Source organism: Citrobacter sp. CK189, from assembly GCF_030333505.1.
Taxonomy (GTDB): Bacteria; Pseudomonadota; Gammaproteobacteria; order Enterobacterales; family Enterobacteriaceae; genus Citrobacter_B; species Citrobacter_B koseri.
This window is the reverse complement of the sequence record NZ_JAOWFV010000037.1, coordinates 239,581-354,923: the sequence shown is the minus strand read 5'-3', so window position 1 is coordinate 354,923 and position 115,343 is coordinate 239,581. Positions and strand designations below refer to the sequence as shown.

General features: G+C 54.0%; 107 protein-coding genes and 1 tRNA gene (2 of these 108 only partly in view). 49 read left to right on the top strand and 59 right to left on the bottom strand.

What is annotated here, in order from left to right; translation table 11 throughout:
• The 7 genes from OGV83_RS09440 to gmk form a co-directional block, all read right to left on the bottom strand.
• Nucleotides 1–1,387: the 5' portion of an AsmA family protein gene (locus OGV83_RS09440; protein WP_199977389.1), read on the bottom strand. 323 nt of this gene lie to the left of the window's left edge; 1,387 of the gene's 1,710 nt are visible here — the first part of the coding sequence; its start codon is at nt 1,385–1,387; its stop codon lies beyond the left edge, outside the window.
• Nucleotides 1,388–1,508: 121 nt separating this feature from the next.
• Nucleotides 1,509–2,900, bottom strand: coding sequence for a xanthine/proton symporter XanP (gene xanP / locus OGV83_RS09435; protein ID WP_024131065.1), 1,392 nt, complete (start codon nt 2,898–2,900; stop codon nt 1,509–1,511).
• Nucleotides 2,901–3,003: 103 nt separating this feature from the next.
• Nucleotides 3,004–5,085: an ATP-dependent DNA helicase RecG gene (recG, locus tag OGV83_RS09430; RefSeq protein WP_286463490.1), complete on the bottom strand. Its 2,082-nt coding sequence runs from the start codon at nt 5,083–5,085 to the stop codon at nt 3,004–3,006.
• Between the two features lie 4 nt (nt 5,086–5,089).
• Complete coding sequence (trmH, locus tag OGV83_RS09425) at nt 5,090–5,779, bottom strand: tRNA (guanosine(18)-2'-O)-methyltransferase TrmH (protein WP_049011031.1); 690 nt, start codon at nt 5,777–5,779, stop codon at nt 5,090–5,092.
• 4 nt (nt 5,780–5,783) lie between these two features.
• Nucleotides 5,784–7,895 (bottom strand): bifunctional GTP diphosphokinase/guanosine-3',5'-bis pyrophosphate 3'-pyrophosphohydrolase, encoded by a 2,112-nt coding sequence (spoT, locus tag OGV83_RS09420; RefSeq protein WP_047460231.1) that lies wholly within the window; start codon nt 7,893–7,895, stop codon nt 5,784–5,786.
• An 18-nt stretch (nt 7,896–7,913) separates the two neighbouring features.
• The gene (gene rpoZ, locus OGV83_RS09415) at nt 7,914–8,189 is read right to left on the bottom strand and encodes a DNA-directed RNA polymerase subunit omega (RefSeq protein WP_000135058.1); all 276 of its coding nucleotides are present in this window, start codon (nt 8,187–8,189) and stop codon (nt 7,914–7,916) included.
• Nucleotides 8,190–8,243: 54 nt separating this feature from the next.
• The gene (gene gmk / locus OGV83_RS09410) at nt 8,244–8,867 is read right to left on the bottom strand and encodes a guanylate kinase (RefSeq protein WP_012135783.1); all 624 of its coding nucleotides are present in this window, start codon (nt 8,865–8,867) and stop codon (nt 8,244–8,246) included.
• A gap of 256 nt (nt 8,868–9,123) precedes the next feature.
• Here gmk and ligB point away from each other — a divergent pair, with 256 nt between their 5' ends.
• Nucleotides 9,124–10,806 (top strand): NAD-dependent DNA ligase LigB, encoded by a 1,683-nt coding sequence (ligB, locus tag OGV83_RS09405; RefSeq protein WP_200031412.1) that lies wholly within the window; start codon nt 9,124–9,126, stop codon nt 10,804–10,806.
• On the opposite strand, the gene OGV83_RS09400 is transcribed toward ligB, so the two are convergent.
• Together OGV83_RS09400 and OGV83_RS09395 are read right to left on the bottom strand one after the other, a co-directional pair.
• Nucleotides 10,803–11,420: a trimeric intracellular cation channel family protein gene (locus OGV83_RS09400; RefSeq protein ID WP_286463488.1), complete on the bottom strand. Its 618-nt coding sequence runs from the start codon at nt 11,418–11,420 to the stop codon at nt 10,803–10,805. The two genes, ligB and OGV83_RS09400, sit on opposite strands and share 4 nt — an antisense overlap.
• Before the next feature lie 257 nt (nt 11,421–11,677).
• Nucleotides 11,678–12,541 carry a YicC/YloC family endoribonuclease gene (locus OGV83_RS09395; RefSeq protein WP_200024275.1) on the bottom strand — a complete coding sequence of 288 codons (864 nt, stop codon included), beginning with the start codon at nt 12,539–12,541 and terminating at the stop codon, nt 11,678–11,680.
• A 125-nt stretch (nt 12,542–12,666) separates the two neighbouring features.
• On the opposite strand from OGV83_RS09395, the gene rph reads away from it, so the two are divergent.
• Both rph and pyrE read left to right on the top strand, forming a co-directional pair.
• Nucleotides 12,667–13,383 carry a ribonuclease PH gene (gene rph / locus OGV83_RS09390; protein WP_012135779.1) on the top strand — a complete coding sequence of 239 codons (717 nt, stop codon included), beginning with the start codon at nt 12,667–12,669 and terminating at the stop codon, nt 13,381–13,383.
• 64 nt (nt 13,384–13,447) lie between these two features.
• On the top strand, nt 13,448–14,089 hold the full coding sequence (gene pyrE / locus OGV83_RS09385; protein ID WP_024131063.1) for an orotate phosphoribosyltransferase: 642 nt from the start codon (nt 13,448–13,450) through the stop codon (nt 14,087–14,089).
• A gap of 75 nt (nt 14,090–14,164) precedes the next feature.
• Here pyrE and slmA read toward each other — a convergent pair whose 3' ends face one another.
• The 3 genes from slmA to coaBC all read right to left on the bottom strand — a co-directional run bounded on the left by slmA (nt 14,165) and on the right by coaBC (nt 16,527).
• Nucleotides 14,165–14,761 carry a nucleoid occlusion factor SlmA gene (gene slmA / locus OGV83_RS09380; RefSeq protein WP_012135776.1) on the bottom strand — a complete coding sequence of 199 codons (597 nt, stop codon included), beginning with the start codon at nt 14,759–14,761 and terminating at the stop codon, nt 14,165–14,167.
• A gap of 109 nt (nt 14,762–14,870) precedes the next feature.
• Nucleotides 14,871–15,329 (bottom strand): dUTP diphosphatase, encoded by a 459-nt coding sequence (gene dut / locus OGV83_RS09375; RefSeq protein WP_006687626.1) that lies wholly within the window; start codon nt 15,327–15,329, stop codon nt 14,871–14,873.
• Entirely contained in the window at nt 15,307–16,527 is a 1,221-nt protein-coding gene (gene coaBC, locus OGV83_RS09370; protein ID WP_200028903.1) for a bifunctional phosphopantothenoylcysteine decarboxylase/phosphopantothenate--cysteine ligase CoaBC, read from the bottom strand. Before coaBC ends, dut begins: the two co-directional genes overlap by 23 nt.
• Before the next feature lie 173 nt (nt 16,528–16,700).
• On the opposite strand from coaBC, the gene radC reads away from it, so the two are divergent.
• From radC to mutM, 4 genes are all read left to right on the top strand, one after another.
• The gene (radC, locus tag OGV83_RS09365) at nt 16,701–17,363 is read left to right on the top strand and encodes a RadC family protein (protein ID WP_047460249.1); all 663 of its coding nucleotides are present in this window, start codon (nt 16,701–16,703) and stop codon (nt 17,361–17,363) included.
• A gap of 216 nt (nt 17,364–17,579) precedes the next feature.
• Nucleotides 17,580–17,816: a 50S ribosomal protein L28 gene (rpmB, locus tag OGV83_RS09360; RefSeq protein ID WP_003024071.1), complete on the top strand. Its 237-nt coding sequence runs from the start codon at nt 17,580–17,582 to the stop codon at nt 17,814–17,816.
• A 20-nt stretch (nt 17,817–17,836) separates the two neighbouring features.
• A complete protein-coding gene (rpmG, locus tag OGV83_RS09355; protein ID WP_001051798.1) occupies nt 17,837–18,004 on the top strand; it encodes a 50S ribosomal protein L33 in 168 nt (55 codons plus the stop codon).
• 98 nt (nt 18,005–18,102) lie between these two features.
• Nucleotides 18,103–18,912 carry a bifunctional DNA-formamidopyrimidine glycosylase/DNA-(apurinic or apyrimidinic site) lyase gene (gene mutM / locus OGV83_RS09350; protein ID WP_071259180.1) on the top strand — a complete coding sequence of 270 codons (810 nt, stop codon included), beginning with the start codon at nt 18,103–18,105 and terminating at the stop codon, nt 18,910–18,912.
• A 51-nt stretch (nt 18,913–18,963) separates the two neighbouring features.
• Here the strand turns inward: mutM and coaD are convergent, their stop codons facing one another.
• On the bottom strand, nt 18,964–19,443 hold the full coding sequence (gene coaD / locus OGV83_RS09345) for a pantetheine-phosphate adenylyltransferase (RefSeq protein WP_286463484.1): 480 nt from the start codon (nt 19,441–19,443) through the stop codon (nt 18,964–18,966).
• Between the two features lie 8 nt (nt 19,444–19,451).
• Nucleotides 19,452–20,729: a lipid IV(A) 3-deoxy-D-manno-octulosonic acid transferase gene (gene waaA, locus OGV83_RS09340; protein ID WP_012135770.1), complete on the bottom strand. Its 1,278-nt coding sequence runs from the start codon at nt 20,727–20,729 to the stop codon at nt 19,452–19,454.
• Between the two features lie 422 nt (nt 20,730–21,151).
• Here waaA and OGV83_RS09335 point away from each other — a divergent pair, with 422 nt between their 5' ends.
• The 4 genes from OGV83_RS09335 to OGV83_RS09320 are packed head-to-tail and all read left to right on the top strand — an operon-like array spanning nt 21,152 to nt 25,147.
• Nucleotides 21,152–22,276 (top strand): glycosyltransferase family 4 protein, encoded by a 1,125-nt coding sequence (locus OGV83_RS09335; RefSeq protein WP_047460257.1) that lies wholly within the window; start codon nt 21,152–21,154, stop codon nt 22,274–22,276.
• Nucleotides 22,269–23,066 (top strand): lipopolysaccharide core heptose(I) kinase RfaP, encoded by a 798-nt coding sequence (gene rfaP, locus OGV83_RS09330; protein ID WP_286463482.1) that lies wholly within the window; start codon nt 22,269–22,271, stop codon nt 23,064–23,066. The genes OGV83_RS09335 and rfaP overlap by 8 nt, the downstream gene beginning before the upstream one ends.
• 31 nt (nt 23,067–23,097) lie before the next feature.
• On the top strand, nt 23,098–24,117 hold the full coding sequence (locus OGV83_RS09325) for a glycosyltransferase family 8 protein (protein ID WP_199972344.1): 1,020 nt from the start codon (nt 23,098–23,100) through the stop codon (nt 24,115–24,117).
• 37 nt (nt 24,118–24,154) lie between these two features.
• Complete coding sequence (locus OGV83_RS09320) at nt 24,155–25,147, top strand: glycosyltransferase family 8 protein (RefSeq protein WP_130028282.1); 993 nt, start codon at nt 24,155–24,157, stop codon at nt 25,145–25,147.
• 25 nt (nt 25,148–25,172) lie between these two features.
• Here OGV83_RS09320 and OGV83_RS09315 read toward each other — a convergent pair whose 3' ends face one another.
• Genes OGV83_RS09315 through rfaD form a run of 7 tightly spaced genes read right to left on the bottom strand, consistent with a single transcriptional unit; the run spans nt 25,173 to nt 32,442 of the window.
• A complete protein-coding gene (locus OGV83_RS09315; RefSeq protein ID WP_130028281.1) occupies nt 25,173–26,117 on the bottom strand; it encodes a glycosyltransferase family 8 protein in 945 nt (314 codons plus the stop codon).
• Nucleotides 26,118–27,173 carry a lipopolysaccharide core heptosyltransferase RfaQ gene (gene rfaQ, locus OGV83_RS09310; RefSeq protein WP_047460266.1) on the bottom strand — a complete coding sequence of 352 codons (1,056 nt, stop codon included), beginning with the start codon at nt 27,171–27,173 and terminating at the stop codon, nt 26,118–26,120.
• Between the two features lies 1 nt (nt 27,174).
• Nucleotides 27,175–28,188 (bottom strand): glycosyltransferase family 2 protein, encoded by a 1,014-nt coding sequence (locus tag OGV83_RS09305; protein ID WP_047460269.1) that lies wholly within the window; start codon nt 28,186–28,188, stop codon nt 27,175–27,177.
• Nucleotides 28,181–29,464 (bottom strand): O-antigen ligase family protein, encoded by a 1,284-nt coding sequence (locus OGV83_RS09300; protein ID WP_181421280.1) that lies wholly within the window; start codon nt 29,462–29,464, stop codon nt 28,181–28,183. Before OGV83_RS09300 ends, OGV83_RS09305 begins: the two co-directional genes overlap by 8 nt.
• 18 nt (nt 29,465–29,482) lie before the next feature.
• On the bottom strand, nt 29,483–30,451 hold the full coding sequence (gene rfaC / locus OGV83_RS09295; RefSeq protein ID WP_230009575.1) for a lipopolysaccharide heptosyltransferase RfaC: 969 nt from the start codon (nt 30,449–30,451) through the stop codon (nt 29,483–29,485).
• Nucleotides 30,452–30,454: 3 nt separating this feature from the next.
• On the bottom strand, nt 30,455–31,501 hold the full coding sequence (gene rfaF / locus OGV83_RS09290) for an ADP-heptose--LPS heptosyltransferase RfaF (RefSeq protein ID WP_286451018.1): 1,047 nt from the start codon (nt 31,499–31,501) through the stop codon (nt 30,455–30,457).
• Nucleotides 31,502–31,509: 8 nt separating this feature from the next.
• Nucleotides 31,510–32,442, bottom strand: a complete 933-nt coding sequence (gene rfaD / locus OGV83_RS09285) for an ADP-glyceromanno-heptose 6-epimerase (protein WP_012135758.1) — start codon at nt 32,440–32,442, stop codon at nt 31,510–31,512.
• A 215-nt stretch (nt 32,443–32,657) separates the two neighbouring features.
• On the opposite strand from rfaD, the gene kbl reads away from it, so the two are divergent.
• Both kbl and tdh read left to right on the top strand, forming a co-directional pair.
• Nucleotides 32,658–33,854, top strand: coding sequence for a glycine C-acetyltransferase (kbl, locus tag OGV83_RS09280; RefSeq protein ID WP_286463478.1), 1,197 nt, complete (start codon nt 32,658–32,660; stop codon nt 33,852–33,854).
• Nucleotides 33,855–33,863: 9 nt separating this feature from the next.
• Nucleotides 33,864–34,889 carry an L-threonine 3-dehydrogenase gene (gene tdh / locus OGV83_RS09275; RefSeq protein WP_012135756.1) on the top strand — a complete coding sequence of 342 codons (1,026 nt, stop codon included), beginning with the start codon at nt 33,864–33,866 and terminating at the stop codon, nt 34,887–34,889.
• Between the two features lie 53 nt (nt 34,890–34,942).
• Here the strand turns inward: tdh and rfaY are convergent, their stop codons facing one another.
• Entirely contained in the window at nt 34,943–35,629 is a 687-nt protein-coding gene (gene rfaY, locus OGV83_RS09270; protein ID WP_230009581.1) for a lipopolysaccharide core heptose(II) kinase RfaY, read from the bottom strand.
• Nucleotides 35,630–35,808: 179 nt separating this feature from the next.
• Here rfaY and OGV83_RS09265 point away from each other — a divergent pair, with 179 nt between their 5' ends.
• A complete protein-coding gene (locus OGV83_RS09265; protein WP_101744170.1) occupies nt 35,809–36,843 on the top strand; it encodes a glycosyltransferase in 1,035 nt (344 codons plus the stop codon).
• Here the strand turns inward: OGV83_RS09265 and OGV83_RS09260 are convergent.
• The 3 genes from OGV83_RS09260 to gpmM are packed head-to-tail and all read right to left on the bottom strand — an operon-like array spanning nt 36,830 to nt 40,636.
• Entirely contained in the window at nt 36,830–37,795 is a 966-nt protein-coding gene (locus OGV83_RS09260) for a divergent polysaccharide deacetylase family protein (protein WP_286463476.1), read from the bottom strand. The genes OGV83_RS09265 and OGV83_RS09260 overlap by 14 nt on opposite strands.
• A gap of 3 nt (nt 37,796–37,798) precedes the next feature.
• On the bottom strand, nt 37,799–39,058 hold the full coding sequence (gene envC / locus OGV83_RS09255; RefSeq protein WP_230012564.1) for a murein hydrolase activator EnvC: 1,260 nt from the start codon (nt 39,056–39,058) through the stop codon (nt 37,799–37,801).
• A 33-nt stretch (nt 39,059–39,091) separates the two neighbouring features.
• Nucleotides 39,092–40,636, bottom strand: coding sequence for a 2,3-bisphosphoglycerate-independent phosphoglycerate mutase (gene gpmM / locus OGV83_RS09250; protein WP_286463475.1), 1,545 nt, complete (start codon nt 40,634–40,636; stop codon nt 39,092–39,094).
• A 247-nt stretch (nt 40,637–40,883) separates the two neighbouring features.
• Between gpmM and OGV83_RS09245 the strand changes: the two genes are divergently transcribed.
• The 5 genes from OGV83_RS09245 (at nt 40,884) to cysE (ending at nt 44,027) form a co-directional block, all read left to right on the top strand.
• A complete protein-coding gene (locus OGV83_RS09245; protein WP_012135748.1) occupies nt 40,884–41,315 on the top strand; it encodes a rhodanese-like domain-containing protein in 432 nt (143 codons plus the stop codon).
• A 27-nt stretch (nt 41,316–41,342) separates the two neighbouring features.
• Nucleotides 41,343–41,594, top strand: coding sequence for a glutaredoxin 3 (grxC, locus tag OGV83_RS09240; RefSeq protein WP_047358806.1), 252 nt, complete (start codon nt 41,343–41,345; stop codon nt 41,592–41,594).
• Nucleotides 41,595–41,641: 47 nt separating this feature from the next.
• A complete protein-coding gene (gene secB / locus OGV83_RS09235) occupies nt 41,642–42,109 on the top strand; it encodes a protein-export chaperone SecB (protein ID WP_003024155.1) in 468 nt (155 codons plus the stop codon).
• On the top strand, nt 42,109–43,128 hold the full coding sequence (gene gpsA / locus OGV83_RS09230; protein WP_101744172.1) for an NAD(P)H-dependent glycerol-3-phosphate dehydrogenase: 1,020 nt from the start codon (nt 42,109–42,111) through the stop codon (nt 43,126–43,128). Before secB ends, gpsA begins: the two co-directional genes overlap by 1 nt.
• Before the next feature lie 77 nt (nt 43,129–43,205).
• Nucleotides 43,206–44,027: a serine O-acetyltransferase gene (cysE, locus tag OGV83_RS09225; protein WP_012135745.1), complete on the top strand. Its 822-nt coding sequence runs from the start codon at nt 43,206–43,208 to the stop codon at nt 44,025–44,027.
• An 82-nt stretch (nt 44,028–44,109) separates the two neighbouring features.
• Here the strand turns inward: cysE and trmL are convergent, their stop codons facing one another.
• From trmL to OGV83_RS09200, 5 genes are all read right to left on the bottom strand, one after another.
• A complete protein-coding gene (gene trmL / locus OGV83_RS09220; protein WP_012135744.1) occupies nt 44,110–44,583 on the bottom strand; it encodes a tRNA (uridine(34)/cytosine(34)/5-carboxymethylaminomethyluridine(34)-2'-O)-methyltransferase TrmL in 474 nt (157 codons plus the stop codon).
• 143 nt (nt 44,584–44,726) lie between these two features.
• Entirely contained in the window at nt 44,727–45,917 is a 1,191-nt protein-coding gene (gene lldD / locus OGV83_RS09215) for a quinone-dependent L-lactate dehydrogenase (protein WP_047460285.1), read from the bottom strand.
• On the bottom strand, nt 45,914–46,690 hold the full coding sequence (gene lldR / locus OGV83_RS09210) for a transcriptional regulator LldR (protein WP_012135741.1): 777 nt from the start codon (nt 46,688–46,690) through the stop codon (nt 45,914–45,916). Before lldR ends, lldD begins: the two co-directional genes overlap by 4 nt.
• The gene (gene lldP, locus OGV83_RS09205; RefSeq protein WP_012135740.1) at nt 46,687–48,342 is read right to left on the bottom strand and encodes an L-lactate permease; all 1,656 of its coding nucleotides are present in this window, start codon (nt 48,340–48,342) and stop codon (nt 46,687–46,689) included. Before lldP ends, lldR begins: the two co-directional genes overlap by 4 nt.
• A 269-nt stretch (nt 48,343–48,611) precedes the next feature.
• Nucleotides 48,612–48,974 (bottom strand): YibL family ribosome-associated protein, encoded by a 363-nt coding sequence (locus OGV83_RS09200; RefSeq protein ID WP_012135739.1) that lies wholly within the window; start codon nt 48,972–48,974, stop codon nt 48,612–48,614.
• 290 nt (nt 48,975–49,264) lie between these two features.
• On the opposite strand from OGV83_RS09200, the gene OGV83_RS09195 reads away from it, so the two are divergent.
• The gene (locus OGV83_RS09195) at nt 49,265–49,474 is read left to right on the top strand and encodes a hypothetical protein (RefSeq protein WP_012135738.1); all 210 of its coding nucleotides are present in this window, start codon (nt 49,265–49,267) and stop codon (nt 49,472–49,474) included.
• Between the two features lie 12 nt (nt 49,475–49,486).
• Here the strand turns inward: OGV83_RS09195 and mtlR are convergent, their stop codons facing one another.
• From mtlR to mtlA, 3 genes are all read right to left on the bottom strand, one after another.
• Nucleotides 49,487–50,077 (bottom strand): mannitol operon repressor MtlR, encoded by a 591-nt coding sequence (gene mtlR / locus OGV83_RS09190; RefSeq protein ID WP_012135737.1) that lies wholly within the window; start codon nt 50,075–50,077, stop codon nt 49,487–49,489.
• A complete protein-coding gene (gene mtlD, locus OGV83_RS09185; protein WP_286463473.1) occupies nt 50,074–51,222 on the bottom strand; it encodes a mannitol-1-phosphate 5-dehydrogenase in 1,149 nt (382 codons plus the stop codon). Before mtlD ends, mtlR begins: the two co-directional genes overlap by 4 nt.
• A gap of 227 nt (nt 51,223–51,449) precedes the next feature.
• A complete protein-coding gene (gene mtlA, locus OGV83_RS09180) occupies nt 51,450–53,363 on the bottom strand; it encodes a PTS mannitol transporter subunit IICBA (protein ID WP_286463472.1) in 1,914 nt (637 codons plus the stop codon).
• Between the two features lie 531 nt (nt 53,364–53,894).
• On the opposite strand from mtlA, the gene OGV83_RS09175 reads away from it, so the two are divergent.
• From OGV83_RS09175 to OGV83_RS09140, 8 genes are all read left to right on the top strand, one after another.
• Nucleotides 53,895–54,278, top strand: coding sequence for a DUF3302 domain-containing protein (locus OGV83_RS09175; protein WP_047460295.1), 384 nt, complete (start codon nt 53,895–53,897; stop codon nt 54,276–54,278).
• A gap of 2 nt (nt 54,279–54,280) precedes the next feature.
• The gene (locus OGV83_RS09170) at nt 54,281–55,417 is read left to right on the top strand and encodes an HlyD family secretion protein (RefSeq protein WP_012135732.1); all 1,137 of its coding nucleotides are present in this window, start codon (nt 54,281–54,283) and stop codon (nt 55,415–55,417) included.
• Nucleotides 55,418–55,591: 174 nt separating this feature from the next.
• On the top strand, nt 55,592–56,200 hold the full coding sequence (locus tag OGV83_RS09165) for a glutathione S-transferase (RefSeq protein ID WP_047460300.1): 609 nt from the start codon (nt 55,592–55,594) through the stop codon (nt 56,198–56,200).
• 99 nt (nt 56,201–56,299) lie between these two features.
• Nucleotides 56,300–57,691: an L-seryl-tRNA(Sec) selenium transferase gene (selA, locus tag OGV83_RS09160; RefSeq protein WP_286463470.1), complete on the top strand. Its 1,392-nt coding sequence runs from the start codon at nt 56,300–56,302 to the stop codon at nt 57,689–57,691.
• Nucleotides 57,688–59,535: a selenocysteine-specific translation elongation factor gene (selB, locus tag OGV83_RS09155; protein WP_286463468.1), complete on the top strand. Its 1,848-nt coding sequence runs from the start codon at nt 57,688–57,690 to the stop codon at nt 59,533–59,535. The genes selA and selB overlap by 4 nt, the downstream gene beginning before the upstream one ends.
• A gap of 186 nt (nt 59,536–59,721) precedes the next feature.
• Nucleotides 59,722–60,873, top strand: a complete 1,152-nt coding sequence (gene yiaY, locus OGV83_RS09150) for an L-threonine dehydrogenase (RefSeq protein ID WP_286451009.1) — start codon at nt 59,722–59,724, stop codon at nt 60,871–60,873.
• A gap of 210 nt (nt 60,874–61,083) precedes the next feature.
• The gene (gene aldB / locus OGV83_RS09145) at nt 61,084–62,622 is read left to right on the top strand and encodes an aldehyde dehydrogenase AldB (protein ID WP_047460312.1); all 1,539 of its coding nucleotides are present in this window, start codon (nt 61,084–61,086) and stop codon (nt 62,620–62,622) included.
• A 510-nt stretch (nt 62,623–63,132) separates the two neighbouring features.
• The gene (locus tag OGV83_RS09140; protein ID WP_012135723.1) at nt 63,133–63,546 is read left to right on the top strand and encodes a winged helix-turn-helix domain-containing protein; all 414 of its coding nucleotides are present in this window, start codon (nt 63,133–63,135) and stop codon (nt 63,544–63,546) included.
• A gap of 85 nt (nt 63,547–63,631) precedes the next feature.
• Here OGV83_RS09140 and araD read toward each other — a convergent pair whose 3' ends face one another.
• From araD to yiaK, 8 genes are all read right to left on the bottom strand, one after another.
• Nucleotides 63,632–64,327, bottom strand: coding sequence for an L-ribulose-5-phosphate 4-epimerase (araD, locus tag OGV83_RS09135; protein WP_012135722.1), 696 nt, complete (start codon nt 64,325–64,327; stop codon nt 63,632–63,634).
• Nucleotides 64,321–65,181 (bottom strand): L-ribulose-5-phosphate 3-epimerase, encoded by an 861-nt coding sequence (locus OGV83_RS09130; protein ID WP_130028275.1) that lies wholly within the window; start codon nt 65,179–65,181, stop codon nt 64,321–64,323. The genes araD and OGV83_RS09130 overlap by 7 nt, the downstream gene beginning before the upstream one ends.
• A complete protein-coding gene (ulaD, locus tag OGV83_RS09125; protein ID WP_130028274.1) occupies nt 65,174–65,836 on the bottom strand; it encodes a 3-keto-L-gulonate-6-phosphate decarboxylase UlaD in 663 nt (220 codons plus the stop codon). Before ulaD ends, OGV83_RS09130 begins: the two co-directional genes overlap by 8 nt.
• Nucleotides 65,833–67,338, bottom strand: a complete 1,506-nt coding sequence (locus tag OGV83_RS09120) for an FGGY-family carbohydrate kinase (RefSeq protein ID WP_071259226.1) — start codon at nt 67,336–67,338, stop codon at nt 65,833–65,835. The genes ulaD and OGV83_RS09120 overlap by 4 nt, the downstream gene beginning before the upstream one ends.
• A gap of 90 nt (nt 67,339–67,428) precedes the next feature.
• Nucleotides 67,429–68,748 (bottom strand): MFS transporter, encoded by a 1,320-nt coding sequence (locus tag OGV83_RS09115; protein WP_286463464.1) that lies wholly within the window; start codon nt 68,746–68,748, stop codon nt 67,429–67,431.
• 105 nt (nt 68,749–68,853) lie between these two features.
• Nucleotides 68,854–69,783, bottom strand: a complete 930-nt coding sequence (locus tag OGV83_RS09110; RefSeq protein ID WP_012135716.1) for a DUF4862 family protein — start codon at nt 69,781–69,783, stop codon at nt 68,854–68,856.
• Nucleotides 69,784–69,805: 22 nt separating this feature from the next.
• Nucleotides 69,806–70,270 carry a YhcH/YjgK/YiaL family protein gene (locus OGV83_RS09105; RefSeq protein WP_104868036.1) on the bottom strand — a complete coding sequence of 155 codons (465 nt, stop codon included), beginning with the start codon at nt 70,268–70,270 and terminating at the stop codon, nt 69,806–69,808.
• 11 nt (nt 70,271–70,281) lie between these two features.
• Nucleotides 70,282–71,280: a 3-dehydro-L-gulonate 2-dehydrogenase gene (yiaK, locus tag OGV83_RS09100; RefSeq protein ID WP_286463461.1), complete on the bottom strand. Its 999-nt coding sequence runs from the start codon at nt 71,278–71,280 to the stop codon at nt 70,282–70,284.
• Between the two features lie 218 nt (nt 71,281–71,498).
• On the opposite strand from yiaK, the gene yiaJ reads away from it, so the two are divergent.
• Nucleotides 71,499–72,314 (top strand): IclR family transcriptional regulator YiaJ, encoded by an 816-nt coding sequence (gene yiaJ / locus OGV83_RS09095; RefSeq protein WP_058668270.1) that lies wholly within the window; start codon nt 71,499–71,501, stop codon nt 72,312–72,314.
• 117 nt (nt 72,315–72,431) lie between these two features.
• On the top strand, nt 72,432–72,905 hold the full coding sequence (locus OGV83_RS09090; protein ID WP_286463459.1) for a 4Fe-4S dicluster domain-containing protein: 474 nt from the start codon (nt 72,432–72,434) through the stop codon (nt 72,903–72,905).
• 35 nt (nt 72,906–72,940) lie between these two features.
• Here the strand turns inward: OGV83_RS09090 and avtA are convergent, their stop codons facing one another.
• Both avtA and malS read right to left on the bottom strand, forming a co-directional pair.
• On the bottom strand, nt 72,941–74,191 hold the full coding sequence (gene avtA, locus OGV83_RS09085) for a valine--pyruvate transaminase (RefSeq protein WP_024131054.1): 1,251 nt from the start codon (nt 74,189–74,191) through the stop codon (nt 72,941–72,943).
• 175 nt (nt 74,192–74,366) lie between these two features.
• On the bottom strand, nt 74,367–76,397 hold the full coding sequence (gene malS / locus OGV83_RS09080) for an alpha-amylase (protein WP_286463457.1): 2,031 nt from the start codon (nt 76,395–76,397) through the stop codon (nt 74,367–74,369).
• A 316-nt stretch (nt 76,398–76,713) separates the two neighbouring features.
• Here malS and OGV83_RS09075 point away from each other — a divergent pair, with 316 nt between their 5' ends.
• On the top strand, nt 76,714–77,538 hold the full coding sequence (locus OGV83_RS09075) for a protein bax (RefSeq protein ID WP_024131053.1): 825 nt from the start codon (nt 76,714–76,716) through the stop codon (nt 77,536–77,538).
• Between the two features lie 102 nt (nt 77,539–77,640).
• Here OGV83_RS09075 and xylR read toward each other — a convergent pair whose 3' ends face one another.
• The 4 genes from xylR to xylF form a co-directional block, all read right to left on the bottom strand.
• Entirely contained in the window at nt 77,641–78,819 is a 1,179-nt protein-coding gene (gene xylR / locus OGV83_RS09070) for a D-xylose utilization transcriptional activator XylR (protein ID WP_012135707.1), read from the bottom strand.
• A gap of 82 nt (nt 78,820–78,901) precedes the next feature.
• Nucleotides 78,902–80,083, bottom strand: a complete 1,182-nt coding sequence (xylH, locus tag OGV83_RS09065) for a xylose ABC transporter permease XylH (protein ID WP_012135705.1) — start codon at nt 80,081–80,083, stop codon at nt 78,902–78,904.
• Nucleotides 80,061–81,602, bottom strand: coding sequence for a xylose ABC transporter ATP-binding protein (locus OGV83_RS09060; protein WP_012135704.1), 1,542 nt, complete (start codon nt 81,600–81,602; stop codon nt 80,061–80,063). Before OGV83_RS09060 ends, xylH begins: the two co-directional genes overlap by 23 nt.
• 77 nt (nt 81,603–81,679) lie before the next feature.
• Nucleotides 81,680–82,672 carry a D-xylose ABC transporter substrate-binding protein gene (gene xylF, locus OGV83_RS09055; protein ID WP_047460342.1) on the bottom strand — a complete coding sequence of 331 codons (993 nt, stop codon included), beginning with the start codon at nt 82,670–82,672 and terminating at the stop codon, nt 81,680–81,682.
• A 366-nt stretch (nt 82,673–83,038) separates the two neighbouring features.
• Between xylF and xylA the strand changes: the two genes are divergently transcribed.
• The 3 genes from xylA (at nt 83,039) to OGV83_RS09040 (ending at nt 86,398) form a co-directional block, all read left to right on the top strand.
• Nucleotides 83,039–84,361, top strand: a complete 1,323-nt coding sequence (gene xylA, locus OGV83_RS09050; protein WP_047460345.1) for a xylose isomerase — start codon at nt 83,039–83,041, stop codon at nt 84,359–84,361.
• 54 nt (nt 84,362–84,415) lie between these two features.
• Nucleotides 84,416–85,870, top strand: a complete 1,455-nt coding sequence (gene xylB, locus OGV83_RS09045) for a xylulokinase (RefSeq protein ID WP_286463456.1) — start codon at nt 84,416–84,418, stop codon at nt 85,868–85,870.
• A 174-nt stretch (nt 85,871–86,044) separates the two neighbouring features.
• Nucleotides 86,045–86,398 (top strand): YiaA/YiaB family inner membrane protein, encoded by a 354-nt coding sequence (locus tag OGV83_RS09040; protein ID WP_012135700.1) that lies wholly within the window; start codon nt 86,045–86,047, stop codon nt 86,396–86,398.
• A 7-nt stretch (nt 86,399–86,405) separates the two neighbouring features.
• Here the strand turns inward: OGV83_RS09040 and OGV83_RS09035 are convergent, their stop codons facing one another.
• Nucleotides 86,406–87,401 carry an acyltransferase gene (locus tag OGV83_RS09035; RefSeq protein WP_047460352.1) on the bottom strand — a complete coding sequence of 332 codons (996 nt, stop codon included), beginning with the start codon at nt 87,399–87,401 and terminating at the stop codon, nt 86,406–86,408.
• 188 nt (nt 87,402–87,589) lie between these two features.
• Between OGV83_RS09035 and OGV83_RS09030 the strand changes: the two genes are divergently transcribed.
• From OGV83_RS09030 to glyS, 3 genes are all read left to right on the top strand, one after another.
• A complete protein-coding gene (locus OGV83_RS09030; RefSeq protein ID WP_012135698.1) occupies nt 87,590–87,892 on the top strand; it encodes a YsaB family lipoprotein in 303 nt (100 codons plus the stop codon).
• Nucleotides 87,893–87,987: 95 nt separating this feature from the next.
• On the top strand, nt 87,988–88,899 hold the full coding sequence (gene glyQ / locus OGV83_RS09025; protein ID WP_001168544.1) for a glycine--tRNA ligase subunit alpha: 912 nt from the start codon (nt 87,988–87,990) through the stop codon (nt 88,897–88,899).
• Between the two features lie 9 nt (nt 88,900–88,908).
• Nucleotides 88,909–90,978: a glycine--tRNA ligase subunit beta gene (gene glyS / locus OGV83_RS09020; protein WP_058668264.1), complete on the top strand. Its 2,070-nt coding sequence runs from the start codon at nt 88,909–88,911 to the stop codon at nt 90,976–90,978.
• A gap of 128 nt (nt 90,979–91,106) precedes the next feature.
• Here glyS and cspE read toward each other — a convergent pair whose 3' ends face one another.
• On the bottom strand, nt 91,107–91,319 hold the full coding sequence (gene cspE / locus OGV83_RS09015) for a transcription antiterminator/RNA stability regulator CspE (RefSeq protein WP_000014594.1): 213 nt from the start codon (nt 91,317–91,319) through the stop codon (nt 91,107–91,109).
• A gap of 280 nt (nt 91,320–91,599) precedes the next feature.
• Entirely contained in the window at nt 91,600–91,890 is a 291-nt protein-coding gene (locus OGV83_RS09010; protein ID WP_012135694.1) for an HTH-type transcriptional regulator, read from the bottom strand.
• 356 nt (nt 91,891–92,246) lie between these two features.
• On the opposite strand from OGV83_RS09010, the gene OGV83_RS09005 reads away from it, so the two are divergent.
• On the top strand, nt 92,247–92,957 hold the full coding sequence (locus tag OGV83_RS09005) for a DUF3053 domain-containing protein (protein WP_024131051.1): 711 nt from the start codon (nt 92,247–92,249) through the stop codon (nt 92,955–92,957).
• Between the two features lie 93 nt (nt 92,958–93,050).
• Here OGV83_RS09005 and ghrB read toward each other — a convergent pair whose 3' ends face one another.
• The 6 genes from ghrB to OGV83_RS08975 form a co-directional block, all read right to left on the bottom strand.
• The gene (gene ghrB / locus OGV83_RS09000; RefSeq protein ID WP_115180991.1) at nt 93,051–94,025 is read right to left on the bottom strand and encodes a glyoxylate/hydroxypyruvate reductase GhrB; all 975 of its coding nucleotides are present in this window, start codon (nt 94,023–94,025) and stop codon (nt 93,051–93,053) included.
• Between the two features lie 22 nt (nt 94,026–94,047).
• A complete protein-coding gene (locus tag OGV83_RS08995) occupies nt 94,048–95,328 on the bottom strand; it encodes an MFS transporter (RefSeq protein WP_049008241.1) in 1,281 nt (426 codons plus the stop codon).
• Between the two features lie 68 nt (nt 95,329–95,396).
• Nucleotides 95,397–96,335, bottom strand: coding sequence for a sugar kinase (locus OGV83_RS08990; protein ID WP_286463455.1), 939 nt, complete (start codon nt 96,333–96,335; stop codon nt 95,397–95,399).
• 3 nt (nt 96,336–96,338) lie between these two features.
• Nucleotides 96,339–97,088 carry a sugar phosphate isomerase/epimerase family protein gene (locus tag OGV83_RS08985; protein WP_047460363.1) on the bottom strand — a complete coding sequence of 250 codons (750 nt, stop codon included), beginning with the start codon at nt 97,086–97,088 and terminating at the stop codon, nt 96,339–96,341.
• Between the two features lie 100 nt (nt 97,089–97,188).
• Entirely contained in the window at nt 97,189–98,205 is a 1,017-nt protein-coding gene (locus tag OGV83_RS08980; RefSeq protein ID WP_071259408.1) for a LacI family DNA-binding transcriptional regulator, read from the bottom strand.
• A gap of 148 nt (nt 98,206–98,353) precedes the next feature.
• The gene (locus tag OGV83_RS08975; RefSeq protein ID WP_286463453.1) at nt 98,354–99,016 is read right to left on the bottom strand and encodes an OmpA family lipoprotein; all 663 of its coding nucleotides are present in this window, start codon (nt 99,014–99,016) and stop codon (nt 98,354–98,356) included.
• Between the two features lie 166 nt (nt 99,017–99,182).
• Here OGV83_RS08975 and OGV83_RS08970 point away from each other — a divergent pair, with 166 nt between their 5' ends.
• Nucleotides 99,183–101,516, top strand: a complete 2,334-nt coding sequence (locus OGV83_RS08970; protein WP_110493669.1) for a molybdopterin guanine dinucleotide-containing S/N-oxide reductase — start codon at nt 99,183–99,185, stop codon at nt 101,514–101,516.
• Here the strand turns inward: OGV83_RS08970 and OGV83_RS08965 are convergent.
• The gene (locus tag OGV83_RS08965; RefSeq protein ID WP_286463452.1) at nt 101,494–101,925 is read right to left on the bottom strand and encodes an N-acetyltransferase; all 432 of its coding nucleotides are present in this window, start codon (nt 101,923–101,925) and stop codon (nt 101,494–101,496) included. The genes OGV83_RS08970 and OGV83_RS08965 overlap by 23 nt on opposite strands.
• On the bottom strand, nt 101,903–102,484 hold the full coding sequence (gene tag / locus OGV83_RS08960; RefSeq protein WP_012135682.1) for a DNA-3-methyladenine glycosylase I: 582 nt from the start codon (nt 102,482–102,484) through the stop codon (nt 101,903–101,905). Before tag ends, OGV83_RS08965 begins: the two co-directional genes overlap by 23 nt.
• 158 nt (nt 102,485–102,642) lie before the next feature.
• On the opposite strand from tag, the gene OGV83_RS08955 reads away from it, so the two are divergent.
• The 10 genes from OGV83_RS08955 (at nt 102,643) to OGV83_RS08910 (ending at nt 115,283) form a co-directional block, all read left to right on the top strand.
• Complete coding sequence (locus OGV83_RS08955; protein WP_112001421.1) at nt 102,643–103,347, top strand: autotransporter outer membrane beta-barrel domain-containing protein; 705 nt, start codon at nt 102,643–102,645, stop codon at nt 103,345–103,347.
• Nucleotides 103,348–103,599: 252 nt separating this feature from the next.
• On the top strand, nt 103,600–104,802 hold the full coding sequence (locus OGV83_RS08950; RefSeq protein ID WP_071259261.1) for an L-lactate MFS transporter: 1,203 nt from the start codon (nt 103,600–103,602) through the stop codon (nt 104,800–104,802).
• Nucleotides 104,803–105,015: 213 nt separating this feature from the next.
• On the top strand, nt 105,016–106,707 hold the full coding sequence (gene eptB, locus OGV83_RS08945; protein WP_115180997.1) for a kdo(2)-lipid A phosphoethanolamine 7''-transferase: 1,692 nt from the start codon (nt 105,016–105,018) through the stop codon (nt 106,705–106,707).
• Between the two features lie 91 nt (nt 106,708–106,798).
• A tRNA-Pro gene (locus OGV83_RS08940) sits at nt 106,799–106,875 on the top strand.
• Between the two features lie 1,320 nt (nt 106,876–108,195).
• On the top strand, nt 108,196–109,803 hold the full coding sequence (gene dppA, locus OGV83_RS08935) for a dipeptide ABC transporter periplasmic-binding protein DppA (RefSeq protein WP_286463449.1): 1,608 nt from the start codon (nt 108,196–108,198) through the stop codon (nt 109,801–109,803).
• A 196-nt stretch (nt 109,804–109,999) separates the two neighbouring features.
• Nucleotides 110,000–111,019, top strand: a complete 1,020-nt coding sequence (dppB, locus tag OGV83_RS08930) for a dipeptide ABC transporter permease DppB (protein ID WP_012135677.1) — start codon at nt 110,000–110,002, stop codon at nt 111,017–111,019.
• 9 nt (nt 111,020–111,028) lie between these two features.
• On the top strand, nt 111,029–111,931 hold the full coding sequence (dppC, locus tag OGV83_RS08925; RefSeq protein ID WP_012135676.1) for a dipeptide ABC transporter permease DppC: 903 nt from the start codon (nt 111,029–111,031) through the stop codon (nt 111,929–111,931).
• Between the two features lie 10 nt (nt 111,932–111,941).
• The gene (gene dppD, locus OGV83_RS08920; protein ID WP_012135675.1) at nt 111,942–112,925 is read left to right on the top strand and encodes a dipeptide ABC transporter ATP-binding protein; all 984 of its coding nucleotides are present in this window, start codon (nt 111,942–111,944) and stop codon (nt 112,923–112,925) included.
• Nucleotides 112,922–113,926: a dipeptide ABC transporter ATP-binding subunit DppF gene (gene dppF, locus OGV83_RS08915; RefSeq protein WP_049009744.1), complete on the top strand. Its 1,005-nt coding sequence runs from the start codon at nt 112,922–112,924 to the stop codon at nt 113,924–113,926. The genes dppD and dppF overlap by 4 nt, the downstream gene beginning before the upstream one ends.
• Nucleotides 113,927–114,080: 154 nt before the next feature.
• Nucleotides 114,081–115,283: a sigma-54 interaction domain-containing protein gene (locus OGV83_RS08910; RefSeq protein ID WP_058668255.1), complete on the top strand. Its 1,203-nt coding sequence runs from the start codon at nt 114,081–114,083 to the stop codon at nt 115,281–115,283.
• A 33-nt stretch (nt 115,284–115,316) separates the two neighbouring features.
• Here OGV83_RS08910 and OGV83_RS08905 read toward each other — a convergent pair whose 3' ends face one another.
• On the bottom strand, nt 115,317–115,343 hold the 3' end of the coding sequence (locus tag OGV83_RS08905) for an aromatic amino acid transport family protein (RefSeq protein WP_110493675.1). The gene runs 1,272 nt beyond the window's last position; 27 of the gene's 1,299 nt are visible here — the last part of the coding sequence; its start codon lies beyond the right edge, outside the window; it ends in the stop codon at nt 115,317–115,319.

Here is a 115,343-nt window from a genome sequence, read left to right as displayed (position 1 = left end):
GTTCGTTGATGTTAACTGTGCTGCTGTTTGCCGCCAGCGCCAGGGAGGGGCGACGCACGTCCACTCGGTTAAACGTCGCGGCTGCCGCGTTAAGCGTTGCGTTCCCACTCCATACGCCCCATTGATGGTTCTGCACCAGTCCCAGATTCGCGCCATAACCATCCAGCGCGGTGAGCTGCCACGGGAAAGCCGGGTCGATATCAATCACCAGGTTGCGACTGGCGCTGAATTTTTTCAGCGTCAGGCTGTTTAACCAGCCAGGCAGAGGTTTCATCCACTGCTGCTTCCAGTTTTCCGGCAGCGTGTATTCCAGCCCGGCAATGGCGGCATCGTCGAGGATTAGCGCTTTGCCATTACGCAGCCAGTTGCCGGATGTTCTGACCATACCGCCTTCCCAGCGGGTCGTGAACTGGCGTAGCGCAATGCCCTGCGGTGAGAATTCGGCATTCAGAATGGGATCGAAGAAATGCAGAGAACCGTAGATGAACTCGCTGGCATTCATCGATAGTTTGCCTTCTTGCGTCTGCCAGTCATCTTTGCTGAACGTCAGGTTGCGCAAACTGAGATCGAGGTCGGTTACTGCCCAGTCCGGGCCTTGCAGGCGGGCATCGGTCACTTCAAGACGGCCAATTTGCAGAGACGGGATAGCGGTGAGCGGGGCAAAAAAGTCGGTCAGCGATTTATCGCTTTGCAGCCGGATGTCGTTCAGACGCAGATTTTCCACCACCCAACTGCCGTCCGCGTTGCGTCGCGCCACGCCGGTTAAGGCGCCGCGCGCAATGTCTGCGCCAATGTTGCTTAAGATTACCTGTTCCTTATCAATGCTGCCTTCAATCAGCACGTTGGTCGCGGGAACATCATTCAGCGTGAGTGAACTGGCGCTGAGCTGGATCTGCGCCTTATTCCCCAATACCTTGCCCGCTTCGGGATGCCAGGGAACCACGCCGCCGTTAACGCGCTGAGCGCTCAGGTTCCACTCACCGCCCGGGCTGTTAAGCGCCATGTTCTGTAATTGCAGGCGGTCAGCCTGAACAGGAAGCGGTGCGGTCTGCGGGGAGATATTGAGCGTGCCGTCCTGCAACAGGATGGCGTCGACGTGCAGGGGATCGGTTATCTGGCGACTGCTCAGGCCGATATCCACCGTTTTCGCGACTAACGTGGCGGGCTGACCATCCCGGCCAAACGTAACGTTCTCAAGCAAAACGTGGGACGGTGCGGAAAAGCGGTGATCCATGACATCAAATGTCAGGCTGTACCCGCTGTTCTCTGATATCCAGGCGCTTACATGCTCCGCGCCCCAGCGGGTTTGCAGCAGAAAATAGAGGCCGAGGATCACCACCAAAAGGGCAATCAATATGTAGAGAATCAGCTTTCCAATAAATTTCATGGTCTTCCATCCCGCGAAGTGCACACATCTGAGTTATGCACGATTTACGCGCAATCCTCAAGGCGGGAATGGTGAAAGAGCGTTACAGCGGCGATGATTGTCGATCATCGCCGCATTTCGCTTACGGTTTCTCTGGCGGGAAAATCAGGTTCAGAACGATAGCGGTGATGCCCCCAGCAGCAATGCCGGAGGAGAGCAGGTTTTTCACCCAGTCTGGCGCAAATTGCAGGATCAGCGGCTGCTGAGAAACGCCCAGGCCGACAGCCAGCGACAGCGCGATAATCAGGATAGCGCGGCGGTTCAGCGGTTCACGGGAGACGATACGCACGCCGGAAGCGGCGATGGTGCCGAACATCACCAGCGTGGCGCCGCCGAGCACCGGTTCAGGAATGTGCTGCACAAAGCCGCTTACTGCCGGGAACAGGCCGAGCAGGATCAGCATCAGCGCTACCACAAAGCCGACATAGCGGCTGGCCACACCGGTCAACTGAATCACGCCGTTATTCTGCCCGAAACAGGAGTTGGGGAAGGTATTGAACACGGCGGAAACAAAAGAGTTCAGGCCGTTAGCCAGCACGCCGCCTTTCAGACGCTTCATATACAGCGGCCCGGAGACCGGCTGCTCGGAGACATCGGAGGTGGCGGTGATATCGCCGATGGTCTCCAGTGAGGTGATCATAAAGACCAGCATCAGCGGCAGCAGCAGGTTCCAGTCAATGCCCAGACCGTAGTACAGCGGCGTGGGCACCATGATTAAGTCTTGTGTTGCCGGTGTGGTGTTTTCCGGCAACATCCCCATAAACCAGGCCAGCAGATAGCCTGCCGCCATCGCGATCACCAGCGAAGCCACGCGCAGGTAAGGGTTGCGCTGGCGGTTAAGCAGGATGATCAGCGCCAGTACAACGCCTGCCAGCATCAGGTTTTTGGGCGCGCCAAAGGTGTTGTCGCTCATTGCGGCATAGCCGCCGCCAATGGATGTTAAACCCACCTGGATCAGCGACAGGCCGATAATCATCACCACCACGCCGGAGACCAGCGGTGTGATAATGCGGCGCGCCAGATGCAGTATGCGGGAGAGAACCATCTCGGTGCAGCTTGCCAGCATCAGCGTGCCGAATAGCGCCGCCATCATGGTGGGGACGTCCGCTCCGCCGGTTTTCAGCGCGGTGCCGCCCATAATCAGCGGGGCGACGAAGTTAAAACTGGTGCCCTGAATAGATAACAACCCTGAACCGACCGGCCCCCATGCTTTGATTTGAATAATTGAGGCCACACCGGAGGCGAACAGCGACATACTGATAATGTGTTGAGTATCTTGTGCCGGTAAACCGAGCGCCTGGCAGATTAACAGCGCTGGCGTGATGACCGCGACGAACATTGCCAGCAGATGCTGACAGGCGGCAAACAGGGTTTGAGGGAGCGGCGGGCGATCTTCAAGACGGTAAATCAGTTCGCTGTTTTGCGTCTGCGCAACCGGTTGCGCATTTGCCGACTCGACGGTGTTAACAGACATCAGAGGCAATCCCATGGTGGAAAAGCGGTGATTTTATCTGACCAGATGGTAAAAGCAAACGATTGCATTTATAAATTTTACAAACGGTCTCGGGCAGGGGTTATCAGGCGTTGGAATAACGCTCGGTTTCGGGCATCCAGCGTTCAATCAGGGCGGTTGCCTGTTGCGGATAATGTTCGTGAATGTGACGGGCGATGCGTTGAACATCCGGGATAATGGCCTGATCGCGCAGCAAATCCGCCACTTTGAACTCGGCGTTACCCGTCTGACGCGTGCCCAGCAGTTCACCGGGGCCGCGAATCTCTAAATCCTTTTGCGCAATCACAAAGCCGTCGTTGCTGTCCCGTAAGACCTGAAGGCGCTTCTGCGCGGTTTTCGAGAGCGGTGATTTGTAGAGCAGTACGCAATGGGAGGCCACCGCGCCGCGGCCCACGCGTCCACGCAACTGGTGTAATTGCGCCAGACCTAACCGTTCCGGGTTTTCGATAATCATCAGGCTGGCGTTGGGGACATCCACCCCGACTTCAATCACCGTTGTTGCGACCAGCAGGTGCAGCTCACCCTGCTTAAAGGCCGCCATCACCGCCTGCTTCTCTGTGGGTTTCATCCGCCCATGAACCAGACCAATCTTCAACTCCGGTAAGGCGAGCCTGAGCTCTTCCCATGTCGCTTCCGCAGCCTGGGCTTCTAACAAATCTGACTCTTCAATCAACGTACAGACCCAGTATGCCTGGCGGCCTTCCTGGGTACAGGCATTGCGGACGCGATCGATAATATCGCTACGACGGGTGTCCGGGATGGCGACGGTAGTGACAGGTGTGCGACCCGGCGGTAGCTCATCAATCACGGAGGTATCGAGATCGGCATAGGCGGTCATTGCCAGGGTTCGGGGGATCGGCGTTGCGGTCATGATTAACTGATGCGGGTGGAACCCCTGCTGCTGACCTTTTTCCCACAGCGCCAGACGTTGATGGACGCCGAAGCGGTGCTGTTCATCGATAATCACCAGCGCCAGCCCGTTAAATTGTACCTGCTCCTGGAAAATCGCGTGGGTGCCGACCACCATCTGTACCTGCCCGCTGGCGATGGCTTCCTGCTGCGCCAGGCGCGCTTTCCCCTTCTGTTTACCTGCCAGCCAACCCACTTCAATACCAAGCGGTGCAAACCAGTTGCGGAAGTTACTGGCATGCTGCTCGGCCAGCAGTTCTGTCGGCGCCATCAATGCCACCTGTTTGCCATGCGCAATGGCGCGTAGCGCAGCCAGTGCGGCGACCAGCGTTTTACCGGAACCGACGTCGCCCTGCACCAGACGCATCATTGGCACATCGAGCGCCATGTCACGTTCGATCTCCGCCACTACGCGCGCCTGCGCACCCGTTGGTTTGAACGGCAATGCGGTCAGCAGCTGATTCTTCAGTGAATCGTTCGCGCTAAGCGGCTGGGCGTGAAAACGCTGCGCGCCGGCACGCAGCGCCAGCATGCTCAGGTTATGCGCCAGTAGTTCTTCCAGAATCAGGCGTCGCTGCGCCGGATGCTGCCCGGTTTCCAGATCGCTAAGCTGTAGCGACGGTGGTGGGCGATGCAGCGTGCGCAAGGCTTCCGGCAGGCTCATCATTCCTTGCGCAAGTTCAGGCGGCAGAAGCTCGGCAATGGCGCAGGTATCAAGCAGGTCCAGCGCCTGGTCGGTGAGCTTACGCAGCGTGGCTTGCTTAATGCCTTCGGTGGTCGGATAAACGGGCGTGAGCGTTTCCTGAAGCTCCGGCGTGCTGAGATCGCCCTGCACGCGGTATTCAGGGTGAATCATCTCCGCGCCGTACTTCCCACGTTTGGCTTCACCATAGGCCAGTACGCGCCGCCCGGTCGCCAGGCTGTTTTTCATTGCCGCGCTGAAGTTGAAAAAGCGCATGGTGAGAATGCCGGAGCCGTCGCTAATCTGGCAGGTCATCATCCTGCGACCGCCGAAGGTGATATTGCAGTTCAGCACTTCGCCTTCAACAGTGGCGTAAATGCCCGGCAGCAGTTCGCCAATCGGGTAAAGATGGGTGCGATCTTCATAACGCAGGGGAAGGTGCAACAGGAGGTCCTGCACGGTGTGCAGGCCAATTTTCGCCAGTTTGCTGCTTTGCGCCGCGCCAACGCCGGTCAGGGAATTGAGCGGGATGGCATCCAGCAAACGGCCTTTCATGTGATTACCCTGCCGCCTGCATCGTGGACCACCAGGCGGCGTCGGCCTCGATCTCACCCTGCATGTTTACATGAGGGTAGGGTAGACCTTTGCGCTTGGCGACTTTCGCCAGCACCGGATAGCCGCCCTCAAACAGCAGGCGCTGCTGTTCGTCTTCCGGCAGCATGCTGTTTTCACGCAGGTACATGCCTGCGTTCTGCCGCTGGCGCTGCGCTTCGTAGAGAATCAGAGCGGAAGCGACGGAAACGTTAAGTGACTGCACCATGCCGATCATCGGGATGATGATGTCCTGATCCGCCAGGTCTAAGGCTTCCTGGGTGATGCCGGTTTTCTCCTGCCCCATCAGGATGCAGGTTGGGCGCGTGTAATCGATTTCGCGGAAATCAACCGCTTTATCAGAGAGATGAGTCGCCAGAACCTGCATGCCCCGGCCCTTCAAGTGGCTGACCGCATCGCCGATGGTACGGTGGGTTTTCACCTGTACCCAGCTATTGCTGCCCGCTGCCGCCGACGCCATGGTGCGCATACGGCTGCCCGGCCAGACGGCGTGAACTTCGTGTACGCCTACTGCGTCGGCGGTGCGAATGATCGCCGAGACATTATGAGGTTTGTGGACCTGCTCCATGCAGACCGTCAGATCAGGCTGACGCCTGGCGAGCATCTCGCAGATACGCGCATAACGCTGTAAGTTCATAAAACTAGTTTCGGTTACGGGTGACTTTTATCACGTCCGGCATCACGCGGATTTTGCGCATGATATTCGCCAGATGAACACGGTCACGCGCGGTGAGGCGAATAAAGGCGCTATAGACGCGACCATCCTTTTCTTCCGTATTCAGACTCTGAATATTGGAGGTCGTCGTGTTGATTGCCGCCGTCAGGTTGGCCAGCGCCCCCTGGTGGTTAAACATATCCACCTTAATTTCGGTGATGAACTCCTGCTCCGTCTCTTTGTCCCATTCCACAGCCATAAACTTCTCTGGCTCTTTCTGGTAACCACGGATGTTGCGACAGGATTCATGGTGGATAACTAACCCTTTACCTGGGCTGACGTGCGCAATGATCGGGTCGCCTGGAATCGGGCGGCAGCACTTCGCAAAGGTGATCAGCACGCCATCCGCGCCTTTAATCGGCAAATGCCCATGATTGGACTGCGTTGTGGCAGGTACGGCGGCTTCGCCTTGCTGAAGATTTTTCGCCACCACCACGCTCATCGCATTGCCCAGACCAATTTCCGCCAGCAGATCGTCCAGCGTTGCGAGCTTCATACGCTCCAGTTCGCGCTGGATGTTCTCCTGCGGGATTTCAGCCAGTTTACGGCTGCCGCCGAGGGCATGGTTGAGCAAACGGCGCCCCAGGCTGACGGAATCATCACGCTTGAGGTTCTTCAGCAACTGGCGAATTTTGGCGCGAGCTTTTGAGCTGACGACAAAGTTAAGCCATGCCGCATTCGGGCGTGCGCCAGGGGCGGTAATAATTTCGACGGTCTGACCGCTGGTGAGCGGCTGTGACAGCGGGTATGGCTGCCTGTCGACGCGCGCGCCTACGCAGGCATGACCGATATCGGTATGTACGGCATAGGCGAAGTCGACCGGCGTGGCACCGGCAGGCAGCTCAACAATGCGCCCTTCCGGTGTGAAAACGTAAATCTCATCCGGGAAGAGATCGGATTTAACGCTCTCGATAAATTCAAACGAGCTACCGGCGCTCTGTTGCAGCTCCAGCAGGCTTTGCATCCAGCGCTGGGCGCGGATTTGCGCGGTGGTGCTGGTTTCACCGTGCTCTTTATAAGCCCAGTGCGCCGCAACCCCCATTTCCGCCATCTGATCCATGTCTTCGGTACGGATCTGTACCTCAACCGGAACGCCGTGCGGGCCGATCATCGAAGTGTGTAAAGACTGATAGCCGTTCGCTTTTGGAATGGCGATATAGTCTTTTACGCGCCCCGGACGCGGCTTATACAGGCTGTGCATCTGGCCGAGTACGCGATAGCAGGTATCGGAATCATGCACGATCACGCGAAAGGCGTAGATGTCCATGATGGAGTGAAAACGCTGCTCTTTGAGCACCATTTTGCAGTAGATAGAGTACAAATGCTTTTCACGCCCGCTCACGCGACACGGAATGCCTGCTTCCTGCAAACGCCCTTCGATCTCAGAGAGGATTTTTTGAATCATCTCTTTGCGGTTGCCGCGAGCGGCTTTTACCACTTCTTTAATCACGCGATAGCGGTTTGGGTACAGCGCTTCAAAACCCAACTCTTCCAGCTCGGTTTTAATGTGATGAATACCTAAACGGTGCGCCAGCGGACTGTAGATCTCAAGGGTTTCACGGGCGATGCGGCGACGTTTATCCGGGCGTAATGAGCCCAGCGTGCGCATGTTGTGAGTGCGGTCGGCAAGTTTGATGAGAATGACGCGGATATCCTGCACCATCGCCATAATCATCTTGCGAAAGTTTTCAGCCTGCGCTTCTTTCTTATCGCGGAACTTAAGCTTATCAAGCTTGGATACCCCTTCTACCAGCTCTGCAACGCTTTTACCAAAAAGCTGTTCCATGTCCTGGTAGGTCGCAGGAGTATCTTCAATCACGTCATGCAGCAGCGCAGCCATCAGCGTTTCATAGTCGAGTTTCATCTCGGCCAGAATACAGGCTACCGCAACCGGGTGCGTGATATAGGGTTCACCGCTTGAACGTGTCTGACCCTCGTGAGCGTCACGTGCAACGAGATACGCCTGCTGAAGACGTTTTATCTGGTCTTCAGGCAGGTAGTTTTGAATCAGTTGATTCAGGCTTTCAAACAGATACAAGGGCGACCCGCTTTGTGATTAACGACGGCCTTCAGCAATAGCGGTAACGGCTTGTAATTCAGCGGCTTCCTGCTCTTGCTGTTCCTGGCGCTCACGGACGTCGAGGATCTGGTTGTTGATCAGACCTTCTTCGATTTCGCGCAGCGCGATTACGGTAGTTTTATCGTTTTCTTCCGGTACAAGCGGATCCTTGCCGCCTACCTGCATCTGACGAGCGCGACGCGCGGCGACCAGTACCAGGTCAAAACGGTTACCAATTTTCTCTACAGCGTCCTGAACAGTTACGCGTGCCATATTTAAAATGCTCCACAGGTGAAGAAATGACTGGGCATGATACTGAAAGTGGGTTCAGTCTGCCAACAGTTTGCTGATTAAAGCGTCATGACGCTGCTTTTGGCGGCTCATGCGCAGACGTTCGGCGCGAATAATGGTTTTCAGATCGCCCAGGGCGGTGTCGAAATCATCATTCACAATAAGGTAATCATATTCGGCGTAATGGCTCATTTCTGCAACAGCTTGCGCCATACGTTTTGCGATTACTTCTTCGCTATCCTGACCGCGCCCGCGAAGGCGGCGGTCCAGCTCAATTTTGGACGGCGGTAAAATAAAGATACTGCGCGCTTGCGGCATCTTCTCACGAATTTGCTGCGCGCCCTGCCAGTCGATATCCAGAAAAACATCCACACCCGTTGCCAGCACTTGCTCAATGGTTTCACGCGATGTGCCGTAATAGTTACCAAACACTTCAGCGTGCTCCAGAAACGCATCTCTGCCAATCATGGTTTTGAACTCATGATGATCGACAAAGAAATAATGCTCGCCATGCACTTCCCCCGGACGCGGCGCGCGCGTGGTGTGTGAAACAGAAACCTGGGTGTCATACAACGGTTGGGTTTTTAATAACGCCTGAATCAGGCTGGATTTACCCGCGCCACTGGGGGCAGAAACAATATAAAGCGTGCCTTGAGCCATGAGTATCTTATGTATGTGATTATCGAAAGAGAGCCTACATACGAGCTTATTATACACGTCGCCGCTATGTGACGTAGCCTTTGTCACACTTTTTGCGTCAGTTTATTGCGTTTTGCGTACCTGTTTCCTGATTTACCGTGTAGTTACTGCAATCAATGAAAATGTCTGGAAGCGTGTTCGCACGATCGCTTTTTGCCTCTCGGTTTTGATGACCCCCTGCGTTATACCTGGCCCGCAATCTACAGCGGAGGTACTGATGAGAAGAGGGAAAAGCATCGTGCTGAGTCTGTTGCTGTGGCATTTCCCGGTATGGGCGGCTTGCCCTGACTGGTCGCCAGCCAGAGCGAATGATGAAATCGCCCGGCTACAGCAGCAGCTCGCCCAGTGGAACGACAGTTACTGGCAGCAGGGGGTTAGTGCGGTAGAAGATAGCGTTTACGATCAGCTCAGCGCGCAATTGGTGCAGTGGCAACGCTGCTTTGGCGGTGATACCGGGGCAGAACTGGCGCCGCCAGTGAGCGGCTCATTGCCCCATCCTGTTCCGCATACGGGTGTGCGAAAGCTTGCGGACAAACAGGCGGTGCAGCAGTGGATGCGTAAGCGCAGCGATTTGTGGGTGCAACCGAAAGTGGATGGAGTGGCGGTTACTCTCGTATACCGGGATGGGCGCCTGGTCAGCGCGATTAGCCGGGGAAGCGGGCTTAAAGGCGAGGACTGGACGCAGAAGGTGCGTTTAATACCCGCAGTACCGCAAAGCACAAAAGGCGCGCTTGCCAATAGCACGTTGCAGGGTGAGATTTTTTTGCTGCGCGACAACCATATTCAGCGACAAATGGGAGGAATGAATGCCCGCTCGAAGGTCGCCGGAATGATGATGCGCCAGAATAACACCTCGTCGCTCCAGTCGCTGTCTGTTTTCATCTGGGCATGGCCTGATGGCCCGGCAACGATGCCTGAACGCTTGCGTCAACTGTCCGGGGCAGGATTTGGCTTTGCACAACAATATTCTCAACCGGTGAAAAGCGCTGATGATGTTGAACGCGTGCGTACAGCATGGTGGACAACGGGATTACCGTTCGTTACCGATGGAGTCGTGGTAAGAACGGGTAAAGAACCCGAGGCCAGACACTGGATGCCTGGGCAGGGTGACTGGCTGGCTGCCTGGAAGTATCCTCCGGTCGCGAAAGTGGCTGAAGTCACCGGGGTTCAGTTCGCTGTCGGCAAGAGCGGGAAAATCTCGGTTGTGGCGTCGCTTGCGCCAGTGATGCTGGATGATAAACGGGTGAAGCGCGTAAATGTAGGGTCTGTCAGGCGCTGGGCGGAGTGGGACATTGCGCCAGGTGACCACATTCTTGTCAGCCTTGCCGGACAGGGGATTCCGCGTATTGATAAGGTTGTCTGGCGTAGCACTCAACGGGATAAGCCCGCACCGCCGGGGAATCGCTATAACGCATTAACCTGTTTTTATGCGACTGAGGTATGCCAGGAGCAGTTCATCGCCAGGCTGGTCTGGCTGGGGTCGAAGGAGGTGCTGGAGGTTGACGGGATGGGGGAAGCAGGATGGCGTGTGCTTCACCAGGCGCATCGTTTCGAGCATATTTTCTCCTGGCTCGCGTTAACGCAGGAACAACTACAGGCGACACCTGGGTTTAGTAAAGAAAAAAGCAAGCAATTGTGGCATCAGTTTAACCTGGTGCGGCATCGGCCATTTATCCGCTGGGTGATGGCGATGGGCATACCGTTAACGCAGGGGGCGCTTAAGGCCAGCGGCGATCGTTCATGGGGGCAGTTACTGGCACGCACGGCAGAATACTGGCAACAGCTTCCGACGACAGGGGAGGGGCGCGCCAGGCGGGTTATCCAGTGGCGGGATAACCCGGAAATACGGGCGCTGGGCAACTGGCTGGCTGCCCGGCATATTAACGGCTTTAGCCCTTAGTGACCTTCGTGGCGATAGTAAAACACCGGCAGGCCAAGTTTGAGACGCAGCGCCAGCAAGCGAGCGGTAAAGCCAAAAAACAGCGTGGAGATAACCACGACGTCTTGGTTGGATACGTAGTGTTGTAGCGTGATGTACAACACGGCAGACGCAAAGGAAACACCAGCATACAGCTCTTTCTGGAAGACCAGCGGAATACGTTTGCAGAACATGTCACGCAATACGCCGCCAAATACGCCGGTAATGACAGCCGCCACAATAGCGATGACCGGGCTATGCCCCATATCCAGCGCAACCTGAGCGCCGATAATAGAAAAGACCACTAAGCCCAGCGCATCAAGTACAAGGAACAGTTTGCGTAGGTAAGGCATTACAGGGGCGACGATCGTCGTCAGAACCGCAGCAGAAGCGACAATAATCACGTACTCAGGGTGCTGTACCCAACCGAGCGGATAGTGACCGAGCAGAATATCGCGAACGGAACCGCCGCCAATTGCTGTCGCGGTGGCAATGATAATAACGCCAAATGTATCCATGCGGCGTCGACCCGCAGCAAGCGCCCCGGTCATGGCTTCGGCAGTAATGCCAATTAAGTAGAGAACGTGTAACAGCATGTCTTCCCCCTGGTTTACTGAGGGCAGAGACTAACGATTTGTGCGTAATATCACGATTGAGATTTTCTAAGGTGAAGTAATTTTGATAACTATAGTTTATGCTGATATTGCGATTCATCCGCTATTTATGCGTTATTCATTTTTAATGGATTAGAAAATGGATAAGAAAAAGTAATCCGAAAGTGGCGAGGGCAGTACGGAGTGTAAAGGAAGCACGTAGCACCATCGCATCGCGACGGGCTACGTGGGAATGAGGTTTACTCGATGTTCTGAATCTGCTCGCGCATTTGCTCGATCAATACTTTCAGCTCAATTGCAGAATTGGTGACATCAGCATTGATGGATTTGGAGGCCAGCGTGTTCGACTCGCGGTTGAACTCCTGCATCATAAAGTCCAGACGACGGCCAACCGCCTCTTTTTTCTTCAGGATGTTGTAGGTTTCTTTGACGTGCGCGTCCAGACGATCCAGCTCTTCCGCCACGTCAATGCGCTGTGCCATCAGCACCAGCTCTTGCTCCAGACGGTTATTTTCCAGTTGTACCTGTGCGTCTTCCAGTTTTGCTATCAGACGTTCGCGCTGCCATTGCAGGATTTCCGGCATATGGGCGCGGACTTTCACTACCTCAGCGCTGACGCCTTCCAGACGCTGCTCAATCAGCGCTTTCAAAGCCTGGCCTTCGGTTTCCCGGGCGACAATGAAGTCATCCAGCGTCCCGTCCAGCGCGGCGAGGATCTCTGCGGCAATCGCGTCCAGATCCTGTTCCTGGGCGGCCATGACGCCCGGCCAACGCAGGATATCTACCGGGTTGATTTCCCCTTCATCGCTCTGCATTTTGACCCAGTTCGCGGAGGCAACGAGCTGCTTTGCCAGCTTCTCATTCAGAATGAGTTCGCCTTGCGCGCTGGCATCGGGTTCAAAGCGTAAAGTACATTCGATTTTTCCGCGCGTCAGGCGTGTACGAATGCGTTCGCGTACAACAGGTTCAAGGCTACGGAACTGTTCCGGCAGACGAAAATACGTTTCCAGATAACGCTGGTTTACCGAGCGCATTTCCCAGGTAGCGCTACCCCATTCACCCTTGATTTCACGCCGGGCGTAGGCGGTCATACTGCGGATCATAGACGTTCCTGTTTTTAAAGGAGAGATGGAAGGATTATAGCCATCCATGCCTTGTCAGGATAGGAATAACCGCCGGAAGTCCGTATAATGCGCAGCCACATTCGTTTCAAGCCGGAGATCTCAATATGCGTCCAGCAGGCCGTAGCGCTAATCAGGTGCGTCCCGTAACCCTGACCCGTAACTATACAAAACACGCTGAAGGCTCGGTGCTGGTCGAATTTGGAGATACCAAAGTGCTGTGCACGGCATCCATCGAAGAAGGCGTACCGCGCTTTTTGAAAGGGCAGGGCCAGGGGTGGATCACCGCAGAATATGGCATGTTGCCACGCGCTACGCATACCCGTAACGCGCGTGAAGCGGCGAAAGGCAAGCAGGGCGGCCGCACGATGGAAATCCAGCGTTTGATCGCCCGCGCGCTGCGCGCTGCTGTCGATCTTAAAACGCTTGGCGAGTTTACTATCACTCTGGATTGCGATGTGATCCAGGCGGACGGCGGTACGCGTACTGCATCTATCTCCGGGGCTTGTGTTGCGCTGGCCGATGCGCTGAACAAGCTGGTTGCGAACGGTAAGCTGAAAACCAACCCGATGAAAGGGATGGTGGCTGCGGTTTCCGTCGGCATCGTGAATGGTGAAGCGCTCTGCGATCTGGAGTACGTTGAAGACTCCGCAGCTGAAACCGATATGAACGTGGTAATGACCGAAGACGGTCGAATTATTGAAGTGCAGGGAACGGCAGAAGGCGAGCCGTTCAGTCACGAAGAACTCCTCACCTTGTTGGCGTTAGCCCGAGGGGGAATCGAATCCATTGTAGCGACGCAGAAAGCGGCGTTAGAAAATTGATTTTAAGGCGACCAGCGAGTCGCCTTTTTTTTGTCTGTAATAAAGTGAAATGAGGAGCGAATCCATGAAACCGTATCAGCGCCAGTTTATTGAGTTTGCGCTTAACAAGCAGGTACTAAAGTTTGGCGAATTTACGCTGAAATCCGGGCGCAAAAGCCCCTATTTCTTCAACGCCGGGCTGTTTAATACCGGGCGCGATCTGGCTCTGCTGGGACGTTTTTATGCCGAAGCGTTGGTGGATTCGGGTATCGATTTCGATCTGCTGTTTGGTCCGGCCTATAAAGGTATTCCGATTGCGACGACCACCGCTGTTGCACTGGCGGAACACCATGACAAAGACCTGCCGTACTGCTTTAACCGTAAGGAAGCCAAAGACCACGGTGAAGGCGGAAGTCTGGTCGGGAGCCCATTACAGGGACGCGTGATGCTGGTGGATGATGTGATCACTGCGGGTACTGCGATTCGTGAATCGATGGAGATTATTCAGGCGAATGGCGCAAGTCTGGCGGGGGTGCTGATTTCTTTGGATCGTCAGGAGCGTGGCCGTGGCGAGATTTCCGCAATTCAGGAAGTGGAACGCGATTACGGGTGTCAGGTGATCTCGATTATCACGCTGAAAGACCTGATTGCGTATCTGGAAGAGAAACCAGAGATGGCGGAACATCTGGCGGCAGTGCGCGCGTATCGGGAAGCGTACGGGGTTTAAGTGAATTGCCCGGCGGCGTAGCGCTTACCGGGCCTGTAAGGCCGGATAAGGCATCGCCGCCATCCGGCTACGCTGTTACTGCAATTGCGCGGCAACCAACGGCCAGCGGGCGTCGAAATCGTCCGTTGGGCGGTATTTGAACTCGCTGCGTACAAAGCGGGACAACATCCCTTCACAAAACGCCAGCAACTGACTTGCCAGCAGGGTTTCATCCGTGGCGTACCCTTCGCCTTCGCGCATTCTTTTTTCCCGCAGAACCTGACGCAGCTGCGCTTCAATGCGCTCAAACAGCTGGTTAATCCGTCCTTGCAGGCGATCTTGTTCAAACATTAACGCATGACCGGTGAGGATACGCGTCAGGCCTGGGTTGCGTTCGCCGAAGCCCAGAATCAACAACACGATTAAACGCAGACGCGCGCTGGTGTCTTTCTCATCTTTTAAGATCAGATTGATACGGGTAATCAGACTGTCTTCGATAAACTCAATCAGACTATCGAACATGCGAGTCTTACTGGGAAAATGGCGATACAGCGCCGCTTCAGAAACGCCGACGGAGGCTGCCAGTTTCGCTGTTGTGATGCGTTGGCTTCCATCGCTGGATTCCAGCATCAGCGCCAGAGACTGAAGTATTTCTTCGCGACGATTCCTTTTCGCAGTTTGTTTTTCTGCCATGTTACAAAATACCCCTGAAAATAAGCACTTGCCAGGCGAGCATCCACACTATGACCGCAAACTCAGCGTTTGCGGCGATGTTATGTCGTTATCAGGATGCGTAAATGTCTTACTTGCGACCAGAATGGCCGAAGCCGCCTTCACCACGGTCGGTGGCTTCAAACTCTTCCACCAGATTAAATTCGGCCTGTACAACCGGTACGAAAACCATCTGAGCAATACGTTCGCCCGGCTCAATGGTAAAGCTGTCCTGGCCACGGTTCCAGATGGAAACCATTAACTGACCCTGATAGTCAGAGTCGATCAGGCCGACCAGATTGCCGAGCACAATACCATGCTTATGGCCCAGGCCGGAACGTGGCAGCATTACCGCCGCCAGAGACGGATCGGCAATATGAATCGCCAGACCGGTCGGCACCAGCGTTGTTGCGCCAGGCGCCAGTTCTACGGCGTCATCGAGACAGGCGCGCAGGTCAAGTCCGGCGGAGCCGGAGGTGGCATAAGTTGGAAGCGGAAATTGCTGCCCAACGCGCGGGTCCAGAATCTTAACGTCGATTTTTTTCATCATAACGGGTCACGATCTCGTCGAGTAATAATTGGCCCAGGAGCGCTTTCCGTTCGAGCGGTAAGGCTTTATCTCCATCCTGCCAGAAAAGGTGTAATGCGTTGCTGTCGCTATTAAATCCTTGAGTTGAAAGCGAAACATCGTTCGCGCAGATCAGATCAAGGTTTTTGCGGATACGTTTTTGCCGGGCGTATTCTTCCACATTATTTGTTTCCGCGGCAAACCCAACGACATAAGGTCGCTTGTCTTTGAGTGCGGCGACCCCGGCGACAATATCAGGGTTCTTGACCATTTTTACTGTTAATTCATCGCCCTGCGTCGCTTGTTTTTTAATTTTTTCGCTGGCGACGGCGGCTGCACGGTAGTCAGCAACCGCAGCACAGCCGATGAAAATATGCTGCTTCTGAACCGCAGCCTGGACTGCCGCTTCCATTTCCAGCGCGGTCATCACATCAATGCGCTGAACAAAAGGTGGCGTGGGCAGCGCAACGGGGCCGGAAACCAGCGTAACGTTGGCGCCGCGTCGTGCGGCGGCGGCGGCAATGGCAAATCCCATCTTACCGGAGCTGTGGTTAGAGATATAACGCACCGGATCGAGCGGCTCGCGCGTCGGGCCCGCCGTAATCATGATGTTGAGATGTTGCAGATCGTTGACAGGGGAGAAATGCGCTGCCGCCATATCCACAATGGTCAACGGATCGAGCATGCGTCCTGGCCCCACGTCTCCACACGCCTGGCTGCCGCTGTCCGGCCCCCAGATGAGCATTCCGCGTGACGCGAGTACATCCAGATTATGTTGCGTGGCGGCGGCGCGATACATTTGCTGGTTCATGGCCGGAAGTACGGCAATCGGGGCGGGTGTCGCCAGACAAATCGTTGAAACCAGATCGTTGGCCATACCGGCAGCGACGCGAGCGATCAGATCTGCCGTGGCTGGCGCGAGGATAACTAAATCCGCCCATTTCCCCAGCTCAATATGGCCCATCGCGGCTTCTGCGGCAGGGTCAAGCAGACTGTCAGAAACGGGATAACCCGACACCGCCTGTAGGCTCAGGGGCGTGATAAAGGCTTTTGCCGCTTCGGTCATCGCCACGCGGACGTCGGCGCCGCGTTCGCGTAAACGACGCACCAGTTCAGGGGTTTTATAGGCAGCAATGCCGCCGCTCACGCCGAGAACGATTTTTTTGCCAGCCAGGCTCATCATGATCTTTCCTGTTGGATTGCACCAGAAGGCGGACATTTTATCACAATCCTGAATCCCGTCGTGCAGTTGCCCGTAATTCACTTTGCGAGGCGCTACGCAGGAGTGAAATACGGGCGTCGATTCACCCCAGGAGCTATGCCACCATGAGGCGTGCTTAAGGAGGTGAACGTATGGATGCGCCGGAACGTTTAATGCCCCGGGAAAAAATGTTGAAGTCAGGAATTGGTTCGCTGACGGATGTTGAACTGCTGGCGCTCTTTTTACGTACAGGAGTGCCAGGAAAAGATGTGATGGCTCTGGCGCATGAAACGCTGCAACGCAGTGGGTCGCTCTATGGGTTGCTGTCTGCGGATTTCGCGCAATTTCGCGGTACAGGTATCGGTATCGCTAAGTATGCGCAGCTTAAGGGGATTGCCGAACTGGCAAGGCGCTATTACAAAGCGCGTATGATGAAGGAAAACGCGTTGTTAAGCCCGGAAATGACGCGTGAGTTTCTGCAAAGCCAGTTGGCGGGGGAAGAGCGGGAGATCTTCCTGGTGATCTTTCTGGATGCCCGGCACCGGGTGATTAAACACAGCCGTCTTTTTTCCGGCACGCTGAATCATGTCGAGGTGCATCCGCGCGAGATTATCCGCGAGGCGATAAAATTAAATGCTTCTGCGGTGATCCTTGCGCATAATCACCCCTCGGGGTGTGCAGAACCGAGCAAAGCGGATAAACTCATCACCGAACGTGTCGTAAAATGTTGTCAGTTCATGGATATACGAGTACTGGATCACCTTGTGATTGGGCGCGGAGAGTACGTTTCTTTTGCCGAACGTGGTTGGATTTAGAACACTTCGCGCGATCCATCGGGATCTTTGTCTGTTCGGGACTTGAGCACATCGCTTACACAGCGTATACTACGCCACCTTTGAGAATCTCGGGTTTGGCATTTGGGCCTGGCAATCGAGAGTTCACAATGAACTGCGATAACCAGGCTGAGAAGCCTGACGAGGCGCCAATACCCCATACGAAGCTCGAGCTAATTTGATTTTTGGAGAATAGACATGTCCCGAGTCTGCCAAGTTACTGGCAAGCGTCCGGTGACCGGTAACAACCGTTCCCACGCACTGAACGCGACTAAACGCCGTTTCCTGCCTAACCTGCACTCTCACCGTTTCTGGGTTGAGAGCGAGAAGCGTTTTGTCACCCTGCGTGTATCTGCTAAAGGTATGCGTGTAATTGATAAGAAAGGCATCGAAACAGTTCTGTCCGAACTGCGTGCCCGTGGCGAAAAGTACTAAGTACTTAGAGGAAATAAATCATGGCTAAAGGTATTCGTGAGAAAATCAAGCTGGTTTCTTCTGCTGGTACTGGTCACTTCTATACCACCACGAAGAACAAACGTACTAAGCCGGAAAAACTGGAACTGAAAAAGTTCGATCCAGTTGTCCGTCAGCACGTTATCTACAAAGAAGCGAAAATCAAATAATTCTCGCTTTGATGTAGTGAAAAACCTCGCTTCGGCGGGGTTTTTTGTTTTCTGGCCGTCCCCATATTAATGAGATCTGAAACAGAGCCGGAGACGTTATGCCTGAATTACCTGAAGTTGAAACCAGCCGCCGCGGCATTGAACCGCATCTGGTTGGGGCAACCATTCTGCATGCCAATGTGCGTAATGGACGTCTGCGCTGGCCGGTATCGGAAGAGATCTACCGCCTGAGCGATAAACCCGTTCTCAGCGTTCAACGCCGCGCGAAATATTTGCTGCTGGAGTTACCGGATGGCTGGATCATCATTCATCTGGGAATGTCGGGCAGTTTGCGTATCCTTCCTGAAGAACTTCCCGCTGAAAAACATGACCACGTTGATCTGGTGATGAGCAATGGCAAAGTCCTGCGCTACACCGATCCTCGCCGCTTTGGCGCCTGGCTGTGGACGAAAGAGCTGGAAGGGCATAACGTGCTGGCGCATCTCGGCCCTGAGCCGCTGAGCGACGATTTTAACGGGGCCTATTTGCAGCAGAAATGTGCGAAGAAGAAAACGGCAATTAAACCCTGGCTGATGGATAACAAACTGGTGGTGGGCGTGGGAAATATCTACGCCAGCGAGTCGTTGTTTGCGGCAGGCATCCATCCTGACCGTCTGGCGTCGTCATTATCGCAGGCTGAGTGTGAGCTGCTGGCCCGCGTGATTAAGGCCGTTTTACTGCGTTCCATCGAGCAGGGGGGTACAACGTTGAAAGATTTTCTGCAAAGCGACGGTAAGCCGGGCTATTTTGCTCAGGAGTTGCAGGTTTACGGGCGTAAAGGGGAACCGTGCCGGGTTTGCGGTACGCCGATCGTTGCAACTAAACACGCGCAACGGGCGACGTTCTACTGCCGTCAGTGTCAGAAATAAGATGGATTGCAGGCCGGATAACGCGCTGACGCGCCATCCGGCAAAAGCGTTTTACTTCAGCTTATCCATCAGGGCCTGATGAACGTTCTCCGGTAAGAAGTGGGTAACGTCGCCCTGATGGCGCGCCACTTCTTTTACCAGCGAAGAAGAGATAAAAGACCACTCTTTTGAAGGCATCAGGAAAACGCTTTCAAGCTGCGGCATTAAATGGCGATTCATGTGCGCCAACTGCATTTCATATTCAAAATCAGCCACGGCGCGCAAGCCGCGAATCAAAATATTGGCCTGCTGAACGCGCGCGAAGTTGGCCATTAAGTCGCTGAATCCCATGACTTCCACGTTGCCGAGGTGCGCCGTCGCCTGTTGCGCCAGCGCTACACGCTCTTCAAGGGTAAACATCGGTTTTTTGCTGGGGCTGGCGGCAATGGCGAGGATAACGTGATCGAACATCTGCGTCGCGCGTGTCACGATATCAATATGGCCGTTGGTGATCGGATCGAAGGTTCCTGGGTAAATCGCCCGTTTTTGCATGACAGCCCTCAATGCGTTTTCGGTGGCAGGTAAGGTTCCAGCAGTTGTAACAGACGCTGTAGCGCACCCTGGTTTTGGTACAGCACTTCAACGGCGTGTCGACCGTAGAAATTACGATAATCCGCGTCGGTCAGTAAAGACGAAACCTCTTTTACCAGCGTAGTGGCATCGGTTACGGTAATCAGCCCGCTTGCTTGCTCCAGTCGGGCACAAATATCTTTGAAGTTAAAGGTATGAGGGCCCATCAATACCGGTATCGCGTGTGCGGCAGCTTCCAGCGGGTTATGTCCTCCGCGTTCAACCAGCGAACCGCCGACAAATGCGAGATCCGCAATACCATACAGTAGCATTAATTCGCCCATTGTATCGCCAATAACAACCTGGGTACTGGCGGACGGCACCTCTCCTGAGGAACGCGTGGTATAGCTGAGCCCTGCCTGGCGCACGAGGTTAATCGCATCCGGGAACCGCTCTGGATGGCGAGGAACCAGAATCAGCAGCAGGTTAGGGAATTGATGCAGCAATGCCTGATGGGCGGCGATAACAATACTCTCTTCGCCGTCATGCGTACTGGTGGCGATCCACACCGGGCGGTGCGGCGCCCACTGGCGACGCAGCGTAACCGCTTTTGCTGCAAGCTGCGGCGTCACGGAAATATCAAATTTCAGACTGCCGGTGACGGTGAGCTGGTTATTTTTCGCACCCAACGCGATAAAACGCGCGCCATCTTCTTCATTCTGCGCCGCGATTAGCGTAATGCGCCGCAGCAGTCTGCGAACAAATTTCCCCAGCTTTGTATAGCCAGCAGCCGACCGGGCGGAAAGGCGCGCGTTGGCGATAACCAACGGAATATGACGTTTATGCAGCGCGGCAATCAGGTTCGGCCAGAGCTCAGTTTCCATAATCAACACCAGTTTAGGGTCAACTTTATTCAGGAAACGGTTGAGCGCATCGGGCAAATCATAAGGAAGATAGACGTGTTGAACATCGCTGCCGAATGCGGACTGTACGCGCTCTGAGCCGGTAGGCGTCATGGTGGTGACGGTAATCGGTAAATCAGGATAACGGTGTCGCAGGGCGCGAACTAAAGGAATTGCCGCCAGTGTTTCACCCACAGAGACGGAATGCAGCATGATCCCGCCAGGTTTAAGCGGATGACGGTAAAAACCGTAACGTTCGCCCCAGCGTTTACGGTAGGCTGGCGCTTTACGTCCACGCACCCAAAGCCGTATCCAGATCAAGGGCTGAATAAGGTAGAGAAGGGCGGTGTAAAGCAATTCGAGCATAGTAAATAGCTGACTGATGGATGTGCTGGGGATTCTATGTATTTAGCCTGGGCTTTACCATCATTTTTATCCTTGTTGCACTAAAACACCTGAATTGACAATACATTATTTGCGGTAGGTGTTTTTCTCCAGATACATCAAAACAGGCTGTTAACGCCGAATAACGCGTGAAATCGTACTCTGTCCTTCAGTAGTAATGGTTTACATCTTATTGTTTTGAAATTAAAAATTAACTTTTTGCTTAAAAAACATTCATTTCGGTTCGGGAGCTAATCAATGGTATACTATTGCGCAAATTCAGGCAGCCATCAGCCTTCAGGGCGCCGGGAATATGGAGGGTAGTCTTTGTTTGCAGACAAGGATTACGGCGCTTTTACCTGCCTGGCCTGGGATGTTTGGCGACGTAACGCGGATATTATTGCATGACCATTGCTTTTTGTTTGTACAAATATTTTCCCTATGGCGGGTTGCAGCGTGATTTCCTGCGAATAGCGCATACGGTTGCGGCGCGTGGCCATCATGTTCAGGTATTGACTCAGCAGTGGCAGGGCGAACGTCCCTCCGACCTTGAAATTATCCTTGTTCCGGTGACTGCCAGAACTAATCATGGAAAAAATGAGCAGTATTATCAGTGGGTTCAGAGTTACCTGAGCCAACATCCCGTCGATCGCGTCGTTGGGTTTAATAAAATGCCCGGGCTTGATGTCTATTATGCGGCAGATGTGTGCTACGCGGAAAAAGTCGCCCGTGAAAAGGGTTTCTTTTATAAGCTGACCAGTCGTTATAAGCACTATGCAGCTTTTGAAAAAGCGACCTTCCAGCAAGGTGCTCATACCGAGCTTTTGATGTTAACAAATAAGCAAATCGGTGACTTTAAGCATCATTATCATACTGAGGATCGCCGTTTTCATATTTTGCCGCCAGGGATATACCCGGACAGGAAATACAGCCAGCAACCTGAAAACAGCAGACAGATTGTCAGAGAAAAAAATGGTATTGGGTTAGATCAGTTCCTGCTTTTGCAGGTAGGTTCGGATTTTAAACGCAAAGGCGTACCAAGAACGTTACTGGCGGTAGCTTCTTTACCTGAAGCAATACGTCAACGTACGCGATTGATGGTTGTCGGGCAAGACAAGGCCGACCGGTATCAGGCCCAGGCGCGTCAATTAGGGATTGAGAAGCAGGTGCAGTTTTTTTCAGGGCGCGATGATATTTCAGCGCTGATGTCTGCTGCTGATTTGCTGCTTCATCCTGCCGTTCAGGAAGCGGCCGGAATCGTATTATTAGAGGCGATTGTCGCCGGGCTACCCGTGCTGACCACCGAAGTTTGTGGATATGCGCACTATATCAATGCTGCGCAGTGTGGCGTTGTTATACCGGAGCCTTTTGCACAGGAAGTCCTGAATGCTTCCCTCTGCGATGCACTGGAGAAAGGTGAGCAGCGAAGTGAATGGGCAAGTCATGCAAGACACTTTGCCGATACAGAAGATCTCTACAGTCTGGCTGATAAAGCGGCTGATATCATTTTAGGTTTTGAGAATGATTGAATTAAAAGAGCCATTCGCTACGCAGTGGCAAGGTAAAGATCCGTTTGTCGAAGTAACGAAACTGGACGGAGAGGTTTTCCGCGCTCTGGAGACCCGGCGGACGCTGCGTTTTGAGATGATGGGTAAAGGGTATTTCCTGAAATACCATCACGGAACCACGCTGAAAGAAGTGCTAAAAAACCTCATTTCCTTGCGTATGCCCGTTCTTGGCGCGGATCGTGAGTGGCTGGCTATTCACCGTCTGCAATCACTGAATGTTGATACCATGACCGGCGTCGCGTTTGGGCAAAAAGGGTTTAATCCGTTGCAGCGGACATCGTTTATCATCACGGAAGATCTCTCGCCGGCAATAAGCCTTGAAGACTTTTGCGCCAGGTGGAGTAAGGAACGTCCTGACCTCACCTTAAAACGAACCATTATCACCCGACTGGCGGAGATGGTGGGGAAAATGCATCGTGGTGGGGTGAATCATCGGGATTGTTATATTTGCCATTTTTTACTACAGCAACCATTACCGGCTGATGTGGCTGATATAAAACTTTCCGTGATTGATCTGCATCGCGCGCAAATTCGTCGCCGGGTGCCGCGTCGCTGGCGTGATAAGGATCTGATTGGACTCTATTTCTCCTCACTCGAAATTGGCCTGACCTCGAGAGATATTTATCGTTTTTTACGCATTTATTTCTCGATGCCACTGCGTGAAATTCTTCGCAAGGAAGCCAGTTTGCTTGAACAAGCGGTGGCGAAAGCACAAAAAATCAAACAAAGAACGATAAAAAAAGCGTTATAAAATCACATACAGGGTTTGAGGTGATCTCATCATGAACATTGATTTTGAAAACGTAATAATTCAAAAAAAGGTTATCGACAACGCTACACACCAGAAAAGCAAAAAGTTGAATATTGCATATGGTGTAGATCGAAATTTTTTATTTGGCTCTGGAATTTCAATGACATCAGTGTTGGTGAACAACTCTGATATTGATATCCATTTCTATGTTGTGACGGACTATGTTGATGATGAGTACCTGGAAAGCGTGGAACGACTCACGCAAATGTATGGTACAACGGTAACGGTCTTAGTTTTTGATAATGAGGCGTTTCGCAAGTTGCCGAGTACTAAAGCATGGACCTATGCGATGTACTATCGCTATTTTGCGTTCGAGTATTTAAGTCGTGAACTGGATTCTGTGCTGTATCTGGATGCCGATATCGTTTGTAAAAATTCGCTGCGGGAACTGACGGATATTCATTTTGCCGGAGAATATGCGGCTGTTGTTAATGATATTGATCGAGTACGTTTAAAATCCGGGCAGAGACTGGGTATTCCTGAGTTAGCTCGTGACTATTTTAATTCAGGGGTGGTATTCGCTAATCTCCATGTCTGGAGAGAAAAAAAACTGTTATCCAAAGCCTTTGAAGTTTTGCATGAGCGTCAGAAAGAACTGCTTTATTTTGACCAGGATATCCTGAATATCTTATTTGTTGGGCATGTGATCCTGCTGAGGCGTGATTTTAATTGTATTTATGGCGTAGACCAGGAACTGAAGAATAAAAATGAATATCGTTATCAGGACTTTATCACTGAGAGTACGGTATTAATTCATTATGTCGGCGTGACAAAACCGTGGCATACGTGGGCTAACTATCCGGTTTCTAAGTACTTTATTGAGGCTTATAAAAAATCGGCATGGGCCGAAAAATCGTTACTCAATGCAAATACGGCAAAATTATATAAGCGTAAGTCACGCCATGAAAGGATACAGCGAAAATATATTCGTTCTATATTTAGCCATATAATGTATATTAAAAATAAGCTACACGGCGCTAAAGTGCATTGAGTGGCTTGTTGAAAATAAATTTAAATAGGTGTAGTGAATGATTTTTGATTGCCATCAGTCTATAAAAAAGATACTTGATTTTAATCAAGCACCAGCCGGGGAGAGTCCACAGCTCAATATCGCCTGGGGTGTTGATAAAAACTTCATGTTTGGCGCCGCGATTTCGATGACATCAGTGTTGATACATAATAAAGACATCAATATCCATTTCCATCTTTTTACTGATTATGTGGATGATGATTATCAACAGAAAATAAGTATGCTGGCGCAGCAATTCTCTACTAACATCTCAATATATGTTATGGATGCCGAGGGGCTAAAGGTATTGCCCAGCGGTAATGCCTGGTCTCATGCGATGTATTTCCGCTTTATCGCATTTGAATATTTAGGCGAAAAAGTTGATTCACTCCTGTACATTGATGCAGACGTGATATGTAAAGGCTCACTTGTTGAATTGAGTCATCTCAACCTTGATGAGCATGTTGCTGCGGTAGTAAGGGACGTCGATGATAGTCCTGCCAGAGATATTGAGAAAAATAGTGATTATTTTAACTCTGGTGTGATCTATGCGAATCTTAAAAAGTGGAAAGAGCAGAACTTTATTGGTGCTGCATTTGATATCCTCCTGGATAAAAATCAGAAACTCTCTTTCCCCGATCAGGATGTTTTAAATATTCTTTTCTTAAATAAAGTGATCTTTTTACCGCGTATCTACAATGCGATATATGGTATAAAACAAGAGTTAAAAAGCAAAGATATATCACGCTATAAAGAATATATAATGGCAGATACCATTCTTATTCACTATATTGGGGTAACTAAACCCTGGAATTCCTGGGCAAATTATCCGTCTGCACAGTATTTTGTGGAGGCATGGAAGGCTTCACCATGGGCGAATGTGCCGTTGTTGCCTGCCAGAACGCCAAAGCAGTATAAGAAGAAGTCACGTCATGAAAGGCTACAGGGTAAATATATTTCTTCAATTATCAGCTACATAGGCTATCTGGCCGAAAAAGTCAAAGGTAAGTAAAAAAGCTCCCCGAGGGGAGCTTTTTTTAATGAATCTTGGTTTTGAGGTACTTTGCGTACCATTTTATGGCGGTAAAATAATTACCTTTTTTTGCCGCCTGACGGGAGTACACCCGATAATCTGTAGGTCTCATGCGAGGGGCATAAGAGCGTAACTCTGCATTCCGCCAGGGCGTGAAATGGTGGTAGAAAACATAAAGCTGTTGCGACAGCCCCGTATGTTCTTTATACCACGGCTTTCTTCCGCCCGTAAAATGAATGATTCTTGGCAGCGTGTCACTGTGATAGAAGAAATTTTCTTTCTGTTCGTCAGTAAACCAGTTAAACAGGAAATTCCAGCGGTTATCAATAAACGTAATATTTCCATTCATTGCAATGTTGAGGGCATCCTGATCAAAGTAAGGCAATGATTTTCCTTGCTCAAATAACACGGTATTTGCTTTATGCTCAATGTCATGCTTAATCCAGTTCGCGACATTAATATAGAGGAAACCAGCGTTAAAATAGTGATCGATGCTCAGCCCTAATCGCCGGGCGTGTTTATTATCATGAATGTTGAGAGAGTCATGGCTGACGGCGCAAACAACATTATCAATATCAACGCTGTTAATCTCACTGAGTGAGTCAAAGCATAGCGTATCGGCATCAAGATAGATAAAACGCTCTACTTTGTCTTTAAGTAAACGGGGCACAGCCAGACGCATATAAGTTGAGCGATTGAGATGTTTTATCGCAAAATCATTGTTATATTTTTCAATATCAGCCTTATCGATCGTGATAACCTGAATTTTATTACTGGTCGACTGTAGCTTCGCAATGTCTTCATCACTGACATCATAGACAAAGACAAAAAATGCAAGAGATTGCTCAGGGTTATTCATTATGACAGACATAATGGATACGGCAACATACTCCAGATAATTAGCATCTGTGCAGTAGGCAATATTAATTACGTTAGTTTTGTTATCCATTTACGCTGTCTCATTTCCTTCAACCGGGTTGCTATCATGGAGCACAGTGTCGATAGCGTCAATAACTGCGTGTTCTGGTATCCAGGTCAGGTATTTCCGGGATCTGTCCAGTTCTGCCCGGGTCGGCATTGGATGATAATCGCCTGCCCAGATCAGCGCAGCTTTATCTGACCAGGGTTTCCACTGTTGATAATTTGTGGCGCCAAACAAACATACCTGCGGCGTACCTAATGCGGCAGCCATATGCATGGGGGCGGAGTCCACGCCGATATACAGTACTGCATGATCGATTAACGCCGCCAGTTGCAGGAAGGTCGTTTTACCTGCCACCGTCAGGTCTGGTGGTGATTGACACAGTCCGGCGATACGCGCTACCTGCTGCTGTTCTTGTACTGCGGGCCCACAGGTCAGGTAAACATGCAGACCGCGTTGCTGCAAATAATCTATGACATGCGCAAATTTTTCATCATCCCAGCACTTAAACGATTGTCTTGCAGTGGGTTGAATCACAACGTATTTTTGCGTGGAAAGCGCGGGAAGCTGAGTCAGTAAATATTGATAGTCACTCTCGCGATAGCAGAGCAACATCTCTTTTTTGAGTTCGCTTTCACTAAAGTCGAGGCCTTTTAGAATGGATAAGTTTTGCTCAACAATATGAGTTCCGGTTGTTGGTGTGACTTTTGTAAAAAGGCAATTCCACTGCTTCTTGTCCCTTTTAAAGGCAATAGAGGGGCGGCGTAGGGAAGCGATAAGTGCGCCAATAGGCCATTGCTCGGTTAAGTTGACAATAAGGTCATAGTGGTTTTTTTTCAGCTGGCGGCGTACCGATATATAATTTTTAATGGTTTCCAGCAGACCTTTCTTTTTTTCAATAAGGTAAAAGTTGTTGATTCTCTCATCAGCAGCCAAAATTGCCCTGGTGTCTTTATAAAGAAGAAGATCAATTTTTGCGTGCGGATAACGTGCCTGAATACTGGCAATAACAGGGGTAATGAGCAGAACATCGCCATAAAACTTAAGCTTGCAAATAAGAATTCTTTCTACTTTATCAAACATATTAACTTTCCTTGCTAACAAATAACATTTTGCAAGCGTTTATGGCTTTAAATCGTATTTTTGAAATAAAACGATCAATGTGTGGGTACTTCATTTTATAAATAACTTTTCTTTTAACGATACTTGTATCACAGCATGTCAGTGCATCTTGAATGTCACTGATCATATCTTCTTCGTAGCGATAATAACCTTTCTTTTTGCGCAGTAACTTGCGTCCTTCAAGGAAGCAGTTAATGATCATTAATGTGGCTACAGTTCGTTTTTCATCATTTTCTTTTATATAGTCACACATTTTACGCATGGCGAAGAAAATATATTGCGCATCATTTTCAAGAATATTCTCGGTAATGCTCCGATCGTTTATTCGATAATAATATAGCTTGTTATCTATTTTTAAGATCTTATGGCATTTAAAGTATTGAAATGGACAAAAAATAATGTCCTCATAACGATGATGTTCTTCAAAGCGGTCTTGCCCAATAATGTCACGGCGAAAGAATTTTGTTACAAGGTGCCATTGACCCGCACGGAATGTGGGTAATAACTGCGTTAAATTTTCATCAGTTAACGTAATTTCACTCTGTTTTACCGCATCCGGCTTATCTTTTTGGCATTGATAGAGATTATTAATGTCACGGGTTAAGTTGAATTCAACGATATCATATTTCTCTTCTCTTAATTTAGGGAGAAGGACCGAAAAATAATCCGGGCTAATAATGTCATCGCTGTCAACAAAGCCAATATACTTCCCTGTCGCATGTGAAAGCCCGACGTTGCGGGCAATCGCAACACCATGATTTTCCTGGTAGATGTATTTCACGTTATTGCAATGATGTTCGCGATAAAACGCATTTATGCGTTCTTCAGTCAAATCCGTTGAGCCATCATTAATAATGATTACTTCTACCTCATTAGTGATGCCCTGATGTAAAGACGCCAGCGTATCCGTAATGAATTCGGCATTGTTGTATGCCGGTATAATAATGCTCAGCAAATAATCTGAAGCGTTAATCATGGCATAACTCTCTCATCGTGCCTGGTGTCAGCATCATCGCCGCGCATAATGCCAGCATACTGCTCAGAGTTTCACCTTTGGCGTATAATAATAAGTCGCTTAAACCATAGATAACTATAGCACTGGAAATGATGAATAACAGAGGGCTACGTTGTGTATAAGCTTTTAAAAACATCGCCAGATACAAAAAGAGCAGAGCGATGACGCCAGAAATCCCTTTAAGAGAAAAAGTATCAATGAATTCGTTATGCAAATGGATGTCGACGAACCCAAGTGCTCCTCTTAACGAGGTATCCTGTCGGGCAAAATCCCGCATTCCAGCATCGCGTTGTTCAAGTGATTGGCCCCAGTAGTGGTTTTTTCCAGCATCAATACCCGCCCGTTGCATCGCGAGTCGGGCGCCAATCGAGGTATTACTGTTCTTCTTACTGTAAGAATGCATATCGGTTACGAAGCTGTTATAGCGCTTTTCAATCACCGATTTTAAAGGGATTGCCGCCAGCCCCGCGAGAACAATAAAGGCCAGTAACGTACGCAGCAAAACGGTACGGTTATGCCGATAGTGTAAGAAAAATAGCCCTATGCTCAGAACCGGATAGACCAGAATGGCGGCGCGGGTTTGCGTTATAGTGATAACCGCCAGTGATACCAAAAAGTGTAATAAATAGAGCAGGATTGTATGCTTCAGCCGCAAGTTGATGATGGCCTGGGACGCAAGCAATGCGACAAACGTCAACGCATAAGCCGCTCCTGTCGGATGTTCAAAACCCAGTTCGACACGGTAGTTAAGCGGATCTGGTGAGGTGAGGAGTTGATAACCCGCAAAAAGATACAAACCAACAGCCGTCGCAATCACCCAGTAGCGGGTTATACGATCTTTCATCGCACATGCGATTGGCGATTGCAGGGCTGTGACAATCAGTGCGGCAAAGATCATCACTTTACCGCCGTTCTGGTATGAGCGATAAGCGCCAGTAAAGGATGAGCCCGGTTCTTTAAAGATCTCAACCCAAATAATTTGTACTAAACCGAAGAGCAGCAGCATCACGGGTAACAGCAGGTTTTTCTTATCACTCAGAAGTGACTTGCTGTGTTTACCGATAATCGGTAGCGACAGAACCGCACATGCAATAAAAACTTTTAAAGCTTCGTCTGGATTGATCAGCAGCATCGCCAGGGTCGTCAGGCACCCGGCATAAAATAAAAAATAGATAACGTTAAACGGATTATTTTGCGTGCTGCGGATAAAGCGAGAAAACGTGTGTCCACGAAGCATGATTAATCTCTTTAAAAGTTATAGCAAATTAAAATCAAGCAATGATACTTTGACGGCATCCGCACCCAGAGTTGACATCTTCCCTGAATGACTCTTTTGCGCGCACTGATTCTTCCCATATCCCCCAATCAGTCCCGGATCGGTCGGGCCATACAGCGTGATATTAGGTCGATCAAGGGCGGCGGTTAAATGGCTAAGCCCGGTATCAACGGACACTACAAATTTTGCCCCCGCCAACTCGCGTGCGACCTCTTCCAGACTCATTCGTGGTAAAACATCCACATAATCAAATCCTTCCGCTAATCTTTTTGCCCGTGCTTCTTCATGGGGCGCACCCCAGGGCAGCTTAATGCGTACACCCGCATCACGCAGTTGGCCGATCAGATCTCGCCAGTTTGCTTCCGGCCAGTGCTTATCGTCTCGGGTAGTTGCGTGTAAAAATACCGCATATTGCCCTGCGTCTGCATTCAGATTGCTCAGGAAATGTTGCGCAATCGCATAATCGCCCTGGGACTGTGGCTTGCTGTACCCCAGGCTTTTGGCGAACAGCTCGCGGGTGCGTTCAACAGCATGCTGCGCTTTAGCGATGTGATGCTTTCGGTTGTAAAACAGGCTGGCCAGGGGCTCCCGGGCCGTACTCCAGTCCATGCCGTGCTTTACGCCGCGTCCCAGTCTTGTGACCAGCGCCGCGCTTTTTACCAGCCCCTGGGCATCAATAATCGCATCGTATTGCTGTGCCTGTACGGCATCGCGAAAGGCTTTACGTTCAGCTTTGATGGGCGCGGAAAACCAGGCCTTACGCCAACGGCGAATAGCGACGGGAATCACGCGATCGACAGCATCGTGCCAGGATGGAATTTGCGCGAATCCTTCTTCTACCACCCAATCAAACTGAATACCCGGGATGACTTGCTGTGCGTCAGTCAGTGCGGGCAATGTGTGTAACACATCCCCCATTGATGATGTTTTGACTATCAGAACCCGCATCCGTCAGGCTTCCTCTTGTAATAACAGACTATTGAGTTCTTCCAGGACACGCGTCGGCGTGATGTCAATCAGGCTCTGATGATACCCCTCCGCAGTATCCCCTTTGCGCACCTTGTGATAACCCGTAATCAGACGGATAACCCGCGCTTTATGCGAAAGTGGGGGAGTAAAGTCCGGGCTGCTGGGGCCGTACAGCGCGACCAGCGGACGGTTCAGCGCAGCGGCGACGTGCATTAAACCAGAGTCATTCGTGACAACGGCTTTGCAGGCAGATAGAAGGATAACAGCTTGTTCCAGCTGCGTTTCTCCCGCCAGATTGCGGCACCAGGCCTGCTGCTCAGTATTCAGTGTAGCCAGAATTTCATTTCCGGCGTCATGATCTTTTGCTGAGCCAAACAAGACGATCTGGTGGCCTTCATCGATGAGCTGCTTTGCCAGTTCCGCATAGTGATAATGCGGCCAGCGTTTCGCCGGGCCAAATTCCGCGCCGGGGCAAAAACCGATCATCGGACGTTCAGCGGAAAGAGAAAATTCGTTGCAGATGAGGGACTTTTCGCCCTCGCTCACCTGTAGCTGCGGCCATAACAGAGGCTGCGGCAGATCCTGGGCAGTTCGCATAACGCCTTTGTCGTAGGCCAGCGCCACATAGCGTTCCACCATTAATGGCCAGGCCTCTTTATTTAACACGCGCGCGTCGTTGAGCAGGCCGTAGCGCATCTCGCCGCGCCAGCCGGTGCGATGCGGAATGCCGGCAAAGAAAGGAACGAGTGCGGATTTAAACGAATTCGGCAGAACATAGGCGCGGTCATAGCGCTTTTCACGCAGACGATGACCGAGCTTGCGCCGCTCGCCAATTTCCAGCGCTCCGTGGCCAAGCGGCATGGGGATCGCGTCGTTGACCTCCGGCATACGCGACAATAACGGGCGGCACCACGCGGGCGCCATCACGTCGATTATCGCCTGGGGATAGCGCGCCTTGAGCGTGCGATAGAGACTTTGCGACATCATCATGTCGCCTACCCAGGACGGACCAATCACCAGTATTTTCATGTTTCTTCTTACGCGTCGCGATTCAGCCAGGCCATATACTCCGTTACGCCTTCGGCAACGGTCTTGAACGGTTTGTCATAGCCTGCGGCGCGCAGATTGGTCAGATCCGCCTGCGTGAACGCCTGGTAACGGCCTTTCAGTTTTTCCGGGAACGGGATGTACTCAAGGTCGCTTTTCTTGTGATAAGCCAGCGCGGCATCCGCCACGGCCTGGAAGGATTCCGCGCGCCCGGTGCCCAGGTTAAAGATGCCGGACACGCCGTTTTCCCAGAACCACAGGTTTACATCAGCCACGTCGCCGACGTAGACAAAATCGCGTTTGAAGTTTTCGCTGCCTTCAAACAGTTTCGGCGTTTCACCGTTGTTGAGCTGAGTATTCAGATGGAAAGCGACGCTCGCCATGCTGCCTTTATGGCCTTCACGCGGTCCGTAAACGTTGAAATAGCGGAAACCCACAATCTGCGAGCTGGCTTCAGGCAGGATCTGGCGTACATACTCGTCGAACAGGAACTTAGAGTAGCCGTAAACGTTTAGCGGTTTCTCATATTCACGAGACTCAATGAAATCAGAGGTGCGACCGCCGTAAGTTGCCGCAGAAGAGGCATACAGGAACGGAATGTCACGTTCCAGGCAGTAGTGCAGCAGCTCTTTGGAGTATTGATAGTTGTTGTCCATCATATACTTGCCGTCCCACTCGGTGGTGGAAGAGCAGGCGCCTTCGTGGAAAACCGCTTCGATATCGCCGAACTCTTCTCCGGCCATAATCTGGATCAGGAAGTCTTCCTTATCCATATAGTCAGCAATATTCAGGTCCACCAGGTTGACGAACTTGGTGCCGTCTTTCAGGTTGTCCACCACCAGGATATCGGTGATGCCTTTATCATTCAGGGACTTAACGATGTTGCTGCCGATAAAGCCCGCGCCGCCGGTAACGATGATCATAACTGTAACCTTCGAATTATGGAGTCAGAGACAATCTCAGACACGAATACTTCTTATCATATCACTACACGGCCCAGGCTTCAGCCATTCACCGATAAGCTGTGCGGGTACGCGTGATTTATGCTGCATTTTCAAGAAGTGATGATGCGTCATCTCGTATCAATGTATAGCTTTGGGTAATATGTGCTGAAATTTGCCCGGTCTGGAGAATCGCAATGCGTGGGGATTTTTATAAGCAGTTAACCAACGATCTGGAAACCGCCCGTGCGGAAGGATTGTTTAAAGAAGAGCGCATTATCACGTCTGCGCAGCAGGCGGACATCACCGTGGCAGACGGAAGCCACGTCATCAACTTTTGCGCCAACAACTATCTGGGGCTGGCTAACCATCCCGAACTGATTGCGGCAGCAAAAGCGGGAATGGATTCTCACGGGTTTGGTATGGCTTCAGTGCGCTTTATCTGCGGCACTCAGGACAGCCATAAACAGCTGGAGCAAAAACTGGCGGACTTCCTCGGTATGGAAGACGCTATTCTGTACTCTTCCTGCTTCGACGCCAACGGCGGCTTGTTCGAAACCCTGCTGGGCGCAGAAGATGCGATTATCTCGGATGCGTTAAACCACGCCTCGATTATTGATGGCGTTCGTCTGTGTAAAGCGAAGCGTTTTCGCTATGCCAACAACGATATGCAGGAGCTGGAAGCGCGTCTGAAAGAGGCCCGTGAAGCTGGCGCTCGTCATGTGCTGATCGCCACCGACGGCGTGTTCTCGATGGACGGCGTTATCGCCAACCTGAAAGGCGTCTGTGACCTGGCAGACATTTACGGCGCGCTGGTGATGGTTGATGACTCCCATGCTGTCGGTTTTGTCGGGGAGAATGGTCGCGGTTCTCACGAATACTGTGACGTGATGGGACGCGTGGACATCATTACCGGTACGTTAGGCAAAGCGCTGGGTGGGGCATCTGGCGGTTATACGGCGGCGCGTAAAGAGGTGGTGGAGTGGCTGCGTCAGCGTTCCCGTCCGTATCTGTTTTCTAACTCCCTGGCGCCTGCCATTGTGGCGGCCTCCCTTAAAGTGCTGGAGATGGTTGAGGCGGGGAGAGAACTGCGCGATCGCCTGTGGGCGAATGCGCGTCAGTTCCGTGAGCAAATGTCCGCTGCGGGCTTCACGCTGGCTGGCGCCGATCACGCTATTATTCCAGTGATGCTGGGTGATGCGGTGGTTGCGCAGCAATTTGCCCGAGAACTGCAAAAAGAGGGGATTTACGTGACCGGATTCTTCTATCCGGTTGTACCGAAAGGTCAGGCGCGTATTCGTACCCAGATGTCTGCGGCGCATACCCCTGAGCAAATCACGCGTGCGGTTGAGGCGTTCACACGTATTGGTAAACAACTGGGCGTTATTGCCTGAGGATGTGAGATGAAAGCGTTATCCAAACTGAAAGCGGAAGAGGGCATCTGGATGACTGACGTTCCGGTACCGGAAGTCGGGCATAACGATCTGCTGATTAAAATCCGTAAAACAGCCATCTGCGGCACTGACGTTCACATCTATAACTGGGATGAATGGTCGCAAAAAACCATCCCGGTTCCGATGGTGGTAGGGCATGAATATGTCGGCGAGGTGGTCGGTATCGGTCAGGAAGTTAAAGGCTTCAGGATTGGCGATCGCGTTTCCGGCGAAGGCCATATTACCTGCGGCCATTGTCGTAACTGTCGCGGTGGCCGCACGCATTTGTGCCGCAATACTCTGGGTGTCGGTGTTAACCGTCCCGGTTGTTTTGCGGAATATCTGGTACTTCCGGCGTTTAACGCCTTTAAGATCCCGGATAACATCTCCGATGATTTAGCCTCTATCTTCGACCCCTTCGGCAATGCCGTACACACGGCGCTGTCGTTCGATCTGGTCGGTGAAGATGTGCTGGTTTCCGGGGCAGGCCCGATCGGCATCATGGCGGCGGCGGTAGCGAAACATGTGGGCGCGCGTCATGTTGTGATCACGGATGTGAATGAGTACCGTCTGGAACTGGCGCGTAAAATGGGCATCATCCACACGGTGAACGTCGCGAAAGAGAACCTGACCGACGTGATGGCTAATCTGGGCATGACCGAAGGGTTTGATGTCGGCCTGGAGATGTCCGGTGCGCCGCCTGCGTTTCGCGCCATGCTGGATACCATGAACCACGGCGGTCGTATCGCGATGCTGGGGATTCCACCTTCAGATATGTCTATCGACTGGACGAAGGTGATCTTCAAGGGGCTGTTTATTAAAGGTATTTACGGTCGTGAGATGTTTGAAACCTGGTATAAGATGGCGGCGCTGATTCAGTCTGGTCTGGATCTGTCTCCGATCATCACCCACCGTTTCTCCATCGATGAGTTCCAGAAAGGCTTTGATGCGATGCGTTCAGGCCAGTCAGGAAAAGTGATTCTGAGCTGGGACTGATAGCATCCTGCTGGCGGCCAGGTTTTCCCGAACCTGGCCGTAAAATGGCGTTTTTATTTTCCGCGCATCTTGCGGGATAAGCGTCTGAATTTCTCTTTAAGCTGAATAAGTTTATAAACCAGACCCTGACCTTCAATATTCATATGGTATTTATTTTGTAATACTAAAATATCATTTGCCTGGCAAATTTTCAGACTTCCTTTGCAGGATAAGTCGATGATGCGCAATTCCCCGGAAGGTGTGCGGATAAAGTTTCCGGCATGAATATCATTGGAGGCCAGACCTGCCCGGTGCAGTTGCTGAATACACGCCTTAATATCTTCTTTATTGCTTTCATTAATATCATTTAATGGCTCCCCTTCAATATATTCATGAAGGGTATACACATCATAGCACTGGCGAAAACGTGTTTTCTCGGCCACACAGTAGAGATCGGCGGTACAGGCACGCACTTGTGGCGCCAGGCGGTCCAGTTTTTGGAGCAGCTGAGAATAAAAAGGCCCGGAGAGAAAATTCTGAATCTTTTTCTCAAATCGTGGGTCTATTTCGCGATCGTTTTTGATGATGAACTTCCGTGACTGGTATTCAACAAGTTCTACGCTGCGGAATTCGTTGCCGCTGTTCAGCGGTTTGCCACTGATTTCGTTATTCATATACTTATCCATCAGGGACTTAAGGTCTTTATTTTCCTCTTTGTAATAGACCGTATAGCCCTTTTCATGTGTCTTACTGATGGTCATCACTTCCCTCAAGATAAGTATTCTAAATACGTATAATACGAAGGCGTAGTATACATGGTGAGGCTTCTCATCTGTAGGGTGTTTTGTGCGCCTTAACCATTATCTCCACTGGACTTAATAATTTCTTAATGAAAGCACGGTAGAAAGGGCCAATGTATTAAAGACTGACGGGCCATTCTATGAAAAGCAGCACAAGTACACTGAGTGTTATTATTCCGTTATACAATGCGGGTAATAGCTTCCAGGCATGCATGGAATCTTTGATTGCACAAACATGGAATGCGCTGGAGATCATCATTGTTAACGACGGGTCTACCGACAACTCCGTTGATATCGCAAGGCATTTTGCCGATACCCATTCACATGTTCACCTGTTGCATCAGGATAATGCAGGCGCGTCCGTGGCCCGCAACCGGGGGTTGGCTGCGGCGACCGGCGACTACGTTGCTTTTGTCGATGCCGATGATTTGGTGTATCCGAACATGTATGAAACGCTGATGACCATGGCGCTACAGGATGACCTGGATGTGGCGCAGTGTAATGCAGACTGGTGCATTCTTGAGACGGGGCATACCTGGCCATCCATCCCCACGGATCGCATTCGGTCGACAGGGGTATTAACCGGCCCGGACTGGCTGCGTATGGGGCTGGCTTCACGCCGCTGGACGCATGTTGTCTGGATGGGCGTTTATCGGCGCGCCCTTATTGAAAAACACGCGATTGGCTTTGTTCCTGGATTACATCATCAGGATATTCTGTGGACCACGGAAGTGATGTTCAATGCCACGCGCGTACGCTATACCGAACAGGCGTTGTATAAATATTTTCTTCACGATCAGTCTGTTAGCCGCCTGAAACGACAAGGTGAGCGTAATCTGCATTACCAGCGACACTACATTAAAATCACGCGTTTATTAGAAAAGCTGAATAGTGATTATGCGGATCGCATTCCCGTCTATCCTGAATTTAAGCAACAAATTACCTGGGAAGCGCTGCGGGTGTGTCATGCGGTGCGTAAGGAGCAGGACACGCTTATTCGCCAGCGGATGATCGCCGAAATATTTGCCTCCGGCATGTATAAGCGCATGATGCTTAACATACGAAGCGCGAAGGCGGCTTATCAGGCGCTGTTGTGGTCGGGTCGGTTATACCGGTGGCGTGATAAAACGGCCTCGCACCACCGCGTTGCCCGTAAAGCGATTAATCCGCGTTAGCGTTCTGGGGGGCAGCGATCTTGCCCCAGCCTTGCCACTGATGCCGGAAGTAGTTCACCATCGTGCTCTGCGTAATGCTTTCGCTTAACACGCTAAAGAACCGGCTGGCGTAGACAGGTTCTAACGGTTTCTTCGATTTACACACCTTCACGCCGCGGAACGGATTTCGCGGCGCATCCGGCGTACCGTTTTTCGGCGGCGTCAGATTTGGCGTAGAGGTATCTGTCTGCGGCTCGTTGAGCAGGCTGCTCGGACGCACCAGCGTAATATCCGCAGGCAGGTTATAGACCATCTGCTGAAGGACTCGCACTGTTGATGGATGCGGGTGCCCAATCGCGATAGCTGACCCGTTGCGACGAGCTAACTCAATGGCGCGATTAAACTGGCGACGAATATCCGCTTCGTTCTGCGTATCATCAAGGAACACTTTGCGCTTAATCACCTTCACGCCCGTCCCGGAGGCGGCACGCATCGCCTGACTGTTGCCAATGGTCATGCTGTCGAGGAAGTAAAGATTATAACGCTCCAGCGCCTGCATCACTTTTTGCATGCCGAACAGGCTGGAGGTCATCGCGCTGCCCATGTGGTTGTTGAGACCCACGGCATACGGCACCTTATTCACTGCATCGCGAATAATGCGTTCAATTTCGTCGCTGCTCATCTCCGGGCGCAGCGTATCTTTCTCCAGCGGCTGCTTGCTCAGCGGCGCCATCGGCAGATGGATCAGCACCTCATGCCCGCTGTTGTGCGCTTTGGTTGCCATTTCACGGGCATGTGGGGCATTGGGCAGGACGGCAACGGAGAGGGCGGACGGCATCGCCAGCACCTGATTTTCATTGTGTGGACGATAACCAAAATCGTCGATTACGATGGCGAGTTTGCCAGCAAAAACAGGGAAGGCGAATGCCAGCAGGCTGGCGAGTGAGAGTATTGTGCGACGAAAGTGAGGCAAAACTTATCTTCCCAACCACGGCTGTGGATTGACGGCCTGACCCTGGCGACGAATTTCGAAATAGAGTGACGGTCGGCCCTGACCGCCGCTGCTGCCTACAAGCGCAATAGGCTGGCCTGCGCGAACCTGTGTGCCAACGCTGACCAGTGCGCTCTGGTTATACCCGTAAAGGCTCATATCGCCTTTACCGTGTTCCACGACGACGACCAGACCGTAGCCCTGCAACCAGTCCGCCAGAATCACCCTACCGTCCGCAATTGCTTTGACTTCAGTGCCTTCAGACGCACCGATAACCATCCCTTTCCAACGTAGCTCACCTTGCAGCTGTTCGCCATAACGATGCAGAGTTGGGCCGCGAACGGGCCAGAATGCCTGACCGCGCGGTGAACCCAGACCGCCGGTACGGGACATCAACGATTTTTCGCTTTCGGTTGGTTTGTAGGTTGTGCCTTTGCGGGTGGCTTCCTGCTGACGATTGCGCACCGCCTGCGCTTCGCGGGCTTCTCGCTCCGCCCGGGCTTTGGCGGCCGCCTCTGCGCGCGCGATGCTGTTGCGCAGGCGGGATTCGTTCGCCCGCAATTCACTTAACTGCTGTTGCCCCTGCTGGATTGACGACTCAAGACCGGCGATCGTTTTCTGACGCTCATTACGCGCCTGCTCCAGCTTCGCCTGTTGGGCGCGTTGTTCATACAGCAGCGTCTGTTGCTGGCTCTGTTTCTCTTCCAGCGCCGCTTTCTGAGACGCCACCTCTTCACGCGTCTGTTTCAGTTCGGCAATGGTGTCCTGGCGCGCCTGGTTCAGATAACCGAAATAGGCCTGCAAACGCTGCCCGCGCTGGCTCTCTTCACCGCTAAGAATGAGCTGAATCCCCGTATGCTCGCCCTGGCGAAACGCCGCATCCAGCTGCGCGGCAAGGCTGCGTTCCTGAATGGCTTTTTGTTGTTCCAGCTTCGCGATAGACGCGTTCATCGCGTCGATCTGCTTATTCAACTGGGCAAGGGTATTCTGGGTTTCACGCAGTTTACGCGCGGCGGCGGAGATGGCCTCTTCCTGCGTTTTGAGCTGTGCGAGCAAACTGGAACGTTGCTGCTGTTGCTGGCGTACGGCACGCTCTTTGGCGGCGATATCCGCCTGGATAGATTTGAGCTGATCGCGGTCATCCGCATGGGCGGAAAAGGCGCACAACAATACGCCAGCGCTCAACACGCTGGCGTAAATCATGGGTCTGACTGAAAACCTGCGTGGTTTCACGGCCCGTGTAATGGAATTAAACGCCTTTCCCCTCATGGGGAAGGATTATTCCACGATGAACAGCGGCTTACCAGTCATCTCTTTCGGGATTTCCATACCCATCAGCGTCAACATCGTCGGTGCGATATCAGAAAGTTTGCCGCCTTCGACCGCTTTTACGCTTTTCGCGCCGACATAAATCAGCGGAACCGGCAGGTTGGTATGCGCGGTGTGCGCCTGGCCGGTGGATGGGTCGCGCATCTGCTCGGCGTTGCCGTGGTCTGCGGTGATCAGCAGTTGGCCGCCAACGGACTCAACCGCTTTAACAACCTGCTCAACGCAGTGATCCAGTGCTTCAACCGCTTTAACCGCCGCTTCCATCACGCCAGTGTGACCGACCATATCGCCGTTCGGGTAGTTACAAATGATGGTGTCGTATTTACCGCTCCCGATAGCCGCAACCAGTTTTTCGGTCAGTTCTGCGGAACTCATTTCCGGCTGTAGATCGTAGGTCGCCACTTTAGGCGAGTTGATCAGGATGCGTTCTTCGCCTGCAAACGGTTCTTCTACGCCGCCGTTGAAGAAGAAGGTGACGTGGGCGTATTTTTCCGTTTCGGAAATGCGCAGTTGGGTTTTGTCGTTCTTCGCCATCCACTCGCCGAAGGTGTTTGCCAGCGATGCCGGTGGGTAAGCCACGGCGGTTTTGATATCAGCGGCGTACTCGGTCAGCATGACGAAGTTCAGATTAACCACTTTCTTACGGGCGAAGCCGTCGAAATCAGCATTAACGAACGCGCGGGTAATTTCGCGGGCGCGGTCAGCACGGAAGTTCATGAAAATCAGCGTGTCGCCGTCTTCCATCGCGGCATCGGCCTGACCTTCCGCGCGAATGACGGTCGCTTTCACAAATTCGTCGTTTTCGTCGCGCGCGTAAGCGGCCTGCAGGCCAGCAACGGCGGTATCGGCCTGGAATTCACCCTGCGCCAGCGTCATCAGGTCATAGGCCTGCTCAACGCGATCCCAGCGGTTGTCGCGGTCCATTGCATAGTAACGACCAATAATGGACGCTACGCGGCCTTTGCCCAGCGCGGCAAACTTGTCTTCGAATTTTTTCAGCGAGGATTCCGCGCTGCGTGGCGGGGTATCGCGGCCATCAAGGAAGGCGTGCAGATAAATTTTCTCTGCGCCGCGTTCTGCGGCCAGTTCGACCATCGCCATGATGTGATCTTCGTGGCTGTGCACGCCGCCCGCAGACAGCAGGCCCATAATGTGCACGGCTTTACCGGTATTTTTCGCCTGATCGACCGCCGCCGTCAGTACCGGGTTAGCGAAGAAGGTACGTTCTTTAATTTCAACATCCAGGCGCGTCAGATCCTGATACACGATACGGCCCGCGCCCAGGTTAACGTGACCCACTTCGGAGTTGCCCATCTGACGGTCCGGCAGACCCACTTCCAGACCGGAAGCGTCGATCAGGGTATGCGGACGTTTTGCCCACAGAGCATCCATTACCGGGGTTTTGGCATTCAAAATGGCGTTATCCTGGCTGTCTTCACGGTAGCCATAGCCATCCAGAATCACCAGTACCATAGGTTTTTTAGAAACCGACATTGCGACAACCTCACACTCAATAGACAAAATAATTGCGTAATTTTACTACAGCTGAATCGATAAAATAGCCTCAGAAGATCAAAGAATGGGGCAGAGAGCGAGCCGGGGACGGCGCGGATCGACGTTTTTTTTCCGTAGCGCCCCGCAAAAATGCAATCCATTGCACGCTCTGGCTGTATTTGCGCCAACGCGCAGGTATACTCCTTTCCTGGTTTTTTAATCACTGAGTCGGGAGTTGTTACCCCCCATGCAAGAAATTATGCAATTTGTTGGCCGCCATCCCATACTGAGTATCGCCTGGATTGCGTTACTGGTGGCGGTGTTGTTCACCACTTTCAAAGGCCTGATGTCTAAAGTTAAGGTTATTACTCGCGGCGAAGCGACGCGTCTTATCAACAAAGAAGACGCCGTTGTGGTGGATTTACGTCAGCGTGACGACTTCCGCAAAGGCCATATCGCGGGCGCGACTAACCTGCTGCCGAGCGAAATCAAGGCCAACAACGTTGGCGAGCTTGAAAAGCACAAAGATAAGCCTCTGATCGTGGTTGATGGTTCCGGTATGCAGTGTCAGGAATCCGCAAACGCACTGATCAAAGCGGGCTTTGAGAAAGTTTTTGTGCTGAAAGAAGGCGTTGCGGGCTGGAGCGGTGAGAACCTGCCATTAGTGCGCGGGAAATAACGCGTTACTCAACACGGGAGATAAGTCATGGCCAACATCGAGATCTACACCAAAGCAACCTGCCCGTTTTGCCATCGTGCAAAAGCGCTGTTGAGCAGTAAGGGTGTGAGTTTCCAGGAACTTCCGATTGACGGCGATGCCGTAAAACGTGAAGAGATGATCAAGCGTAGTGGCCGCACGACGGTTCCGCAGATTTTTATTGATGCACAGCACATTGGCGGCTGTGACGACTTGTATGCGTTGGATGCGCGTGGTGGACTGGATCCCCTGCTGCGTTAAAACATGCCGCAAGTATTTTAAGGACAACACTAAAGGGTTTTCTACACATGTCAGAACAAAATAACACCGAAATGGCTTTCCAGATCCAACGTATCTACACCAAGGATGTGTCTTTCGAAGCGCCAAATGCGCCGCATGTTTTCCAGAAAGATTGGCAGCCAGAGGTTAAACTTGATCTTGATACGGCGTCTACTCAACTGGCAGATGACGTATACGAAGTGGTACTGCGTGTTACCGTAACGGCTTCCCTGGGCGAAGAGACCGCTTTCCTGTGCGAAGTTCAGCAGGGCGGCATTTTCTCCATCAGTGGTATTGAAGGAACTCAGATGGCGCATTGCCTGGGTGCATACTGCCCGAACATTCTGTTCCCGTATGCCCGCGAATGCATCACCAGCCTGGTTTCACGCGGCACGTTCCCGCAACTGAATCTTGCGCCGGTTAACTTCGATGCGCTGTTCATGAACTATTTACAGCAGCAAGCTGGCGAAGGTACTGAAGAACATCAGGATGCCTGATGAACCAAAGTAATGCTTCAATGACTGTGATCGGTGCTGGCTCGTACGGCACCGCTCTTGCCATCACCCTGGCGAGAAACGGCCACCAGGTTGTCCTGTGGGGCCACGATCCTAAACATGTCGCGACCCTTGAGCGAGACCGCTGCAACGTCGCGTTCCTCCCTGATGTGCCTTTTCCCGATACGCTACGCCTTGAAAGCGACTTAGCCACCGCGCTGGCGGCCAGCCGTAACATTCTGGTGGTGGTGCCAAGCCATGTCTTTGGCGAGGTGCTGCGACAGATTAAACCGCTGATGCGTCCTGATGCGCGCCTGGTCTGGGCGACCAAAGGTCTGGAAGCGGAAACGGGGCGCCTGTTGCAGGATGTCGCCCGTGAAGCGTTGGGCGATGACATCCCGCTGGCGGTGATATCCGGCCCGACGTTCGCTAAAGAACTGGCGGCGGGTTTGCCGACGGCAATTTCTCTGGCGTCGACGGACGAAACCTTCGCGGATGATTTGCAGGAACTTTTGCACTGCGGTAAGAGTTTTCGCGTCTACAGCAACCCCGATTTCATCGGCGTGCAGCTGGGCGGTGCGGTGAAAAACGTGATTGCGATTGGCGCAGGCATGTCTGACGGCATCGGTTTTGGCGCAAACGCACGTACCGCGCTGATCACGCGTGGGCTGACGGAGATGTCGCGTCTTGGCGCGGCGCTGGGGGCCGATCCGACCACCTTTATGGGAATGGCGGGTCTGGGCGACCTGGTTCTGACCTGTACTGACAACCAGTCGCGTAACCGCCGTTTTGGCATGATGCTCGGTCAGGGCATGGATGTTCAGGGCGCGCAGGACAAAATTGGTCAGGTGGTTGAAGGCTACCGTAATACAAAAGAAGTTCGTGAGTTGGCGCACCGTTTTGGTGTCGAAATGCCAATAACCGAGGAAATTTATCAAGTATTGTATTGCGGAAAAAACGCGCGCGAGGCAGCATTGACGTTATTAGGTCGTGCACGCAAGGACGAGCGTAGTCGCCACTAGCCGTAAGGATCTGTTTTATTAAATGACCCGGCCCGCGAAGAACGGGCCGGTCGTTAGCCTGATACCTGGAGTCAGCAATGTCATGTGAAGAACTGGATATCGTCTGGAACAATATTAAAGCCGAAGCCCGGGCTCTGGCGGACTGTGAGCCGATGCTGGCCAGTTTCTACCACGCGACGCTACTCAAGCATGAAAACCTGGGCAGTGCGCTGAGCTATATGCTGGCGAACAAACTCGCATCTCCGATTATGCCTGCCATCGCCATCCGTGAAGTGGTGGAAGAGGCCTACGCCGCCGACCCGGAAATGATTGCCTCCGCTGCCTGTGATATTCAGGCGGTACGCACCCGCGACCCGGCGGTAGACAAATACTCGACGCCGCTTCTGTATCTGAAAGGCTTCCATGCTCTCCAGGCCTACCGTATCGGCCACTGGTTATGGAATGAAGGCCGCCGCGCGCTGGCGATATTCCTGCAAAATCAGGTTTCTGTCACCTTCCAGGTCGATATTCACCCGGCGGCGAAAATTGGACGCGGCATTATGCTCGATCACGCGACGGGGATTGTGGTCGGTGAAACGGCGGTAATCGAAAACGATGTCTCGATCCTGCAATCGGTCACGCTTGGCGGGACCGGGAAAACCAGCGGCGATCGTCATCCCAAAATTCGTGAAGGCGTGATGATTGGCGCCGGGGCGAAGATCCTTGGCAATATCGAAGTGGGGCGCGGCGCGAAGATTGGCGCGGGCTCCGTGGTCTTGCAGCCCGTACCGCCACACACTACCGCAGCGGGCGTTCCGGCGCGGATTGTCGGCAAGCCCGACAGCGATAAGCCGTCAATGGATATGGATCAGCATTTTAACGGGATTCACCATACGTTCGAATACGGCGACGGCATCTGACTTTATGCCCGGTGGCGCTACCGCTTACCGGGCCTACCAGTTCCGTTGGTCGGATAAGGCGTCAGCCGCCATCCAACAAAAATCAACGACGCAATACCGCGCCAGGATACCCCAACTGGCGCCATGCCTCATACACTACGACCGACACCGCGTTCGACAGGTTCATGCTGCGGCTGTCCGGCATCATTGGAATACGAATTTTTTGTTCTGCGGGCAGCGCGTCGAGAATGGTCGCCGGTAAACCGCGCGTTTCCGGGCCAAACATCAGGTAGTCCCCATCCTGATAGCTCACCGCGCTATGGGCAGGGGTGCCTTTGGTGGTCAGAGCAAACAGACGCTGTGGGTTTTCGGCGGCGACAAAGGCAGCGTAATCGTGATGGCGCTGTACGGCGGCAAACTCGTGATAGTCCAGCCCCGCGCGGCGCAGACGTTTATCATCCCATGTGAAGCCCATCGGCTCGATAATATGTAGACGAAAACCGGTATTGGCGCAAAGACGAATAATATTGCCGGTGTTTGGTGGGATTTCTGGTTCGAATAATACGATATTCAACATGCTTAACTGCCCCCTTAAGTGCGGGGGGCAGAATAGCAGAAAATACGTTCACCCTCATCCTGTAGTAGGCCTGATAAGCGTAGCGCCATCAGGCTCCCTGATGCACATTACATTGTCGGATGGCGGCTGACGCCTTATCCAGCCTACGCCGCATCACCCTGCGATAGTGGCGCCAGCGCAGCCGGAACAGACTTACCGAGTTCCTGCACCAGTGAATCACGGCTGATCTCGCTGATTGATTTTGCGCCGGTCAGCGTCATGGCGACTTTCATCTCTTTTTCGATCAGATCCAGCAGGTTCGCCACGCCAGCCTGACCCGCCGTCGCCAGCGCGTACAGATACGCACGGCCAAGCAGTACGCTATCGGCCCCAAGCGCAATCATGCGTACCACGTCCAGACCATTACGAATTCCGCTGTCCGCCAGAATGGCGATATCGCCTTTCACCGCGTCGGCAATGGCGGGCAGGGCGCGGGCGGAGGAGAGTACGCCGTCGAGCTGGCGGCCGCCGTGGTTAGAGACCACGATGCCATCAGCGCCAAAGCGTACCGCGTCGCGGGCGTCTTCGGGATCGAGGATCCCTTTGATCACCATTGGGCCGTCCCAGAATTCACGGATCCACTCCAGGTCTTTCCAGGAAATCGACGGATCGAAGTTGTTCGCCAGCCAGCCGATGTAATCTTCCAGCCCGGTCGGTTTGCCAAGGTAGGCGGAGATATTGCCAAGATCGTGCGGACGACCGTTCAGGCCGACATCCCAGGCCCATTGCGGATGGGTTGCAGCCTGCCAGTAGCGGCGCAGGGCGGCATTCGGGCCGCTCATCCCGGAGTGGGCGTCACGGTAACGCGCGCCAGGCGTTGGCATATCGACGGTAAAGACCAGCGTGGAGCAGCCCGCCGCTTTGGCGCGCTCCAGCGCGTTACGCATAAAACCGCGATCGCGCAGGACGTACAGCTGGAACCACATCGGGCGTTTAATCGTCGGCGCGACTTCCTCGATGGGGCAGACAGAAACGGTGGAGAGGGTAAACGGAATCCCTTTCGCATCGGCGGCGGCGGCGGCCTGAACTTCACCGCGACGCGCATACATTCCGCACAGGCCAACCGGGGCCAGTGCAACCGGCATCGACAGCTTTTCGTTAAACAGGGTGGTTTCCAGGCTCAGGTCGGACATATTCTTCAGCACGCGCTGGCGGAGCGCCACCTCTGACAAGTCTTCCACGTTACGACGCAGGGTATATTCCGCATAGGCGCCGCCGTCGATGTAGTGGAACAAGAAAGGGGGCAGAATGCGTTGGGCTGCGGCGCGATAATCGCTGGCTGCTGAAATGATCATGCTTTGTTCTCCCTGGAAATCTCATTATGGTCACCGGGCAGGCGGGTAATACGCGCCTGGCGGGCCTGGTCTTCATCAAATCGTTTAATGGTGGTGTGGACGAAACTGAGGTGCGCCATCATGGCTTTACGTGCGCCGTCGGCATCACCGGCCAGAATGGCGTCCATCACCGCCTGATGTTGTTCCGTCAGTTTTGAAAACACCGGCGGAACGAGATACATACGCTGGCGGCTCTGCTTCACGGATGATTGCAGGACATCAAAGAAGCCGCGCATGGTCTGCAACAGCACGACGTTGTGCGAGGCCTCCGCAATCGCGAGATGGAAGCGAACATCCGCCTGGGAGGCGAGGTCCGGGTCTTCACTGAGCGTGGCGTCGAAGCAGAGCTTAATTTTCTCTTTATCAGCGGGCGTGGCGCGCATCGCGGCGTGCCAGGCGGTGCTGGCTTCAATGGCGTGGCGGGCTTCCAGAATGTCGAAGCTGTAGTCCGGGTCGTCCGCCATCAGCGTTTTCAACGGCTGAACGATATTCTGTTCGGACCAGGTTTCATGCTGCCAGCGAACGAACGTTCCGCCGCCCCGGCGGCTGATCAGCACGCCTTCACTGACCAGTTTCGCCAGCGCCTCGCGCAGAGAATTGCGCGACACGCCCAGTTGTACGGCCAGCTGGCGCTCAGCGGGCAACTTCATGCCCGCCTCCAGCTGTTGTTCTTCAATCAGCGCCCGCACACGAGAGGCAACCTCGTCTGACAGGCGTTTTGGCATCACAATCACGGAATCATCCAGGTTAAGACATAGGCCTGAAGTGTGGTAATCACACCCACCATGCAGGTGAAAATCAGGCTGTGTTTAACGGTAAAGCGGAACAGGTCGGACTCTTTCCCTACCAGACCCACTGCCGCACAGGCAATGGCGATAGACTGCGGAGAGATCATCTTACCGGTTACGCCGCCGGTGGTATTCGCCGCCACCATCAGCACGTCAGAGACGCCGATTTGCTGGGCGGCCGTCGCCTGCAGGGCGGCAAACAGCGCGTTTGATGAGGTATCAGACCCCGTCAGGAATACGCCCAGCCAGCCAAGGAACGGCGAGAAGAAGGTAAAGGCGCTGCCCGTATGCGCCAGCGCTAACGCCAGCGTAGAGGAGAGCCCGGAGTAGTTAGAGATAAACGCGAATGCCAGCACCATCCCGATGGAGTAAATCGGCAGCGCTAACTCTTTCAGCGTGCTGCCGAATGTCTGGATTGCGGCAGACGGTTTCATTTTCAGCCAGACGACGGACAGCAGCGCAGCGAACAGAATGGCCGTACCGGTAGCGGAGAACCAGTCGAACTTATAGACCGCAGCGTAGGCGGTTGCCTCATGCACCACTGGCGGCATACGGGCAACCAGCTTATCGAGATGCGGAACCGGAATATTAATCACCCAGTCGTACAGCGCGCCGCCTGGGGCAAACATCGCTTTAAACGGCGGAACGCTCCAGAGGGTAACGGTCGCTGTCAGGAACAGGAACGGCGACCATGCGCGAACGACTTGACCAACCGTGTAATGGGTGCGGTCCAGCGTCTGATCGACCTGTGAAGCGCCCATATCGCCAAAGCGGAAAATACGTACCGGCTGCCAGCGTTTCAGGAACAGCGTCAGACAGACCAGCGAGACCAGCGACGAGATGATGTCCGGCAGTTCCGGGCCGATAAAGTTAGAGCTGAGGTACTGGGCGATAGCAAATGAACCACCCGCCACCATCACCGCAGGCCAGGTCTCTTTCACGCCGCGCCAGCCGTCCATAATCGCCATGATCCAGAACAGCACGATAATGGTCAGGAACGGTAACTGACGGCCGACCATCTGGCCGATCTCAAAGCTGTCCAGCCCGGTGACCTGACCGGCCACCAGAATCGGAATCCCCATCGCGCCAAACGCGACCGGCGCGGTGTTGACGATCAGGCACAAACCCGCCGCATACAGCGGATTAAAGCCCAGGCCGACTAGCAGAGCCGCAGTAATCGCCACTGGCGCGCCAAAGCCCGCTGCCCCTTCAAGGAATGCCCCGAAGGAAAAGCCGACGATCAGCATTTGCAGACGCTGGTCAGGGGTAATCGACAATATTGATGACCGGATGATGTCGAATTGCCCGGTTCTGACAGAGATTTTATAGACAAAGACAGCGGCGATAATGATCCAGGCAATCGGCCACAGACCATAGAAGAAGCCATACACCACCGCAGCCAGAGCGTTATCCACCGGCATTTTGTAAAACAGCAGCGCGACAGCCAGCGCGATTGCGACCGTCCAGGAGGCGGCGATGTAGCCTTTCAGCTTGAGCTTAATCAGCGCGAAGAAAAAGAACAGGATCGGAAGCGATGCGATCAGGCTGGAAATCCAGATGTTACCGGCCGGATCGTAGTTTTGTTGCCAGAGATTCATTGCAGGTCTCCTGAGGGCCACACGCATAATGCAATGAGTCTTTGCTCATCTCTTTGTCACATTATATGTAAAAGTGGCCCTGCCAATATTGGGATGTAGGGGTAATGACAATGAATGGTTAATCAAATGTTGCTTATTGGCAACGCTAGTGTGGGTGAATTTTAATGAACTGTGAACCAGTGATCGGATTAAGGGATAATTGGTTGGGCCAATTGAGGGAGGGGAGGGAAAGGGCGGGCCGGGCAAGCGTGCGCGTACCCGGCAGAAGGTTAAAACTCGGTTTTTGCGAAACCGGTCATCTCTTTCAGACCCATTTCACGGCCTAACGCCGTCATTGGGTGGACGACAACCAGACCGCGCACGCTTTTCTTCAGCTTGCCCATATCGGCCTGTTCTTTTTTAGTAATCGCGCGGCGAAACGGCAGGTTCATCAGCTTTTGCGCTTCTTTACTCAGCTTCTGGCTGTGAACGTCACGCAGGCGCACGATCTCGGCTTCCAGCGTGGCTTTCTCTTTTTCCAGCTCGGCATATTTGTCAGCGGCATCGACAAGGGATAGCGAGGCCTGCTGGTGGCGGATGGCGTCCAGGCGATCGCTCAGACGTTTAATTTCGTTTTTTTCGACTTCTTTCATGGGATAGCTTCTGATGGAACCAGGATGAATTTTCTATAGTATGCGCGCAGAGCGGGATTATTCACAACTAATGGGATAAAAATAATCAAATAAGGCAAGTATTATAATGCTAATTGATTGTGTAACATCTTGATTTAATACTTATTTAATAAACAAAACGTGATGTTAACGGTTTCTGCACGGCGGTTTGCGATTAAGCACGTTTTCCTCAATAGAAAACCCTGTCTGAGCCTAAACTAAAATTAGCGGCCGCGCATTCCCCGACGCGGAGAATACATGGAGATATCATCATGGTTAAAATAGGTGACAACGTTCCGCTTCTTATTGATAAGGCTGTAGATTTTATGGCTTCGAGTCAGGCATTTCGGGAGTATCTGAATAAAACGCCGCCGCGCGATATGGTTCCTGATGAGGTGCCGAAGGCAAATGCGCAGATGTACCTGCAACGTCTGGAATATTATCGCCAGCTCTATCAGCCGCAGCCGGAAGAAAAACAGTAAGTGGTTGACGGTCTATTTTTGAAAGGCTTTTTTTAAGCTGATTTTAGAAATCAGCTCAGTCAGGGAAAGCACCATCGTTGAGCGTACCGCTTGCTGGTAGCGCTGAATTTGCATGGCGTATAAACCCGGGTCAGAGGTCTCAAAATGCGGCGGCGGCGGTAACGCCGTCACGCAGTGCAGTTCGCCAAACGGCCCGAGAATTTCGTCGTCGGTGAACGCATATTCATTACCGTCGTGATTCAGTTCTTCACGCAGCGCCATCAGCAGTTCCGCATCTTCGTATTCAGGGCGACTGAGTACCCCCAGACCGTAGATCAGTTTCAGACGTACCGAGAGATCGCCCAGCGGTCCATCGCCGTCGAGCAACGGTTCCACTGCGTATTTCACCGCATAATCGTCTTTGCGAAACACCTGAAGTACCAGAATATTCACCGCCTCGGTGAGTAACTCTACGGCGGTGATGAGGAAACTTCGTACGGTTTTGCCAGCATTCAGACGCTCAAGCACGCGGTTTTCAAAGGCCTGGGTTTGTTCCATTATTGCCTGCATATCTGACAATCTGTCATTCGGGCGCAGGATGACCTGCGCCGTATTTTGCCTCATTTGGTCGCGTTGTATGCGTTAACCGCCTCCGCTACCACTTCGCTGTTTACATCCAGCCCGGAAATTTGCGCCAGCGCTTCCTGCGGCCCTTTCTCTGCGATCAGCGCAGCCAGTTCCTGGGCCTGCGGATCGTCTTCGCTGGTAAAGTGCATCGCGGCAGCGATACCGTTGACCAGGTTAACGTGCGGCAGGCCGTATTCCAGCGTGCCCAGCAGCGGTTTGATCAGACGGTCGCCCGCACTCAGTTTACGCAGCGGCTGGCGGCCAACGCGCTCAACGTCATCTTTCAGATACGGGTTTTCAAAACGACCGAGGATTTTCTGAATGTATGCCGCATGTTTGTCGGCATCAAAACCGTAGCGTTTGATCAGCACCGCGCCGCTCTCTTCCATCGCCCCTTTTACCACAGCGCGGATTTTCTCATCGAGAATCGCGTCACGGATGGTCTGATGACCGGTTAATTTTCCGAGGTACGCGGTTATAGCATGCCCGGTGTTCAGCGTGAAGAGTTTACGTTCGACAAATGCCATCAGGTTATCGGTTAATTCCATACCTGGAATATCTGGCAGCGCGCCTTTGAACTGCGTTTTATCGACAATCCACTCGCTGAAGGTTTCCACGGTGACTTCCAGCGGGTCGTTCGTGGCGGAAGCGGAAGGCGGCACGATACGGTCGACGGCGGAATCGACAAAACCGACATGTTGTTCAACCCAGGCTTTGTCTTCATCCGCCAGGGCGTTCATCACATGACCTTTCAATTGCATGGTGCCGCGCACCATGTTTTCGCAGGCAATGATGTTAAGCGGCGCTTCAATTCCCTGCGTTTTACGTTTAACCAGGCCTTTGGCGATGGCCGGAGCAATGCGTTCCAGTACCACCGGCCCAACGGCGGTGGTGACCAAATCGACCTGCGCAATCAGCTCAACCACGTCATCGCTGATGCTGCTCACGGCATTAACGCCGGAAACCGTATCAACCTGCTCATTTTCACCCACCACATGAACCTGATAGCTATGACGGGCATTCAGGGCGTCGAGCACGACCTGGTTTACATCCGCGAACGTCAGTTGTATCCCCGCGTCAGCCAGCAGTTTGCCGATAAATCCACGACCGATATTACCTGCGCCAAAATGTAATGCTTTCATAGTGTTAACCTTCATTAATGTTTTTACCCGAGAGGGCTGGGGTGAGGGACCGCATGGCTTCCCCCCTCACCCAAACCCTCTCCCTTGCGGGAGAGGAAACCGTACACCGCATGCCCGGTAGCAGCGCCACCGGACATGATGCCGGATGGCGGCGTAAACGCCTTATCCGGCCTACGGGAACTGCACATCGTAGGCCCGGTAAGCGCGAGCGCCACCGGGCAACGGACTTACTTACGACCGGCCAGCAGTTCCAGCACTTCATCCACGCTGGTGGTATGCGCCAGACGCTCGATCACGGACTCATCATCCAGCGCGTTAGTCAGGCTGGTGATGACCTGGATGTGCTCGTTGTTACGCGCCGCGATACCAATGACCAGGCGGGCGATATCGTCTTCTTCTTCACCGAAGCGTACGCCTTCCGGGTACTGGCAGAACACCACACCGGTTTTCAGCACGCGGTCTTTGGCTTCCACGGTGCCGTGCGGTACGGCGATAGACTCACCCAGATAAGTCGGGGTCAGTTTTTCACGTTCCAGCATGGCGTCGATGTATTCTGGCTCAACATAACCGCCTTTCACCAGTTGCTCGCCCGCAAAGCGAATGGCTTCTTCTTTAGTGGCGGCTTTACGACCCAGGAAGATGTTTTCTGCGCCCAGCTTGAACAGGTTGTTATCCCCTTCATCAAAGCTGTCTTTCAGATGATCGCGTACTTTCTCTTCGTTGGTGTTGTGGCGCTGCGCGGCAACCAGACGTTCGGTCAGGCTGGTGTACAGTCCGCTATCCAGGAAGTTGGTCAGCGAAATGTGCTGCGCTTGCGGAACCTGGCGCATGGCGCGCTCGGTCAGGTCACGGTGAGTGATGACCAGGTCGACATCCGGCGGCAGGTTGTTGATCGCGCTGTTGGTGACGGAAATCTGGCTCAGACCCGCATCCTGAACTTTTTTACGCAGTACGCCCGCACCCATTGCGCTGGAACCCATACCGGCATCACAGGCAACGATGATTTTACGTACATGGCTCAGGTCGTTGGTCACATCGCCAGCGGACAGCGCGGATGCGCCTTTAGATTCTGCTTTCATGTCCTGCACGCGACGGGTTGCCGCGTCGATATCATCATCTTCTTTCACTTTGCTGGTTTTCAGCAGAATGGAGGCAATGATGAAGGAGACCGCCATAGCAGCGATAATCGCCGTGATGTTAGCGAAGTAGGCGCCTTTTGGCGTCATCGCCAGTACCGCCAGGATAGAACCCGGAGACGCCGGAGAAACCAGACCGCCGTTCAGGATGGTCAGCGTAAACACGCCAGTCATACCGCCGAGGATAACGGCCAGGATCAGACGTGGGTTCATCAGCACGTACGGGAAGTAAATTTCGTGGATACCGCCCAGGAAGTGGATGATTGCCGCACCGCCAGCAGACTGTTTTGCGCTGCCGCGACCGAAGAACATGTACGCCATCAGGATGCCCATACCCGGGCCTGGGTTAGCTTCGATCAGGAAGAAAATGGATTTACCCAGCTCATGGGACTGCTGAATACCCAGCGGCGAGAAGATACCGTGGTTGATCGCGTTGTTAAGGAACAGGATTTTCGCCGGTTCAACGAAGATAGACGCCAGCGGCAGCATGTCATGGATAACCATGAAGTTAACGCCGGCTGCCAGCAGTTTAGACAGGACTTCAACCGCCGGGCCAATGCCGAGGAACGCCAGAATCGCGAGGATCATCCCGATGATGCCAGCGGAGAAGTTATTCACCAGCATTTCGAAACCGGATTTGATCTTACCGTCTACCCAGCTATCGAATTTCTTGATGCAGTAGCCGCCCAGCGGGCCTGCGATCATTGAGCCAAGGAACATCGGCATGTCCGCACCGACGATAACGCCCATCGTGGTGATAGCACCGACCACGCCGCCGCGCTCGCCGCCTACCAGCTTACCACCGGTATAACCGATCAGCAGCGGCAGGAGGTAGGTGATCATCGGACCAACGAGCTTTGCCAGCGTTTCGTTAGGCAACCACCCTGTTGGAATAAATAATGCGGTGATAATACCCCACGCGATAAACGCGCCGATATTTGGCATCACCATATTGCTGAGGAAACGACCAAAGCTTTGCACTTTGATCTTAATATCGGATGACATAAAAACACCCCTTCTTATGTTTGCTGTCGCGCAGGCTCGAAGCCCGAGGTTTGTTAATGTAGCGGCAGAGGTAGCCGGACCCTGTAGATAGTGCGAAATCTGGCACTGAATCGTTCAACTGTCCAGTTGCTGGCTTGTTGTGTGATTTAGATCACATGAATATAGGGTAGATGGTGGTTATTGATGTGATATTGATCACAAAATAGCTGTGTAAAAAAACAACAAACCCGGAATCACCGGTGGAAATAGCGTTTAAATGTGAACTGTTTCACATTTTTGATTTGAGGGTTTGTTGGGTTTTTGTGATCTGAATCACAAGATATTTTCATCCGAAACCTGTGTGGTGTGATCTTAAGCAGATTCCGCCTCATGCTTCATTCTGATGTGTAATTGAGCAACCTCTCGCCGTGCAAAATTATCTTTTGGTTTGATGGCGAAAATGGCGGACTCGAATTATGTTCAAAATATCGGTGGAATCGTAATACGCCGCCTGTCATTTAACACTCTTATTAGCGTGAAGCCGGAGCAGGTATGTTTCTAAATTATTTCGCGTTAGGAGTATTGATCTTTGTTTTTCTGGTGATTTTTTATGGAATCATCATGATTCATGACATCCCTTATCTGATCGCTAAAAAACGAAACCACCCCCATGCTGATGCTATTCATACTGCTGGTTGGGTCAGTCTGTTTACGCTTCATGTTATTTGGCCGTTTCTGTGGATTTGGGCCACGCTTTATCAGCCCGAACGGGGCTGGGGCATGCAAGCGCATGTTTTACCGCAGGAAAAGGAGCCTGAGCCGGGGCCAGAACCGGAGCCTGACCCGGAACTTATCGCCTTGTCGAAACGTGTGGAAGCGCTGGAGCGAAAGCTGGCTGAGGTACAGTCCCCTGATATTCCCCCGTCGGAGAGCTAATCATGGATCTGTTGATTGTTTTGACCTACGTAGCATTAGCCTGGGCGGTATTTAAAATATTCAGGATTCCGGTGAATCAATGGACACTTTCCACGGCGGCATTAGGCGGGGTATTTTTAGTTAGCGGACTTATATTATTAATGAACTATAACCACCCCTATACTTTTACGGCGCAGAAAGCGGTTATTTCTATTCCTATTACGCCGCAGGTAACAGGTATTGTGAGTGAGGTAACGGATAAAAATAATCAGCTGATTAAAAAGGGCGATGTTTTATTCAAAATCGATCCCGTACGGTATCAGGCGCGGGTCGACAGGTTACAGGCCGACCTGGTCACGGCCACGCATAATATACATACCCTGAAGGCGCAATTAGCGGAGGCTCAGGCCAATACCACGCGGGTGTCCGCAGAACGCGACCGCCTCTATAAAGATTATCAGCGCTATCTGAAAGGCAGTCAGGCGAGGGTGAATCCGTTCTCTGAAAGCGATATCGATAACGCGCGGCAAAACTATTTAGCGCAGGATGCGATGGTAAAAGGTTCTGTTGCTGAACAAACGCAGATCCAGAGCCAACTGGACAGCATGGTCGATGGCGAGCAGTCGCAAATCGTCAGCCTGCGGGCGCAGCTGGCCGAGGCGAAATACAATCTTGAACAGACGGTTATTCGCGCGCCGAGTAATGGCTATGTGACCCAGGTGCTTATCCGGCCCGGTAGCTATGCCGCCGCGCTGCCGCTGCGCCCGGTAATGGTTTTTATTCCCGAACAAAAACGGCAAATTGTCGCCCAGTTCCGGCAGAACTCATTATTACGTCTTGAGGCGGGAGATGAGGCAGAAGTGGTGTTCAATGCGCTGCCCGGCCAGGTATTCCAGGGCAAGTTGTTGAGTATTTTACCGGTTGTGCCCGGCGGTTCTTACCAGGCGCAGGGAACATTACAGTCCTTAAGCGTAACGCCGGGGATGGACGGCGTGCTTGCGTTGATTGAGCTGGAGCCGAATAGCGATGTGGATGCCCTGCCTGACGGCATTTACGCCCAGGTTGCGGTTTACTCCGATCACTTCGCCCATGTCTCCGTGATGCGTAAGGTGCTACTGCGCATGACCAGCTGGATGCACTATCTTTATTTGGATCATTAAGCGGGTCGCCACCTGCTTTTTAGTAAAAATGCCTGATGGCGCTATGCTTATCAGACCGACAGGAACAATGTCTGCAATGTGTAGACCGGATAAGGCGCTTGCGCCGCCATCCGGCAAAACTAAGGCAGGATTTATTGATACCACTTTATTTTTTGTTGGCAAAAAGGACACGGCATGAAACTCATCGGCAGCTATACCAGCCCTTTTGTGCGAAAGATTTCGGTTTTATTGCTGGAAAAGGGCATCACTTTCGAATTTGTGAATGAACTTCCCTACAACGCGGAAAACGGCGTGGCGCAGTACAACCCGCTTGGCAAAGTCCCCGCGCTGGTGACGGATAAGGGAGAGTGCTGGTTCGATTCCCCGATAATCGCCGAATATATTGAGTTACTGGATATTGCTCCGGTGATGATTCCGCGTGAACCGCTGGCCTCACTGAAAGTACGGCAGATTGAAGCGCTGGCGGACGGCATTATGGATGCCGGTCTGGTTTCCGTGCGTGAACAGGCGCGCCCGGCGGCGCAGCAGTCTGAAACGGAACTGTTGCGCCAGCGCGAGAAAATCAACCGTAGCCTGGACGCGCTGGAAGGCTATCTGGTGGACGGGACGATTAAGACCGATACCGTGAATCTGGCAACCATCGCCATTGCCTGCGCCGTGGGCTACCTCAATTTCCGCCGCGTGGCGCCGGGCTGGTGCGTGGACAGACCGCACTTAGTCAAACTGGTGGAAACGCTCTTTCAACGCGAAAGCTTTGCCCGCACGGAACCGCCAAAGGCTTGATGCGTATTATGTCCGCCTGAGCAAACTCACGGTACAATCCCCCTCATGTCGATATCCCTCTCCGCACCGGAGGGGGCCACCAACAGCCAGGCCTTTTTCATGACAACCGAAACGCGTTCACTCTACAGCCAGCTTCCTGCTATCGATCGCTTACTGCGTGACAGCACTTTTCTCTCTTTACGTGACACCCACGGGCACACCAGGGTGGTGGATCTGCTTCGCCAGATGTTGGATGAAGCAAGAGAAGCGATTCGCGATGCGCAGGCGCTGCCCGCGTGGTGCGAGAACTGGGCGCAAGAGGTGAATATCCGGCTGGCGAAAGAGGCGCAAAGCGCGCTGCGTCCGGTGATTAACCTGACGGGAACGGTGCTGCACACCAATCTGGGGCGAGCGCAGCAGGCGGAAGAGGCGATTGACGCGGTGGCGCAGGCAATGCGCGCTCCGGTCACACTGGAATATGATCTGGATGGCGCCGGACGCGGGCACCGCGATCGGGCGCTGGCGGATCTGTTGTGTCGCATTACCGGGGCGGAAGACGCCTGTATTGTGAACAACAACGCGGCGGCCGTGTTGCTGATGCTGGCGGCGACGGCGAACGGTAAAGAGGTGGTGGTATCGCGTGGTGAACTGGTGGAGATTGGCGGCGCGTTTCGTATTCCTGATGTGATGCGTCAGGCGGGCTGTACGCTGCATGAGGTGGGCACCACCAACCGGACTCACGCGAAAGATTATCGTCAGGCGGTGAATGAAAACACCGGCCTGTTGATGAAAGTGCATACCAGTAATTACAGTATTGAAGGCTTCACCAAAGCGGTGGATGAGGCAGAGCTGGCCGCTATTGGGCTGGAGCTGGATATCCCGGTGGTGGCGGATCTGGGCAGCGGTTCGCTGGTGGATCTCAGTCAGTACGGCTTGCCGAAAGAACCGATGCCGCAGCAGCTGATTGCCGCAGGCGTCAGCCTGGTCAGCTTCTCTGGCGACAAGCTGCTGGGCGGGCCACAGGCCGGGATCATTGTCGGCAAGAAAGAGATGATTGCGCAACTGCAAAGCCACCCGCTGAAGCGGGCCCTGCGTGCCGACAAAATGACGCTGGCGGCGCTGGAGGCAACCCTGCGGCTTTACCTGCACCCGGAAGCGCTGGCGGAGAAACTGCCGACGCTACGGCTGTTAACCCGCAGTGAAGCGGCGATTCAGGCGCAGGCGCAGCGGCTACAGGCGGCGCTTGCCGCACGCTTTAGCGCGGAGTTCGCGGTAAACGTGATGCCTTGCCTGTCGCAGATCGGCAGCGGTTCGTTGCCGGTTGATCGGCTGCCCAGCGTGGCGCTGACCTTTACGCCGCATGACGGGCGTGGAAGCCGTCTTGAGGCGCTGGCGGCTCGCTGGCGCGCGCTGCCCGTCCCGATCATTGGCCGAATTTACGATGGTCGCCTGTGGCTGGATATCCGCTGCCTTGAAGACGAGACCCGGTTTATGGAGATGATGTTGAAATGATTATTGCAACCGCCGGACACGTTGACCACGGAAAAACAACGCTATTACAGGCGATTACCGGCGTGAATGCCGATCGCCTGCCGGAAGAAAAAAAACGCGGTATGACTATCGATCTGGGGTATGCCTACTGGCCGCAGCCGGATGGCCGCGTACTGGGATTTATCGACGTTCCCGGTCATGAAAAGTTTCTCTCCAACATGCTGGCGGGCGTGGGCGGTATCGATCATGCGCTGCTGGTTGTCGCCTGCGATGACGGCGTGATGGCGCAGACCCGCGAGCATCTGCAAATTTTACAACTGACGGGCAATCCGCAGCTTACGGTTGCGCTGACCAAAGCCGACCGGGTGGACGAAGCGCGAATCGAAGAGGTGCGGGAAGAGATTCTGGCGACGCTGGGCCATTACGGGTTTGCCGACGCGACGCTGTTTGTCACCGCCGCAAATGAAGGGCGCGGTATTGAGGCATTGCGCGAGCATTTACGGCAGTTGACGGGCCGCGCGCATCCCGGCCATCAGAGCTTTCGCCTGGCGATCGATCGCGCGTTTACGGTGAAAGGCGCAGGGCTGGTGGTGACCGGTACGGCGCTCAGCGGCGAAGTGAACGTTGGCGATACGCTGTGGCTGACCGGTGTGAATAAGCCAATGCGCGTGCGCAGCCTGCATGCGCAGAATCAGGCGACTGAACACGCTCATGCCGGACAGCGTATTGCGCTGAATATCGCGGGCGATGCGGAAAAAGAGCAGCTTAACCGTGGCGACTGGCTTCTCTCTGACGTACCGCCGGATGCCTTTTCACGCGTCATCGTTTCGTTAGAACATGCTGCGCCGCTCGTGCAATGGCAACCGTTGCATATTCACCACGCCGCCAGCCATGTCACCGGACGCATTTCCCTGCTGGAGGGCACGCTGGCGGAACTGGTGTTCGATACGCCGCTATGGCTTGCCGATAACGATCGGCTGGTATTACGCGATATTTCTGCCCGAACCACGCTTGCTGGCGTACGCGTGGTGACGCTCAACTCGCCGCGTCGCGGTAAACGTAAACCGGAATATCTGCAATGGCTGTCGGCGCTGGAAAACGCCAGGGATGACAGCGCCGCGCTGGCGACGCATCTCGAACGCGGCGCGGTGAATATTCCTGATTTCGTGTGGGCGCGGCAGCTCAACGGCGACGGTATGCGCCAGCTTATTGAACAGCATGGTTTTATTCAGGCGGGTTACAGCCTGTTGAACGCCCCTGTCGCCGCGCGCTGGCAGCGTAAGATTCTGGATACGCTCGCGATGTACCACGAACACCATCGCGATGAGCCCGGCCCGGGGCGCGAGCGTTTGCGGCGCATGGCGCTCCCGATGGAAGACGAAGCGCTGGTGCTGCTGCTTATCGACCGTATGCGTGAAAGCGGCGTGATTCACAGCCACCACGGCTGGTTGCATTTACCGGATCACAAAGCCGGTTTCAGCGACGAGCAGCAGGCCGTCTGGCAAAACATTGAGCCGCTGTTTGGCGACGACCCCTGGTGGGTGCGCGATCTGGCGAAAGAAAAGGGCGTGGACGAGCAGGTTATGCGGCAGGTGCTGCGACAGGCGGCACAGCAGGGCATGATTACCGCGATCGTGAAAGATCGTTATTACCGTAACGATCGGATTGTCGCTTTTGCGAACCTGATCCGCGAACTGGATCAGGAGAGAGGCTCGACCTGCGCCGCTGATTTTCGCGATCGGTTGAATGTTGGACGAAAACTCGCCATTCAAATTCTGGAGTATTTTGACCGGACAGGATTCACGCGCCGTCGCGGAAACGATCATTTATTACGCGATGCGTTATTATTTCCGGCAAAAGAATGATACGAATTATTAAAATAGAAAATGAATTAATACAATTATTTTCTTGAATTATATAAAGCACAGCAGGCGATGAACCTAATGTGCTTTTTTATATTTTATAATGGGAAAATAACAACAGCGATCATATTTTCACGACAGGTTCATCCGTATGCTGCCAGCCTTATTTCAGTAATTAAGGATGGTACAATGGCTGCTTCAACATTTTTTATTCCTTCCGTGAATGTAATCGGCGCTGGTGCATTAAAAGAAGCAATGAATACCATGGCGGAATATGGTTTTCGCCGTACATTAATTGTCACGGATAGCATGTTGGCAACATTAGGCATGGCTGGAGATATTCAGAAAGCGTTGCAGGAACGCGATATTTTCAGCGTTATTTATGATGGCACGCAGCCGAACCCGACCACCGAAAACGTGGCTGCCGGGCTGAAACTCCTGAAAGAACACGGGTGCGATAGCGTAATTTCGCTGGGCGGCGGCTCTCCGCACGACTGCGCGAAAGGCATCGCGCTGGTGGCGGCGAACGGCGGCGACATCCGCGACTATGAAGGTGTGGATCGCTCCGCGAAACCTCAGCTACCGATGATTGCCATCAACACGACGGCGGGAACGGCATCAGAAATGACCCGCTTCTGCATCATTACGGATGAGGCGCGCCATATTAAGATGGCGATTGTGGATAAACACGTTACGCCGCTGCTCTCTGTGAATGACTCTTCGTTGATGATGGGGATGCCAAAATCGCTGACCGCCGCGACCGGCATGGATGCGTTAACCCACGCCATTGAAGCCTATGTTTCTATTGCCGCAACGCCGATTACTGATGCGTGCGCGCTGAAAGCCATCTCTATGATTGCGGAAAACCTGGCGATTGCCGTGGAAGAGGGCAGCAACGCGCAGGCGCGCGAAGCGATGGCCTATGCGCAATTCCTGGCTGGTATGGCGTTTAACAATGCTTCTCTGGGCTATGTCCACGCGATGGCGCACCAGCTCGGCGGCTTCTACAATCTGCCGCACGGCGTATGTAATGCGGTGCTGTTGCCGCACGTTCAGGTATTTAACAGCCAGGTCGCGGCAGGCCGTCTGCGCGACTGTGCGGCTGCGATGGGCGCTAATGTAACCGGGATGAGTGAAGCCGACGGTGCGAAAGCGTGCATTGACGCTATCCGTCAGCTGGCGCAGCAGGTCAACATTCCGGCGGGTCTGCGCGACCTGAATGTGAAAGAAGAAGATATTTCGGTGCTGGCGACCAATGCACTGAAAGACGCCTGTGGCCTGACCAACCCTATTCAGGCGACCCACGACGAGATCATGGCGATTTACCACGCGGCGATGTAATTGAGTGATTGCCGGATATACGCATCGTGTCATTCCGGCGTCATGCCCGATGGCGCTGCGCTTATCGGGCCTACACTGTGCGGTAAGGTGAAACGGCTTAAACATCCGCTTGTCTATATCGTGACCGCAGTCGTAAAGCAGTAAAAGGCTGGCGAAGATTTCGCCAGTCCCGTCTAACCTTTGTAGTACCCCTACAGTAAGGAGACGGTCATGACCAATAATCCCCCTTCAACGCGTATTCAGCCCGGCGAGTATGGTTTTCCTCTGAAATTAAAAGCCCGCTACGACAACTTTATCGGCGGAGACTGGGTCGCACCGGTAGACGGCGAGTATTACCAGAATCTGACGCCGGTGACCGGGCAACTGCTGTGTGAAGTCGCCTCTTCCGGCAAAAAAGATATCGATCTGGCGCTGGATGCCGCGCATAACGTGAAAGAACAGTGGGCGCATACGTCCGTGCAGGATCGCGCCGCGATTCTGTTTAAGATTGCCGATCGCATGGAGCAAAACCTGGAACTGCTGGCAACGGCGGAAACCTGGGATAACGGCAAACCCATCCGTGAAACCAGCGCCGCCGACGTGCCGCTGGCGATCGACCATTTCCGCTATTTTGCGTCCTGTATCCGCGCACAAGAGGGCGGTATCAGCGAAGTTGACAGCGAAACGGTGGCCTATCACTTCCATGAACCGCTGGGCGTGGTGGGGCAGATCATCCCGTGGAACTTCCCGCTGCTGATGGCGAGCTGGAAAATGGCCCCGGCGCTGGCGGCGGGGAACTGCGTAGTGCTCAAACCTGCGCGTCTGACGCCGCTTTCGGTTCTGTTGCTGATGGAAATCGTTGGCGATCTGCTCCCGCCGGGCGTGGTCAACGTCGTGAACGGCGCGGGCGGAGAGATCGGCGAATATCTGGCGACGTCGAAGCGGATCGCGAAGGTGGCGTTTACCGGTTCGACGGAAGTCGGGCAACAGATCATGCAGTACGCGACACAAAACATTATCCCGGTAACGCTGGAGCTGGGCGGTAAGTCCCCCAATATCTTCTTTGCCGATGTGATGGATGAAGAGGATGCGTTTTTCGACAAGGCGCTGGAGGGCTTTGCGCTGTTTGCCTTTAATCAGGGCGAAGTTTGTACCTGCCCGAGCCGCGCGCTGGTACAGGAGTCCATTTATGAGCGCTTTATGGAGCGGGCCATTCGTCGCGTCGAAAGCATTCGCAGCGGTAACCCGCTCGACAGCGTTACGCAGATGGGCGCGCAGGTCTCTCAGGGGCAACTGGAAACCATCCTCAACTACATTGATATCGGTAAGAAAGAAGGCGCGGATGTGTTAACCGGCGGGCGGCGCAAGCAGCTGGAAGGAGAGCTGAAAGAGGGCTATTACCTCGAACCGACCATCCTGTTTGGTAAGAACAATATGCGCGTCTTCCAGGAGGAGATTTTTGGCCCGGTGCTGGCTGTGACGACCTTCAGGACGATGGAGGAAGCACTGGAACTGGCTAACGACACCCAGTACGGGCTTGGCGCCGGAGTCTGGAGTCGTAACGGCAACCTGGCGTACAAAATGGGGCGCGGTATTCAGGCGGGACGCGTATGGACCAACTGCTATCATGCTTACCCGGCGCATGCTGCGTTCGGCGGCTATAAGCAGTCGGGGATTGGCCGCGAAACCCACAAAATGATGCTGGAGCATTATCAGCAAACCAAATGTCTGCTGGTGAGCTATTCCGATAAACCGCTGGGGCTGTTTTAAGCGCCGTATAACCACGTTGCCGGATGGCGGCTTCGCCTTATCCGGCCTACGGGAAACCGCACTTGTAGGCCCGATAAGCGCAGCGCCATCGGGCATGAGGTTCGCCTTATCCGGCCTACGGGGAACTGCATATGTAGGCCCGATAAGCGCAGCGCCATCGGGCAGATTTGCCGGGGAGAGTGAAGCCGTTGCTCGGCCGTTGGGAACCCTGCGCAGGATTATTAACTGTAATTTGAGATAAATATATAATATTTAATTGTCACATACACCGGCCCTGTCTATTTAGCTTATACTGCTAATCGTTTGTCTTTAGTAATTACATTAATTTATACAAATATGTTTTTCAGCTATTAAACCTATACCCCATCAGAAAGGTGTGGGAAAAGAGTTGTGTCGGTTAACTATTGAAAATAAATTGCTTTTTTTTACACTTGAGGCTTACACAATAATCAAGGAGGAGGTGAACATGAGCAGGTATCTCTGGTTTAGCTCAACGTGAGTATCTAAAGTATGGAATATCAGTTACATGGATTTATGATTGGCAGGGAAATATTCCTTGATATTAACGAAGCTCGAATTTTCCGGCTGCCGGTTAATAAAATGGATAGCGTCATCTCTTTCTGTGGAGTGTTTTTTAATCGGACAATGCTCCATCTGTTTGTTTACCTTTTGGTCAATGCACGTTCTCAATATGTCTCAAAGGATGAATTACTCATCAACGTTTGGGAAAAAAATGAATTATGTGCTTCCACGCAGCGTTTATCTAAAGTCGTCAAAAATCTAAATAATAAATTAAGTCTGCTGGGGCTACCGAAGAATTCAATTGTCTGCGTGAAAGGAAGTGGATACATACTGGCACTGGATGATATTCAACCGCTTTATAGTGTGGTGGACAATGTAGATTATCAATACCGATATCGCTGAGGTCAGTAACCGTTTATTCCGTAGCGTGATGTCGCCTTCGGATTCTTACCCTGGACGTTTTACGCCCAGGGATTTTTTTATTGTCTTACTGCCCGTAATAGGCGTTCGCGCCGTGTTTACGCAGATAATGTTTGTCGAGCAATTCTGGCTGCATATCCGGTAGCTGCGGCGTGAGCTGGCGCGAAAACAGCCCCATATAGGCGCACTCCTCAAGCACCACGGCGTTATGCACGGCGTCAGCGGCGTCTTTCCCCCAGGCGAATGGCCCGTGTGAGTGGACTAATACCGCCGGGATCTGCATTGGGTTCAGACCGCGTTCTTCAAAGGTTTTGATGATTACCTCGCCCGTCTGGTATTCGTATTCCCCTTTAATTTCCTCCACGGTCATCAGCCGGGTACAGGGGATTGCGCCATAGAAATAGTCGGCATGCGTGGTGCCCCAGGCGGGCAGGTCAAGACCCGCCTGCGACCAGATCGTTGCATGGCGGGAATGGGTATGTACAATTCCGCCGATCTGCGGATAACGACGATAGAGCGCCAGATGCGTCGGCGTATCGGACGAGGGCTTTTTGCTGCCTTCAACGACCTTGCCGCTGGCGATCTCCACCACCACCATATCGTCGGCGGTCATGACGTCATATTCAACGCCGGAAGGTTTAATGACCATCAGTTTTCGCGTTTCATCGACGGCGCTGACGTTACCCCAGGTGAATGTCACCAGATGGTGTGCCGGAAGCGCCAGATTGGCTGCCAGCACCTCGGCTTTTAACTGCTCTAACATGTGAATCCTCCTTCCTGCATACGCGCTTCTATCCAGCGCCGCGCCTGGATAATTTCCAGCACCGGCTCTTTGGCCTTTTCCGTCCACATCTCAATCAAAAACGCGCCACGGTAGTTCAGCTCATGCAGCGTTTTGAAGATGCCTACAAAATCCACGCACCCTTCGCCGAACGGCACGTCGCGGAACTGACCGGGGCTGTTCTCTGTCACCGGCTGCGTGTCTTTCAGGTGGATGGCGGCGATGCGGTCAATACCGAGCTTCAGCTCAGCGGCGACGTCGTTGCCCCAGGCGCTGAGATTGCCGACATCCGGGTAAACGCTAAACCACGGCGAGGCGAGCAGCGCGTCCCATTTTTTCCATTTGCTGATGGAGTTAATAAAGGCGGTGTCCATGATCTCCACCGCCAGCATCACCTGCGCTGCTGCGGCTTGCTCCACCGCCCACGCCAGCCCTTCGGCAAAGCGTTGTTGCGTACCTTCGTCATGTTCTTCGTAATAGACGTCATAACCCGCCAGTTGAATGGTGCGGATACCCAGATCGCGCGCCAGGTGAATCGCTTTGGTCATGATGTCGCGCGCCCGCTGGCGTACGGCTTCATCGCGACTGCCGAAGGGAAAGCGACGATGCGCGGACAGGCACATTGACGGGATGGCCACGCCGGTTTCCAGCATGGCGGTCACCAGCGACGCCCGCTGCGTGGGGCTCCAGTCCAGGCGCGACAGGCGTTCGTCGGTCTCATCCACCGACATTTCGACAAAGTCAAAGCCGCAGCTTTTCGCCAGCACCAGGCGCTCCGGCCAACTGAGGTCTTTTGCCAGCGCTTTTTCATAGATACCTAACGGATGATTACGCATGCTGCTCTCCCCAGATGGCGTTAATTTGCGCGTGGAACCCGGCTGCAACCTGCGCCGGATGCGCCGCCCCTGCCAGCGCGCGTCCGGCGATAAATGCTTTGACGCGAATATCTTTAAACAACGGCAGATCGGCAGGCGTAATGCCGCCGGTAATCGACAGCTCCAGGCCAATGTCAGAAAGCGCCTTCATCCGCGCCAGATCCGCGTCTCCCCACTGCTGTCCGCTGGCCTGCGCGTCGCGCCCACGGTGGTAAATCGCCTGGCGCACACCGGTGCGATACCACGCGCGGGCATCGTCCAGCGTCCAGTTGCCGAACAGCTCCATTTGAATTTCACCGCCGCAGGATTGCGCGACGGCATGGCCTTTCTCCACCGTGGCGAGCGGCGCCGCACAGATAATCGTCATCCAGTTGGCGCCTGCGGCAAAAGCCTGCTGCGCGAGCGTTTCGCCCGCATCGGCCACCTTCCAGTCGGCAACGATGATTTTATCCGGGCACTGGGCGCGCAGCGCTTTCACCGCGCCAAGCCCCTCGGTTAAACAGAGGATGGTGCCAGCCTCAACGATATCGACGTGGTCCTGTAACAGGGCGACATCGTGAATCGCCGCCTGAAGGTTGGTGTGGTCGAGCGCCAGTTGCAGTAATGGTCGGCTCATAATGCGTGCTCCTTAATGCGGGCGTGGTAGCCCTGTAATGCCTGAATCAAATCCTGGTATTGGTGGTATTTGCGCTGATAAAGACGGTGTGCGGCCATGTCGGGCATCAGCGTGCGTACCGGGTGCCGTAAGGCGTGCTGAGCCTCGCTGAAACTGCGGTATACGCCGGTGCCGACGCGGGCGGCGAGCGCGGCGCCAAAGCAGCCGGTCTCTTCAACCTGCGGCAGTTCGATGCGCAGGCCGCTGACATCCGCCAGCATCTGCATCCAGACGTCGGAGTGCGCCGGGCCGCCGGTTACGCGCAGGGTGTGCGCCTCAGTAAAGCGTTCGCGCATACGGTTGAGATGGGTCATGTGGCTGAACACCACCCCTTCGTAAATGGCCTGTAGCAGATGCGCGCGGGTATGCAGCGCCTGCATGCCGTAAAAGCCGCAGGTCATCTCCAGCCCGGCATTGCTGCCGTACAGAAACGGCAGAAAAAAGAGTTCGCCGCTCGCTTTCGGCAGACTGGCGACGGCCTGGTTGATCTCGTCAAAAGAGAGTTCGCCCCACTGGGCGGTAAACCATTCAAGATTGCCGGAGGAGGTAGGGCTGGCTTCGTGAACGATGTACTGCCCGTCGTTGACGTAGCGGCCATAGACATAAGGGTGCGCTTCGTGGTCGCGCAACCCCTCGGTGATCCCGCTGGTCACCGCCCAGGTGCCCATCACCGCGTTGAGGGTGAATTCATCTTCAATACCGGCGCAGAGCGCGGTGGAAACCACGTCAAACAGACCGCCGACGACGGGCGTGCCCGCCTTCAGACCGGTGATGGCGGCTGCCTGAGCAGTGATCTCCCCGCATATTTCGGCTGACCCCATAATGGGGGGCAGCGTATCGTCGATTTCACTGATGCCCAACCATTGGGTCAGGCGCGGGTCATACTGCCCGCTGCTCATGTTGTAGAGGTTGGACTCAGAAATGTTGCTCTCTTCGCACCCTTTTATGCCGGTTAAGCGCCAGCGCAGATAGTCATGCCCCATCATCACGCAGCCAATTTGTGCGTAACGTTGAGGGTCGTTCTCTTTAATCCAGCGCAGCAGAGAGGCGGGATGCCCGGTCCACAGCGTCTGGCGGGTAACGGGGTAAAGCTGTTCAGGAATGCCGTCCTGCTGCCAGCGCTGGACAATCTTTAGCGCCCGGCGGTCGGAAGAGAGAATGGCGCTGCCCAGCGGCTGATCCTGCCTGTCGAGCAGAAACAGTCCTTTACCCTGAGCGGAGATACCGACGCCTTTAATTTGCTCGCCGGAGATGCCTGTACGCTGCAAAAGCCCGGTAATGGTGGCTGCACACTGTTGCCAGAGCTGGTGCATGTCGCGTTCGGCGTAACCCGGCAGTGGCGTTGCCGTCTGTAACGACTGCCGGTTGATCCCATGCTCATGACCTTTGGCGTCATACAAACCGGCTTTCAGATAAGTACCGCCACAATCGATGCCCAGCCAGAAGGCCTCTTTCTCTCTCATCTTTCATGTCTCATTTTTGCCGGATGGCGCCACGCTTATCCGGCCTACGGGTTTTGTAGGCCCGGTAAGCGCTGCGCCCCGGGCATGGTGTTACGCGGCGTGTTTACGCGGGCTCATTGTCTTTGCCGGTGTCGAACCCGCATCGCATTTCGCGGGCAGCAACAGCGCCAGCAACGCGGCCAGCGCCAGGGAGATCGCCAGGCAATAGACGCCCGCATCTTTGCTGTACAACGTGATCAGTACGCCAACCGCGTAGGGGCCGCAGAAGCCGCCGAGGTTGCCAAGCGCGTTGATAACGCCGCGTGCGCCGCCCGCCATCTCGGCGCTGAACAGACGTGCCGGGATCGTCCAGAAAACGCCCGCCGCCGATTGCAGGAAGAAGCCACAGCCGACCAGCGCGGCATAGGCCAGCCAGATTTGGTTTTTCAGCGCCACCGACAGGAACATGCACAGGGCGAAGCCAATCAGCGGCAGGCAGACAAACAGTTTGCGTTTACCCGTGCGGTCGGAAAGGAAAGAGAACAGGAACATCCCGGCGATCGCGCCGACGTACGGTAAAATGGCGAGCATACCGACTTGCCCCATGCTGCTGTGGGTCAGCTCTTTGAGGATGGTCGGCAGCCAGAGGGTGTAACCGTAAATCCCGGTCTGATAGAAGAAGTTCAGGGCGATAAGTTGCCACATGGTTTTGTCGGAAAGGACCGCGCTGAGAGAGGCGTTTTTGACTTCGCTTCCGGCAATGGCTTTCTGTTCTGCGGCGAGGGTTTCTACCAGATAGTTTTTTTCCGCCCTGGAGATCCAGCGGGCTTCCTGCGGCCGGTCATAAATGGTGTACGCCCACAGCACCAGCACGACGAGAGAGAGCAGACCTTCAATAATGAACAGCCAGCGCCAGTCGAGTACGGTGATTATCCAGCCGGAGAGCGGGGCGGTGATAATCCCGGCAATCGGCACAAACATAATCACAATGGCGTTCGCACGACCGCGTTCAGCGTCCGGGAACCAGTTGCTGATCATCGTCAGTACGACGGGCAGCATGCCGCCTTCCGCCACACCCAGTAAGAAACGCAGGGCAAGCAATTGATACTGGTTGGTAATTAAGCCTGTGAGGACGGAAATAACCGCCCAGGCAACCAGCGACCAGCCGATAAATTTCTTGCCGCTGCCGTGAACGGCGATTTTGCCGCCGGGAACCTGTAAGAACAGATAGCCGATGAAGAAAATCCCGCCAGCCAGACCGGCCATAGTGGCGGAAATACCTAATTCGGCATCCATTCCGCCAGGCATCGCGAAAGCAATATTCACGCGGTCCATATAAGAAATAATACAGGTAATCAGAATGGGCGGAATAATTCGCAGCCAACGCTGACGAGGTATATCTTTTTCTGTAGGGCGAGAGGTCATATTCATCTTCGTATTCTCGTAAAGTAAGTATTCTGGCGATGAAAAGTAAATTATTTAATGCCTGATGACGTTTTGCTTATCAGACCTACGCCGCCATCCGGCAACGTCTTATTATTTGGCGTTATTTAATGCCGTAATGCCGTCGCGTAATATCGCTACGCGGTGACTGACGTCGGCATTAGCGTTAATTTCCAGTAACTTAATACCCATGAATTGCAGAACGTCTGTTCCTGCGCAGGTCAGTAATTCACGGGCATGTTCTTGCGTCATCATGCTGTCAGGGCAGAAAGGTGCGAAAGGCGCATGTAAATCCTGCCATTCGCCGTATTCACCGCTTTGCGTTGTACCGGAGAACATCAGCGCGCCGAGTTTGCCAGCCTGTTTCACCTGCTGCGTATGGGTCAGTGGCAGGGTGGTGTTGCGTCCTTCAATGGCGGAACGCGCCCAGTTAATGCAAACGCTGATGTCGTAGTCGGCAATCACCTCCAGCACGTTGTCCAGAGGCAGGAATCCTTTGCGCGGCGCGGCGCTGGTCATCGCGTCGCAGTGTTCCAGCACCAGGTCGCACGGCCAGTCCCAGCCAGCGATCTCTTTCACTGAACGGGCAAATGCGTCCGTTGCCTGTGCGACGTTTGGGTTATCGGCCTGCGGTGCGGCGTGCAGCTCAAGCGCGATCACTTTCCCGGCGCTTGCCGCGTTGATTGTCGTGATCTTCTGGTAAAGGTGGCGATAGTACGCCACACAGGCCTGACGCTGATCTTCATTGCTGGAGGCCAGCCCAAAGCCGCGGTTTTCACCGCGACGGCGCATGGTTTCCATAATCGCCGTCACGACGATTTGCCAGTTGCCTGGCGTATGGCGCAATAACCACGCGTCGCCGAGTGGGTGAAGATGTTCAAGGCAGGGTTGCTCCAGCCCACGAATATCAGGAGTATCGGAGAGTTGCCGCCAGAATTCCTTCTCTTCCTCTTCACTCTTTTGGTGAAATGAGGGTGCACAGGGATACGCACCGATAATATAACCGGTATTGTTCGTTTTCATGTTGTGCTCCAAAGATAACGTTTTATAAAGCGGATATTGCCACTTTAACGACGATTTTCCGTATGGGTGTCGCGACCGTTTTATTGCAGCCAGGGCGATGAACATCCTGCGGGAAAAAAATAGCGTAGCTTCCCGGAACCATTTCAAAGAAAGATTCATGTTCACTGTCGTGATAGAAAATAATATCGCGCTGTTCTAATAACGATTCGCTGATTTGGTTATTACCGGTGTCGATGGCAACCCCTATTTTTTCTTCACCCCAGGCGAGAAACTGAATATCCAGATAACGGCGATGAACTTCTGGACGGTTTTCAGCCGCAGAGCGGGTGGTTAAATCAATTATCTGGGCAAAAATATTTTTGCCGTCGATTTCCACCACCCCAGGGTTCAGCGTGCGAAAGTCGGTGGTACGTAAGAAATCGAGCGCCTTTTCAATCGCGTCTGGCAGACGACACGGATTGGGCTGTGCGATATGTCCAAATATCATGCTATGTCTCCTTACAGCGCCTGGATTTTGGCCCATACGCTGTCATCGACGGTGATGCCGTTGCGGCGATTCTCATCCCGCAGCCGGGTAAATTCGTGGCCTGGCAGACGGATTGCCACGTTCTCATCGGCGCGCTCAGCGGTGGTGACGAAATCCATAATGCGCTGGAGTTTGGCATCGCGCGTGGCGCCATCAATCAGCTTATCGACCTCAATAGCGATGAAGATCTGCGAAACGCCGTATTCGTCGCTGTTTTCCTGGGTAACTTCGGCAACGGAAGCGCCGTCGGAAAGCAGGGTGGCGATCATATCCAGCACAATCGACAGACCTGACCCTTTCCAGTAGCCCATCGGCAAAATGCGGCGATTTTTTTCGATCACGCCAGGTTCTTTGGTCAAATTGCCTTTATCGTCGAACCCGCCGTCTACCGGCAGCTCACGTCCCGCCAGCCGGTTTACCTCTAACATGCCGTAGGAGAACATCGACATCGACATATCGATCATGGTGATTGGCGATGAAGGGATGGCGACGATCAGCGGGTTCGTGCCAATACGGCACTCTTTTGACCCCCACGGTGGCATCACGGCGATAGAGTTGGTCCAGCAGATGCCGATGTAGCCTTTTTCCGCCGCCTGCCAGCCGTAGCTGCCGCCGCGCATCCAGTGGTTGGCATTGCGTAACGCCACCAGGCCGATGCCGTGGTCGGAAGCCAGTTCAATAGCGCGATCCATCATTTTTTTCGCCGTCAGATTGCCGATGGATCGCTGAGCATCCCACTGCTCGATGGCGCCAAGGCTGGTGATGCGCTGCGGTCTGGCATCAGGAATGATGTCGCCATTATCCAGTTGCTGAATGAAACGGGGAAAGCGATTCACGCCATGCGAATAGACGCCGGATTCTGTAGTACGGGCAAACATCTCTGCACAGGCGTCAGCCGTTTCCGCCGCAACGCCGCGCGCCAGCAGCACCCGATTGAACGCCTCTTTTAACTGCTCAAAAGTCACTTTCATTCCTGCTTCTCCCGTTTATTTTTGACCGCTTTTTTATCTTTAAATTTCACTATGCGAAATCTGATTTCAAATATAGCGATCAAATTTTGACAGATCAACGGGGTGGTCTATTTTTTAAAATCATCAAAATCAAATAGTTGTGTTTTTTCGGTTCAGATCGTGAACTGAAACACACTTTGCGCTACCATCAGAGCGCGACGAAAAGGGGAGCGGAAGCGATGGGCATAAAAGAGAGCGAAATGACGCAAGAAAAAGAGAGGCCAGCCGGTAGTCAGAGCCTGTTCCGTGGTTTGATGCTGATTGAGATCCTCAGTAACTACCCGAACGGATGCCCGCTGGCGCACTTGTCTGAACTGGCCGGGCTGAACAAAAGTACCGTGCATCGACTGCTACAGGGATTGCAGTCCTGCGGGTATGTCACCCCCGCGCCTGCCGCCGGAAGCTATCGTCTGACCACTAAATTTATCGCTGTCGGGCAGAAAGCCCTGTCATCGCTGAATATCATTCATGTGGCTGCGCCGCATCTTGAGACGCTGAATATCGCCACTGGCGAGACCGTCAACTTCTCCAGCCGTGAAGACGATCATGCCATCCTGATCTATAAGCTGGAGCCGACCACCGGCATGCTGCGCACCCGCGCCTATATCGGTCAGCATATGCCGCTGTATTGCTCTGCGATGGGGAAGATTTACATGGCGTTCGGCCATCCTGACTATGTGGAAACCTATTGGGAAAGCCACAAGGATCAGATCCAGCCGTTGACCCGTAACACCATTACCGGGTTGCCGGCGATGTATGACGAGCTGGCGCAAATTCGTGAAAGCGGTATGGCGATGGATCGCGAAGAAAATGAGCTGGGCGTCTCCTGCATTGCCGTGCCGGTGTTTGATATTCACCATCGGGTGCCATACGCCATCTCTATTTCGCTTTCGACGTCCCGGCTCAAGCAAATCGGCGAGAAAAATCTGCTCAAGCCCCTGCGTGACACCGCGCAGGCGATCTCGAATGAGTTGGGTTTTACCGTGCGCGATTAAGGCAGGCGCCCGGAAGATGATGGGCATCTGACAAAATTTAATCGTTTCCCTCGTCGGATCAAAGCAGCGATCGCGCCCTCTCTGGCACTCTGGGGTTTTACGCAGGTGGAGAGGGCAATGAACCGATTTATCATGGCGGATGCGGCGAAATGTATCGGCTGTCGTACCTGTGAGATTGCCTGCGTAGTGGCGCATCAGGAGAACCAGGACTGTGCGGCGGTGTCGTCCGGGGAATTTGTCTCCCGCATCCGGGTCATTAAAGACGATGCGTTTACCACGGCGGCGGCATGTCGCCAGTGTGAAGATGCCCCCTGCGCGAACGTGTGCCCAACGCAGGCCATCCGTCGCGATCATGGGCACATCTTCGTGGAACAAGCGCGCTGTATCGGGTGTAAAAGCTGTATGCTGGCGTGCCCGTTCGGCGCGATGAACGTTGTGTCGCGAACCTCACGCGTACAGGCGATTAAATGCGATCTCTGCTGGCACCGTGCAACGGGCCCGGCATGCGTGGAGGCCTGCCCGACTGACGCGTTGCAGTGCCTTGATGTGGAAAACGTGCAGCGACAACGACTGTACGCGCAACCCGTCTGAGTGTCACCCCGGTCAGGCGATGACCGGGGAGGCTGTTAGCCTTCGCGCCAGGCGCGCTCAACCTCTTCAGCAAGAATTTTCACCCCTGCCTCAATTTTTTGCGGATCGGGAACGTAGTTCATCCGCATGCACTGGTGCGTATGCGGCCAGGGTTTGTCCAGCCCCGGGAAGAAGTAGTCGCCGGGAACCATCAATACGCCGCGCGCTTTCAGACGCTGGTACAGCAATTCAGTTGAAATCGGCAAATCTTTGAACCACAGCCAGAGGAAAATAGCGCCTTCCGGTTTATGGATCAGGCAGCGATTTTCCGGTAAATACCGGCGAATGGTCGCGATTGTTTCCAGTACGCGCTGGTAGTAGAACGGTTTTATTACCGTTTCCGACAGGCGCAGCAGGTCGTTACGCTTAATCATTTCGCACATCATTGCCGGGCCAATACCGCCAGGCGACAGGCTGATAATGCCGTTCATATTGGTGATGGCGGTGATGATTTTTTCATTGGCGATAATGATGCCGCAGCGGCTGCCGGGCAGCCCCAGTTTGGAGAGGCTCATGCACAGGATGATATTCGGATTCCACAGCGGGCGTGCTTCGCTGAAAATAATGCCCGGGAAGGGAACGCCGTAGGCGTTATCGATCACCAGCGGGATGCCGTGCTGATTGGCAAGGGTATCCAGCTTCATCAGCTCTTCGTCGGTGATCACATTGCCTGTTGGGTTAGTCGGGCGCGACACGCAGATCATGCCAGTCTCTTCCCCGATGCGCAGATGTTCAAAATCAACGTGGTATTTGAACTGACCTTCCGGCAATAGCTCGATATTCGGGCGAGCGGAAACGAAAAGATCCTCTTCCAGCCCGGAATCGGCATAACCAATGTATTCCGGCGCCAGCGGGAACAGCACTTTTTTAGTCGTCCCGTCGGCGCGGCGTCCGGCGAAGAGATTAAACAAGTAGAAAAACGCGCTCTGACTGCCGTTTGTTAGTGCAATATTCTGTGGTTCGATATCCCAACCCAGATTCTCACGCAGCAGCGACGCGAGCGCTGTCAGTAGCTCCGTTTTTCCCTGCGGACCGTCATAATTACAAAGCGCATCAGTGGCTTTGCCGTTTTCCAGCATTTCGCCCAGTAGCGAATGGAAGTAATTCTGCATTTCCGGGATTTGCGCTGGATTACCCCCGCCGAGCATGATTGCGCCGGGCGTGCGTAAGCCGTCATTGAGGTCTTCCATCAGGCGGGTAATGCCTGAATGGCGGGTAAATTTGTCGCCAAAAAGTGAGAATGTCATAGCAGGTGGTCTGTCGAACTCATTATCAAAGTGGCTAACCATAGCGCTACCTATGGCAGGGTGCAAATCAGGCGTTAACGCCGTGGTTGATGCTTTATGCTGAAGATTTTTATCTGGCTGGTGTTTTGTTTTGATAAGACGTCCGGCGGATGGGCTCGCCGGACGTCAGGCAGGATTAAGGGCGACCCGCCCAGATGATCATGACCTTATCGTCGTCGTGCTCGCGCACAAAACCGTACCCCTGCTTCAGCGAGAGCGTGGTTTGCTTACCGGCGCCGATGGCGAGGTGTCTGGCGCGGAACTGACTGATTCGCTGCCAGTGGGCGACGGTGGCGGCGGATTTACCGTTGATATCCTGCCAGTTCATGTCAGAACGGGTGCCTTGCAGCGGATCGGAACCCGTCGGGCCAAAGGGACGTGCGGATTCGTCGCCATAAAAGATCTGTACGGCGCCGGGCGCCAGCAGCAGAAGCTCTGCGGCCTTATCGCCGCCTTCCCGAAAGAGGCGCGTGTCGTGCGAGGAGAGATAACTCAGCACGTTGAAATCCTGTAATTTCTCTGCCATTTGCTGCCAGGTGGCGTCCATATCCGCCAGACAATCGACCGCTTTTGCCGCCTGCTCCTGGTAGTCAAAGTTGATCATCGCATCAAAGCCGTGGCGGTAATAATCACTCTGCATGACACCGTGGCCCCAGGCTTCACCGGTCATCCAGAAAGGCGCGTCGTCCAGCGTCTTTTCCGGGTTGGCCTGTTTCCACTCGGTCAACGCCGCGCTGGCCTGGGTTTTCAACTGCTGCCAGGCCGGAAGTTCGACGTGTTTGGCGGTATCTACGCGGAACCCGTCGATGCCGTAATCACGCACCCACTGACTGAGCCAGTGGATCAGATAATCCCGCGGCGTGTAGCCCTCAATGGCTTTTGCATGGGTATCCGGTTTGTTTTTATAGAACACCGGCAGGCCGGAAGGGGTTGTGGATTCCGTTTTAATATCGGGCAGGAAAGCCAGCGACATGGTCAAATCGTCAAAGCCTGGATTGTCATAATCGCCAATATCCGTGCGAATCCATTCTTTCCCCCACCATGCTTCCCATGCCGCTTTGTCGCTGAAGTTGATGTAGTCATTAAAGCTGTGCCAGCTTTGCCCGGCGGCGGGCTTCCAGTCGGTCCAGCGTTCGCCCAGCGTCTTTTTCAGCTCATCGCCTTGCAGATACAGCGCGCCAAACCGGAATGTCTGCATGTCTGCCAGCGTGGCGTAGCCCGTGTGGTTCATCACCACATCAAACAGAATACGGATGCCGCGCTGGTGTGCGCCATCGACTAACGCGCGAAGGTCGTCCTCGCTGCCCATATTGGCGTCCAGCGTGGTCCAGTCCTGGGTGTAATAGCCGTGGTAGGCATAATGCGGGAAATCCCCTTTCGTACCGCCGCCGACCCAGCCGTGGATTTGCTCGAACGGCGCGCTGATCCACAGGGCATTCACCCCCAGGTGTTGCAGATAGTCCAGCTTGTCTGCCAGCCCACGTAAATCGCCGCCATGAAAGGTGCCAATCTCCTCCATGCCGTCTTTGTGGCGGCCATAGCTTTGGTCATTCGTCGGATCGCCGTTCTGGAAACGGTCTGTCAGCACAAAGTAGACCGTCGCGTTATGCCAGTTGAATGCGGCGGGCGTGTCGGTTTCCGCGCGTTCAAGCAACAAAAGCCCGTTGCTGGTCGCGCCGGGTTGCAGCGTAATCTGACCGTTCTTAACGGTAGCGGTTTGCTGGCTGTAGTAATCGCGCACGACCGCGCCTTCCGGGAAGGTGTGACTCACCTCCAGGGTCAGCGGCGAGCCGTTCCACGTCGGGCACTGGCGCACCGTGCTGGCGACGGGATCGGCGGTGCTTTTTATCGACAGCGTCAGCGTTGGCGTACCGGAGCGGGTATCAATCTCCAGCGAGTAGTCGCCGTCTTTAAACAGTCGCCACTGCGGCGGCGTGCCTTCACACGGTTTGAGCGACAGCATCTGATTGAGTTTTATGGCATCAGCAGGTTGCCAGCACTGTTGGTCAATATGCAGCGTCAAAGGGCGCGTACCTTTCGTCAACGCGGCATGGCTGACAAACTTACCCGTCCCTTCCGCCGTAAAGGGCGGGAATCCCTGAGATGTCCATGATGAGGCGAATACGATGCCGGGCATGAGCGCCAGCGCAAAAGCGGTAAGTTTCATTACGCTTTCCTTATTGCTGCGATTTTAGCCAGTATGCCGTTGAAAGATAGCGGATAACTCATCCCTTTGGCGTATTCCGCCAGGCTGAGGCGCGAGGGTGAGCGATCGTGCGCAGAAAATAGCCATGTTTTGCGATAACCACCACATTTTCTTCGTATTAATAGCGTTCTTCGCCATTATTGCGTGACAGGGTTTCGGAATTGGACTATTCCTTGGGGTGCTCTTGACGGTTATTTTTGATATGATTTGAGATTCATCTCTCATTTTTTTGAAAAATATAAGGCGTTGGAATGTATAAATCCGACCAGGAGACCTAATGATATTGACGCCCATACGACGATATGGGGCAATGATTCTTATGTTACTCACCGTAGTATTTTCGGGTGAGGTGCTGGCGAAGGCGCACACGACAACAACGAGTCAAAAGTCCCACGTAACCAAGACAGGTCATAAACAGGTAAGCAGTAAACAAGAGTATTCTCGCAATAGTGCAAAGAGTAGTTCACTTCCTGATTTGCGAAAATACCCTTCCGGAACACCAAGGAAAAAAGCGTTTCTCCGGACGGTTATGCCTTTTATCACCAGTCAAAATGCTGCGATTACTGCGGATCGTAACTGGCTGATTTCAAAACAGTATCAGAACCGCTGGTCGCCTTCTGAGCGTACGCGTATGAAAGATATCGCGGCGCGCTACAAGGTAAAGTGGTCTGGCAACACGCGTAACATTCCGTGGAATACCTTGCTGGAACGCGTAGACATCATCCCGACCAGTATGGTGGCGACGATGGCGGCGGCGGAAAGCGGCTGGGGAACCTCTAAACTGGCGCGCAACAACAATAACCTGTTCGGCATGAAATGCGGAAAAGGGCGTTGTACCAATGCGCCGGGTAAAGTGAAAGGTTACTCGCAGTTCGGTTCGGTTAAAGAGTCGGTTAACGCGTACGTGATTAACCTGAACACGCATCCTGCTTACTCGTCTTTCCGTAAGTCTCGCGCCCAGTTGCGTAAGGCGGATCAGGAAGTTACCGCAAGCGCGATGATTCATAAGCTGAAGGGTTATTCGACGAAAGGGCAGAGCTACAACAACTATCTGTTCGCGATGTATCAGGATAACCAGCGTTTAATCGCCGCGCATATGTAATGACCCAATTTTGTAGGCCGGATAAGGCGCTTGCGCCGCCATCCGGCACAAACGCCCGGTGACGCTTCGCTTACCGGGCCTACAAACGACCACCTGCCACCGCTACAACAACACTTCACTGTACCGATCGCGGTACTCTTTTGGCGTCGTGTCATACTCCTTTTTGAAAACAGAATAGAAATATTGCAGGGATGGGTAGCCGCACATCTGTGATATTTCGTTAATCGGCAGCGTGGTTGAAATTAACAGGCTGCGCGCTTTTTCCAGTTTTTCAGCATGAATAACGGCGTGAATGGTCTCCCCGACGTCTTCTTTAAACCGTTTCTCCAGGTTCGAGCGGGAGATACCGACCGCGTCCAGCACCTGATCAACTTTAATACCTTTGCAGGCATGGTTACGGATGAAATGCATCGCCTGTATGACGGCCGGGTCGGTCAATGAGCGGTAGTCCGTCGAGCGACGCTCAACGACGCGCACAGGCGGAACCAGAATACGTTGCAGCGGCAGCACTTCCTTATCCAGCAGGCGGTGTAGCAGTTTTGCCGCCTGATAGCCCATCTGCCTGGCTCCCTGAGCGACCGATGACAGCGCGACCCGCGACAGATAGCGGGTCAGTTCTTCGTTATCAATACCGATGACGCACAGCTTTTCGGGAACCGGGATATGCAGATGCTCGCAAACTTGCAGCACATGTCTCGCCCGGGCGTCGGTAACGGCGATAATCCCGGTTTGCGGCGGCAGGGTTTGCAGCCAGTCCGCCAGCCGGTTTTGCGCGTGCTGCCAGTTTTCCGGTGCGGTTTCCAGCCCCTGATAGACCACGCCACGGTATTTTTCTTGTGCAACCAGTTGGCAGAATGCGTATTCACGCTCGGCCGCCCAGCGCTTGCCGCTGGAGGCGGGCAGGCCATAAAAGGCGAAGCGATTGATCCCTTTTTCTTTCAGGTGCAGAAAGGCGCTTTCCACCAGTGCGTAGTTATCGGTGGCGATATAATGGACGGATGGATAGTGTGCAGCAAGGTGGTAAGAACCGCCGACGCCGATAATGGGCACATCCACATCGGCAAGCGCCTGAGCAATGTCATCGTCATCGTAGTCGGCAATGACGCCATCGCCCAACCACTCTTTGATGTTATCAATTCGCGCGCGGAAGTCTTCTTCAATGAAGATATCCCATTCCGATTGCGATGCCTGTAAATATTCACCCACGCCTTCCACTACCTGACGGTCGTAGGCTTTATTTGCATTAAATAACAGTGTGATACGGTGGCGTTTCTCAAACATAGTTCTTTCCCTGCTGAATCAGTCATAAAGGACAATGCCGGTACGTGTTGACCGGCATTGAGCATGACCCCTTTTCTGGAATTCAGGAACGACGTTTAGTTGCTGAGTCCATCCATACTGCCAGTAACAAGATCGCACCTTTCACGATGTACTGCCAGAATGTGGGCACGTCCATCATACTCATTCCGTTATCAAGAGAGGCCATAATAAACGCCCCCATGACGGCGCCCGCGACGCTACCCACGCCACCCGCCAGGCTGGTTCCGCCGATCACGCAGGCGGCAATCGCGTCCAGCTCGGCAATGTTCCCGGCGGAAGGCGATCCGGCGCCGAGGCGCGAACTGAGTATCAGCCCCGCAATCGCCACCATCAGGCCGTTGATGGCGAAGACCGCCAGTTTGGTTCGCTCAACGTTAATGCCGGAGAGACGAGCGGCTTCCAGATTGCCGCCAATCGCATAAATTCTCCGGCCAAACGCCGTTCGCGTCGCCATAAACATACCGCCAAGCAGCAGGAATACCAGCAGCAGTACGGGCGTTGGAACGCCGCGATAATCGTTCAGCAGCCAGATTGCGCCCAGGACAATGACGGCGGTTAGCGCCTGGCGACCGACTACCGCAGTAGAAGCCGGGGTGCTAAGCGCCAGAGCCTGCCGGCGCATACGCCCGCGCCATTGCCAGCCGATAAACGCCATTAAGCTGATGGCGCCTATTGTGAAGCCCAGACCGTTGGATAAGTAGCTCTGACCAATCTGCGACATCGCCGAGCTGGTGGGCGAGACGGTTGTACCATTCGTGATGCCAATGAGAATGCCACGGAAAGCCAGCATCCCGGCCAGGGTGACGATAAACGAAGGGACTTTCCGGTAGGCGACCCACCACCCATTCCAGGCGCCGAGCAGTAAACCCAGCGCCAGCGTGACAACAATCGTAAGCGGCAATGGCCAACCCAGCCAGACGTCGCAGATTGCCGCGACGCCGCCTAATAGCCCCATCATTGAACCAACAGAGAGGTCGATTTCCGCAGAGATAATCACGAAAACCATCCCCACGGCCAGAATACCGGTGATCGCCGTCTGACGAAGCAGGTTGGAGACGTTGCGCGCGCTCAGGTATGCGCCTTCCGTGGTCCAGGTAAAGAACAGCATGATCACAATAATCGCCGCGATCATGACGAACACCTGTAGGTTCAGTGATTTTAACCCAGGAAAACCGCCCGTCAGAGGGGCTGAGAGTTTCACTTCAGACGGATTGTTTTTCGACATGATATTCGCTCCTCAATGCGGCTTCCATCACCTGTTCTTGAGTCAGGTTATGATTCACCAGGTTGGCTTTCAGTTTTCCTTCGTGCATCACCAGGATGCGATCGCTTAATCCAAGAACCTCGGGGAGTTCCGACGAGATGACGATGACAGCAATACCTTGCTGAACAAGCTGGTTAATGAGTTTGTAGATTTCATATTTTGCGCCGATATCGATTCCTCGGGTGGGTTCATCGAGGATGAGAATACGCGGGTTCAGCAGGAGACAGCGCGCCAGTATGGCCTTTTGTTGGTTCCCGCCGCTAAGGCGCCCAATCGCTAAATCAGGCGAGGATGTTTTCACTTTCAGGCGTTGCAGCGATTCCAGAATGCATTTTTGCTCTGCGGCATCGTCAAGATGGCTTATCTTCCCGGTGAACCGATCGAGCGCCGCCAGCGTGATATTTTTCCCGACGGCCATAACCGGCACAATGCCGTCGCGTTTCCTGTCTTCAGGCACCATTGCAATGCCATGAGCGATCGCTTGCTGGCAATGACGAATATCCACGGCCTGATTATCGATCATAACCTTTCCTTCCCAGCGCCCAGGCCAGACGCCGAACAGGCATTGCACTAACTCCGTGCGGCCCGCGCCGACCAGCCCTGCAATGCCGAGAATCTCGCCCCGTTTCAGCGAAAAGGAGACATCATTGACGCGTTTGATGTGACGGTTGACGGGATGCCAGGCAGTAAGGCGCTCAACGCGCAAAATCTCCTCCCCGGTAGCATGCGGCTCATTAGGATAGAGCGCCGTCAGCTCGCGACCGACCATCATGGTGATGATATCGTCTTCTTCCATTCCGGCGGCTGCGCGGGTGCCAATATGTTGGCCGTCGCGGATCACGCAGATTGTGTCCGAGATAGCTTTAACTTCATTGAGCTTGTGTGAGATATAAATACACGCAATATCATGCTGTTGCAGATCGCGAATAATTTCCAGCAGCACGGTGGTTTCTTGTTCCGTGAGGGAGGCCGTCGGCTCATCGAGAATCAGCAGCCGAACTTGTTTATTAAGCGCTTTGGCAATTTCTACCAGCTGTTGTTGCCCCAGGCCCAGGTCGCCCACGCGGGTATCCGGTGAGATAGACAAGCTGACCTGGTCTAACAGCTTCTGGCAGCGTAGCGTCATCATGTCGTAATCAAGAATGCCGTTACGGGTGATTTCGCTGCCCAGGAATATATTTTCCAGCACGGTTAAGTGCTTAACCAGCGCTAACTCCTGGTGAATAATAGCAATGCCCTTACGTTCGGTATCACGAATATGACTGGCTTGCAGTGTTTCTCCTGCAAACAGAATTTCACCTTCATAAGAGCCATGAGGGTAAATACCGCACAGCACTTTCATTAACGTTGATTTACCCGAACCATTTTCACCGCACAATGAAACGATTTCCCCGGCATTAAGCCTGAGGCTGACGTTATCAACTGCCTTCACTGCGCCGAAGGTCTTGGTAATGTTTTTCATTTCAAGTAGATAGGGCATAACTACTCCACATAAGCCAATGCGAGAACCCGGCATGGAGGGTTTGACGCCCTCCGCTGTTGTAGAGGGCGCAACGTTTACAGATCACTCTTTTTGTGGAACCCGTCTTTAATCACGGTTTCGTCAATATTGGTTTTATTAACATCAATTGGAGTAAGCAGGCGGGAAGGGACATCTTTCAGACCGTTATTCAGCGTGGCGTCGGCCTTAGGTTGTTGCCCGTTACCCAGCTCGACGGCGATCTCGGCGGCGGTATTCGCCAGTAGCGTGATGGGTTTATAAACCGTCATGGTCTGCGTGCCTGCGACAATACGTTTAATGCCCGCAAGGTCGGCATCCTGACCGGAAATAGCGACTTTTCCTGATAATCCCTGAGCGCTGAGCGCCTGAATCGCACCGCCTGCGGTCGCGTCATTGGAAGCGACAACCGCGTCAATTTTGTTATTGTTTGCGGTCAGCGCATTTTCCATAATTTTCAGCGCATTTTCAGGCAACCATCCGTCCACCCATTGATCGCCGACGACATTAATTTTTCCTGAGTCGATATAAGGTTTTAATACTTTCATTTGTCCGGCGCGGAACAATTTTGCATTATTATCTACCGGCGAGCCGCCCATCAGGAAATAATTCCCTTCAGGCACTTTATCGACCAACGCCTGAGCCTGTAATTCGCCGACTTTTTCGTTATCAAAAGAAATATAAAAATCGATGTCGGCATCATTTATCATGCGGTCGTACGCTAATACTTTTATTCCTTCTTGTTTCGCTTCTTTTACGACATTGCTTAATACTTGCCCGTTATAAGGAATAATGACCAGAACATCAACGCCACGGTTGATCATGTTTTCAATCTGCGACATTTGGGTTTCTTCATTACCATTGGCAGATTGTACAAATACTTTTGCGCCGAGGGATTCGGCCTTGCTCACGAAAATATCGCGATCTTTTTGCCAGCGTTCCAGACGTAAGTCATCGATAGCCATACCAATTTTAACTTCTTTGGCATGTCCCGTTATGCTGGCGAGCAGGAGTGAAGTGCAGACGGTGAGTAAGATGTTTTTTATCTTCATAATCGTGATGCCTTTTGTTAGAGGGAACAGCGGTAAAAGTAACAATCACAGCGTGAGACGTAGCAGATTTTTAGCAGTTAATACGCGGAAGGCAATTATAGATTTTTATCTTGCAGTTACGATTTTTGGTTTATTTCGGGAATTATGACCGAGATCGTACTTTTAATGACGCATTACGCCCGTTACATTTCGTTGTTGATGAATAACCATTTTTTGCAGGCGGTTACTTTTATTTTGCGAGGCAGCGCACACTTACGAATTATCTAAATAGCAGAGTGAAATAACATAATTGAGCAATGTGAATCGAGTAACCAATATTACGCCATTACCCATCCCTCGCCGTATTACCTGATTATGGAGTTCATTATGCAGGCTTATTTTGACCAACTCGATCGTGTTCGTTATGAAGGCCCTAAAAGCACTAATCCATTAGCTTTCCGCCATTATAATCCAGATGAAATCGTACTGGGTAAACGCATGGAAGAGCATCTGCGTTTTGCGGCCTGCTACTGGCATACCTTCTGCTGGAACGGCGCGGATATGTTTGGCGTAGGCGCGTTCAACCGTCCGTGGCAACAGCCCGGCGATGCGCTGGAGCTGGCGAAGCGCAAGGCGGATGTGGCGTTTGAATTTTTCCATAAGCTGAACGTGCCTTACTACTGCTTCCACGATGTGGATGTTTCGCCGGAAGGCGCCTCGCTGAAAGAGTATAAAAACAACTTTGCGCAGATGGTCGATGTGCTGGAGTCGAAGCAAGAACAGAGCGGCGTGAAGCTGTTATGGGGTACCGCGAACTGCTTTACCAACCCGCGTTACGGCGCCGGGGCGGCGACGAACCCGGACCCGGAAGTCTTCAGTTGGGCGGCGACGCAGGTGGTGAACGCGATGAACGCCACGCACAAACTGGGTGGCGAAAACTACGTTCTGTGGGGGGGCCGTGAAGGGTATGAAACCCTGCTGAATACCGATCTGCGCCAGGAACGCGAGCAGATTGGCCGCTTTATGCAGATGGTGGTGGAACATAAACATAAAACAGGTTTCCAGGGCACGCTGCTGATCGAGCCAAAACCGCAGGAGCCGACAAAACACCAGTATGACTACGATGTGGCAACGGTTTACGGCTTCCTCAAGCAGTTCGGCCTGGAAAAAGAGATCAAGGTGAACATTGAAGCCAACCACGCTACGCTGGCGGGCCACTCTTTCCATCATGAGATTGCGTCCGCCATTGCGCTGGGCATTTTTGGTTCTGTGGATGCCAACCGTGGCGATGCGCAGCTGGGCTGGGATACCGACCAGTTCCCGGTAAGCGTCGAAGAGAACGCGCTGGTGATGTATGAAATCCTGAAAGCGGGCGGTTTCACGACCGGCGGGCTGAACTTTGACGCGAAGGTTCGTCGCCAGAGCACCGACAAATACGATCTGTTCTATGGTCATATTGGCGCGATGGACACGATGGCGCTGTCATTAAAAGTGGCAGCGCGCATGATTGAAGATGGCGAACTGGATAAACGCGTGGCGAAACGTTATTCCGGCTGGAATAGCGAACTGGGCCAGCAAATTTTGAAAGGCCAGTTATCCCTGAGCGACGTCGCGCACTATGCTGAACAGCGTAATCTGGCGCCGGTGCATCAAAGCGGCCATCAGGAACTGCTGGAAAATCTGGTGAATCATTATCTGTTCGACAAGTAATCGCCATTGCGCCGCGTTTAGCCAACGCGGCGCATCGATAAAGGAGTGGTCACGATGTATATCGGGATAGATCTGGGCACGTCCGGTGTGAAAGCCATCCTGCTGAATGAGCAGGGAGACGTGCTGGCCTCGCAGACGGAGAAACTGTCCGTCTCTCGCCCGCATCCATTATGGTCGGAGCAGGATCCCGAACAGTGGTGGCTGGCGACGGATCGCGCCGTAAAAGCGCTGGGGCGAGAGCATTCATTACGTGATGTAAAGGCGCTGGGGATTGCCGGGCAGATGCACGGCGCCACGTTGCTTGATAAACACCAGAAGGTGCTACGCCCGGCGATTTTATGGAATGACGGACGCTGTGGTGAAGAGTGCGCGCTGCTTGAGCAGCAGGTTCCGCAGTCTCGCGCCATTACCGGCAATCTGATGATGCCCGGCTTTACCGCGCCAAAACTGCTGTGGGTTCTGCGCCATGAGCCGGATATCTTCCGCCAGGTTGCAAAGGTGCTGCTGCCTAAAGATTACCTGCGTCTGCGTATGACGGGGGATTTTGCCAGCGATATGTCGGACGCGGCGGGAACGATGTGGCTGGATGTCGCAGCGCGTGACTGGAGCGACACCATGCTCAACGCTTGTCAGCTAACCCGTGAGCACATGCCTGCTCTGTACGAAGGCAGCGACATCACCGGTACGGTGTTGCCTGAGGTGGCGCACTCCTGGGGGATGCCTGCGGTGCCTGTTGTTGCAGGGGGCGGAGATAACGCGGCGGGCGCGGTGGGCGTGGGGATGATCAATGCGGGTCAGGCCATGCTGTCGCTGGGAACATCAGGCGTCTATTTTGCGGTGAGCGACGGTTTTCTCAGTAAACCAGAAAGTGCGGTACACAGTTTTTGCCATGCGCTGCCCGAACGCTGGCATTTGATGTCCGTCATGCTGAGCGCGGCATCCTGCCTGGACTGGGCGGCAAAATTAACCGGTCAGGCATCTGTCCCCGCGCTGATTGACGCGGCACGCCAGGCGGATGATAACGCGGATGCCGTCTGGTTCCTGCCTTATCTTTCCGGCGAACGCACGCCGCATAATAATCCGCAGGCGAAGGGCGTATTCTTTGGCCTTACGCATCAGCATGGCCCCGCAGAGCTGGCGCGGGCGGTGCTGGAAGGCGTCGGTTATGCGCTGGCGGATGGCATGGATGTTGTGCATGCCTGTGGCGTGAAACCCGGCAGCGTGACGCTGATCGGCGGCGGGGCGCGCAGTGAATACTGGCGACAAATGCTGGCGGATATCAGCGGGCTACAGCTTGACTACCGTACCGGCGGCGATGTAGGCCCGGCATTGGGCGCCGCGCGTCTGGCGCAAATTGCGATGAATAAAGAGCAACCATTATCTGATTTATTACCGCAGCTTCCGCTGGAGCAAGCGCATTTCCCTGATGCTGAACGCCATGCGCGTTACCTTGAACGTCGCGAAACGTTCCGCCGCATTTACCAGCAGTTATTACCGCTCATGTCTTAATCCGCTATTCCTTCCGGCAGTGGCCGGAAGGAATTCTTATTTCCTATTGATTGCCTCGATATATATCGAAATCAATATGTGTGTTTTCTGATTTTCACGTTATTGTCCGGTTATCGTCTTTTCCATTCTTATTTCTTGTCTTAATGTGAATCGGCAAAGCATAAGGAGAGTGATATGGACGATAAGGTTGCGCGCAGGAAGCGTCTGGTCGGTTTAATCATGCTGGCGGGCGGCGCGCTGGTCTATCTGACAGGGCTGTGGCCTGCTTGCCACTCGTTGAGCGACAAGGGCTATTTTTTTGCGATAATGGTGATGAGTGGCTTTCCCCTGTTAATACGCCAGGAGCCGACGGGAAATGAGCGTCTGCTCACCCGGTGCAAATATCTGTTACTTCTCGCCGCAGGTATGCTTTTTGTCGGTCTATGGAATATTGATTTACCGGTCGCCGTCAAAGTGATGTGCCTTCTGGGGCTGGGCGTGAGTCTGTTGGGTACGGATATGTACGCCACGTATTCTGATGACGAATAAGGGCCGGTCAACTGACCAGCCTGCGCGTATCAATCTTCTGTAGCAATATCGACAGCAGCAAACTTCCGGCCAGGGTGAGGGTAAAAATCCATACGATATCCAGCGGCGGCCAGCGTTTAAACTCCACGCCATTCGTCCGTAGCGCATGGATTATCAGCGCGTGAAACCCGTAAATACCGAGTGAGTGGCGGGAAATCAGCGCCAGCCCGGGAACCGTGCGCGTATTCAGGGTATTTTTGACCAGCGTGAGCAGCGACGCGGCGCAAATAAATACCATCGGGCCGCAATAGACGTACCAGGTATCGGCAAAATTTCCGCGCCAGTTGAGTTCATGTAACGTTCCGCGCGAAATAATCAATACCGCCGTAATGAAAAGCGCGGCGCTTATCCAGGTCAGCGAACGTTTTTGTGTCTCCATCATGCCAATCGCCCGGCCCAGCATGCCATAGAGGATGTAGTAAAACGTGTCGCCGGTGATATACAGGTTAACGGGGAGCCACTCAAATCCGCCGATTTTTTGCGACACGGTATTGGGGTTGGCGACAACGCCAATGACGATCATCAGCACCAGCAGCATTTTGCCGCTGATATTTTTAACCTGTATTAACGGCGATACCAGGTAGATCACCGCGATCGCGAAGAAAAACCACAGGTGGTAGAACACCGGTTTTTGCAGCAGGTTTTTCAGCGATAGCTCTGCGTTAATCGACGTAAAAAGGGTGATATATACCAGCGCGACGGCGCTATAGAACAGCAGGCAGAGCGCAATGCGCAGGAAATGTCGCGGCTGGGCGCTACGTTCGCCAAAAAAGAGATAGCCCGAGATCATAAAAAACAGCGGTACGCTGACGCGTGAGGCGGAGTTCAGGACATTGGCAAAATCCCAGCTAAACGGATTGATGCTTTGCGCATTGGTGACGTACCAGGTGGTGGCGTGGATCATCACGACCATTAAACAGGCGATCCCTCGCAAATTATCAATCCAGTATATTTTGGGTTGCATCAGTTCCTCTGCTTCCGTTTTAAATAGGGTCTGACTTGTTTATTGGCGCGGTATCTCACTGGAATATTCTGAGTTTTTACGCTAAAGCTTGTGATGGTCCAGCGAGATTCGCAAAATGCGCCTGTCTTTTGGGTAAACCCTAACCTTAATAATAATAAGAGCGACCGGCAAATAAGGCGGTAATAAAAATGATGATGAAGTCTGTTTTTCCGGCGCTGTTAACCCTCCTGCTGGTGGGATGCGCGACGACGGCGCAGCCGGTTCAGAAGGCGCAGAAGGTCAACGTGAACCCGGAACGCTCACTGGATATGGAAGCATTGTGCAAAGCGCAGGCGGCGCGGCGTTATAACACCGGCACGCAGAAAATTGATGTGACCGGTTTTGAGCAATACCAGGGTAGCTATGAGATGCGCGGCAATACTTTCCGCAAAGAGAGTTTTGTTTGCTCTTTTGACGCAGAAGGGCAGTTTTTACATCTTTCCATGCGCTAAGTTCCCCCTTTTTCCCGTTTCGTACTGTATATCTTGCGGTCAGCGGGTATACTGATCCCTTCCTTTAAATCCACACGTATCCAGCACGAAATAATATGCAAAAGTTTGATACCAGGACCTTCCAGGGCTTGATCCTGACCTTACAGGATTACTGGGCTCGCCAGGGCTGCACCATTGTTCAACCATTGGACATGGAAGTCGGCGCGGGGACTTCTCACCCAATGACCTGTCTGCGCGCGCTGGGGCCAGAGCCGATGGCGGCTGCCTATGTGCAGCCTTCTCGTCGTCCGACCGATGGTCGCTATGGCGAAAACCCGAACCGTTTACAGCACTACTATCAGTTCCAGGTGGTGATTAAGCCATCGCCGGATAACATCCAGGAGCTGTATCTCGGTTCTCTGAAAGAGCTGGGGATGGACCCGACTATCCACGATATCCGTTTCGTGGAAGATAACTGGGAAAACCCGACGCTGGGCGCCTGGGGTCTGGGTTGGGAAGTGTGGCTGAACGGCATGGAAGTGACTCAGTTCACCTACTTCCAGCAGGTTGGCGGTCTGGAGTGTAAGCCGGTTACCGGTGAGATCACCTACGGCCTGGAACGTCTGGCTATGTACATTCAGGGCGTAGACAGCGTTTACGACCTGGTCTGGAGCGACGGCCCGCTGGGTAAAACCACCTATGGCGACGTGTTCCATCAGAACGAAGTGGAGCAATCCACCTACAACTTCGAATACGCCGATGTGGATTTCCTGTTCACCTGTTTCGAACAGTATGAGAAAGAAGCACAGCAACTGCTGGCGCTGGAAAACCCGCTGCCGCTGCCTGCTTACGAGCGTATTCTGAAAGCCGCCCATAGCTTTAACCTGCTGGATGCGCGTAAAGCCATCTCCGTTACCGAGCGTCAGCGCTACATCCTGCGCATTCGCACCCTGACCAAAGCAGTGGCAGAAGCTTACTACGCTTCCCGTGAAGCCCTTGGCTTCCCGATGTGCAACAAAGACAAATAAGAGGCGGCCATGTCTGAGAAAACTTTTCTGGTGGAAATCGGCACTGAAGAGCTGCCACCAAAAGCCCTGCGCAGCCTGGCGGAGTCCTTTGCTGCGAACGTTACTGCGGAGCTGGATAACGCTGGCCTCGCACACGGCAACGTAGAGTGGTTCGCCGCGCCGCGCCGTCTGGCGCTGAAAGTGGCGAATCTTGCTGCTTCTCAACCCGATCGCGAAGTTGAAAAACGCGGCCCGGCGATTGCCCAGGCGTTTGACGCGGAAGGCAAACCGAGCAAAGCGGCAGAAGGTTGGGCGCGTGGTTGCGGTATCACCGTGGACCAGGCTGAACGTCTGACCACTGACAAAGGCGAATGGCTGCTGTATCGCGCACATGTGAAAGGCGAAAGCGCAGAAGCGCTGCTGCCGAACATGATTGCCACCTCTCTGGCGAAACTGCCGATTCCGAAACTGATGCGCTGGGGCGCGTCTGACGTTCACTTCGTGCGTCCGGTACACACCGTAACGCTGCTGCTGGGCGACAAGCTCATTCCGGCAACGATTCTGGGTATCCAGTCCGATCGCGTCATTCGCGGCCATCGTTTTATGGGCGAGCCGGAAATCACCATCGACACTGCTGACCAGTATCCGCAAATCCTGCTGGAGCGCGGTAAAGTTGTTGCTGATTACGAAGCGCGTAAAGCGAAAATCAAAGCCGATGCAGAAGAAGCGGCGCGTCAGATTGGCGGTAACGCTGACCTGAGCGAGAGCCTGCTGGAAGAGGTCACTTCGCTGGTGGAATGGCCGGTGGTGCTGACGGCGAAATTCGAAGAGAAATTCCTCGCGGTGCCGTCTGAAGCGCTGGTTTACACCATGAAGGGCGACCAGAAATACTTCCCGGTTTACGCCGCAGACGGCAAACTGCTGCCGAACTTTATCTTCGTGGCGAACATCGAATCCAAAGATCCGCAGCAAATCATCTCCGGTAACGAGAAGGTGGTGCGTCCGCGTCTGGCAGATGCCGAGTTCTTCTTCAATACCGACCGTAAAAAACGTCTGGAAGATAACCTGCCGCGTCTGCAAACCGTGCTGTTCCAGCAACAGCTGGGTACGCTGCGCGACAAGACCGACCGTATTCAGGCGCTGGCGGGCTGGATTGCTGAACAAATTGGCGCGGATGTTAACCACGCTACCCGTGCGGGCCTGCTGTCGAAATGTGACCTGATGACCAACATGGTCTTTGAGTTCACCGACACGCAGGGCGTCATGGGGATGCACTACGCGCGCCATGACGGCGAAGCGGAAGATGTAGCTGTCGCGCTGAACGAGCAGTATCAGCCGCGCTTTGCCGGTGACGACCTGCCGTCTAACCCGGTTGCCTGCGCGCTGGCGATTGCCGACAAGATGGACACGCTGGCGGGTATCTTCGGTATCGGTCAGCATCCGAAAGGCGATAAAGACCCGTTCGCGCTGCGTCGTGCCGCTCTGGGCGTGCTGCGTATCATCGTTGAGAAGAACCTGAATCTGGATCTGCAAACGCTGACCGAAGAAGCGGCGCGTCTGTACGGCGACAAGCTGACCAACGCGAATGTGGTTGATGACGTTATCGACTTTATGCTCGGTCGTTTCCGCGCCTGGTATCAGGATGAAGGTTACACCGTGGACACCATTCAGGCGGTTCTGGCGCGTCGTCCGACCCGTCCGGCGGATTTCGATGCCCGTATGAAGGCCGTGTCGCACTTCCGCACGCTGGAAGAAGCCTCCGCGCTGGCGGCGGCGAACAAACGTGTGTCCAACATTCTGGCGAAGTCTGACGAAGTGCTGAACGATCGTGTCAATGCGGCAACGTTGAAGGAACCAGAGGAAATTGCTTTGGCTCTGCAAGTTGTGGTTCTGCGTGACAAACTTGAACCCGTGTTTGCTGAAGGTCGTTACCAGGAAGCGCTAGTCGAACTGGCTGAGCTGCGTGAACCGGTCGATACGTTCTTTGAAAAAGTGATGGTGATGGTTGATGACAAAGATCTGCGCATCAACCGCCTCTCTATGCTGGCGAAACTGCGTGAGCTGTTCCTGCAAGTAGCGGATATTTCCCTGTTGCAGTAAGTTGTTGCAGTAAGTTCGTCGCAATAAAATAAAACCTGCCATCTGGCAGGTTTTTTTATGGGGAAAAAGGTAAAAAAAATCCCCGCCGATTGGCAGGGATCTTCAATTCTGAGCTTATAAAGCTAAGATTACAGGCTGGTTACGTTACCAGCTGCCGGGCCTTTAGCGCCGCTTTCGATGGTGAAGGAAACTTTCTGACCTTCATCCAGGGATTTGTAACCGTCGTTCTGGATAGCAGAGAAGTGTACGAACACGTCTTTGGAGCCATCGTCAGGAGTGATGAAGCCGAAGCCTTTATCAGCGTTGAACCATTTTACGATACCAGTCATTTTACCGGACATAGTGTATTACCTTTTAAAAAATAAGTGTGCCTTTCGGCGATATGGCGTGCTTTACAGATTTTTTAAGCGTTAAGGAAATGCGCACTACGAGGGGTATCAACGGATAACTCTTGAAGGGGACTGCCTTACTAAACTGCTTTAATGGTCTGTACGTCAAACCGTTGGACGCATTAACTCATGTAACGCTTGTGGATGCAACTTTTATTTTACTTCTTTCGGGTAAGTCTGTCGGGAAACGGCCCCTTAACAGGACCGTTAAACGAAAAAATCAGGCAATAATCTATTTCATCAACTGCTTACTTAAACCTGGGTTGGCCTGGATCAGGCGCATCAGATTTAACTCGGTACTCGACGGTTTTACCCGTCTGGATTCCCATTCCTGCACCGTGGCAACGGTTACGCCCATCGCCCGGGCAAAATCATCTGTTTTTAGCCCGGTTCCTCTTCGTAACTGTTCAAACTCTGTAAAAGGGTTGGGCTTGTTTGTCAGGATAATCGTCTGCGATACATCTTTAAAAACAATTTGTTCCAGACTGCTCAGCAGTTCAAACATAGGATCTTTGTATTCCATTGAGAACTCCTATAAATCACACAGCGGGATCGTGAATTTCATCGAAGCTCATTAAGAATAGTCGGGAAACGTGAAGCCGGTTGGAAGCGGCAAAGAAGTGGATTCGTTTCAGCGCATTCCGGTCAGGATCGCGCGTTGGCTAAGGATCTGAAAAAGGCCGACATATCGGATCGACGGCGCGCAATTGTAAAGATAACAAAAATTTTATCACGTAAAAAAGCTGGCCGTTTCTTCGTATAATATTCCACGGCAAGATTACGCAGAAAGGGTATCTTGCAAGGCTGTCCTGGACTATCCTTGTCAGCGTCAGGCACGCGGCATCGTTGTGCGCATTTTTGGGTGAAAGGAGTATTAAAATGGCGACAGGTAAGTCCTGCTCTCGCTGGTTTGCGCCTGTTATGGCGTTATTAATGGTAGTTAGCCTGAGCGGGTGTTTTGATAAAGAAGGTGATCAGCGTAAAGCGTTTATTGATTTCCTGCAGAATACTGCGATGCGTAGCGGGGAGCGTCTGCCGACGTTGACCGCCGATCAGAAAAAACAATTTGGTCCGTTCGTGTCTGATTATGCGATTCTGTATGGCTATTCGCAGCAGGTGAATCAGGCGATGGATTCCGGTCTGCGTCCGGTTGTGGATAGCGTCAATGCGATCCGCGTTCCTCAGGACTATGTCACTCAGCGCGAGCCGCTGCGTCAGGCAAATGGTTCTCTGGGCGTGCTGGGCCAGCAGTTGCAGAATGCGAAATTGCAGGCAGATGCCGCGCACAGCGCGCTGAAACAGTCCGACGACCTGAAACCGGTCTTTGATCAGGTTTACAGTAAAGTGGTGACGGCGCCTTCGGAGGCGTTACAGCCGCTGATTCCGGCTGCGCAAATTTTCACGCAGCAACTGGTGCAGGTCGGCGACTTTGTGGCGCAGCAGGATACGCAGGTGAGCTTTGTCGCGAACGGCATTCAGTTCCCGACGTCACAGCAGGCCAGCCAGTACAACACGCTGATTGGGCCGCTGGCGTCTCAGCACCAGGCATTTAATCAGGCCTGGACCACTGCGGTAAACGCGATCCAGTAACGCTGTTTATGCCCGATGGCGCTGGCGTCGATCGGGCATACGGTTAAGCAACGTTGTAGGCCGGGCAGGGCAACGCCGCCGCCCGGCCATTTATTATCCTGCGACCTGCGGGTTCACGCAGTTCTTCTCCACCTTGCCTTGTAACGCATCAATTAAGTTATCCACCGCGCAGGCAGCCATGTTGTAGCGCGTCTCATGGGTGGCGGAGCCGATGTGCGGCAGCGCCACAACGTTCGGCAGCGACAGCAGCGGCGAATCGACCGGCAGCGGTTCTTGTTCAAACACATCCAGACCCGCCGCATGAATTTCACCGCTTTGCAGGGCGGCAATCAGCGCGTTTTCATCCACGACCGGGCCGCGCCCTGCGTTAATGAAAATGGCGGAGGACTTCATTTTGGCAAACTGCGCCGCGCCAAACAGGTGATGCGTCTCTTCCGTCAGCGGCAGGATCAGGCAGACAAAATCCGCCGCCTGTAACAGGGTGTCCAGATCGCAGTACCGGGCGTTGAAGCGTTCTTCCGCCTCAGGATGATGGCGGCGGGCGTTGTAGAGAATCGGCATGTTAAAGCCGAAGTGAGCGCGTTGCGCCAGCGCAAGACCAATGCGCCCCATCCCGACAATCCCCAGCGTTTTGTGGTGTACATCAGTGCCAAACCAGTCTGGCCCGATGCTTTTTGTCCATTCCCCCACTTTGACGCGTTCGGCCACTTCCACCACGCGGCGGGCGGTGCTCAGCACCAGCGCCATTACCGTATCCGCAACGGTTTCCGTCAGCACGGTCGGCGTGTGCATCAGCAATACGCTGCGCGCATTGAGGGCAGCCACATCAAAATTGTCATAACCCACGGAGACGGTCGATGCCGCGCGTAGTTTCGGCATCTTCTCCAGCAGTGCGCTATTGACGGTTTCGCTGGAGCCCAACAAACCTTCCGCGCTGGCGAAAGCCTGGGCGTGTTGTTCTACCGTTTCCGGGCGAAGATTTGGCACCTGCGTGACGGTGAAATGCTCTTCCAGGCGATGCAGTAAATCGTCAGGTAACGCTTTGTAGAGAATAATGGACGGCTTCATGCGGATCTCCGTGAGTTAAGGTTTAAGCGTGGCGTGCGCCAATCGGTAATTGCTGATTGTTAGCAGGCTTAACAATTAAAGTTAGCCATACTGAGGCGAAAAGCGCCACCCCCATAAAAATGTACGAGGCGGCCGGGCTGCCGGTTGCGCCGTTGAGATAGCCGACGAACCATGAACCAAAGAAAGAGCCCAGCGCGCCCATACTGTTGATCAGCGCCATTGCGCCGCCCGCGACGTTACGCGGCAGCATTTCAGGAATAATGGCGAAGAACGGGCCATAAGGGGCATACATCGCCGCACCGGCGATAACCAGCAGGGTATAAGAGAGCCAGAAGTTGTTCGCGCCAACGGCCCATGAGCCGATAAAGGCAAAGGCGGCAATCAACAGCAGCGGCCAGACGAACAGTTTACGGTTTTGCAGTTTATCGGATGCCCAGGAGACAACGATCATCGCGATCGTCGCCGCCAGGTACGGCACTGAAGAGAGCCAGCCGACTTCCACCATACCCATATTCGCGCTGCCGCTACGGATGATGGACGGCAGCCACAGAACAAACCCGTACACTCCGATACTCCAGGTGAAATACTGCATGCACAGCAGGATGACGTTGCGTGAGCGGAATGCCTCGCTGTAATTGCGTACCGCTTTGATGCCCTGCTGCTCTTTTTCCAGTTGCGCCTGAAGCGCGGCTTTTTCTGATTCCGTCAGCCAGCCGGCCTGTGACGGTTTGTCTTTCACCAGCACCCACCAGAAGAACGCCCAGATGATGGCGGGGAAGCCTTCAATAATGAACATTTCACGCCAGCCGAGCGCCTGAATCAGGTAGCCTGAAACCACGGACATCCACAGCACCGTCACCGGGTTGCCGAGAATCAGGAACGTATTGGCGCGCGAACGCTCTGACTTTGTGAACCAGTTGCTGATGTAAATCAGCATGGCGGGCATAACGGCCGCTTCCACGACGCCGAGAATAAAGCGGATGGCGGCAAGCATTGGGATATTACTCACCATCCCGGTCAGCGATGCGCATGCTCCCCATAAAATCAGGCAGATGAAGATCAGCTTACGTACGCTGCGACGCTCGGCGTACACCGCGCCTGGGATCTGGAAGAAGAAATAGCCGAGGAAGAACAGGGCGCCCAGCAGGGAGGAGATCCCTTTCGTGATGCCGAGGTCTTCGTTAATTCCCGCTGCGGAAGCGAAGCTGAAGTTTGCGCGATCCAGGTACGCCAGGCTGTACGTGATGAACACGATAGGCATGATGTACCACCAGCGTTTTGCTGCATTTGTTGAGCTTGTCATAGGCCTGCCTCTGTCACTATGCCGCCGCTGTATGTAGGGTACAGGGGGCTGTTATCATTGCGTGAAGTTTATTCGCCTAACGCTTCACGAGTGGGTAATCCTTCGCTGTCGCCCTGAACCTGAATCGCCAGCGCGCCAATTTTATTGCCTCGCGTCACTGCCTGATGCAGCGTGCGGCCTTCCAGCAGGGCGCTGATCACGCCCACGGCAAAGCCATCGCCCGCACCAACCGTATCGACCACGTTGTCCACTTTCACCGGTGCGACGCAGCCTTGCTCGCCCTCAGCGGTTTTGTACCAGGCGCCATCCGCGCCGGTTTTCAGCACCACCGCTTTCACGCCGTGGCGCAGATAAAAATCGGCAATGCCCTCAGGCGTTTGCTGTCCGGTTAATATCATTCCCTCTTTCAGACCGGGCAGCACCCAGTCGGCCAGGAAGGCGAGGCGGTTAAGTTTTTCCACCATTTCGGCTTCGCTTTTCCACAGCACCGGGCGCAGATTCGGATCGAATGAAATCGTTTTGCCCTGTGCTTTCATGGTGCGGGCGGTATGCGCCAGCAGTTCATAAGAGCTGGCGGAAAGCGCCGCCGCAACGCCGCTTAAGTGCAGATGACGCGCGCCGGAGAAGTACGCATCGTGGTAATCGTCCACGGAAAGGTGGCTTGCAGCGGAACCTTTACGGAAATATTCCACAATGGGATCGGTTCCATTTTCGACTTTAGATTTAAGCTGAAAGCCGGTGGCGTAACGTCCGTCCAGCGTGACGCCCTGCGCATCAATCCCTTCTTTTTCAAGCGACTTAAGGACAAAACGGCCAAAGCTGTCATCACCGACGCGGCTTACCCAGCCGACGTTTAACCCCAGGCGCGCCAGGCCGGTCGCTACGTTAAGTTCGGCCCCGGCGACGCGTTTGATAAACGCGTCTACGTCCGCGAGATCGCCCGTTTGCGTGGCGACGAACATCGCCATTGCTTCACCAATCGTGATGACATCCAGAGAATTTTTCATGCGTTACTCCTCACGTAACAAATCGACGTAGCGACGAGTCACCGCCGTCAAATCTTGCCCTTCCAGTGGGAACTCAATACCGCGCGGTACATCAACAGGCAGCGCGTTCAGCAGCGCCAGCCAGCGGGGATCGGCGTCATCCGGCGCAACGGCGCGGAAACTGTCGTGATGGGGCGTGGCGGCTTTAACGTGGATATAGCCGACGGCGGGCGCCAGGTAGCGTGCGGCGTCTTCCGGCGAGTCGCCTACCCACAGCCAGTTCCCCATATCAAACGTCAGTCTGATGGGCAGGTTCTGTACCTGACAGGCGGCATTGAAGCGTTGCATCGGGCGCAATTTCCCGCAGGCGGTTTGATCATTTTCCACCACCAGCGCCATGCCGCTGCTCTCCAGCCAGTCACGCAGGGTGTCGAGCTGATCCTGGCGTTCAAAATGACCCAGCGACACTTTCAGCCACAGCGCTTGCAGCGTACGGGCTTCCTGTAACAGGTCGGGAAGGTGGGGGTTGAGGCTGCCATCCTCCAGGAACAGCGGTTCCGGCGCGGAATAGCAGGCCAGCAGGCCGAAAATGTCAATGGCGGCCGCCAGCAGCGGGAGCGCGTTAAGCTCGGCGTCAGTGAACATTTCACGGCGAATCTCGACGCCATCCGCCCCCGCTCCGGCAATGATGGGCAGCATCGCGGTTTGCCCGCCTGCGGCACGCACCTGGTCGTAGCCATAGGCGGCGGTGACCACCATAATTTTTCTTTGCATGGGAACTCCAAATCTATCGCTCTTGCTATTACGCTAGATGGAACCGGTTCCAAAGAAAAGTGCAGCGTGTCGAAATTATGATCACCATCACGAAGGAAAATTAGCGGGCGGTGGAGCCGCGAACGATCAGCTCGCCGGAGAAAACCTGCTCGTGAATCGCGTCGCTGCCCCCTTCAATGCGGCGTACAACCTGCTCGACAGCGGCAAAACCAATTTGCCAGGTCGGCTGTTTCAGCGTGGTGATGCCGACGCCTGCCAGCTCTGCCCATTCCAGTTCGTCAAAACCGAGCAGGCCGATGTCGCTGCCCCAGTTAAGACCAATGCGTTTGAGCGAACGGGCGACCTGCAATGTGAGCGCGCCGTTAGCGGAGATCACGGCTTTGCGCATCCCCCGGTGCTGTTGATGAAACTGGCGCAGGGTGTTATCCAGTTGTGTATTTTCCGCCAGCGGCACCTCGGCGTTTTCCGCCACCACGCCAGGGTAACGCGCCAGCGTCGCACGAAATGCGTTCAGGCGCTCGCGGCGGGTATTGACCATACCGAGCGGTTCGCTGAGAAACAGGATCGCCTCGAACCCTTGCTCAATGAGATGTTCGGTGGCGGTTGTTGCCGCCTGGGTGTTATCCAGACCGACGACATCGCAGGCGAAATCAGGAATTTTACGGTCAATCAGAACCATCGGCAGCGCCGACTGTTGCAGGCGGTTCAGCCCCTCCTCGCGCATCCCGACGGCGTTCACCACGATGCCTTCCACCTGGTAGCTACGCAGCAGATCCAGATAGTGCAGTTCCTGATCCACCTCATTGTTGGTGTTACAGACCAGGGGAGTGAACCCTTTCTCGCGGCAGGCGGCTTCAATGCCGCTCAACACGTTAACGGAATAGGGGTTGGTAATATCGGCGATGATCAGGCCAATCAGGCGGGTACGGCCGCGTTTCAGGCCTCTGGCCATCAGGCTTGGGCGATAGTCGAGTTCGGCAATGGCTTTTTCAATGCGCGCCAGCAGGGCATCGGACAGCAAATGCTTCTCACCGTTGAGGTAGCGTGAAATGCTGGTTTTTCCGGTTTTAGCGGCTTTCGCCACATCGCTGATGGTTGCCCGTGTTGATTTGCTCATCGCTGATTTCCCTGAATTTGGTGACAACACCTTAACGCGAAAATCAACGATGGCAAGCGCTTCATGCCGGATAAGAATGTAGGCCGGATAAGGCGAAGCCGCCATCCGGCGATGTGCCCGGTGGCGCTGTCGCCACCCGGCACAACGATTACTGCAACGGACTTAAGGTGATTTCCACGCGGCGGTTTTGCGCTTTACCTTCGGCGGTGCTGTTGCTGGCGATCGGGTTCGCCGGGCCCATGCCGCTGGTGCGGATGCGGTTGGCGGCAACGCCCTGGGTGATCAGTGCGCTGGTCACGGAGTCTGCGCGCTGCTGCGACAGACGCATGTTCAGATCCTGCCCGCCGGTACTGTCGGTGTAGCCCACTACGTTAACGGCGGTTTTGTTGTACTCTTTCAGCACCATCGCCACGCCGGTCAGCGTGTTGGCGCCTGCCGGTTTCAGGGTTGCGCTGCTGCTGTCGAAGGTGACGTTATTCGGCATATTCAGGATGATGTTATCGCCACTTCGCGTCACGCTCACGCCCGTTCCCTGCATTTTGTCACGCAGTTTCGCTTCCTGTACGTCCATGTAATAGCCAACGCCGCCGCCCAGCGCCGCGCCTGCCGCTGCGCCAATCAGCGCGCCTTTGCCGCGATCTTTCTTGGAAGAGGAGAGTGCGCCGACGCCTGCGCCGACCAGAGAACCAATGCCCGCGCCAATACCGGATTTACCCGCTTCGCGCTCGCCGGTGTAAGGGTTTGTTGTGCAGCCAGATACTGCCAGGGCGCCGCTCACGATAGCAGCAATGACCAAAACATGTTTTTTCATCTTAGTTCCTTAATGACTTTTTTATTTTTTCGCCACAGCGACGGTGGCGGTTGATTATGACGTGCGAACATGAAGAAAATTCCAGGGAAGACTCTTAAATTTGTAAGTAACATTGAGCGGCATAATAAATAAGCCGTCACACCTGCATCGCATTCAGGAGCGCATTTTGATCAACGCACCATCGCACTATTCGGTATTAACCGCCGCCCACTGGGGACCTGTCCGGGTCGACACTGACGGCGAGACGGTTCTCGCGTCTCGCGGGGCGCTGCCCACTTCGCATCTCAATTCCCTGCAAACCGTCGTACGCGACCAGGTTCACAGCCCTACCCGGGTGCGTTTCCCGATGGTGCGTAAAGGATTTCTCGCCTCGCCAGAGAAGCCACAGGGCGTGCGCGGTCAGGATGAATTTGTGCGGGTGAGTTGGGATGAGGCGTTGGATCTGATCCATACCCAGCACAAACGTATTCGTGAAACATATGGGCCGTCCTCGATTTTTGCCGGTTCTTATGGCTGGCGCTCGAATGGCGTGCTGCATAAAGCTTCCACCCTGTTGCAGCGTTATATGGCGCTGGCGGGCGGGTATACCGGGCATCTGGGGGATTACTCCACGGGGGCGGCGCAGGCCATCATGCCGTATGTGGTGGGCGGAAACGAAGTCTACCAGCAGCAGACCAGCTGGCCGGTTGTGCTGGAACACAGTGACGTGGTGGTGCTATGGAGCGCCAACCCGTTGAATACGCTAAAAATTGCCTGGAATGCGTCGGATGAGCAGGGCATTGCTTACTTTGCCGCGTTGCGCAACAGCGGGAAACGGCTGATCTGCATCGATCCAATGCGATCGGAAAGCGCGGCGTTCTTTGGCGATAAGATGGAGTGGATCGCCCCGCATATGGGGACTGACGTGGCGCTGATGCTGGGGATTGCGCATACGCTGGTGAAAAACGGCTGGCATGATGACGCGTTTCTGGCGCGCTGCACGACCGGTTACGAGACATTCGCCGACTATCTGCTGGGCGTGAGCGACGGCGTGGCGAAAACGGCGGAATGGGCCGCAGATATTTGCGGCGTATCCGCCGCTAAAATTCACGAACTGGCGGAACTCTTCCATAAAAACACCACTATGTTGATGTCTGGCTGGGGAATGCAGCGTCAGCAGTTCGGCGAGCAAAAACACTGGATGCTGGTAACGCTTGCCGCCATGTTAGGGCAAATTGGCACGCCCGGCGGCGGTTTTGGCCTCTCGTACCATTTCGCCAACGGGGGAAACCCGACGCGTCGCGCCGCCGTACTGGCTTCAATGCAGGGCAGTCTGCCAGGCGGCACCGATGCGGTAGATAAAATTCCGGTGGCGCGTATTGTCGAGGCGCTGGAGAATCCCGGCGCGCCCTATCAGCACAACGGTATGAACCGCCATTTCCCGGATATCCGCTTCGTCTGGTGGGCCGGTGGCGCGAACTTTACGCATCATCAGGATACCAACCGTCTGATTCGCGCCTGGCAAAAGCCGGAACTGGTGGTGATCTCCGAATGTTTCTGGACCGCCGCGGCGAAACATGCCGATATCGTGTTACCTGCCACGACCTCTTATGAACGTAACGACTTAACCATGACCGGCGACTACAGCAACCAGCATCTGGTGCCGATGAAGCAGGTTGTGCCGCCGCGTGATGAGGCCCGTAATGACTTTGACGTGTTTGCCGAACTGAGCGAGCGCTGGGAAACGGGCGGTCATGCGCGCTTTACCGAAGGGAAAAGCGAGCTTGAGTGGCTGGAAACCTTCTACAACATCGCCGGGCAACGCGGCGCCAGCCAGCAGGTGACGCTGCCGCCGTTTGCACAGTTCTGGGAAGCCAACGATCTGATTGAAATGCCGGAGAATGCGGCCAACGCGCAGTTTATCCGCTTTGCGGATTTCCGCCGTGACCCCGACGCGCATCCACTGAAAACGGACAGCGGCAAGATAGAGATCTACTCCCGGCGAATTGCGGACTACGGCTATGCGGACTGCCCAGGACACCCAATGTGGCTGGAGCCGGACGAATGGCACGGCAATGCCGAACCCGGTCAGCTACAGGTGCTGTCCGCCCATCCGGCGCATCGTCTGCACAGCCAGCTTAACTACAGCCAGCTTCGTGAACAGTATGCGGTGGCGGGGCGCGAACCGGTTACTCTGCATCCGCAGGATGCGCAGACGCGGGGCATTGCTGACGGCGACACGGTGCGGGTCTGGAATCACCGAGGACAAATTCTGGCGGGCGCGGTGGTGACGGAGGGCATTAGACCCGGCGTTATCTGCATTCATGAAGGGGCATGGCCGGATTTAGAGGTGTCGGCAGGCGGCATTTGTAAAAATGGCGCGGTAAACGTGTTGACCAAAGATCTCCCCAGCTCGCGACTGGGGAACGGCTGTGCGGGCAACACCGCGCTGGCGTGGATTGAAAAGTATACCGGCCCTTCGCTGACGCTTACGGCGTTTAATCCGCCTGCCAGCCCATAATCCATGTCGGATGCTGTGTATCTTCCTGCCATGCGCTGTCTTCGATACGAAAACCCAGCGCATGGTAGAAATTCACCGCCGACTGATTTTTCTGGTAAACCTCCAGGCTGAGCGCGGTAAAGTGCTGCTGAACATGCTGCACCAGCGCCTTGCCAATCCCGCGGCGGATCGCGTCCGGCGTGACAAACAGCGCGCCCAAAAAGCGCGCTTCCATCACGCTGGCAAAGCCTTTCAGTAAACCTGCTTCTTCCCACACCCAGGTCTGCGCGGCGGGCAAGTACACGTCACGCACTATCGGTTCGCTTTCGCGCCAGTAGCGCGCTTCGATAAACGGGTGGGCATAGATCGTGCTCTCCATCCAGAGCGTCAAAATTGACGCCATATCGTCAGTCCGGGATTCGCGAATCATGCTGACCTCCAGGATGGCAGAAACAGCCCGTGATATGGTCGTTGACCAGCCCGCACGCCTGCATAAAGGAGTAGCAAATGGTGGTGCCGACGAACTTGAAGCCGCGTTTTTTCAGCGCTTTTGCCAGCGCATCCGACGCGGGGGTTGAGGTGGGGATCTCGCTCAGGCTGGCGGCGCGCGTTACCTGCGGCTGGTTTTCGACAAAAGACCAGACGAATTCAGCAAACGGTTCGCCATTTTGCTCCATTGCGAGATATGCCCTGGCATTGCCGATGATGGCCTGAATTTTCCCCCGATGGCGAATAATGCCCGCATCCTGCAACAGACGCTCAACGTCGTCTTCCTGCATCGCCGCGACGCGAACGGGATCAAAGTGGTGGAAGTTTGCGCGATAGTTTTCCCGTTTCTTCAGCACGGTGATCCAGGAAAGCCCCGCCTGCTGGCCTTCAAGGCAGATCATCTCGAACAGCTTTTTGCCGTCGGTTTCGGGAATGCCCCACTCCTTGTCGTGATAGGCGATGTATAGTGGGTCCTGACTGACCCATCCGCAACGCTGCATACTCTTCCTCGCTGTTTTGACTACCGCAAAAATTTCATTCGGCCCGCCTTGACGCGCCAGCTAAAAAGACAATATTTAATACAGGGCTAATAAGCCCTGGAACCGCCAAACAATGACAATAATATCGCCGAATTCGGCTCTTCTCTGGAGTCGCGTTGATGATTATAAAAAAATGCAGTGGTCGCCAGGTGTGGTGCTGCCTGGCGAGCGTTATCGTCTGTGCAATTTTCACTAACACAGCATATGCCTGGCAACAAGAATATATCGCTGATGCCGTATCGGGTCATACGACAGAACGCTATACATGGGACAGCGATCACCAACCAAGTTACAACGATATTCTGGCGGAGCGGATTCGGTCCAGCCAGAATGCGCCTGGCCCTGTGCTGAGTCTGGCCGATCAAACGCCACTGGATGCGGCCAGCGGCATGAGCGTGGGCTGGAATTTTCCGCTTGCCGGGCGCGTGACGACCGGGCCGGTCGCCAGCCTGCATTACGACGGCTCAACCACCTCGATGTTTAATGAATTTGGCGACAGCGTGACGGCGCAGGCGCTGACCGACCCTCTGTGGCATGCCAGCGTCAGTACGTTGGGCTGGCGGGTGAATTCGCAGTTTGGCGATATCCGTCCCTGGGCGCAAATCAGCTATAACCAGCAATACGGAGAGAACATCTGGAAAGCGCAGTCGGGGCTGAGTCGAATGACGGCGGCGGATCAGAATGGCAACTGGCTGGATGTGACGGTGGGGGCGGACATGCTACTGAACCCGCATATCGCGGCGTATGCGGCGCTCTCTCAGGCAGATAACAGCGCAAGCAATAGCGACTATCTGTACACCCTGGGCGTTAGCGCCAGATTTTAACGAGAATAAGCACGTAATAAAAACAAGTTTTTTACAATTAAGTCTCTTTCATAACAAGACATACAGCGATAGTGGGTACTAACTGACATTAAAAAAATCACGCTGCGCAGTCTTTGTCTCGTCATTCATTCCGCAATCCAGGCATTTCATTCCGTTCTGATGGCATTTCATGCCGTTTTTCCCCTGCATAAAAAGCACTTCGTTATTGTTGTCGGCAGTGAATTTCTCCTTTGTTTATGCAGGAAGACTGCCATGAAAACTTCTGATTATCAGCGTACCCGTTGGCTGACGCTTATCGGCACCATCATCACACAATTTGCGTTAGGTTCTGTTTACACCTGGAGCCTGTTTAATGGCGCGCTCTCTGCGAAACTGGATGAGCCCGTCAGTCAGGTGGCCTTTTCATTTGGCTTGTTGAGCCTGGGACTGGCGATCTCCTCTTCCGTGGCGGGTAAATTACAGGAACGTTTCGGCGTAAAACGCGTCACGATGGCGTCGGGTGTTTTACTGGGCATCGGCTTCTTTTTAACGGCGCATTCCAACAACCTTATGATGCTGTGGCTGAGCGCCGGGGTGCTGGTTGGCCTGGCGGACGGGGCGGGATACCTGTTAACGCTGTCTAACTGCGTAAAATGGTTCCCGGAACGTAAAGGGCTGATTTCCGCCTTCGCGATTGGTTCTTATGGCCTCGGTAGCCTCGGCTTCAAATTCATCGACAGCCAGCTGCTGGCGACGGTCGGTCTGGAAAAGACATTTATGATCTGGGGCGCGATTGTGCTGGTGATGATTGTCTTTGGTTCAACGCTGATGAAAGACGCGCCGAATCAGGATGTTAAAGCGGTAAACGGGGTGGTGGAAAACGACTTCACCCTGGCGCAGTCCATGCGTAAACCGCAGTACTGGATGCTGGCGGTGATGTTCCTGACGGCCTGCATGAGCGGTCTGTATGTCATCGGTGTGGCGAAAGACATTGCTCAGGGGCTGGCGCATATGGATGTTGCTTCGGCGGCCAACGCGGTCACGGTGATTTCCATCGCTAACCTGTCAGGCCGCCTGGTGCTGGGCATTCTGTCTGACAAAATCGCCCGTATCCGCGTGATTACTATCGGTCAGGTTGTCTCGCTGGTCGGGATGGCAGCATTACTGTTCGCGCCGCTGAGTGATGTGACGTTCTTCGCCGCGATTGCCTGCGTCGCCTTTAACTTCGGCGGTACGATCACGGTGTTCCCGTCGCTGGTGAGCGAGTTCTTCGGCCTGAATAACCTGGCGAAAAACTACGGCGTGATTTACCTGGGCTTTGGGATTGGCAGTATTTGCGGGTCGATTATCGCCTCGCTGTTCGGTGGGTTCTACGTCACCTTCTGCGTTATTTTCGCTCTGCTGATCCTCTCTCTGGCGCTCTCGACCACGATTCGCCAGCCTCAGCGCCGCGTCTTTAAAGAGGCTCACGCCTGATTTTATTCATCATTTAACCACTTCCCGGCCCGGATATTTTTGTAAATATCCGGGCCGCTTGCTTATTCTTCCGACACTTTTACGCTTCCCTGTGGTCTACATACCCGCGCGTGTAGACTGTCTGACATCTGCTGTTACCGCATTTATCCACCTGCCCGGTCTGGAATGGCCTTTTGCGGGTGGTTTTTATCCCGATTTCCAGGGTTTGCTTGCATGAAATACATTAAATCGATGACGCAGCAGAAGCTGAGCTTCTTGCTTGCGCTCTATATCGGCCTGTTTATGAATTGCGCAGTGTTTTACCGCCGGTTCGGCAGCTATGCGCAGGAATTTACCGTCTGGAAAGGCCTCTCGGCAGTGGTTGAACTTGGGGCCACGGTTCTCGCCACGTTCTTCTTACTCCGTCTGCTTTCCCTGTTTGGTCGCCGCGCCTGGCGGGTTCTGGCTACGCTGGTGGTGCTGTTCTCCGCGAGCGCCAGCTATTACATGACCCTCCTGAACGTGGTGATCGGCTACGGCATTATTGCCTCCGTGATGACCACGGATATCGATTTATCGAAAGAGGTCGTCGGCTGGCACTTCATTTTGTGGCTGGTGGCGGTGAGCATTCTGCCGCTGGTCTTTATCTGGAGTAACCGCTGTCGTTACACCCTGCTGCGGCAGTTACGCACGCCGGGCCAGCGCGTTCGCAGCGTGGCGGCGGTGGTTCTGGCTGGGGTGATGGTGTGGGCGCCGATTCGCCTGCTCGACGTTCAGCAAAAGAATGTTGAACGAACAACGGGTATCGATTTGCCGAGCTATGGCGGCGTGGTGGCGAACTCTTATTTACCGTCGAACTGGCTATCGGCTTTAGGGCTGTACGCCTGGGCGCAGGTGGATGAGTCGTCGGATAATAACTCGCTGATGAACCCGGCGAAGAAGTTTACCTATGTTGCGCCAGAAGGCATTGATGACACGTATGTTGTGTTTATCATCGGCGAAACCACGCGTTGGGATCATATGGGCATCTTCGGCTACGAGCGGAACACGACGCCGAAGCTGGCGCAGGAAAAAAATCTCGCGGCGTTCCGGGGTGAGTCGTGTGATACCGCGACCAAACTTTCGCTGCGCTGTATGTTTGTGCGCGAGGGTGGCGCGTCGGAGAATCCACAGCGTACGCTGAAAGAGCAAAACATTTTTGCGGTGCTGAAGCAGTTAGGGTTTAGCGCCGATCTGTATGCGATGCAGAGCGAAATGTGGTTCTACAGCAATACGATGGCGGATAACATTGCCTACCGCGAGCAAATCGGCGCAGAGCCGCGCAACCGGGGTAAGACGGTTGATGATATGTTGCTGGTGGATGAAATGCAGCGTTCGTTAGCGCAAACCCCTGACGGGAAACACCTGATCGTAATGCATACCAAAGGGTCGCATTATAACTATACGCAGCGGTATCCCCGCAGTTTTGCGCAGTGGACGCCGGAGTGTGTCGGCGTTGACGATGGCTGCACAAAAGCGGAGATGATCAACTCTTACGATAACTCGGTGAGCTATGTTGATCACTTTATTACCCGCGTGTTCGATCAGCTGCGCGATAAGAAAGCCATTGTGTTTTACGCCGCCGATCACGGCGAGTCGATCAATGAGCGCGAGCATTTGCACGGCACGCCGCGCAAGATGGCGCCGCCAGAACAGTTCCGGGTGCCAATGCTGGTGTGGATGTCGGATAAGTATCTGGAGAACCCGCAGCATGCGCAGATGCTTGCGCGCCTGCAACAGGCGGCGGCGATGAAAACGCCGCGCCGCCATGTGGAGCTGTATGACACGGTGATGGGATGTCTCGGTTACACCTCGCCAGATGGCGGAATTAACAAAAACAACGACTGGTGCCATATTCCGGCTGAACAGAATGCAGCGGTGCAGTAAGCGGTCTGCTGACTTTCTCGCCGATTGAATGGCATTTTCAAACTAAGGGATTGACGGGCGCGCACCTGAGCAGTAAGATGCGCCCCGCATTCGGTGATTGGCGCAGCCTGGTAGCGCACTTCGTTCGGGACGAAGGGGTCGGAGGTTCGAATCCTCTATCACCGACCAATTCAGAAAAGCCAGCCCACGGGCTGGCTTTTTGCTGTCTGGAATTCAGCATTGTAGGCCTGATAAGCGCAGCGCCATCAGGCAGGATCGATCGCTCATTTTCGGTAACGCCGGATGGCGGCGCAGGCGCCTTATCCGGCCTACGGCTCAGTATTGTAGGCCTGATAAGCGAAGCGCCATCAGGCGGGCTCGGTTGCCCACTTTCGGCAACGCCGGATGACGGCGCAGGCGCCTTATCCAGCCTACGGCTCAGCATTGTAGGCCTGATAAGCGCAGCGCCATCAGGCGGGATCGGTCGCTCACTTTCGGCAACGCCGGATGGCGGCGCAGGCGCCTTATCCGGCCTACGGCTCAGCATTGTAGGCCTGATAAGCGCAGCGCCATCAGGCGGGATCGGTCGCTCACTTTCGGCAACGCCGGATGGCGGCGCAGGCGCCTTATCCGGCCTACGGCTCAGCATTGTAGGCCTGATAAGCGCAGCGCCATCAGGCAGGATCGGTCGCTCATTTTCGGTAACGCCGGATGGCGGCGCAGGCGCCTTATCCGGCCTACGGCGCAGCATTGTAGGCCTGATAAGCGAAGCGCCATCAGGCGGGATTGGTAGCTCATTTTCGGCAACGCCGGATGGCGGCGCAGGCGCCTTATCCGACCTACGGCTCAGCATTGTAGGCCTGATAAGCGCAGCGCCATCAGGCGGGATTGGTAGCCCACTTTCGGCAACGCCGGATGGCGGCGCAGGCGCCTTATCCGGCCTACGGCGATTTCGCCATTGGCAAAAAATGTGCATCACTTCTCACTGTTTGTTCACGTTTTTGTGACATATTCCATTGTCTTTTTTTATCTTTGCTTAAATTTTTTTTTGCGTTACTTATGGCTGAGCCCAGCATTTTCCGCTGTGCGTTTTAGCGTTCGTGATATTAATCGCTCAGATATGCAGCATTTCGTCAGAAATTTTTCACAATCTGCACAAACGTTAATCACCAAATGTTGCGAAATATGAAGCGATTAATTCTGGTGTTAACGGAGTAGCACAAATTTCCCTGCTGAAAATAGTCGTTTGAAGTTTTTTTAATCTTTGTTTGTGAATTCTCACCGTTGTTGTAAATCATGGTTGCCTGTATTGACGTTTTCACATTCTGTTGACAGATTGTAGGGCATGAGGGGCATTTCATGGAGAATCCGCACTGCAACTCAGGCGCTTATGTGAACGGAATCCCCATCCTCTTAACGCCGACCCGGCCGGGTAAAAAACAAAAAAGGCCAGGCGGTGCAAACCCACTGCAAAGGGTAAAACAACAACATCACATTTGGAGCAGAAGAATGAGTATTTCCTTGAAGAAGTCAGGGATGCTGAAGCTTGGTCTGAGCCTGGTGGCCATGACCGTCGCAGCAAGTGTACAGGCTAAAACTCTGGTTTATTGTTCAGAAGGTTCTCCAGAAGGCTTCAACCCGCAGCTGTTTACCTCCGGCACTACCTATGACGCCAGCTCAGTACCTATCTATAACCGTCTGGTGGAATTTAAAATCGGTACAACCGAAGTTATTCCAGGCCTCGCTGAAAAGTGGGATGTCAGCGAAGACGGCAAAACCTACACCTTCCACCTGCGTCAGGGCGTGAAGTGGCAGGACAGCAAAGACTTTAAACCGACGCGCGATTTCAACGCCGATGACGTGGTGTTCTCGTTCGATCGTCAGAAAAATGCCGAAAACCCGTACCACAAAGTGTCCGGCGGCAGCTATGAATACTTCGAAGGGATGGGTCTGCCAGACCTGATAAACGAAGTGAAGAAAGTGGACGATAGCACCGTTCAGTTCGTGCTGACCCGTCCAGAAGCGCCGTTCCTCGCTGACCTGGCGATGGACTTCGCCTCCATCCTCTCTAAAGAATATGCTGACAACATGCTGAAAGCCGGTACGCCGGAGAAAGTGGATCTGAACCCAATCGGTACGGGGCCGTTCCAGCTGTTGCAGTACCAGAAAGACTCCCGCATTCTGTATAAAGCGTTTGATGGTTTCTGGGGCACCAAGCCGCAGATCGACCGTCTGGTGTTCTCCATTACGCCTGACGCGTCCGTGCGTTACGCCAAGCTACAGAAAAATGAGTGCCAGGTGATGCCGTACCCGAACCCGGCGGACATCGCGCGCATGAAGCAGGACAAAAACATCAACCTGATGGAGCAGGCGGGTCTGAACGTCGGCTACCTCTCTTTCAACACCGAGAAGAAACCGTTTGATGACGTGAAAGTCCGTCAGGCGCTGACCTACGCGGTGAACAAAGAAGCGATCATTAAAGCGGTTTATCAGGGCGCGGGCGTTGAAGCCAAGAACCTGATTCCGCCGACCATGTGGGGCTATAACGACGACGTTAAAGACTACAACTACGATCCAGAAAAAGCCAAAGCGCTGCTGAAAGAAGCGGGCCAGGATAAAGGCTTCACCGTTGAACTGTGGGCGATGCCGGTACAGCGTCCGTACAACCCGAACGCTCGCCGTATGGCTGAGATGATTCAGGCTGACTGGGCGAAAATTGGCGTACAGGCCAAGATTGTCACCTACGAGTGGGGTGAATACCTCAAGCGTGCGAAGTCAGGCGAACATCAGGCGGTGATGATGGGCTGGACCGGTGATAACGGGGACCCGGATAACTTCTTCGCGACCCTGTTTAGCTGCGCTGCGGCGAAAGACGGTTCTAACTACTCTCGCTGGTGCTACAAGCCGTTTGAAGACTTGATTCAACCGGCGCGCGCCACTGACGACCACAACAAGCGTGTTGAACTCTACAAACAGGCTCAGGTGGTGATGCATGACCAGGCGCCTGCGCTGATCATCGCTCACTCCACCGTGTACGAACCTGTGCGTAAAGAAGTCAAAGGCTATGTGGTTGATCCTCTGGGCAAACACCACTTTGAAAACGTCTCTGTCGAATAATTAAAAGCCAGGGGTGCCTGAGCACCCCATGCCCGGCGGCGCTGCGTTTGCACGAACCTACGATCGTAGGCCGGGTAAGCGCATCGCCACCCGGCGTAATGCTTTACCCCACGGCGGCGTATGCCGTGGGATAAGATTTGTGAGCAATACAGACGCACTGTCACCAGGCGGCGCGTCATTAGAGAGAATCCGGGTTATGTTGCAGTTCATCCTCCGACGTTTGGGACTCGTCATCCCCACGTTTATCGGTATCACCCTTCTCACCTTTGCCTTCGTCCATATGATCCCGGGCGATCCGGTCATGATCATGGCAGGTGAGCGTGGTATCTCTCCTGAGCGTCATGCTCAACTGCTGGCTGAACTCGGTCTGGATAAACCGATGTGGCAGCAGTACCTCCATTACATCTGGGGGGTGATGCATGGCGATTTGGGCATCTCGCTGAAAAGCCGTTTGCCGGTGTGGGACGAGTTCGTGCCTCGCTTTAAAGCGACGCTGGAACTTGGCGTCTGCGCCATGATTTTCGCCACCGCAGTAGGGATTCCGGTCGGCGTGCTGGCCGCCGTGAAGCGCGGTTCCATTTTCGATCATACCGCTGTTGGCCTGGCGCTGACCGGTTACTCTATGCCTATCTTCTGGTGGGGCATGATGCTGATCATGCTGGTATCGGTGCAATGGAACCTGACGCCGGTTTCCGGGCGCGTCAGCGATATGGTGTTCCTTGATGACTCCAATCCGTTAACCGGCTTTATGCTGATTGACACGGCTATCTGGGGCGAAGAGGGCAACTTTATTGATGCTGTCGCGCACATGATCCTGCCTGCGATGGTGCTCGGTACGATACCGCTGGCGGTTATCGTGCGTATGACCCGCTCCTCCATGCTGGAAGTGCTGGGTGAAGATTATATCCGTACCGCGCGCGCCAAAGGTCTCACAAGGATGCGCGTCATCATCGTACACGCGCTGCGTAACGCGATGCTGCCGGTCGTGACCGTTATCGGTTTGCAGGTAGGGACGCTGCTGGCAGGGGCGATCCTGACCGAAACCATCTTCTCGTGGCCTGGCCTTGGCCGTTGGCTGATTGATGCGCTGCAACGACGCGATTATCCGGTTGTACAGGGCGGGGTGTTACTGGTAGCGACGATGATTATTCTCGTCAACCTGCTGGTCGACCTGCTGTACGGCGTGGTGAACCCGCGTATTCGTCATAAGAAGTAAGGGGCCATCATGTCACAGGTTACTGAAAATAAAGTTATCTCTGCACCGGTGCCGATGACCCCGTTGCAGGAGTTCTGGCACTATTTTAAACGCAACAAGGGTGCGGTTGTCGGTCTGGCGTATGTCGTCATCATGATCCTGATTGCGGTGTTCGCGAACGTCATCGCGCCGTATAACCCGGCAGATCAGTTCCGCGATGTGCTGCTGGCGCCGCCTGCGTGGCAGGAAGGCGGCAGTATCGCGCACCTGCTGGGAACGGATGATGTCGGTCGCGATGTGCTGTCGCGTCTGATGTATGGCGCACGTCTGTCGCTGCTGGTGGGCTGCCTGGTGGTGGTGCTGTCGCTGGTGATGGGGATTGTGCTCGGCCTGGTCGCGGGTTACTTCGGCGGCATTGTTGATAACATCATCATGCGCGTCGTCGATATCATGCTGGCGCTGCCAAGCCTGCTGCTGGCGCTGGTGCTGGTGGCGATCTTTGGCCCCTCTATCGGTAACGCCGCGCTGGCGCTGACCTTCGTGGCGCTCCCGCACTACGTGCGTCTGACCCGCGCCGCCGTGCTGGTGGAGGTGAACCGCGATTACGTTACCGCTTCCCGCGTGGCGGGCGCAGGCGCGATGCGCCAGATGTTCGTCAATATCTTCCCGAACTGCCTTGCGCCGCTGATCGTTCAGGCGTCGCTCGGTTTCTCTAACGCCATTCTCGATATGGCCGCCCTGGGCTTCCTCGGCATGGGTGCGCAGCCGCCGACACCGGAGTGGGGCACTATGCTCTCCGACGTGTTGCAGTTCGCACAAAGTGCCTGGTGGGTCGTGACCTTCCCGGGTCTGGCGATCCTGCTGACGGTGCTGGCATTTAACCTGATGGGTGACGGTCTGCGTGACGCGCTCGATCCCAAACTGAAGCAGTAAGAGGTTCGAGATGGCGTTATTAAACGTAGATAAATTATCGGTGCACTTCGGTGACGAAGGTACGCCGTTTCGCGCGGTAGACCGCGTAAGCTACAGCGTAAATCAGGGCGAAGTCGTTGGTATTGTCGGCGAGTCCGGCTCCGGTAAATCGGTTAGCTCGCTGGCGATTATGGGGCTGATTGACTTCCCGGGCCGCGTGATGGCGGAAAAACTGGAATTCAACGGCCAGGACTTGCAGCGCATCTCTGAGAAAGAGCGCCGCAACCTGGTGGGCGCGGAAGTGGCGATGATCTTCCAGGACCCGATGACCAGCCTGAACCCGTGCTACACCGTAGGTTTCCAGATTATGGAAGCGATTAAGGTGCATCAGGGCGGCAACAGGAAAACCCGTCGGCAGCGGGCGATTGACCTGCTGACTCAGGTGGGGATTCCCGATCCGGCGTCGCGTCTGGATGTCTATCCGCACCAGTTGTCCGGTGGGATGAGCCAGCGCGTGATGATTGCCATGGCGATTGCCTGTCGTCCGAAACTGCTGATTGCCGATGAACCGACCACTGCGCTGGACGTGACCATCCAGGCGCAAATCATCGAACTGTTGCTGGAATTGCAGCAGAAAGAAAATATGGCGCTGGTGCTGATTACTCACGATCTGGCGCTGGTGGCGGAAGCCGCGCATAAAATCATCGTAATGTATGCCGGACAGGTGGTAGAGACAGGGGCGGCGCACGATATCTTCCGCGCGCCGCGTCATCCGTATACGCAGGCGTTGCTGCGCGCACTGCCGGAATTCGCGCAGGATAAAGCGCGCCTGGCGTCGCTGCCGGGCGTGGTGCCGGGAAAATATGACCGCCCGAACGGCTGTCTGTTGAACCCGCGCTGCCCGTATGCCACGGATAAATGCCGTAGCGAAGAGCCGGATCTGAATCTGCTCGGCGATGGCCGCCAGTCCAAATGCCACTATCCACTCGATGATGCCGGGAGGCCCACACTATGAGTACGCACGAGGCCACCTTGCAACAGCCGCTGTTGCAGGCTATCGACCTGAAAAAACACTACCCGGTGAAGAAGGGGCTGTTTGCGCCCGAGCGCCTGGTAAAAGCGCTGGATGGCGTATCGTTCACCCTTGAGCGCGGCAAAACGCTGGCGGTCGTGGGCGAGTCCGGCTGCGGGAAATCCACGCTGGGTCGCCTGCTGACGATGATTGAAACGCCGACCGGCGGAGAATTGTATTATCAGGGGCAGGATCTGCTCAGGCACGATCCGCAGGCGCAAAAACTGCGTCGGCAGAAAATCCAGATTGTGTTCCAGAACCCGTATGGTTCGCTGAACCCGCGTAAGAAAGTGGGGCAGATTCTGGAAGAGCCGCTGCTGATCAACACCTCGCTCAGCAAAGAGCAGCGTCGTGAAAAAGCGCTGGCGATGATGGCGAAAGTCGGTCTTAAAACCGAGCATTACGATCGCTACCCGCACATGTTTTCCGGCGGCCAGCGTCAACGTATTGCTATCGCCCGCGGTCTGATGCTTGACCCGGACGTGGTGATCGCCGATGAACCGGTCTCCGCGCTGGACGTTTCCGTGCGCGCGCAGGTGTTGAACCTGATGATGGATTTGCAGCAGGAGCTGGGGCTGTCTTACGTCTTTATCTCGCACGACCTGTCGGTGGTCGAACACATTGCCGATGAGGTGATGGTGATGTATCTCGGCCGCTGCGTGGAGAAAGGGACGAAGGAGCAGATCTTTACCAACCCGCGCCATCCGTATACGCAGGCGCTACTCTCCGCGACGCCGCGTTTGAACCCGGATGACCGCCGCGAGCGCATCAAGCTGACCGGCGAGCTGCCAAGCCCGCTGAATCCGCCGCCGGGCTGCGCCTTCAACGCCCGTTGCCGTCGTCGCTTTGGCCCCTGCACCCAGTTGCAGCCGCAGCTTAAAGATTACGGCGGTCAACTGGTGGCCTGTTTCGCCGTCGATCAGGATGAGAACCCACAGCAATAACTGTTGGTTATTGCCTCATAACCGGAGCCTTGTGCTCCGGTTTTTTTATAATCCTTTTTTGGCTCCACAATGTGAGTCCATCGGCAGAACATTATCCCATAGCGACTAGAATGTAAGCAGATTTCTGATTGCCACAGAAATATCTGGAGCCAACGTGGTCACGATACGCTGGGATATTAAAACAATCGATCGTCTGTCTATGGTTGAGGATGTCCTCAAGGAGTTTTCCTGCCGCGATATTAATATTATCTCCATGAAGGTCACGCCGGGTCGGATTCTGATTAAATCCTGGTGCCGCCATTTGCAGGATATTTCCAGCGTCCAGACCTGCCTCAATCAACATGCCGACATTATTAATGTCGCTTATCTCTCTGAGAATCTTTCTGAACTGGCCACGCCCGAACTGACGCGACCGCGCTATTTCTCCGACATTATCTGTAGCAGCCAGAGTATGCAGGTGCTGATTGAAAAAGCGCTAAAAATCGCTGACAGCAAATATACCGTCCTGATCCGTGGTGAGACCGGCACGGGTAAAGAGTTGCTGGCGCGCGCCATTCATAATTCCGGGCAGCGGCGCTTTTATCCGTTTATCCCCGTCAACTGCTCAACGCTGCCTGAGGCATTGATGGAGAGCGAACTTTTTGGTTATGAAAAAGGGGCGTTCAGCGGTGCGGACGGCAGAGGGAAAAAAGGGTTGTTTGAAATGGCGGATAAGGGAACGCTGTTTCTTGATGAATTTGGCGAAATGCCGCTGAATTTACAGGCCAAGCTGCTGCGGGTGCTTCAGGACGGCGGCATCCGCCGCGTCGGCGGGGCGCAGGTGATCCCGGTTAACGCGCGTATTATTGTCGCCACCAACGCGAATCTGGAAGAGATGGTCGAACAGCGCCTGCTGCGCGCCGATCTCTGGTATCGCATTAACGTACTGACGCTCACGATTCCGCCGTTGCGCGAGCGCCCTTCGGATATCACTTTACTGATCCGCCATTTTGTACAGAAATATGCCAAAGAGTTTCAACGGCGGCTGATACTGGACAAAGCCTGTTTTGAGTCACTGCGTCACCACCACTGGCCGGGCAACGTTCGCGAACTGGAGAACACCATTATCCGTCTGATGCTGATGTCAGAAAGTGATGTCATCACCTGCGATGATTTGGGGCTTTCAACGGTGTCACAAGCGTTGCCGGGGCATCCCGACCGCCCCTTCAAAGAGCAGGTGCAACATGCTGAGCGGCAGCTGATTGAGCAGATGGTGGAAGAGAATGTCTCCTCCCGGCATATCGCGAAAGCGTTGGGGGTTTCGCACACGACGGTGCTGAATAAAATACGCAGCTACCAACTGGAGGGGGTGAGTTAAGCGCCGCCAGGAACCGACGGCGCACGGAACGCGTTATTCAATCAGCTTCAGGAGCGGCGA

Coding starts and splice junctions, on each gene's coding strand:
- xanP (WP_024131065.1), bottom strand. CDS start 2,900: ATGTCTGTTAACACCGTCGAGTCGGCAAATGCGCAACCGGTTGCGCAG.
- recG (WP_286463490.1), bottom strand. CDS start 5,085: ATGAAAGGCCGTTTGCTGGATGCCATCCCGCTCAATTCCCTGACCGGC.
- trmH (WP_049011031.1), bottom strand. CDS start 5,779: ATGAACTTACAGCGTTATGCGCGTATCTGCGAGATGCTCGCCAGGCGT.
- rpoZ (WP_000135058.1), bottom strand. CDS start 8,189: ATGGCACGCGTAACTGTTCAGGACGCTGTAGAGAAAATTGGTAACCGT.
- gmk (WP_012135783.1), bottom strand. CDS start 8,867: ATGGCTCAAGGCACGCTTTATATTGTTTCTGCCCCCAGTGGCGCGGGT.
- ligB (WP_200031412.1), top strand. CDS start 9,124: ATGAGAAGAGGGAAAAGCATCGTGCTGAGTCTGTTGCTGTGGCATTTC.
- OGV83_RS09400 (WP_286463488.1), bottom strand. CDS start 11,420: ATGCTGTTACACGTTCTCTACTTAATTGGCATTACTGCCGAAGCCATG.
- OGV83_RS09395 (WP_200024275.1), bottom strand. CDS start 12,541: ATGATCCGCAGTATGACCGCCTACGCCCGGCGTGAAATCAAGGGTGAA.
- rph (WP_012135779.1), top strand. CDS start 12,667: ATGCGTCCAGCAGGCCGTAGCGCTAATCAGGTGCGTCCCGTAACCCTG.
- pyrE (WP_024131063.1), top strand. CDS start 13,448: ATGAAACCGTATCAGCGCCAGTTTATTGAGTTTGCGCTTAACAAGCAG.
- slmA (WP_012135776.1), bottom strand. CDS start 14,761: ATGGCAGAAAAACAAACTGCGAAAAGGAATCGTCGCGAAGAAATACTT.
- dut (WP_006687626.1), bottom strand. CDS start 15,329: ATGATGAAAAAAATCGACGTTAAGATTCTGGACCCGCGCGTTGGGCAG.
- coaBC (WP_200028903.1), bottom strand. CDS start 16,527: ATGAGCCTGGCTGGCAAAAAAATCGTTCTCGGCGTGAGCGGCGGCATT.
- radC (WP_047460249.1), top strand. CDS start 16,701: ATGGATGCGCCGGAACGTTTAATGCCCCGGGAAAAAATGTTGAAGTCA.
- rpmB (WP_003024071.1), top strand. CDS start 17,580: ATGTCCCGAGTCTGCCAAGTTACTGGCAAGCGTCCGGTGACCGGTAAC.
- rpmG (WP_001051798.1), top strand. CDS start 17,837: ATGGCTAAAGGTATTCGTGAGAAAATCAAGCTGGTTTCTTCTGCTGGT.
- mutM (WP_071259180.1), top strand. CDS start 18,103: ATGCCTGAATTACCTGAAGTTGAAACCAGCCGCCGCGGCATTGAACCG.
- coaD (WP_286463484.1), bottom strand. CDS start 19,443: ATGCAAAAACGGGCGATTTACCCAGGAACCTTCGATCCGATCACCAAC.
- waaA (WP_012135770.1), bottom strand. CDS start 20,729: ATGCTCGAATTGCTTTACACCGCCCTTCTCTACCTTATTCAGCCCTTG.
- OGV83_RS09335 (WP_047460257.1), top strand. CDS start 21,152: ATGACCATTGCTTTTTGTTTGTACAAATATTTTCCCTATGGCGGGTTG.
- rfaP (WP_286463482.1), top strand. CDS start 22,269: ATGATTGAATTAAAAGAGCCATTCGCTACGCAGTGGCAAGGTAAAGAT.
- OGV83_RS09325 (WP_199972344.1), top strand. CDS start 23,098: ATGAACATTGATTTTGAAAACGTAATAATTCAAAAAAAGGTTATCGAC.
- OGV83_RS09320 (WP_130028282.1), top strand. CDS start 24,155: ATGATTTTTGATTGCCATCAGTCTATAAAAAAGATACTTGATTTTAAT.
- OGV83_RS09315 (WP_130028281.1), bottom strand. CDS start 26,117: ATGGATAACAAAACTAACGTAATTAATATTGCCTACTGCACAGATGCT.
- rfaQ (WP_047460266.1), bottom strand. CDS start 27,173: ATGTTTGATAAAGTAGAAAGAATTCTTATTTGCAAGCTTAAGTTTTAT.
- OGV83_RS09305 (WP_047460269.1), bottom strand. CDS start 28,188: ATGATTAACGCTTCAGATTATTTGCTGAGCATTATTATACCGGCATAC.
- OGV83_RS09300 (WP_181421280.1), bottom strand. CDS start 29,464: ATGCTTCGTGGACACACGTTTTCTCGCTTTATCCGCAGCACGCAAAAT.
- rfaC (WP_230009575.1), bottom strand. CDS start 30,451: ATGCGGGTTCTGATAGTCAAAACATCATCAATGGGGGATGTGTTACAC.
- rfaF (WP_286451018.1), bottom strand. CDS start 31,501: ATGAAAATACTGGTGATTGGTCCGTCCTGGGTAGGCGACATGATGATG.
- rfaD (WP_012135758.1), bottom strand. CDS start 32,442: ATGATCATCGTTACCGGCGGCGCGGGCTTTATCGGCAGCAACATCGTT.
- kbl (WP_286463478.1), top strand. CDS start 32,658: ATGCGTGGGGATTTTTATAAGCAGTTAACCAACGATCTGGAAACCGCC.
- tdh (WP_012135756.1), top strand. CDS start 33,864: ATGAAAGCGTTATCCAAACTGAAAGCGGAAGAGGGCATCTGGATGACT.
- rfaY (WP_230009581.1), bottom strand. CDS start 35,629: ATGACCATCAGTAAGACACATGAAAAGGGCTATACGGTCTATTACAAA.
- OGV83_RS09265 (WP_101744170.1), top strand. CDS start 35,809: ATGAAAAGCAGCACAAGTACACTGAGTGTTATTATTCCGTTATACAAT.
- gpmM (WP_286463475.1), bottom strand. CDS start 40,636: ATGTCGGTTTCTAAAAAACCTATGGTACTGGTGATTCTGGATGGCTAT.
- OGV83_RS09245 (WP_012135748.1), top strand. CDS start 40,884: ATGCAAGAAATTATGCAATTTGTTGGCCGCCATCCCATACTGAGTATC.
- grxC (WP_047358806.1), top strand. CDS start 41,343: ATGGCCAACATCGAGATCTACACCAAAGCAACCTGCCCGTTTTGCCAT.
- secB (WP_003024155.1), top strand. CDS start 41,642: ATGTCAGAACAAAATAACACCGAAATGGCTTTCCAGATCCAACGTATC.
- gpsA (WP_101744172.1), top strand. CDS start 42,109: ATGAACCAAAGTAATGCTTCAATGACTGTGATCGGTGCTGGCTCGTAC.
- cysE (WP_012135745.1), top strand. CDS start 43,206: ATGTCATGTGAAGAACTGGATATCGTCTGGAACAATATTAAAGCCGAA.
- trmL (WP_012135744.1), bottom strand. CDS start 44,583: ATGTTGAATATCGTATTATTCGAACCAGAAATCCCACCAAACACCGGC.
- lldD (WP_047460285.1), bottom strand. CDS start 45,917: ATGATCATTTCAGCAGCCAGCGATTATCGCGCCGCAGCCCAACGCATT.
- lldP (WP_012135740.1), bottom strand. CDS start 48,342: ATGAATCTCTGGCAACAAAACTACGATCCGGCCGGTAACATCTGGATT.
- OGV83_RS09200 (WP_012135739.1), bottom strand. CDS start 48,974: ATGAAAGAAGTCGAAAAAAACGAAATTAAACGTCTGAGCGATCGCCTG.
- OGV83_RS09195 (WP_012135738.1), top strand. CDS start 49,265: ATGGTTAAAATAGGTGACAACGTTCCGCTTCTTATTGATAAGGCTGTA.
- mtlR (WP_012135737.1), bottom strand. CDS start 50,077: ATGAGGCAAAATACGGCGCAGGTCATCCTGCGCCCGAATGACAGATTG.
- mtlD (WP_286463473.1), bottom strand. CDS start 51,222: ATGAAAGCATTACATTTTGGCGCAGGTAATATCGGTCGTGGATTTATC.
- mtlA (WP_286463472.1), bottom strand. CDS start 53,363: ATGTCATCCGATATTAAGATCAAAGTGCAAAGCTTTGGTCGTTTCCTC.
- OGV83_RS09175 (WP_047460295.1), top strand. CDS start 53,895: ATGTTTCTAAATTATTTCGCGTTAGGAGTATTGATCTTTGTTTTTCTG.
- OGV83_RS09170 (WP_012135732.1), top strand. CDS start 54,281: ATGGATCTGTTGATTGTTTTGACCTACGTAGCATTAGCCTGGGCGGTA.
- OGV83_RS09165 (WP_047460300.1), top strand. CDS start 55,592: ATGAAACTCATCGGCAGCTATACCAGCCCTTTTGTGCGAAAGATTTCG.
- selA (WP_286463470.1), top strand. CDS start 56,300: ATGACAACCGAAACGCGTTCACTCTACAGCCAGCTTCCTGCTATCGAT.
- selB (WP_286463468.1), top strand. CDS start 57,688: ATGATTATTGCAACCGCCGGACACGTTGACCACGGAAAAACAACGCTA.
- yiaY (WP_286451009.1), top strand. CDS start 59,722: ATGGCTGCTTCAACATTTTTTATTCCTTCCGTGAATGTAATCGGCGCT.
- aldB (WP_047460312.1), top strand. CDS start 61,084: ATGACCAATAATCCCCCTTCAACGCGTATTCAGCCCGGCGAGTATGGT.
- OGV83_RS09140 (WP_012135723.1), top strand. CDS start 63,133: ATGGAATATCAGTTACATGGATTTATGATTGGCAGGGAAATATTCCTT.
- araD (WP_012135722.1), bottom strand. CDS start 64,327: ATGTTAGAGCAGTTAAAAGCCGAGGTGCTGGCAGCCAATCTGGCGCTT.
- OGV83_RS09130 (WP_130028275.1), bottom strand. CDS start 65,181: ATGCGTAATCATCCGTTAGGTATCTATGAAAAAGCGCTGGCAAAAGAC.
- ulaD (WP_130028274.1), bottom strand. CDS start 65,836: ATGAGCCGACCATTACTGCAACTGGCGCTCGACCACACCAACCTTCAG.
- OGV83_RS09120 (WP_071259226.1), bottom strand. CDS start 67,338: ATGAGAGAGAAAGAGGCCTTCTGGCTGGGCATCGATTGTGGCGGTACT.
- OGV83_RS09115 (WP_286463464.1), bottom strand. CDS start 68,748: ATGAATATGACCTCTCGCCCTACAGAAAAAGATATACCTCGTCAGCGT.
- OGV83_RS09110 (WP_012135716.1), bottom strand. CDS start 69,783: ATGAAAACGAACAATACCGGTTATATTATCGGTGCGTATCCCTGTGCA.
- OGV83_RS09105 (WP_104868036.1), bottom strand. CDS start 70,270: ATGATATTTGGACATATCGCACAGCCCAATCCGTGTCGTCTGCCAGAC.
- yiaK (WP_286463461.1), bottom strand. CDS start 71,280: ATGAAAGTGACTTTTGAGCAGTTAAAAGAGGCGTTCAATCGGGTGCTG.
- yiaJ (WP_058668270.1), top strand. CDS start 71,499: ATGGGCATAAAAGAGAGCGAAATGACGCAAGAAAAAGAGAGGCCAGCC.
- OGV83_RS09090 (WP_286463459.1), top strand. CDS start 72,432: ATGAACCGATTTATCATGGCGGATGCGGCGAAATGTATCGGCTGTCGT.
- avtA (WP_024131054.1), bottom strand. CDS start 74,191: ATGACATTCTCACTTTTTGGCGACAAATTTACCCGCCATTCAGGCATT.
- malS (WP_286463457.1), bottom strand. CDS start 76,397: ATGAAACTTACCGCTTTTGCGCTGGCGCTCATGCCCGGCATCGTATTC.
- OGV83_RS09075 (WP_024131053.1), top strand. CDS start 76,714: ATGATATTGACGCCCATACGACGATATGGGGCAATGATTCTTATGTTA.
- xylR (WP_012135707.1), bottom strand. CDS start 78,819: ATGTTTGAGAAACGCCACCGTATCACACTGTTATTTAATGCAAATAAA.
- xylH (WP_012135705.1), bottom strand. CDS start 80,083: ATGTCGAAAAACAATCCGTCTGAAGTGAAACTCTCAGCCCCTCTGACG.
- OGV83_RS09060 (WP_012135704.1), bottom strand. CDS start 81,602: ATGCCCTATCTACTTGAAATGAAAAACATTACCAAGACCTTCGGCGCA.
- xylF (WP_047460342.1), bottom strand. CDS start 82,672: ATGAAGATAAAAAACATCTTACTCACCGTCTGCACTTCACTCCTGCTC.
- xylA (WP_047460345.1), top strand. CDS start 83,039: ATGCAGGCTTATTTTGACCAACTCGATCGTGTTCGTTATGAAGGCCCT.
- xylB (WP_286463456.1), top strand. CDS start 84,416: ATGTATATCGGGATAGATCTGGGCACGTCCGGTGTGAAAGCCATCCTG.
- OGV83_RS09040 (WP_012135700.1), top strand. CDS start 86,045: ATGGACGATAAGGTTGCGCGCAGGAAGCGTCTGGTCGGTTTAATCATG.
- OGV83_RS09035 (WP_047460352.1), bottom strand. CDS start 87,401: ATGCAACCCAAAATATACTGGATTGATAATTTGCGAGGGATCGCCTGT.
- OGV83_RS09030 (WP_012135698.1), top strand. CDS start 87,590: ATGATGATGAAGTCTGTTTTTCCGGCGCTGTTAACCCTCCTGCTGGTG.
- glyQ (WP_001168544.1), top strand. CDS start 87,988: ATGCAAAAGTTTGATACCAGGACCTTCCAGGGCTTGATCCTGACCTTA.
- glyS (WP_058668264.1), top strand. CDS start 88,909: ATGTCTGAGAAAACTTTTCTGGTGGAAATCGGCACTGAAGAGCTGCCA.
- cspE (WP_000014594.1), bottom strand. CDS start 91,319: ATGTCCGGTAAAATGACTGGTATCGTAAAATGGTTCAACGCTGATAAA.
- OGV83_RS09010 (WP_012135694.1), bottom strand. CDS start 91,890: ATGGAATACAAAGATCCTATGTTTGAACTGCTGAGCAGTCTGGAACAA.
- OGV83_RS09005 (WP_024131051.1), top strand. CDS start 92,247: ATGGCGACAGGTAAGTCCTGCTCTCGCTGGTTTGCGCCTGTTATGGCG.
- ghrB (WP_115180991.1), bottom strand. CDS start 94,025: ATGAAGCCGTCCATTATTCTCTACAAAGCGTTACCTGACGATTTACTG.
- OGV83_RS08995 (WP_049008241.1), bottom strand. CDS start 95,328: ATGACAAGCTCAACAAATGCAGCAAAACGCTGGTGGTACATCATGCCT.
- OGV83_RS08990 (WP_286463455.1), bottom strand. CDS start 96,335: ATGAAAAATTCTCTGGATGTCATCACGATTGGTGAAGCAATGGCGATG.
- OGV83_RS08985 (WP_047460363.1), bottom strand. CDS start 97,088: ATGCAAAGAAAAATTATGGTGGTCACCGCCGCCTATGGCTACGACCAG.
- OGV83_RS08980 (WP_071259408.1), bottom strand. CDS start 98,205: ATGAGCAAATCAACACGGGCAACCATCAGCGATGTGGCGAAAGCCGCT.
- OGV83_RS08975 (WP_286463453.1), bottom strand. CDS start 99,016: ATGAAAAAACATGTTTTGGTCATTGCTGCTATCGTGAGCGGCGCCCTG.
- OGV83_RS08965 (WP_286463452.1), bottom strand. CDS start 101,925: ATGATTCGCGAATCCCGGACTGACGATATGGCGTCAATTTTGACGCTC.
- tag (WP_012135682.1), bottom strand. CDS start 102,484: ATGCAGCGTTGCGGATGGGTCAGTCAGGACCCACTATACATCGCCTAT.
- OGV83_RS08955 (WP_112001421.1), top strand. CDS start 102,643: ATGATTATAAAAAAATGCAGTGGTCGCCAGGTGTGGTGCTGCCTGGCG.
- OGV83_RS08950 (WP_071259261.1), top strand. CDS start 103,600: ATGAAAACTTCTGATTATCAGCGTACCCGTTGGCTGACGCTTATCGGC.
- eptB (WP_115180997.1), top strand. CDS start 105,016: ATGAAATACATTAAATCGATGACGCAGCAGAAGCTGAGCTTCTTGCTT.
- dppA (WP_286463449.1), top strand. CDS start 108,196: ATGAGTATTTCCTTGAAGAAGTCAGGGATGCTGAAGCTTGGTCTGAGC.
- dppB (WP_012135677.1), top strand. CDS start 110,000: ATGTTGCAGTTCATCCTCCGACGTTTGGGACTCGTCATCCCCACGTTT.
- dppC (WP_012135676.1), top strand. CDS start 111,029: ATGTCACAGGTTACTGAAAATAAAGTTATCTCTGCACCGGTGCCGATG.
- dppD (WP_012135675.1), top strand. CDS start 111,942: ATGGCGTTATTAAACGTAGATAAATTATCGGTGCACTTCGGTGACGAA.
- dppF (WP_049009744.1), top strand. CDS start 112,922: ATGAGTACGCACGAGGCCACCTTGCAACAGCCGCTGTTGCAGGCTATC.